Below are 115,343 nucleotides of genomic sequence, written 5' to 3'. Positions count from 1 at the left end.
CTTCACACTCACACATAAAACGAGTTTCTTGATTATGCCAATCGCTTCTTTGCTGAATACTGCTTTAGCTAAACGTGCTGACCTTATTGATCAACTTAGTGCGCCATCCTCTGACTCATTGAAAACGGATTCATTGAAAACGGATTCATCAAAAACAGATTCATCAAAAACTAATTGCTTTCGTGTTTTTCATGGCACGGTAGAAGGTGTAAATGGGCTGAATATTGATCGTTATGGTGATGCCTGGTTAATTCAAAGCTTTCATCAAACGCTTAACGAAGATGAAATTGATGTGATTCGCAAAGCGTTATTAGCGGTTTCTGATTTACCAATCGTTTATAACGACCGCTCTAATAAAAACTCGCGCATTCTTAATGAGCTCGATGCTGAAACTGAGGCTTATGCCCGATCAGAACAAGTAATTTGTGAGAATGGTGTTTTATACACCAGCAAATTACGTCATACAGGACAAGATCCATTATTGTTTTTGGACATGCGCATTGGCCGAGAGTTTTTTAAAGCAAACAGCCATAAGAAGAGTGTGCTGAATTTATTTGCTTATACCTGTGGTATTGGTACGGCAGCTGCTGTCGGTGGTGCCAAGCGTGTCGTAAATGTGGATTTCTCATCATTTGCTTTAGAAGCTGGCCGCAAAAATGCTGAACTCAATGGGTTTGAAACTGGAGCCGATTCAGTGTGTCAGTTTATACAGAGCGATGCCTTTCCAGCACTACGCCAATTAGCAGGGCTTAAAGTGACTGGCCGTAATCCTAAAAAACTGCCACATTATCCTAAAATGTCAGCATCGCAGTTTGATCTGGTATTTTTAGATCCCCCACGTTTTGCTAAAAGTGCGTTTGGAACCGTTGATTTAATCAATGACTATCAAAGCTTATTTAAACCTGCGGTATTAGCAACGAAGCCAGGCGGTAAGATCATTGCCTGTAACAATGTGGCGAAGGTCGATAGAGAAAGCTGGTTTAACAGCTTAGTACGTTGCGTTGAAAAACAGGGACGTTCAGTCAGTGAGTCAAGCTGGTTACATTGTCACCACGATTTTCCATCGTTTGATGGTAATCATCCCTTGAAAATAGTGTCATTAACCATCGCGTGATTTTTTATTCCGGAAAAATGATTCTGGAAACCCTAATTCTGGAAACCCTAATTCCGAAAAACATGAGTAAAATCTAGATTCAGCAGTTATTCATGGCTGTTATGACACTATGGACTCTGGATATTCAATAGATACAATAACCGTTATGAAAAACTCTCTTAAAGCTGCTTTGCTCTCGGCTCTGGTTTTACCAGGTGCGGGTCAAATTGTGTTAAAGCGTTATTTGTCTGGCGTTCTGTTTGCTCTGGTTTCAATTATTGCCTTGTCTGTGATTGTGGCGAAGATCATCAAGTTTTCTTCACTGATAGTAGCAAAGATCAATAATGGCGCTTTGGATCAAGGTGGTGGTTTAATTGGGATACTTTCAAACAGCATGGTTGAAGTGAATACAGGTGTGATGAATACCGCATTTCTGATTTATTTGGGTGTGTGGATTCTGAGCATTCTCGATGCTTATCGTGTCGGAGATCTTGTTGATAAAAAACAGGATAGACAAAAAGCATCTAGCTTTAATTTCTCCTGATTCATTCATTATTTACGAACAACTTTCTACAAGCCTTCTAATAGCTTTCGCAGATTACTTTAATTTTTATCTATTTGTTCTGGATAAAAAAAAGCCCCTTACTTTTTCAAGTAAAGGGCCTCAAGGGAGAGTCTGTGTTTGCTGTGCTTCGTTTTACTGACCTTCAAATGAAGGGAAAAGCTCTGCATCAAGTTCTGCACTGATTGTTGCGTTTGGTGCTGAGTAGTTAACTTTATCTGCGACGTTTGTCGCTGCTTCAGCTTCGAAATATCCACCGTCTACATCTTGTCCTGCAATGGCAGATTGTCCTGCGAATAGAGCTGTTAGAAGTGTGCTTGCTAAAAGTACTTTTGCTTTCGTGTTCATAATATTTATATCCCGTATTTGTCTCGTAAATGTAATGTAAGTCATGTGTTTTTGATGAAGACTTACATTGTCTGTGTCTTGTATGTAATAACGAATGAATTGTTTTTTTGGATCAAAATAAAATGAAATATATTCAAAAATCGAGAAAACAATCTTGGTGTTTGAGTGTTTGTATTAGTGTTTTAACTATTATGAAACAATGGCTTATACTTTAATTAGTGGGGTTTTTGTATTTCATGTAAATAGTTTAAAAAGTAATGTTTAAACTATTTTCTAGATTAATGTAGCAATTAATCCAGACAGGGTTATTTAGGCAACACAGCATTTAAGTACTGCCTAAATGTAGTGTTATAGAAGTGCAGAAAATAGCGTAGAAAAAAGTGCAGAAAAACCGGATAGTGAATCACTATATTTGCGAAAAAATGTTAAACATGCATAAAAAAAGCCCAGTATTTTTTCAAATACCGGGCTTTTAAAGGAGGGAGTTTTTTTCGTTTTACTAAGTCTTTATTTCGCGACTATTGACCTTCACCCTGTGGGAAAAGTTCTGCGTCTAATTCTGCACTGATCTTAGCGTTTGGTGCTGAGTAATTCACTTTATCAGTAGTCTGTGCTGATGCTTCAGTGTTGAAGAAGCCGTCTGCGTTTTGACCAGCGATTGCAGATTGACCTGCGATTAGAGCAGTAGTAAGTAATGTGCTTGCGATGATTGCTTTAGTGTTCATGTTTAGTTTCCTGTATTTTGTAGTTATTTAATTCGTTTGAATTAATGGATAATTTTTTATAAAAGTACTTGTTGTAAGTAGCGTTTATTTTCTGCCGCTTACTGTCACTTCGTTAGTGAATGCTGGTGCATCGTAGTTAACTTTTTCAGTTACGTTTGCTGCAGCTATTTCAGCTTGAGTTGCGAAAACACCCAGGTCACTAGCTTGACCGGCGATTGCAGATTGACCTGCAAAAAGTGCTGTTAGAAGAGTGCTTGCTATGATTGCTTTTGTTTTAATGTTCATAATATTTACCTTTAAAATTTAGTTAATGTTTACTGTTATTTCGTAAAAGACTTTTTAGTCTGTGTCTTGGTTGTAGAAACGCAGCTTTATTTTTTTTGGATTCATTTATTTTAAAAATAATTGTTTTGGCAACGTTAAAATACCTCCAGAATGTATCTTGTAAATTCAGAATTTATGGTGATTTTTGGTCTGTGTTTATTAAGCGTAAGATGCTGTAATTATTGTATAAAATATAATTTTTAAGTTGATTTATACAGCTTGCTAAATGAGATGGCAGAGAGCCTGAAATTATTTGAATAAATATTTTAAAATAAAGTGAAAATTAAATTCATTGCATCAAAAAGTTAATCACTAAACCCGGATTTTTTACCGATAGAAACAAAAAAAGGCCTCAAAGTAGGGGGGTGTAAATTAGAAAAACACCTGCAATAAAATAGTGATTGCCAGAATTAGTAACAGACCTTTTAACACTTTATTGTAGATTTCGGCTTGAATGCGTTTTTTGATTTTAACGCCAATAAAGAGTGCAATCGCTGTGGCTGCTAACATGACTAATGAGGTCTTTAAATCACTGCTGCTGAATTGGCCGTGGCTAGTGAAAAGAACAATTTGAATCAGCTTGCCAAACAGAAAACATAAATTATTTGCCTGAATAATCTGTTGTTTTGTATATCGGGATTCCAAAGTAAAGATGATGAGTACCGGTGCCATGACATTGGTTAAGCCACCCAGTGTGCCTGCTGATAGACCAAAAATGAGTTTTGAGAGTTGCGGTTTTTGTTGTATCCACGATAAATTGAATTTGATCTTATCGATAAATAAATAGATCAGAATGGCTATACCCAGTAGTGCTTTGAATATTTCAGAATCTACTGAAATCAGTAATAAGGTGCCCAACGAACTGCCAATCAATGCATATAAGGCCAGGGGTAGATGGTGTTTAATCGCGGTAAAAATATTGCCTTCACTGATAATACTGACCAGATTCACCAATACAGTCGGGATCAGGGTAAGAATTATTGCGGTATGCAGATCGGTAATCAGCGCGAGCAAAGGTGTGGCGATCATAGGAAAGCCCGTGCCAATGCTGCCATGAAACAAAGCCGCACAGAAAAAGATTGAGGCGGCTATGATGAGAAATTCAGGGCTGATTGGCATTCGATATGGTGTCTTAGTCTTGGGGTGATTACTGGTTAATTCTTTGTCTGTAAATTCTATGTTTATAAATGCTATGTTTGTAAATGCTATGTTGGATCATTGGGCTAGCTTGTTTGGTCCGTTGTCGAGCTGGTCTTGATTAAACAAGTCTTGATTCAAAGCCACCCCCCTACTTATAGGCGTTTTTTTACTGAATGTTTTATCAATGTGTATTTAATTTGTCTTTCGGTTATTTATAAACCCGCTGATAAGCCGTATTTTTTTTATTGCATCCTGTTTATCAATGCCATCGTTTATGAGTGTGACCGTCTATCTATAACAGTCGAATAAATTGAACGAAATTTAACGTCAGATTTACTTACTTGTAATAGCAGGGCTTGCTATGAAATATCAAAGAATGACACATATAAAATGTTTGCATAGCAATCTAACAGTTTGATTCTATGAGATAAATTATATCATTTGTAGTAAACTACATAACAATAAGAATAAAAAAATCATAAATGTATGGGGCACATTAACTTATGAAATTCACCAAGGCTTTACCTTATCTATTACTTTCGTGGGCGATATTAACGCCGCAGGCATTTGCGGTAGAAGAGAAAGACGTCGCCAAAGTACAAACCGTGATTGAAGCATTCAAAAGTCGAAACACTGGCAGCATTGCAAAAATGGTTTCATACCCACTGATTAGTAAATCAAACCGACCTGCGATTAACAATGAGTATGAATTTGTAAATCGTTTTGATGAAGTCTTCGACCAGAATCTGCTGCGATCTATCGTTTCATCAGACGCGCGTACAGACTGGAATACAGTCGGCTGGCGCGGCATTATGTTATTTGATGGACTAGTGTGGCTGGACCACGATGGCAATATCCTGTCAGTAAAGCAACCGTCTACGTTTGTGAATAAAGGTGCCTCTACGTATAACCGTGCTCCTGCTAATAACCGTCTTGGTCAAAGTAAGCCACAATTAGTGGCTCAGGCGACTTCATCGATGCAGCCATCTCGATCTTCAACGCCAAGAGGCCGAAGTTCATTGCATAGAAGTGTGAGTAATTACGCACAGCCAGTACTTGAGTGGAAAACCAGTCGCTACCACGTTCGTGTGGATGATATTGGTAATGGACGTTTACGCTACGCATCGTGGCCGGTACATGCTCCTACATCGGTAAAGCCAGATATCGTTTTATCTGACGGGCGTTTAGAAGTCGACAGAACGGGTAGAAACCACCGCTATGTCTTTAACAACGGTAACTTTAGTTATCATCTGAAAGTGAATGCACAGGGTCATCAAACTCCGGGTTTACTGGAAGTGTTTAAAGGTGAGCAGCGTTTTCTGACTGATAATGTAAGAGAAATCATCCGACGTTAGTCTTGTCTTTTTTATACGATTATCAATTGATATATAAACAGTAGGGCGGTTAGGCACCCCCCTACTTATATGAGGTTTTTTGTACATACAAGAAAATCACTCTTCAAGAGTTACACTTCATGAGTAACTCCTTATCATTCACATCTTAGATTTAGGTTTTTGCTTTCGTCAACAGGGGCAAATACGTGATGAAAAAAGTAACAAATGCGAGTATCCATAAACCCTGAGAAATACTGATCCACAATAGATAATGGCTGGCATCAATCAACGGGAAGAAGACGCGAACTATCGCACCCAAAATCAAAATGCCTAAAGCAATTCCAACAGCTTTCGGTGGATTACTCACATCTCTGCCTGAATGACCCAATCCTACCCGTGACATCATACCCAGTGTTATTGCGCCGATACCTGCGTAAGACAATGCATGTATGGCGATAAATTTGGATATGCCCAGAAAGTAACTTAAACCGAATAATAAAAAGCCGACACAGATAAACCAGATCGCAAGGTATAAGCTCCACAACAGAGGCTTTTTCCAAATCCCGGGTGTATGCCAGTTTACGAGGCGAATGGCATTGACGATGAATAACAGGATTGCGCTGTAAGCGGAAAACTGCGGGCTGAGATTGCCCAATTCCAATACCATAAAAATCAGGAATAAAGCAAGACTGGAGAGATCCAGAAATTTCACATTTTTCAAGGTAACGGTTTCATCTACACCGCGTTCTATAAAGAATGGAACCACTCTTCGAGCCATCATCAGGATCAAACCAATGACGAGATACAGTCCACCATATATTCCCCAGTTAACACCTTGAGCAAGTATTCCCATAGCGCCTAAATAGAACAGGGCGTTTGTCACGAATAACAGCAGAAGTTTTATCACAATGGCGAGTTGCGACCATTGTTTGGCTTTGATGATAGGTGCGACGATGGATTGTGATAGCCACAAGGTAAACAATAGATCTAATACCGCAGCTGCCACGATTTGCCCAAAGAATAGCGTAATACGTGCCGCAACCCAGACGCATGCCAGCGCTAATAAAGGTTTACCATTAAGGGTCTGGATACCGGTCCAGTTTTTGGTTGCGGTTAATAAAAAGCCTGCTATTACAGCAATGCTGTAACCATAAATCATTTCATGCGCATGCCACTGCATCGTCGTTATCGATGATTGTGGCATTTGATAACCCATCGAATAGACAAAAAACCAAATCAAAATGGATAACACTGCATAGGCAGCAGCGCCGAGAAAAAAGGCTCTAAAGCCTAAATCAAAAAAAGAGAATCTAGGTGGATTACTCGGAGTGCTTAAATTCAGGACTTGCATCTTATGCTCACAGCTATGTAATAAATAGGGATAAAAAAGTGCCCCAAAGTAGGGGGGTGACCTTTGCTTGTTTATGTTTGAAGCTATCTTACTCTACTCTTATCCATTTAAGATTGAGCTTAATCATCAATATATGATCTGCGTCAATATTTACATTTTTCTATACGTTCAGAATACAGCCATGATTAATTAGGAGATACAAAATGAAAAAAGTAAATGCTATTGCACTAGCTGTAAGTGCTGCAATCTTAGCTCTTCCAATGGCAGCTTCTGCGTACGAAAAGGGTGATATTTTATTGAAGTTTGGTGCAGCGACAGTTGTTCCAGATGATAAAAGTGATGATATTCAAGAAATCGCTGGCGAAGCAGTTTCGGCTGATAACGAAACTCAATTAGGACTATCTGGTACTTACATGCTTTCTGAAAAGTTAGGCATTGAAGTTCTGGCAGCAACTCCATTTACTCATCAGATTAAAGCAGATGGCGGTACTCTTGATGGTGCGTCGATCGGAGAGATCAAACATTTACCACCAACCATAAGTGCGCAGTACTATTTTCTAGGTGGTAAAGGCAAGTTTCAACCATACGTCGGTGCAGGTTTAAATTACACAATATTCTTCCATGAAAAAGTGGGGAATGATGCAGCAGGTTTGGGTTATACCAAGCTGAAACTAGATAACTCTATTGGTCTTGCAGCGCAAATCGGTGTTGATTATCAAATCAATGATAAATGGTTTTTGAATGCTTCTGCGATGTATGCTGATATTGATACAGATGCCACACTTACTGGGCCAGGAGCTACAACTTTACACGTAGATTATGATCTGGACCCAATGGTTTACCGTTTAAATGTAGGTTATAAATTCTAAGTAATTCATAAACTATTTTGAAAAAAAGCCCACTTATCCGCAGTGGGCTTTTTTATTGTTGCTTAACTTTTTACAGACTATAAAAACACACACTCTGTCTCAGTCAGGCAGCATCCACTTTATGAATTTGCACGACGTGGGCTGTGCCAGTTTTGTCGTCAAACGTGGTTCCGTTTTCGTAACTCTTTAACTGTTGAGCTAAGCGTAACTGGTATTGCTCATAGTTTGCTTCTTTAACGTGTCCATAACCTCTGACATCGTTTGCCAGCTCAATGATCTCAATCGCATGCAATAAGTTACCAGGGTTCAGGGTTTTCAGCACCGTGCTTATCGTATTGTTTACGTCTGTTATCATTTGACGTTCAACCTGTCTTTCTGCTGTTTTTCCTAGCAGGTCAAATTTAGTCCCGCGGAAACGTTTCAGTTTAGCCAGATTCTTTAACACAGGTAACATGTAAGCACCGTATTTGCGTTTAACCAGATGTCCGGTATCAGGATCGCGCTTTGATATTAATGGCATGGCAAAGTAAAAAGACATCTCCGTATCACCTTCAAAGGTTTCTTCAATTTGCTTTTTAAAACGTCCGTCGGTGTATAAACGTGCCACCTCATATTCGTCTTTATAAGCCATCACTTTGTACAGAACTTTGGCGACTGCTTTAGTCAGTAACAAGCTATTTTCATGTCCATCCAGTTCGGCGCTTTTATCCATCACGGCTGTTTCGACTTCTTTCGCCGCGTTGACACTATTGCGGTAACGTTGAGCGTATTCCTCATCCTGATAGCCGACTAAATCATTCGCGCGATACTCGATAATATCTTCTAAATCTTCTAACGGCGTAAATCGATTCTTTTCAACATTCGCGGCTTCTTCAACCTTTTTACGGTCTAGTAATGCCATACGGCCCCACATAAAGGCTTTCTTGTTGAAATCAATTCGCACCTTATTGAGTTCCAACGCTTTAAAGATGGCTTCTGAACTGACCGGGATTAACCCTTTCTGATAGGCATAACCGAGCATGAATAGGTTGGTAGCAATGGTATCGCCTAATAGCGCATTAGCGATTTCAGTGGCCGGTAGAAAATCGACGCGACCTTCTTTTAATTCATCGATGATGCTGTGTTTCATCGCTTCATCCTGAAAAACAGCATCTGGGTTGTGCACGAATTCAGCAGTCGGTGTGAGCGTGTCATTGATAACGGCATGGCTGCGTTCTACATTCAGCTTTGCTAACGCATCATCAGAGGCACTGACAATCAGGTCACAACCAATCATCACGTCTGCATCACCGGCAGGAATACGCACTGCATGAATGTCTTTTTGTTCGTTAGCAATTCGAAGATGACTAATTACAGGGCCAAACTTTTGTGCAAGACCCGTCTGGTTTAAGGTGGCGATTCCTTTGTTTTCCAAATGCGCCGCCATAGACAATACAGAGGTTACCGTCAATACGCCGGTACCACCAATACCTGTTACCAGAATATTCCAGGGTTGATCAATCAGTGGGCGCGTCGGTTCGGGTAAATTGTTATTCTCAACCGAGATATTCGACTCTTTGTTTTTCTTTAGCTCGCCACCAGCGACTGAAACAAAACTAGGGCAGAATCCATTGATGCAGGAGAAGTCTTTATTACAGGCAGCCTGATCGATTTGACGTTTACGTCCAACTTCGGTTTCTTTCGGAATAACGGACATGCAATTCGATTTAACGCTACAGTCGCCGCAACCTTCACAGACAGCTTCGTTGATTACCACACGCTGATCAATATCCGGCATGATTCCACGCTTACGTCGTCTGCGTTTTTCTGCAGCACAGGTTTGTTCGTAAATGAGGATAGTCGTTCCAGTGGTTTCGCGAAGTGACTTCTGAACGAGATTGAGTTGATCACGATGACTAATACTGACGGTAGAATCATTCAACGATTTATGTGCTTTCGGGTTATCAGAAACAATCTCAATGCGTTGAATACCTTCGCCTTTTAATTGCAGTACTAACTGAGCCACACTTAAGTTTCCATCAACGGGTTGGCCGCCGGTCATCGCTACTGCATCGTTGTATAAAATTTTATAAGTGATGTTGACGCCAGATGCAACGGATTGACGAATTGCCAATAATCCAGAATGGAAATAGGTGCCATCACCGAGGTTCTGGAACATGTGTTTTGTTTCAGTAAACGGCGCAATACCGGTCCAGGTTACACCTTCACCACCCATGTGCGTATAGTTATGCGCAGGACGGTTTTTACTCCAGGTGCTCATATAATGACAACCAATACCACCGCCAGCAATGGAGCCTTCAGGCACTGCAGTAGAGGTATTGTGCGGACAGCCAGAACAATACATGGCTTCGCGATTGGAGATTTTACGTGGTTTGGCGAGTTTGCGTTCTTTACGGTTAATGAAATCAACGCGCTTCTGCATGGTTTCGATAACGCTATCGTTAATAAGCTCTGCGTCGTTCATGTACGGTGTAATGCGTTGAAAAATCACTCGGGCGATCATTGCTGGGGTTAGCTCAGCCAGATTTGTCAGTAGGTCCTGACCGTGTTCATCGTACTCGCCGACTACTTTTGGTCGCTTGTCGACAGGCCAGTTATACAGTTGACCGGTTAACTGGTCTTCCATTACCGAGCGTTTTTCTTCGACCACTAGAATTTCATCCAGTCCTTCTGCAAATTCGTGCGTGGTGACTGGTTCCAGTGGCCAGGGCATACCCACTTTATAGACACGAATGCCAAGTTCAGAAGCCAGTTTTTTGTCGATACCTAAATCGTCAAAGGCTTGTAGAACATCAAGGTAACTTTTACCCGATGTAATGATACCTAGCTTCGGTGTTTTGGTGTCCATAACAATTTTATTAAGGTTGTTTTCTCTGGCGAAAACACGTGCTGCATAGATTTTGTATTTATTGAGCCTTTCTTCCTGTGCCAAGGGTGTGTCTGGCCAACGCACATTCACGCCATCGTCTGGCATGTGGAAAGTTTTAGGGATTTTAATTTCTATACGATTGGGGTCGATTTTAGCTGACACAGCCGAATCCATATTCTCGGTGATTGCTTTTAGCCCAACCCAGCAGCCGCAGTAACGGGACAATTCAATACCATAAACACCTAAATCCAGAACCTCTTGCACATTAGCTGGCGCAAGTACTGGCATTGAAAGACTCATGAATAAATGTTCAGATTGATAAGGGTAGGTGGATGATTTACAACCATGATCATCACCCACAACGGCAAGTACACCCCCCCACTTTGAGGTGCCTGCTGCATTCGCATGGCGAATGGCATCGATACTGCGATCGAGTCCGGGTCCTTTTCCATACCACATACCGAATACACCATCGAATTTACTGCCTGGCATTAACCCCACTTCCTGAGAACCACGTACTGCGGTTGCGGCAAGGTCTTCATTGATGCCGGGCACAAAGGTAATATTGTGTTCGTCTAAATACTTTTTGGCTTTCCACATGGCCTGGTCGACACCTCCCAAGGGAGAACCGCGGTACCCAGAGACAAAACCTGCTGTATTTAGACCGCGTTCCTGATCTCTCTGGTGCTGTAGCATGGGTAATCTTACCAACGCTTCAATACCTGTAATGTATGCTCTGGTTGTGTTTAATTTGTATTTATCGTCGAGCGATACTTCTGCTAATTTAATTTCTTGCTTAGTAACTTGTTTAGAGCTTTGTTTAGTGCTTCGTTTAATGTCTTTATTATTGCTTTTAGTGTCTGTAGTTGTAGTCATATTCATCCTCCATGAACTTATCTAAAAAGTATAGGAAGAAAGTGTGGGTTTATTTATTCTTAATAGACTACAGAAACTCAATAATGGTCTATATTTACCTATATATAATCTACAAAGGTATAAAATATCTAATATGATCGACTTAAGTGAACAGGACATTAAAATTTTAAAACTGCTGCAGTCTGATGCAGACCGTAGTTCTTCGGATATCGCCGAGATTTTGAATATGAGTCAATCTCCCTGTTGGAGACGAATCAATCAGCTTATTCAAAAAGATATTATCAATAAAAAAGTAGCTGTTTTAAATCGGGAAAAGTTAGGTATCGATCTGGTTGCTTTCAGTACAATCAATCTTAGAGAGACACGCCGAAGACATCTGGAAGCGTTTGAAGAAAGAGTCAAAGAGTTCGAAGAAGTGGTTGAGTGTTACACCATGACAGGATCATGGGATTATATGTTGAAAATAGTCGTGCGTGATATACGCCAATACGAGAAATTTGTTCGTAGTAAATTATTGGAGTTGCCGATGATTGGCGAAGTGCATTCGCATCTGGCAGTGACTGAAATTAAGAATACTACCGAGCTGCCTTTAAATACGCAGCTCTAGAGTAGTGTTAATGAATGACGAAGTTGTTACACAGCGTGTTATACCCGCTAAAGATTTTCTTCATCTTTGGTTTTATACGGAAACTGGGTATGACCGTAACGGATGACTAAAATCGCTAATGCGACTACCAGCATTGCTGCGGCTAGCCCTAACATTCTATAGGTATCCAGATTCTTCATGTCCAGAATCATGTATCTCGCCATCGCCACAATGGCAATATACAGTGGCATTCGAACAGGTAACTTACCTGATTTCAGGTAGATGCCAACCATGGCCAATACTTCAAGGTAGATGAATAATAGTAAAAGATCACCCAGTGTAACTGTTTGCGCCCTGACCATAACCGCGATTTCAAAGCCTATCGCAATAACGGTGGAAATCGCGATTATGAATAATCCTAATGTTTCTACATAGACTAATAGTTTATGCGCCGAATGTTGAATCTTATGCATCCTACGTTTTCCTTTTAAGGTCTTATATGTTTATCTAACTATTATCGGTTATTGTTGGTTTTGTTAGACGGTGTGTTGAGCAGTTACTTTCATGCTTGTTAAAAAACGTTATAAATAACTAACGTTATAAATAAATTTGTAAAAGCGTACCGCGAAACGTTAAAAGAAGCTTAGCAAGCTTCGATTAAAAATACAGGTAAAAAATACAGGTATAAAAGAGATAAAAAAATAGACACAAATGAGGCGTTAGAAAAAACGCCTCAAAGTAGGGGGGTGGCTAAAGTGAATAAGAGATTTAAATAAGCTCTAAGCCTTTTTTCTCGCTAGTTTGCTTAACCAGAAATCCAATCCCTGTGCATTCAATAGACTATCAAACTTGATTACACTGTTTTGGAAATCGACATCCTGTTCACAACCCATATCGGCTAACACTTTGAGCAAATACTCTCTGATTTTTTGATCAATATGTTCGATACGATTTTCAGTCATGTCTTTGGCAGCTTCTGAAATCTCGACAAAAGCATTCACACTGGCCTTGAGTTGCTCGATGACTTTCTCTGTCGGTTTGATTTCACCAAAGTGCGTGAGATAAATCTTTGACGTATTTTTAGCCAAAATCTTATCGATACTGGCGAGTAACGCTTCAGGATTAAACTGCACAGGTGTAGTCGTACAGAAAATGAATCGACCTTCTGCGGTGGTTAGTTGTGGATAGGATAAGCCAAAGGTATCCCCAGTGAAAATGCCATCGCTCTTTTTATCGTAAATACTAAAGTGATGATTGGCGTGGCCCGGTGTATCCAAAAATTCTAAAACACGACCATTCATGTCGATAGTAAATAGATCGGGTGCTTCAATGACACGATCTTCATCGACAGGTTGAATCGTACCGTAGAGCTTTTTAAAGGCTTCTTCACCGTATACCGTTGATGCACCCGCAATTAAACGGCTTGGGTCAATCATGTGGGCCGCGCCATAAGGATGAATCACCAATTTTGCATTAGGACATTTCAACATGAGTTCACCTGCACCACCTGCGTGGTCCAGATGAACATGCGTAGGAATGATGTATTTCACATCATCAAAACTGAGTTGCTTCGATTCAAGAACTTCAAGAATATAGGGGATACTGTCATTAGTACCGGTTTCGACAATCGCCACATCACCATCTTCTTCGATTAAATAAAGAGCAGCGATACCCGGTTGTGTGTATTCGGCGTCAACAACGGTGACACCATTCCCTAGATCTTGAAACGTAGCTTTCATTCTTGTTAATTATCCTTTTAGTTCTTGAATTTCGCTCAATGAATCAGGGTCATCGATGGTTGAAGGAATAATATATTCTTCACCATTAAAGATTTGACGCATGGTTTTTCTAAGAATTTTACCAGAGCGAGTTTTCGGTAAACGTGGCACAACATGTACTTCTTTGAATGATGCCACAGCACCTATCTCCTGGCGAACTAAAGTAATTAATTCTTTGGTGATTTCTTCGTCAGTCATGGTAATGCCATTTTTAAGCACCACGAAGCCAGTGGGCATTTGTCCTTTTAATGCGTCATCGCGACCAATAACTGCACATTCTGCAATAGCTGGATGCTTGCCGATAATCTCTTCCATTTCACCGGTTGAGAGACGATGACCAGCGACGTTGATTACATCATCAACTCGGCCCATGACGAATAAATAACCTTCATCATCAATATAGCCACCATCACCACTTACGTAGTAACCCGGGTAGGTTTCAAGATAGCTTGCTTTAAAGCGATCCAGATCACCCCAGACTGAAGTTAAACAGCTTGGCGGCATCGGAAGTTTAATCGCGATATTACCTTGCTCGTTTGGACCTAATTCTTTACCGTTTTCATCAAGAATTTGCACATTGAAACCCGTACAAGGAACAGTTGCAGATCCTGGTTTCACTTTCATCTTTTCGATGCCAGTCATATTAGACGCGATCGCCCAACCAGTTTCTGTCTGCCACCAGTTATCAACGATAGGTAAGCCGAATTTCTCATCCAGCCAGTCAAAGGTTGCAGGGTCAAGACGTTCGCCGGCAGAGTAAAGTGCTTCTAAACAAGACAGGTCGTACTGCTTGGCTAAATCTGCATTTGGATCTTCTTTCTTAATCGCTCTATAAGCCGTAGGCGCAGTGAAAAGACCTTTAACGCCATATTCACTGATTACACGCCAGAATGCACCTGCGTCTGGCGTCATGATTGGCTTGCCTTCGTAAAGGATGGTTGTGCAACCGTGTAGTAGTGGTGCGTAAACGATATATGAATGACCAACAACCCAGCCAACATCCGAAGCCGCCCAGAACACATCACCCGGGTCGATATCGTAAACCGCTTTCATGCTGTATTTCATTGCTACGGCATGACCACCGTTTTCACGAACTACGCCTTTTGGTTTTCCTGTTGTGCCTGAAGTGTAAAGTATGTAAAGCAAGTCTGTACCCTTTACCGGAGTACATTCAGCGGGTTGTGCTTTACTGATCGCTTCGGACCAATCGACATCGCGATCATGAGATAACTCAGCAGTCGCTTCTGGACGTTGGAATACAACGACGTTTTGTGGTGTGTGTTCAGCGATTTCGATAGCATTGTCGATCAGCGGTTTGTATTCGATAACGCGTTTGATTTCGATACCACATGAAGCACTTAAAATAACTTTTGGTTTAGCATCGTCGATACGTACGGCTAATTCTGGTGCAGCAAATCCACCAAAAACCACCGAATGAATGGCACCGATTCGAGCACATGCCAACATGGCAATAGCAGCTTCCGCGATCATCGGCATATAGACGATTACGCGGTCACCTTTTTCTACACCAAGGTCCTTCAACATACCGGCAGCGAGTGCTACTTCATCGCGTAGTTCGCGATAGGTGTATGTTTTCTTGGTGTTTGTAACGGGTGAGTCATATATCAATGCCGCCTGATCTGCACGACCATTATTGACATGATAATCAAGAGCCATATATGCCGTGTTCATTTCACCATCGGCAAACCAGTGATGAATACCATTTTCATCCTGGGTTAAAATATTTTGCGGTGGCTTAAACCATTCCAAAGCTTCTGATTTGTCTTTCCAGAAACCTTCCGGGTCATTTTTTGCAGCATTAAACTCTTGTTGGTAACTCACTTTAATCTCCTATGATTGAACTGGTATACCACCCTAAATAAAGCAAAAAAGTGCCTTAAAGTAGGGGGGTGACTTTATTTACTGAATAACGTATTTCACCTTTCTGTCTTACTTTCTTCAAATGTCTTACTCTGGATCAATCATTTGTTTCTAGCGGATTTGATCGTAGAAAGTGTTATTGAAAAAACATGTGTAAAAACGTTATTTAAAAAATTGTGTAAATTCTTCTACCTCTAATCGTGATGTACGATAGCTATTTACTAATGCGCCTTTTTCCTCGTAACCCAGTGCAATGCCACAAAGCAATACAGTGTTATCATCGTAACCAAGTTCTGGTTTGATGATGTGTGGGTAATCTGCCAGAGAGGCTTGAGGACAAGTGGCTAAACCTTGTTCTTCTGCAGCTAACATGATGGATTGCAGGAACATGCCATAATCCATAAAGGAACCGCGTTCCATGATCTTATCCATAAAGAACAACAGCATCACGGGTGCATCAAATGAACGATAGTTAGCCGCCCACTGATCCAGTTGGCGATCTGTATCTTCGCGGGTAATTCCTAGTGTTGAATACATCAGCAGACCGCATTCTTTACGTCGATCTTTAAACGGTGATACCCATTCATTGGGGTAATAGTCATAATCCGCTTTACCACGATCACCGCCTCTGAATGCAGTTTCGATTTTATCTTGAAGGGCTAATTTAGAATTGCCAGTAACCACTGCTACTTGCCATGGTTGGGTGTTAGTACCTGATGGTGCATGTCTAGCTACTTCTAGAACTGCCTGAATTTTTTCATCTTCGACGGGCTTATCCATATAAGCGCGAACAGATTTTCTTTGCTTTAATGCATCACTAACCTTCATTATTTGTTCTCCATATCATCAACTGGAATATTATCAAGCACATCACCGGGAATTCTTACAGCACCTTCCATTAATACGCGTGCACTGCGACTCATTACGACTTTATTCACTGTCCACTCACCTTCATTTTCGATAGCTTCTGCGCCTACTTTCAAGGTGCCTGATGGATGTCCGAAAGTAACGGAATCTCGATCTCCGCCACCCGCTGCCAAATTAACCAGAGTGCCAGGAATCGTTGCAGCCGTTCCGATGGCTACAGCAGCGGTGCCCATCATCGCGTGGTGTAATAAACCCATCGATAAGGCGCGCACATTCAAGTCGATATCATCAGCGTTAATTTCTTTACCGCTTGATGAGGTATAGCCTTGTGGTTTACCCACGAAAGCGACTTTAGGTGTATGTTGACGCGTTGCTGCTTCTTCAATGGATTCAATCAAACCCATTTTGATCGCACCATAAGCACGAATGGTTTCGAACATTGCCAGTGCGTTTTCGTCACTGTTGATATCGGATTGTAATTCAGTGCCGTTGTAACTCACGCCAGTGAAATTGATATCTTCCGCATTTAGGAAAATGGTCGGAATACCGGCATTGATCATGGTTGCCTTGAATGTTCCAATACCCGGGACTTCCAGATCATCCACAAGATTACCTGTGGGGAACATCGCTTCTGATGCATCCACAGGGTTCATGAATTCAACTTGAACTTCAGCGGCAGGAAAGGTCACCCCATCCAGTTCAAAATCACCGGTTTCCTGTACTTCACCGTTAGTGATAGGAACTTGTGCAATAATCGTTTTTTCGATATTTGCCTGCCAAACTCTTACGGTAGCGATACCATTTTCAGGAATACGATCAGCATCAACCATGCCATTACTGATGGCGAAAGAGCCAACAGCAGCAGTCAGGTTTCCACAGTTACCACTCCAATCGACAAATGGTTTGTCGATTGAAACTTGTCCGAAGAGGTAATCAACGTCGTGATCAGCTTTTGTACTTTTCGCCAGAATTACCGTTTTACTGGTACTAGACGTTGCACCACCCATGCCATCGGTTTGTTTGCCGTATGGATCTGGACTGCCGATAACACGAAGCAGCATCGCATCACGTGCGGCTCCCGCGACTTTGCACTTTTCTGGTAGGTCTTCCAGATTAAAGAAGGTGCCTTTACTGGTGCCGCCGCGCATATAGGTAGCGGGGATTTTTATCTGTGGTGCAAATGCCATTCTATTGCTCCTTAAGCCGCTGTTGATTCAAGGAAATCTTGTGCAAAACGTTGTAATACACCACCTGCTTCATAGACATGTACTTCTTCAGCAGTATCAAGACGACATTTCACTGGGATATTCACTTCTTCGCCATTCTTTCGCGTCATTTTTACGGTGAGTTGAGAACCAGGTGCAATTTCACCTTCTACATCGAACGTTTCCGTACCATCGATATTGTAAGTTTTGCGGGTTTCACCATTGATAAACTCAAGAGGTAATACACCCATGCCAACTAGATTGGTACGGTGAATACGTTCGAATCCTTCTGCAACAATTGTTTCAACACCAGCAAGACGAACTCCTTTTGCTGCCCAGTCACGAGATGAGCCCTGACCGTAATCAGCACCCGCTATAATGATTAATGGTTGTGCACGATCCATATAGGTTTCAATCGCTTCCCACATACGCATTTCTTCGCCTTCTGGCTCAACACGTGCGAGTGATCCTTGTTTGATTTCACCATTATCGTCTAAACACATTTCATTCAACAACTTAGGATTCGCAAAGGTCGCGCGTTGTGCGGTTAAGTGATCACCACGATGCGTTGCGTAAGAGTTAAAGTCTTCTTCAGGTAATCCCATTTTGTGCAGATAAGCACCTGCAGCACTTTCAAGCATAATCGCGTTTGACGGTGATAAGTGATCGGTAGTGATATTGTCACCAAGAACCGCAAGAGGGCGCATACCTTTCATCGTACGCTCGCCTGCTAATGCACCTTCCCAATAAGGAGGTCGACGGATGTAGGTGCTCTTTTCATCCCAGTCATATAATGGGCTTTGAGCTTCTTCTATCACACCTAAATTGAACATCGGGTTATAGATTTGCTGGAACATTTCAGGTTTTACGCTGGATTCTACAATCGCATCGATCTCTTCATCTGAAGGCCAGATATCTTTTAATGTAATTGGGTTACCGTTCTGGTCTTTTCCTAATACATCTTTTTCGATATCAAAACGGATGGTGCCGGCAATTGCATAAGCTACAACTAATGGCGGTGACGCAAGGAATGCCTGTTTTGCATAAGGATGAATACGACCATCGAAGTTACGATTGCCCGATAAAACAGCAGTGGCGTAAAGGTCACGATCAATAATTTCTTTCTGGATAACTGGATCAAGTGCACCAGACATACCATTACAGGTAGTACAGGCAAATCCAACAATACCAAAACCTAGTTTTTCAAGTTCTGTTAATAGACCAGCTTCTTTTAAATACAGTTCTGCAACTTTAGAACCCGGTGCAAATGAGGTTTTTACCCAAGGCTTGCGAATCAAACCAAGCTCGTTGGCTTTACGTGCAATAAGTCCAGCAGCAACCACATTTCGTGGATTAGAAGTATTGGTACATGAAGTGATTGCAGCTATGATTACCGCACCATCTGGCATTTTACCTTCGGCTTCTTCTTCCAGTACTTTGTCCATATCTTTAGCGATACCGCTAGATGCTAGATCAGCAGTGGCTAAACGACGATGTGGGTTTGATGGTCCCACCAAGTTACGTTCTACAGAAGATAAATCAAAGGTAAGTACACGTCCATATTTAACGTCTTTAAGATCATCAGCCCATAGACCTGTTTCTTTTGCGTATTGTTCAACTAAAGCAACTTGTTCAGGCTCACGACCTGTTAGTTTCAAGTAATCAATGGTTTGCTCGTCGATGTAGAATAAACCTGCTGATGCACCGTATTCTGGTGTCATATTTGAGATCGTTGCACGATCTCCAATGGTTAAACTCTTAGTGCCTTCACCGAAGAACTCAAGATAAGATGAAACCACTTTCTCATTACGCAGGAATTCAGTGATTGCTAGAACTATGTCAGTAGCAGTGATGCCTTCCTGACGTTTACCTGTTAGCTCTACACCAATAATATTCGGAAGACGCATCATTGAAGGAAGACCTAACATAACTGTTTCTGCTTCCAAGCCACCTACACCGATTGCCATTACACCTAGCGCATCAACGTGTGGTGTATGTGAATCAGTACCAACACAGGTATCAGGGAATGCAACGCCGCCGCGGGCCTGAATCACCGGAGACATTTTCTCCAGATTGATCTGATGCATGATGCCGTTACCCGCTGGTATCACATCGACATCTTGGAAAGAGGTTTTACACCATTCGATAAAATCAAAACGGTCTTTATTACGACGATCTTCAATCGCACGATTTTTCTCAAATGCTTCAGGGTCAAAACCCGGTGCTTCAACAGCTAGTGAATGGTCAACGATTAGCTGTGTTGGAACAACAGGGTTAACCTTTGATGGGTCGCCACCTTGGTCAGCAATTGCATCGCGCAAACCTGCAAGGTCAACCAGCGCCGTCTGACCTAAAATATCGTGACATACAACACGTGCCGGATACCACGGGAAATCCAGATCTTGTTTGTTTTCGATAAGTTGTTTTAGTGAGTCTGTGAGTGTTTCTGGATTACAACGACGCACTAACTGTTCTGCCAATACACGAGAAGTGTAGGGAAGTGTTGCGTATGATCCTGGTTTTATTGCTTCAACCGCTGCGCGCGTATCAAAGTAATCCAGATCTGTGCCTTCAAGGTGTTTACGGTATTCTGTGTTCATTAAATATGTCCCGTGATAATTTTCTATGTGTTACAACTAGATTGCTTGAGCTAAGCAACAAGCAATCTGTACATAATGTACTTGATATGCTTGGTTTAGCCGCGATCAGATAATGGTACAAACTGCATGTTTTCTGGTCCGACATAGTTAGCTGATGGACGAATGATCTTTCCATCCTGGCGTTGTTCGATAATATGTGCGCCCCAGCCTGTGGTTCGTGCGATTACAAACAAAGGAGTGAACATCGCTGTTGGTACACCCATCTGCTCATAAGAAACCGCCGAGAACCAATCCAGATTCGGGAACATTTTCTTTTCGTCCCACATAACCGTTTCAATGCGTTCTGCAACATCAAACATCGTAGAATTTCCGTTTGATTCAGACAGTTGTTTGGCAACGCGTTTGATAACCTCGTTACGCGGATCAGCAACGGTATAAACAGGGTGTCCGAAACCAATAATGATTTCTTTACGCGCCATACGTTCGCGGATATCAGCTTCAGCCTCATCTGCGCTGTTGTAACGTTTCTGAATATCAGAGGCTACTTCGTTTGCACCACCGTGCTTAGGGCCACGTAATGCACCGATTGCACCAGTTATACATGAATGTACATCAGATTCTGTTCCTGCAATGACGCGAGAAGTGAAGGTTGATGCATTGAATTCATGTTCTGCATAGAGCGTTAACGAAATGTGCATCGCCTTAACCCATTCTTCAGGTGGCTTTTCACCATGAAGCATGTGTAAAAAGTGCCCGCCGATTGAGTCATCATCCGTTTCAGTATCGATCTTTTTGCCGTTATGACTGTAGTGGTACCAGTACAGTAGCATCGAGCCAAAGCTCGCCATTAAACGATCTAAGGCTTCACGCGTTTCAGCTTCTGGATGACTCTCTTTCTCTGTCATGCAGGTTCCCATTGCAGAACATGCAGTACGCATTACATCCATTGGGTGCGCTGATGGTGGGATGTTTTCTAAAATCGTTTTAACTGCAGCCGGTAAACCACGCAAACCTTTAAGCTTAGCTTTGTAAGACTTAAGTTGAGATGCTGTCGGTAAAGTGCCGTGTATAATCAAATGAGCAATTTCTTCAAATTCAGCTTGTTCAGCGAACTCAAGAATATCGTATCCACGGTAGTGTAAATCATTACCTGTAACACCTACGGTACATACCGCTGTGTTCCCTGCAGCAGTACCCGAAAGCGCTACTGATTTTTTAGGTTTGAATCCGGTTTTAGCTGCTTGGCCAGTATTCGTTTCGCTCATTCTTACTTCTCCTCACTTGCGAATAATTGATCGAGTTTTTGTTCGTATTCGTGGTATCCAAGAAAATCGTAGAGCTCCATGCGAGTTTGCATTGAATCTATAACTTCTTTCTGATGACCATCTTCTTTGATGTGCTCGTAAACATTAAGTGCTGCTTTACTCATCGCGCGGAATGCACTTAAAGGATAAAGTTGTAATTTAACGCCAACAGAGGCTAATTCTTCTGATGTGAATAGTGGGGTCGCACCAAATTCTGTGATGTTTGCTAGAACGGGTACATCTACCGCTTTTACAAATTCTTCGTATTGTTCTAGTGTATTAATTGCTTCAGGGAAGATCATGTCTGCACCCGCTTCAACACAGGCGATTGCACGATCAATTGCAGATTGCATGCCTTCAACCGCTAATGCATCTGTACGCGCCATGATAACGAAGTCAGAATCTGTTTTAGCATCTACCGCAGACTTTACACGGTCAACCATTTCACCTTGAGAGATGATGGCTTTGTTAGGACGATGTCCACAGCGCTTCTGCATTACCTGGTCTTCAAGGTGTACAGCACCAGCGCCAGCACGGGTAAATTCACGAACACAACGTGCGATGTTGAAAGCACCACCCCAGCCTGTATCGATATCAACCAATAAAGGTAATTCAGAAGCATCAGTAATACGGTAAGTATCTTCAAGCACGTCTTTCATGGTAGTGATTCCTAGATCAGGAATACCCATTGAACATGCAGCTACTCCGCCACCAGATAAGTAGATTGCTTTGTGACCAACTTTTTCAGCCATTATCGCCATATAGGCATTAACTGCACCAACGACTTGAAGTGGATTGTTGTCATCGACAGCTTGACGGAATTTTTTACCCATACTCATAATAATTTACCTTTCTGTTAATTTGTTTATCGATATTTACTGTAGATATCGACCTTAATTTGTTTACTGATTTTCTTTGTTACCAAATGTTATTGCTTAGTAACGGTATCGTTTTGAAGTGCTCCTTCGGAGAGTTCTTCCTTTAATAAAATTTCTACGGTTTTCCACGCTCCGCTGATATGACGGCGCATCAGCATTTCTGCGAGTTCGGCATCTCTGGAGGCAATCGCCTCGACAATTTGTTTATGTTCTGTCAAGGCTTTGGTGGGTCTAGCGGGTGCCTGACTGGTACGGTGGCGACACATTCTTAATAGCTGGTAAAGTTCGCTACTTAATAAATCCATCAACCATTGGTTATTACTGGCTTGCGCGATACGGAAATGAAAATCTAGATCACCTTCGCGCTGGAAATACTGCTTGCCATCTGACTTATCAATATTGCTAGAGTGACGAACCAGTAGATTTCTTAAATCTTCTATTTCTTCGTCTGTCATGCGTTCTGCTGCAAGTCTGGCCGACATGCCTTCAAGCGCTTCACGTACGATGTAGATTTCTTCGATCATTTCAGGTGTGAGAGTCACGACTCGCATACCTGCGTGTGGAATTTTGATAAGCAGACGAATGCTTTCTAGGCGACGCAATGCTTCACGAAGTGGGCCACGGCTAATACCGTATTTTTTAGCTAATTCATCCTCGGTGATTTTTGCACCTTGAATCAGTTCGCCCGCAATAATCGCTTCCTTAATATCGTTATAGACTTGCTCAGAAAGCGTCTGACGTTCAGATAATGTTGCGATAGGTTGCGTTGGCATTGTTAACAATGTTTCTCTATATATTGTTTTTCGTGCCTGTAATTTAGTGTTTTGATAGAAATTGTCAACAAACTAATTTTAATTTTAACTATTAGGATATTTATAATGAAGTGTTTTGTTATCGATATTTAGCACAGAAAGGCTTAAAAAAGGCACTAAAAAAAGTGCCTTAAAGTAGGGGGGTGACTTTGTTTAAATGGCTGTGAAATGAGCCGTGGTATAACGTTTTTGTATAGAGGCTCGAGACTATTTTTTTGTTAAAGTTGTCTTTTTGTTACTGTTTTTTAACGCTCTTACCTTATTGATAATACTATCGTTATCCCATTCGCGTTCGCCGGTAGCTTTGTAGACAATTTTGCCTTCGGCGTTAACAATATAGGTTGTAGGTAAACCCCGGGTATTCCAGTTTTCTAACTCTTCAGCTTCTTCATCCAGCAAGATTGTAAAGTCGACATCATGTTCTAGTTGAAACGAAGTAATCGTATCCCTATCTTCACCAACATTAATACCTAGTATTGATATATTTTCATCTTTAAGTTTGGCCGAGGCACGATTAAAAGAGGGAAGTTCTTTAATGCAGGGTGGGCACCAGGTCGCCCAAAAAGTCACAATTACAGGCTGGCCGATGTAATCTGAAAGGCTATGCGCTTTATTTTGCATGTCGGGTAACACAAATTCTGGTGCTGGTGGTTTATGTTTCAATTCGATAAGATCAATATCAGGTTGCGCAAATCCTAAGGTGCTTAATAGAAGAAGTAATAAAGCGAAACTAATTTTGTAGTGTTTTAGCATGATGTTTTTTACTCTGCTTAACTGATAATGAAGGGTCTATCGAAATCGATTAATTGTTTTATCTGATAAAGTCTGAGTTAAACGCATTTTATTGATAAATACAAATACCCCCCCCCACTTATAGAGGCTTTTTTTAAAGTTAAATTCAATCCAGTGACAACTATCCCCAATAAACTATTAGAACTTAAAATTCACCAGCAAGAGCTTTCTAATTGTTCGCGCTGTGAAAACATGATTCAGCCTGTGATAACCGGAAATACAGTGGATGCCTCTATTATGACCGTGGGTCAGGCCCCGGGAATTCATGAAGGCAGAATCGGCAAGCCGTTTGGCTGGACGGCAGGAAAAACACTGTTTAAATGGTTTGCTTCGATTGGTGTTGAGGAAGATGAGTTTCGACAACAGGTGTATATGGCAGCAGTCTGTCGGTGCTTCCCCGGAAAGAATCCAAAAGGAAGTGGTGATCGTGTGCCAGACAAACAGGAGATTGCGACCTGCAAAAGCTGGATAGAAGAAGAGTATAAAATCTTACAACCTAAACTGATTATTCCCATTGGCAAACTGGCTATCTCACAATATTTGCCGCATAAAAAACTCAGCGATGTGGTTGGTCAGCAATTTGTGATTGATACGCCTTTATTGCAGGCAGACTGTATTCCTTTGCCACACCCATCGGGGCTTTCCACATGGTTCAATATGGAACCAGGCAAAACCTTATTGCAGGATGCGCTGGGTTTGATTGATTCGCATAAAGCGTGGAGCTTGATTAAGGATCAGCAACAAGACAAACAAGCACAATAGTTGTTTGTTACTTTAACAGACATGAAAAAAGTCCCCCAAAGTAGGGGGGTGACTTTATGTATAGAGTTAGTCTGGTCTCATATAGTGAAGAATCATCATCACCGCGAGTAATACCGCAACCCATAACACCATGCTGGCACTTGGCCAGGTACGCGCTAATATACCTTGAGGGCCATGCACTCTGACTAAGCGATCGAATTTTCGTTGGCCAAAGTTTTTGAAGCCAGTAATTACAGGCGCTATTAACTGAGGGATGTTCTCTTTGATCCAGATAATTAAACCAAACATGAGTTTACGGTAGAACCAGTCAAGGTCGAGACTGATCGTCAGGGTTCGTTTCATCAGCGCCAATAAAGCGAAGAATGCAAAGCCAGCAAACAACAATAACTGCATCTGTGTTACGACATGGTCCACGGTATAAGGTTTGTAATCCAATGTGTAAGGTAAAATGCCGTAGATGATGCCCGGTACAATGCCAATCAAAATACACAGGAATGACATAATCCACATGGCTAAACGCATATTCCACGGTGGATCGGGTGGTCGTAATCCGGAATCTTTCTGGAAGAATACAAACCAGGGGAATTTAATGCCCGCATGCAGGAATACTCCGGCAGAGGCTGCTACTAACATGAACCATACCCAGGGAAGTCCTGCTTCTGCAGCAGCGCTGGTTTCTAAGGATTTGGTGACAAAACCCGAGGTCAGTGGGACAGCAGAAATAGCTAATGCGCCGATAATTCCGTTGATTGCGGTGACAGGCATGGACTGGAACAAACCACCAAGATCGGTACATTTACGCTTGCCTGTCATGAGCAGTACGCTGCCAGCAGACATTAACAATAAGCCTTTATAAATAATGTGTGCGAAGGCATGTGCGGTTGCTCCGTTTAAAGCCAATTCGCTTCCGATGCCAATCGCGACCACCATGAAACCAACCTGATTGACGATACTGTAAGCTAGAATACGACGCATATCATTTTCTAACAGCGCGTAGATGATTCCGTAGAACACCATGTACATGCCGACATAGATAAGTATGCTTTCGCCGGGAAAACCCATTAATAAGGCAAACACAGCCGTTTTAGTGGTAAATGCAGAAAGGAAAACGGTTCCGCTAGGACTTGCTTCCGGATAGGCATCAGCAATCCAGGCCGAGAACGGTGGAGCGCCTGCATTGATGAGGAAGCCAATCATAATCATGATGGTTGCGAAGTTGTCCGCCTTCATTGCGGTAAATTCAACACTGCCAGTATTTGCGACATGGGCTGCGATCCCAATCATCAAAATGACACCGCCAAGCAAATGCACCAGCAAGTAACGCATACTCGCACCATAGGCGCGTTTGTTTTGATGACAGTTCGCCCAAATGACCAAGGTTGAGCCTATCGCCATGATTTCCCAGAACACGAAAAAGCTGATTAGGTCGCCACAGAAGGTTACACCAATCGCTGAACCGGCGTACACAAAGGCTGCGCTCAGTTCCAAAATGCGGGCATGTTTCAATGCATAAAGCGCACCGATGCCAGCCATCATGGCGAAAACGGTCGCAAATACACGACCTTCAGATGTGAGGTGAAGTATATCTAATTCATAATCCAGAAAAGCCAGCTTCATGCTGTGCTCAGGTGTGACCAGCCAGACCATCATTAACGTAAGTAATGGGAAGCCAATTGCTGCAAAACTTCGCAAACGTGGGGTTAACCAAGGCAGTAATAAACCACCGAGAATCAGTATCAGGCCAGGTGGTATGACTAAACTATTCATCGCAACTACTTACCATGTTAATTATCACATTAGTCATCATAGTAATCATCCTTACGTTTAAGTACGTAACCCAGTAGCTTGGCCCCTAATACCATTGCCGCACAGGTAGCAAAGCCATACCATGCATAAAAAGTAGACGAGGCATCCAGATGTATTCCTTGTGCTTCAAAACTGGCGTGATGGTGCATAAAGAACTCAGGCAAAATCGCTATGAATAGAATAGCGAATTGAATAATCCATAGGGTTCGACGGTTTTCTTCACGGTATAACCAGTGTTTTTGTTTTTCTGGGGATGTATTTTTACTCATCAAACAGGTACTCCAACGGCTTTGGCAAGCTCTAAAGCAAGGCCAGGGAATAAGAATAATAATAGAGTTGCTGCAGCAGTCATTGTTAATGCGACTACCATCGGTAGCGGTGCTTCTTTGTGGTCGCGTTCTTGAACAGGGTCTTCGGTTTTAAGGAAGGCTGCATATATGACAGGAACGAAATAGGCAGCATTCAAAAGTGTAGACATGACGATAACTGCCATCGCAATGTACTGCTGTTGCTGACTTGCGCCCAATAGTAAATACCACTTAGACAAGAAGCCTGCCGCAGGAGGCAATGCAATCATTGACAAAGCACCGATGCTGAATGCTGTCATAGTCCACGGCATTCTCCGACCAATGCCGTTTAGCTGACTTACATTGGTTTTTTTGCTGGCGGTATAGATAGAACCAGCGGCAAAGAACAGCGTGATTTTCCCAAAGGCATGAACGGCAATATGAAGCGCAGCACCGATGAGTGAAAGCGGTGCAAGTATCATTGCTCCCATCACCACATAGGATAATTGGCTAATCGTTGAGTAAGCGAGACGTTTTTTCAGGTTGTCTTGTTGCAAAGCAACGATTGATGCCGCAACTACGGTGAAGCAGGCGATATAAAGTAACCATTCAATGCCTGGTGCAGTTGCTAGCAGGTCTAAACCAAAAATATAGGCCACAACTTTTACAACACTAAATACACCGGCTTTCACAACCGCCACAGCATGCAGTAAGGCACTGACAGGCGTCGGTGCAACCATGGCAGCAGGTAACCAGCGATGCGTAGGCATGACAGCGGCTTTACCGATACCAAATATAAATAATGCGGCAAGAAGTGTCAGTAAAGGACCACTAATTTGACCGGTTAAAATACCACCCGCTTTAAAATCAGTCGTACCAGCGGCATACCATACCCAGATAATAGCAGGGAGTAATAGACCTATGGATGTACTGATTAATATGCCCAGGTATACGCGACCAGCATTTCGTGCTTTTTCCGTTCCTGCATGTGTCACCAGCGGGTAGGTTGAAAGCGTTAGTACTTCATAAAATATAAATAAGGTCAGCAAATTGCCCGCGAATGCGATTGCCATGACAGATGATAATGCTATGGCAAAAAAGATATAGAATCGCGTTTGTTTGCGTTCATTATTGGTGCGCATATAGCCAATTGAATACAAGGAATTAATCGGCCAAAGAGTAGCTGCGACCAGTGCAAATATCATCCCGAGTGGTTCAACCGTAAAACTGATTTCAAGACCGGGTAATATTTCGATCAACTTTAAGTTAGGTCGTTCGCCATCGAGTATATGCGGTGTTAAAGCGACTATCGTAATGAATAGTAATACAGAACCAACCAGTGTGATTCCTTCACGCACATTCGGATTTTTATCTGCAAGAAAAATCCCCGCAGCCGTAAAAAGTGGAATGCATAAAGCAAGTACAATTAAGTCATTTGGTGTCAATCCCATCATAAGAGACTTCCTCCAAATAGTAGTAATGCGGCATGTGATGCAAGGTCAGTACTTAATGAAGAATTAATACCAAAATATAAGTTTGCCAGAATAACTACCCACGTCGGAATTAAAAGACTGAGAGGGGCTTCTTTAACTGCAGGCGCTCCCGCAGGCCTTTCTTGAAAGTAAGCCGTTTCTATGACGCGCCATGTATATACAACTGCCAATAAGGAAGAAATAATAATCAGCACAGTGAGTGGCCAGTAACCTTTTTCTAATGTGGCGAGTATCAAATACCACTTGGAGATAAAACCAACTGTCAGCGGTACGCCAATAAGGCTTAACGATCCAATGACAAATGCGGCCATGGTATAGGGCATTGCTTGTCCTATGCCGGCGATACTCTGTACTCGGGTACTGCCTATTCGATAAGCGATCGCACCCAGCGCCAGGAACAATCCACCTTTCATTAGGGCGTGATTGAACATGTGTAACAAGGCCGCGGTTAAACCTGTGACATTTACTAAAGAAATGCCTAATAAGATATAACCGATCTGTGCCACTGATGAGTAAGCCAGCAGACGTTTGATACCATCCTGAAAAATGGCGACTATCGACGCAAACATGAATGAGGCAATTGCCAAAGGCATTAATAACCAGTGAACCTGCATATAATCGAAACTAAAGCTGGAACCAAATACGGTGTACAAGAAACGCAGCAAGGCATAAATGGCAACCTTAGTTGCTGTTGCACCGATAAATGCAGACACAGATGATGGCGCATAAGAGTAAGCATTAGGCAGCCACAAATGCAGTGGGAACATGGCGAGCTTTAAACCAAAGCCGAGAATCAGGAAAGCAAATGCCGCTTCCAAAGTACGAGAGCCTTCTAATGCAGGAATTCGCGATGCCAGATCTGCCATATTTAAAGTGCCGGTTAAGGCATACAATAAACCTACACCGATCAAAATGAAGGTGGCACCAATTGTTCCCATGATTAGGTATTGGAACGATGCCGTAAGTGCGCGGCGATCACGCCCCAGACTGATCAAGGTGTAACTGGATAGTGAAGAAATCTCTAACAGTACAAACAGGTTAAAGGCATCACCGGTTATGGTCATGCCTAACAAGCCTGCGAGACATAACAGCATTGCGGTAAAGTAAATCCGATGGTGCGTCTCAGGTATTTCTTTCTGAATACTTTTCCAGCTGTACGGAAAAACAGCGGCACCTATAGCCGTTACAATGAGTAACACATAGCTATTGAAAATATCGACTTTATATTCGATTCCCCAAGGTGGCGCCCAGCCACCAAATTCGTAGTGAAGGATGGTTCCGTCGTTGACCGCGATGACTAATAGAATAGCCATGGCAAAACTTAACCAACTAACGAGCGTCGCAAATAACCACGATAATCGTTTATTCGGTATAAGAAAACAAATTGGCGCAGCGAGTAGCGGAACGACGACCTGAAGGGCAGGCAAGTGTTCATTGATCATACTTACGATCCTTCCTCATCTGCAATACTATCGAGTTCGAGTATTTCATCTTCCTGAACAGTGTCATAGGATTCTTTTATCCGAATAACTAAGGCTAATGCCAGAGATGTTGTAGAAATACCAACAACAATGGCTGTCAGAATCAAAACGTGCGGAAGTGGATTGGAATAAGTATCAATACCTTCTGCCGCAATTGGTGCGGTGCCACCAGCAACTTTGCCGAGTGATATATAAAGCATGAAGACAGATGTCTGAAAGATATTTAAACCAATAATTTTTCTGATTAAATGATTGCTGGCGATTAACATATAAAAGCCAGCCATCATGAGGAAAATAACCACCCAGTAGTTATAAAGATCTAAACTCATCATGGGTTTCTGTCTCCTCGACTAATAAAGGCAAAAAATATTAGCATCATTACACAAGCCACTGTCAGTCCGACGCCAAATTCGATCACAAGAATACCGTAGTGCTGACCGTGTACAGGGTCGTGTGCAAGTACATTGTAATCAAGGAAATTGCCACCTTTTAGCATCGAGACCACACCGGTTCCGCCATATATGAGTACACCGAGTGAGGCTAAGCGTTTGAGTATGCGAGGAGGGGCCAGATCCATGGCGTCTTGTTGGCTAAACGTCAATGCATAAAGAATGATTGCAACGGCAAAGATGACGCCTGCCTGGAAGCCACCTCCAGGACCAAAATCTCCATGGAATTGCACATACAGGGCAAACAAGATAATAAAAGGAATCATAAATTTGGACATGACCTGTAAAACAGGACGTGCAGGCGGTTCGAGATGCTTCGGATCACCTTTATGCTCGCGAATACCGATCAGTGATAACACCCCAATCAAGGCAGCAAAGACAACAATCACCTCGCCCATGGTGTCATAGCCACGATAGCTTGCGAGTACTGAAGTAACCATATTAGGTATGCCAACTTCAGTGGGTGATTCGTTTATATAACGTGGTGCAACATGAGTATGTATCGGTGCTTCCGGGTCAGTAAAAGCAGGCATATCCAATGTGCCGTAAACCAGTACAGCACCGGTAATTGTCACCACTATCAGTGGTGCGACCCAGCTAATTTTCCGCCTTCGTTTTTGTTCGTATCCTGTGATACCGATAGTTGCCAGCATTAATACGGTTGAAATACCAGCACCTACAGCGGCTTCGGTAAAAGCCACATCAACAGCATCTAAAATGATAAAGATATTCGCTGCTAGTAAAGAGAACACGCCCGTGAGCATGACGATAGCAAATAAGCTTTCTATTCGAACGATGGCAATTGTGGTTAAGACCAGCATCGCCAGTAAAACGACATCAATCAGAAGATTAATATTGCTCATGACTGACCTCGTTTTGCTGCTTCCTTACGAGTGATTGATAGCTTGGGTTTTAAACCAGTGAGATAAGCCGAACGAACCAGCGCATGTGTTGCTAATGGCCCTGTTAACCAGAGTAAAAATACAGCTAAAATAAGTTTTACAGAAATAAGCGTAAAGCCTGCTTGTAAGATCAAGCCCAGCATAATAAAGAAAACGCATAAAGTGTCTGTAACACTGGCAGCCTGAACTCGACTGTAGAATTCTTTAAAGCTGAAAATACCGATAGCGCCACTAATTCCTAGAAAGCTACCCAAAATAAGACAAGCCCAACTCAGGGCATCAATGATAAAAGCCATAGTAGTTTACTCGTCGCTGTGGGCAGATGATGGTGGGTAACGTTCAACAAACTTGAGTACGACAATGACGCCGACAAAGTTGATCAACGCATAAATAAGAGCAATATCCAGGAATTCTGGTCGTTCGGTGAGGAAGCCATAAACCGCGATAAACAATACCGTTTTAGTACCAAACATATTAACGGCTAGAATGCGGTCGTAAATTGTAGGTCCGATGAAAGCACGTGCAAGTGCGATTCCCATGACTACTAAAATTGCAAGACAGGTTACTGCAAACATTAATTATCACCTTCTAATTTATGTACGCGTTTACCCATTTCACCGCCTTCTAAATCTTCCATCGCTTCTTCTAATAAGGCGTAGACCAGTACTTCCTGATCTCTTACCTCGACAGACACAGTGCCCGGGGTAAGTGTTATTGAATTCGCGTACAGCGTTCTGGCAATGCGTGATTGTGGTTGCATTTTAAGTTGACGAATAATGGGGGAAATTGGATAGGTTTTAGGCATCCAGATGCATTTCAAAACAGAGATGTTCGATTTGATGATTTCTGTGAATATCCACGGCCAGAATGTGTGCTGTCGCAGAAGCATGGCAACACCTTTATCTTTAAACGCGTACTTTTTTTCAATACGCATAGCCATCCAAGTAGCGAGTGCCACGGAGGCAGCGCCAAGTGCTAGAATCAGTGGGTTAGTCCAGTACCCGGATAGCAGTAACCAAAAAATAGTGAGTCCGATAATCAATAGATAACGGTATGGCATTGTCTTTAAATGTCTCCAGCAATTTCTAATATATTAATTTCTTTTTTTTCTTATTATTGTTTTGTTATGTTTTTCGCAGCTTTTATTAACTATCTAATTGGTCATCTTTTTCATAAGAATCCATCTAAATATAGCAATGGATTCTCATGTTTGCTTTACTGATTCTAAGTAATTATAAATTTTATAACCAGTTTTCAATAAAAAATGATGGGTTCTATAAAACTTCACCGATTTTTTATCAAATTTCTATAAGAATTCAGATAAAAGAGATGCTTAATCCTAGCAAATTTATTCATGGTGTTAAAACTGGCAGAGGGAAAAAAAGAATTTTTCACTCATGCAAAATTAGTATCACCACAAAATATCAAACGTGATTGATATTTGTTGTATAGCAACGAATATTTATCAAGTTAAGGTCTAGATTATATGGTTATACTCGTAATTGCACCCACTAATGAATAGATTCATAGTGGAACAGAAAAAAAATATTAATTGTTGTTTTAAATAGAATTAAATATCAAGAAAGTGTCGTATCTAATACGTATTTTCAGTTACATTGATTGCACGTGTTACATGATCAAATCGAATATGGGAGTTTTACAATGAAACAAAGTTTATTAGGTGTTTCGTTATTGTCTTTACTGCTTTTCTTGTTACTTTCTTCGACTACTGTTTCGGCTGTCGAATCATTAACGACTGAGGAACTTGCTGCTCACTGTTCGCATTATGAAAAAGACCCACAAGGTGTCGATGCGGTTTTTTGTATTCGTTATATACAGGGCTTTATTGATGGTGCGGTTGCCACCGACGAGCTAGTTGTTTCAAATATCGTTACCGGCAAAGAGAAAGAAACTTTTTCAGAAAGGGCGGCACGCACCAGACTGGGTAAATTGAGATTATACGGTTCCACTTATGTTGCAGATTTTTGTTTGAATGATCCCGTTAAACTGAATCAAGTGGTAACAAAAATCGTAACTGAACTTGCCACCAGGAAGCAGCTAAAAGAACCGCCATTAGCACGAGACCTTGTTTATCACACATTAGTGACAAATTACCCCTGTGAAAAAAAACGCCTATAAGTAGGGGGGTGGCTAAAGAATTATCAAATAGCGTTCTATCTATTATTTATAGTCATAAAAGCATTTAAGGTTTAGCATTATTCTTATGCCAGATCATCCTTTTATCAATTCTTTACGCGCTTACGATTCTTTAAGTGAGGCGTTAAATGAGTTTAAAACTCAACAACCAGAACAAATCACTATTGATACTGCAATCGCTCGTGGGTATTTTTTGCCTGAAGAGGATGATAGTTTATGGTCTTTAGTCTCGCGTTATCTCACCATTCGTAATGGCTTTTGGGAGCTTATCAACGAGATGTCATCGCACTTTTCGGATGATACCTACAATGTTAAAACGCAGGATGACTGGCGTTATTTCTTATTAGGATATGCCTCTTCCTGTCAGGTTGTAGGGATGGCACGGTTACTCGTCAATGTATTGGCTAAGCATAAATTGGTGCAGCGAAAAATCAATGAAGGCTCACCGCAAAATAGAATTAGCAGTAAAGTATTTACCAATATTTATCAGTCATTGAGCGATGCCGACAATGCCATAAAAATGCAATACATGATGAATTTTGTGGATTCGAATCGAGACTATATTGTGCGTCTTGGATCAGATCAGTTGATCGGTTCTGTGATCAAAAATCTTTCTGAATTAGAAACCAATCTACATCCAAGTCAACGTGCGTTTATTAAATTGAGGATGAAGTATTTACTCCATGCTATCACCAGACGCTTTGCTGTAAGCAAACAGCTCTCAACGTTTTTCATTTTAGAGAAAGCAGGGCGGGTAATCGCTGATATTGGCGACAGTGAAAACAAACGCGTCACCGCCGAAATTCTGCAACAAGCTCTGTCGGTATTAAAGCCCGGAGATGTGATTATTACACGGCATGATTTTGTCGCGAGTAATTTATTTTTACCAGGTTACTGGCCACATGCTGCATTGTATATAGGTACAGAAGCCGAGCGCCAACAGTTAGGAATAACACTGGATGATCATATTGCCGAACGCTGGGTTGGTGAAATTCGTACTCTGGAAGCGAAAAAAGATGGCGTGTTATTTCGACCTTTAACCGAAACCCTGCAGGTTGATGAGTTTGTTGTATTGAGACCAAGACTGGATAAAGCGGGAATGGCTAGAGCGTTACAACGAGTGAGTCGTCATGAAGGTAAAGGCTATAACTTTGACTTTGATTTTTTTCGTTCTGATCAGCTCGTCTGTACCGAAGTGGTTTATCGTGCTTTCGATGGATTAGATGTGGTTGATTGTGAGCGCTCAGAAAAAATTGAGTCTTCAGGAAATAAAGAACTTTCAGGAAATACAGAACCTTTAGATAAACCAGAGATTTCAAAAAAGATAGCATTCAAATTGATCGAAAGAGCAGGTCGCTTTAGTCTATCCGCAGAAGATATTCTGGATATGGCGATGCAACAACGCGGATTTGACGTGGTTGCTGCATTTGGTTTTACAGGATGTGTGAACCAATTAATCCTTAACGAACAAGCGCATCAACTGGTAAAAACGAGTTACTCTTCAAAAACAGTGTCGAGTACGGCTTAATTTTTTAATTCAGTACACTCATTTAACACGCTAATTAAGTACGCTCATTATACAAAAGGAATCAGCGGAGCTCCTTTCCATGGGTTGGGTTGATTCCACCAGCGCTGCGCTAAGGTGCCGTAGATGGCTCTGAAATCTGCGGTATGTCTGACATTTCCATTGGCATCTAACTGCGCCATATTAGGGTGGGTGCCATAAATTCCACCACGCACTTTTCCACCTAAAATCATTTGTGCAGAAGCAGTGCCATGATCCGTGCCACCGCCGCGGTTTTCTTTGGCGCGTCGGCCAAATTCCGAATAGGTGACGACCAGTACATTGTCCCAGATCCCGGCTTTAACCATTGCCTGTCTAAATGATGCAAGACCATTCGCTACTTGGTATAGAGCGTTGTCTTGTGCGCCGCGTTGACCTGAATGTGTATCAAATCCATCTTGTGTGACTTTGTAAACGGGAGAATCAACGCCGCTGATAATCATCTCTGCAACCGATTCCAGACTGTGGCCGAAGACACCTTTGGAAAAGCTCACGCCAGTGCGTTTTGGGTGATTCCCCATTTTAGTTGCCAACTGTTCACCCACGCCAAAGAGTTGGTGCTGTGTTTGGCTAACGTGTGCAATCGCCGGTGTTTGATTGCTTGGCCTAACATCCTGAATGCGTTTAATCTGGTTTAAAAATGTTTTAGGGTTTTGCATGGTGACACTGGTTAACTGGCTACCATGCAATGGGCCTAATTTTGCCTGTCCCTTATTCAGTGCGACACCGTGTAGTCCTTTTTTGTAATTGGGTAAGACGCGAGATAGCCAGCCAGCTTCAATCACTTGATTGGCATTCGACGCTGAATCCCAGATATCCATTGATCTAAAATGTGATAATACGGGATTTGGATAACCGACACCTTGTACCCATGCCATTTCACCCGCATTCCATGTCGGCATCAGTGCTTTCATCCGTGGGTGAAGTCCCATGGCTTTATCCAGCGTTAGCACTTGTCGTTGTTTGATCGCAATTCTTGGTCGATATTTGTAATACAGTTCATCCGTATAAGGCACCAGTGTATTGAAACCGTCGTTGCCGCCTTCAAGTTCAACCAGTACAACAATTCTGTTTTGTCCGATAGCGGTTGCACCAAACGCTAGTTCAGGCGTTATTAAAGGTACTGATGCAGATGCTGACACTAATCCTGCATATTTTAAAAAATCTCTGCGATCCATATTATTCTCTGTTTATTTATTATTTTACCTACTTTTATCAGTCTTAATTTCTTCGCAGAAAAAAGGCCTGTAAGTAGGGGGGTGGCTCATGTATTTCGTTTGTACATCATTTTTTAAATCTACTTAATCTATGTTGCCTAGGTAACCTGATAAGCAGGGTCGAGTACAAATGCACGTGCTAAACGTTGTTTGCCGGGTTGTGTCGGCATGGCTTGTAAAGGCTCGATAGCGAGCAACCATTCACGTAATACTTGCGGTGGAATATCTGGCATTTTTTGTGCAATCCCTCCGCGGTTTTTCTTTTCGTTTAAGTTGCCACGAGCGAGATTGGTCATCATTGAATTTCTACGCAAAATCGATTGTGTACTAATCCAGTCTGTACCGCCTTCCCAGCCTTTGACACTAGGGTGTTCGAAGACCGCTTGTCCCATAATACTCAAGTTGTGTGCGAGATCCATTCGGCCGCGACCTAGTGAATACGGGAGTGTGCGTAAGGTGCCGATAGTTAGTTCAATGGGAGACTTAATTAAGCCACCACGGTTTCTTCTATCCCAGAATGGCTCGCTTGTTAATACAGCGCGAAGCAGGGTGGCGATGTCGTAATTAGAGGCACGAAATGTCTGTGCCCACTGTCTAGTGAATCGTGCATCGGGACGCGAGATGTTGATAAACTCTTTCCACATTTTTTCTGCGATAGTTTCTGCGGTTCTTGGGTGTTGCAGTAGGATATTGACTATGTCATCGCCCTTAAAATTACCGCGCTTGCCCAGAAAGGTTTTTACCCCGGTATCATGATCTGCAGCATTATTGATAAAACGCCCATTTCTGTCATCGATACTCCAACCTGTAAAAGCTCGCGCAGCTTCGCGCATATCATTTTCTGAATAATGACCGATGCCGATGGTAAATAATTCTAGCAACTCTCGTGCAAAGTTCTCATTCGGCTCCTCTTTGATGTTTTCGTAACCATCAAGGTATAGCAACATCGCGGGATCTTTAGCGATATTGTGGAGCATTTGACCAAAGTTTCCAAAAGCATGTTTGCGTAGCATTAAATTTTGCTGGTAGAGCATACTTGGTTGAGTGGTTTTTTTGATGGAAGATGGAAAGTGGTTGTGCCAGAACAAAGTCATGCGCTCTAAAAAGGGCGACGGTGTCTCTGTTAAATGCTTAACCCACCAATCTTGCAGTGATTTGCCTTCTACACGCGAAATACGCTTGATCATTTTTCTGCGGCGCATATTGCCGCGTAAACTTACCATCTTGGGCCATGGGCTCATACCAGGCGGCGGCGGTGTTCGCATATTGCGATTATTTAAAAGAAATTCTATGGCTTGTTGTCGTGTCAGGTTTTGAAAACGCTGAATAGTTTCCCACTCTGCTCCTATCCCGGTGCGTGCAGCGAGATGACGTGCTTCGTCGAAATTTAGTTTGCCCATTTATTTTTATACTCTTTTCTAAATATTCTTTCTGAGGACTGATTTAAAGTCTTTGTCTGATTACTCTTTAAGGGCAATGTCATAAAAATATAGCTAATAACATGAAACAAATAGTTTAATAAACGCTGTAATAGCAACTATGCTGATAAATCTAACGATAAGGTTTTATCTATAGTTAGATTATTGATTGATATAACATGTTGTATTCGTTGTTTCTTTATCGTGATTTTATCTGTTTTTATAGTTCTAGATGCCCAATAGAAGGATAGCTCCCCAGCTATGTAATCAAGTCACAAGATACGACTTTCGTTTTAGTCGCCTCAGTTGATTATTAATATGATTCGAATGCTAATCATTAGTTCCATGTTTACTCAAAAATCATGGAATTTCTTCTGAACGGTATTCTTAAAGAACGATATTAAGTCCCCTAATTATTCAATTAAGAAATACAGAATTCAGCAGAATATTGTTAACTTAAGAATCAATACACCGAGTATACCTACCTTAGTACAAACACTAAAATACACCCCCCCACTTACAGGGCTTTTTTAAGAGTGCATTGCAGGGTGTTTTCTGATACAAAGGCGATCCTTAACGATTTGCTATAAAGTACTGCACCATGGAAGAATCAAGATTATTTAAAATATCCTACTATAACCAAGATAAGGTTTACGAGTTGTTTGCGAAACAAGTCTATGAATCAGATCTTTATGGGTTTCTTACGATTGAAGAAATTGTCTTTGGTAGTCAGAGTGAGTTGGTTATTGATCCTTCTGAAGAAAAGTTAAAAGCTGAGTTTAATTCAGTAAAGAGAAGTTTTATTCCAATGCATGCCGTTATTCGTATAGACGAAGTTAAAGAGCAGGGCATGTGTAAAATTAAAGATCCGGGTAATACGGGGAATGTTTCTTCGTTTCCGGGTGGTAACAAAGGCGGAAGAGATAGAGTTTAAGCAGAGACTCAATTACTACTACAGAAACGTTATCCATAAAAAATCCCTAGACAACACATGTTTGTCTGGGGATTTTTTTATTTTAGAGAAAGATTACTGAGAGTTAGCTGACATATAATCAACAGCTGCTTTTACATCTTCATCAGAAAGTCCCAGGTTTCCACCTTTGGGTGGCATTACACCTTTTCCGTTAATTGCCGATGCGTACATTGCCTCACTGCCAGACGCCAAGCGTGGTTCCCATGCAGCGACATCCCCAAGTTTAGGTGAACCCGCAACGCCAGATGCGTGACAGGCAAAACAGGAACTATTGTAGACTTTTTCACCTTTGGCTAAATCAGCTTTTGGCGCTTCTTCAGTTTGCGCAACTGCCATAGGCTCTGGGGCTTTAGGTGTTTCCTTTTTAGTGACTTCTTGCTCAGGTGCTGTGGGCGCTTCAGTTTCTGCCACTGTTGGCGCTTCAGGCGCTTCCGTGGTTACCACCGGTGCTGTTGTAGGTTCTGGTGCAGCCGGCGCTGTTGGTGCAGTCGGAGTTTCAGGTTCTTTAGCCATTGTAGTTGCGGCTGCCGCAACAGGTGCAGTTGTTGCCTCCGTATCTGTATCTTCTGCTGACGTTGCTGCGGTTTCTTCTTTTGCTTCGGTATCAGCTTCTATACCTGCAGATTTGAGCATGTAAATAATTGTTTCTTTTATTTCTTCATCAGTAATTGCAGGGTTGCCACCTTTAGCCGGCATAGCACCTTTACCTGCAATAGCTGTTTTAACCAAGCCATCGACGCCATTAGTCATGCGTGTTTCCCATGCCGCTTTATCGTCAATCTTGGGTGCATTGGCAATACCTGTATTGTGACAGGTGCCACAAGTTTCTTTGTAGATCGATTCTCCTGAACGAGCCACAGCGGAGCCAGCAACTTCATCAGCTTTAGCTTCTACATTACCAATGGGGGCAAGTGTTTGTTGAGCCTTTTTAACGACAGGCTTTACTTCTGAACTTGCTTCAGCAACATGTTTAGTTGCTTCTGGTGCAAGTAGATATAAGACACCTACTATGACTACCAGAACAATCTGCACCCAAAATAACTTAGGTAATTTTTCGTGTGAACCCGACATAGGTCTTCTCCTTTAAAAAATATGTCATTCAGTTTTTTTAGTATTTAATCTAATAAATAAAAACAATAGTATTGCTGCCATCGCAAACCATTGTAAGGCATAGGCATTATGCTTATCGATACTGCCGTAGTAGGGTTGCCATTCTCTAATAAAACCATCTTTTTCTTGTTTGTTTAACTCGATAATAATGGGCAGTAATGGGTAATCTAACTCCTTGTTTAGCTCAGAGATCTGAATCGACTGAATCAGTTTAGGGTTATTACTCTTCTGTACTGCATTTTTATCATCATCGTTTAATACTATTGCTTCTGATACTTGTTTAATCTGTCCTAGTATTTCGCGAGTGTTATTCTCTATCACAATACTTGGTATGTTGTCTCTTGTGCCGTTATACGTTATCCATCCGCGATTTATTAAAACTGCGTAAGCTGGACTTTTGTTGTTTGAATCTGATGTGTTCTCAAACAAAAAAGGCGTTAAAACGTGGTATCCAGGTTTACCCAGATGTGTTCTGTTATCTAATAAAAACTGATTGTTATTGTCGTATTTGCCTTTTACGGTTGCCGGTCTATACACTTCTTTAAGGAGTATTTGTTCAGACTCTTTGGTTGCTAATGTTGTCTCATTTAATTTAAGTGGTGTTTTAGCTATGGCTAATTGAATGCCGTTATCAATCTCTCTTTTTTCATCAGCTCTATCTAACTGCCAAAGACCCAGTGAAATTAGAACTGGAAAAAGAACGAGTGTGACAAGTGTTGGTACTAATTTTGGAGTAAAAACATAGTGTGATACTCGAACTTGCAAACCAGCCATCTTCTATGCAACACCTGTTGGTTTTATCCATCCCATCCAAAAAGCAAAAAGTAAAAATATGAAGAGGGCAATGGATATTCCAACACGCATGGTCAATGCTTTAACCATACGCTTTGAACCATCGCCATCTTTCATCATGTAATACAATGCAGAGCCGAGGCTGTAAAAAATGAAGATAAAGAAAACAAGAATTAGGTACTTCATTAGTTTGGTTCAGCTCTCACTATATTCTTAAAAAATCTTAAATTGATTATGTTGTTTTTTTTGCTTACAACTTATAACCAGTAAACAACAACGAACAAACCAAGCCATACAACGTCAACGAAATGCCAGTACCAGGCGACTGCTTCAAACCCGAAATGACGTTCATTATTGAAATGTCCACGGATGCATCGCATCAATATGACAATCAGCATCAGTACACCCAATGTTACATGGAACCCATGGAATCCTGTCAACATGAAGAAAGTACTTCCATAAATACCAGAAGTTAATTTTAAGTCTAAGTGCTGATAAGCTTCCATGTACTCAGAAACTTGTAATCCCAGGAAAATAACACCCAGTACGATGGTTGCTATTAAACCGCCAATTAACTGATTACGGTTTTTATTCATCAGTGCCCAATGCGCCCAGGTTAAGGTAGCGCCACTGGTTAATAAGGTTATGGTATTTAATGCAGGAAGATGCCATGCATCAATGATGCCTTTGGGCACAGAAAAGTTTGATGCATCTGGCATTTGAATTAAAGGCCATACAGATTTGAATTCAGGCCAGAGAAATTGATTGGTAAAGGCATTATTCCCTTCACCACCCAGCCATGGTACGGATAGTTGGCGAGCATAAAATAGGGCGCCAAAAAATGCGGCGAAGAACATGACTTCTGAGAAAATAAACCAGGCCATTCCCATTCTAAAAGACTTATCAACTTGTAAGTTGTAATCACCTGTTTCACTTTCATGAACCACTTGGCCCATCCAGCCAAATACCATGAAAATAATGATGCCAAAGCCCAGTATCATGCCTACTGTGCCTGCCATGCTGCCATGCAAAGAGCCAGCAAATCCTCCTAATAACGCGAACATACCTATTGACCCTACAATCGGCCAGTAGCTTCCACTCGGAACGTAATACTCTTCTCTAGATTGCATGCTATTAATCTCCTCCTGTTAGAGTCCAGCCACACCTTCGGTGGCCGCATCTTTAACTTTTATAAAATTATAAGATAAAGTGATGTTATAAATATCCTTTCCGATCTCACTATCAACAAAAAATCTGACGGGCATTTCAATAGGTTGTTTGGGTTCAAATTTTTGATTGTTGAAACAAAAACATTCTAGTTTTTTAAGATGGGATGCTGCTTCACCGGGTGCTACACTAGGAACTGCCTGCCCAATAATGACGTCATTAGATCTATTTTCTGCGTAATAATTAATGGTATAAAGTTTTCCGGGAACTACCTTCATGGTGGTCGTCATTGGGTAAAATTTAACCGGGAAACCTGGAGCTGTAGCGGCTAGAAAATCAACCGTAATTGTTCTGCTTTCATCCACTGATATAGGTTGCCCTTCATAGCTGGAACTACTAGTCCGACCATTCAAGCCCGTAATGTCGCAAAATGTGTCGTATAAAGGCACCAAGGCAAAAGCAAAACCAAACATGCCTAATGGGACAAAGAAAAGTTTGACCCAAAAAGCTTTACTGATTGTTTGTTTTTGTTGGCCCATATTATTTCTATAAAGTCCTATCTGCCTTGCATATAAAGAGTGAAGATAAATATGGCAAGAGCTATGACACCCACTATTGTCGCGGTGATTCTTGCCCCTGCGCGTTGTTTTGCGAGGAGTTGCTCTTCCGTTAGACCACTGTATTTATTTGAAGATGTCATGATTAGTGCTCACCAATGTGGCTTGATTCTTCAAGAATAACTTTCTTTGAAGGTGGGTTATCGAAGGTGTGGTAAGGAGCTGGTGTAGCAACCGTCCACTCAAGGCCTTTAGCGCTATCCCAGACTCTATCTTCTTTTACAGGCTTGCCGTTGCGAATACAGTCAACAATGATGTAAGTAAGAAGAATGAAAGAAGCTCCGAAGGCAAAACCACCAATACTTGAAATCATATTGAAATCAGCAAACTGTAGAGAATAATCAGGAATACGACGTGGCATACCTGCAAGACCTAGGAAGTGTTGTGGGAAGAACAAAACGTTAACTGAAATAACAGCCCACCAGAAGTGTATCTTGGCGAGTTTCTCGTTGTACATATTTCCACACCATTTTGGCAACCAGTAGAATACTGCTGCAATGATGGAGAATAGGGCGCCAGTAACCAGTACATAGTGGAAATGCGCTACAACGAAATAAGTGTCATGGTATTGAATGTCAGCTGGCGCGATGCCCAACATCAATCCTGAGAAGCCACCAATAGTGAATAGTATTACAAAAGCTACAGCCCATAACATCGGTGTTTCAAATGTCATTGAGCCACGCCACATGGTAGTAACCCAGTTAAAGACTTTTACACCTGTGGGAACAGAAATCATGATCGTTGCATACATAAAGTAAAGCTGACCTGCGATAGGCATGCCCGTTAAGAACATGTGATGCGCCCAAACTACAAACGAAAGTAAAGCGATTGAAGCGGTTGCATAAACCATCGAGCTATAACCAAACAACGGTTTTCGTGCAAAGGTCGGTATGATTTGGGAGACAACACCAAATGCTGGAAGGATCATGATATAAACTTCAGGATGACCAAAGAACCAGAATATGTGCTGGAACATCACCGGGTCACCACCACCTGCTGCATCAAAGAAGCTGGTACCGAAGTTGCGGTCTGTCAGCATCATGGTGACCGCGCCTGCAAGTACTGGCATCGCCGCGATCAGTAGGAATGCTGTAATCAACCATGTCCATACGAATAAAGGCATGTCCATGTATTTCATGTCTGGAGCACGCATATTCATGATGGTTGCGATTACATTGATTGCACCCATGATTGATGAGAAACCAAGCATGTGAACAGCAAAGATAAAGAAGTCAGTACTGTCTGGAGCAAATGTAGTAGAAAGAGGGGCGTAGAATGTCCAGCCAAATGCTGGTCCGCCACCTTCCATGAATAATGTACTAATAAGCATCATGCCTGCGAAAGGTAGAATCCAGAAACTCCAGTTATTCATTCTTGGGAGTGCCATATCCTTGGCGCCAATCATCAGTGGAATCTGCCAGTTTGCCAAGCCTACGAAAGCCGGCATAATCGCACCGAATACCATAATCAAACCGTGTAAGGTGGTCATTTGATTAAAGAATTGCGGGTCAACCAGTTGGATCCCGGGCATGAATAATTCAGCCCTGATCACCATTGCCATAGCGCCGCCGATTAGCAGCATAGAGAAGGCAAACCATATATAAAGTGTACCTATATCTTTATGGTTGGTCGTTTTAACCCAGCGCATTAAACCCTTTTCAGGTCCATGGTGATGGTCGTCATGAGATCCTTCTAATGTATCGATCTCGTCTTGTAAGTCGGTCGTTGTTGTAGACATTATAGAATCTCCTATCTTGCAGCTTTAATTGTTGAAGGTTGCACTAGGTCACCCACACTATTGCCTAAGGCATTTCTTTCATAGGTGATTACAGCTGCCAGGTCGCTATCACTCAATTGTTTTCCAAAGGCTTGCATTGCTGTGCCTGCTTTGCCGTTTAACACAATATCAATGTGAGCATTAATATCGCCCGTTGTTATTGGGCTTCCTGTCATTGCAGGGAATACTCCTGGAATACCGCCACCTGTTACACCGTGACAGCTAGCACAAGTCGAGCTGTACACTTTCTGGCCTTGCGTCATTAAGTCTTCTTTTGACCATACTTTGCCAGAAGCGGCAGCAAGAGCTTTTTGCTTTTCTTTCTGTTCACCTAACCATGTTTGATAATCTGCTTCTGATTTGGCTTCTACTACGATAGGCATGAAACCATGGTCTTTGCCACAAAGCTCAGCACACTGGCCTCTATAAATTCCTGGCACATCAATTTTTGCCCATGCATCATTGATGAAGCCTGGATTAGCATCCTGTTTTACACCAAGGTCTCTTACCCACCATGAGTGAATAACATCATTCGATGTCATAAGAAAACGAATACGTTTGCCAACGGGTAATACGAGATGATTATCAACTTCAAGCAAATAATTCTCCATGCCTTCTCTTGATGCTTTGTCACTTGTTGCTTTCTTTTGTTCTTCGGTCAAATTACTGAAAAAGCTAACACCCTGATCAATGTATTCGTATTGCCATTTCCATTGATAGCCGGTTATTTTTACGGTCATGTCTGCAGCATCGGTGTTTTCCAGATCGATCAATACCCGGGTGGCAGGAACTGCTACAGCAATAAGAATAGCGAGAGGTATTAAAGTCCAGGCTAATTCAACCGAGGTACTTTCATGGAAGTTGGCGGCAACCGCGCCTTTAGATTTACGATGAAAGATCATTGAGTAGATCATGACACCAAATACCAGGATTGCGATGCCAACACATACCCAGAATATCGTCATGTGAAGGCCGTAGATATTCCTACTAACCGAAGTCACTCCCTCCGGAAGATTCATACCGAATTCAGCGAAGGCAAGCTGAGGAGCAAAAAATAGGGGTAATAGATAAAAGTTAGATAGATTTTTTATTTTTCTTATATATGAAGTAACGATTGTCGAAAGTTGATTTAGGTACGAAAAATCGCTGACAGAACTCTTACTTGGCATACAGCCTCCTCTGATAAGTAAGTATTTTCATTGCAAGGTAATGAAAATGCTTAACTTCTTCTATTTAGATGTGGTGAAAATATAAGAAGTTACTAATATTCTTAAAAGTTCATTGATAAATATCAAAAAACACTAAATATTTTTCGCCAAGTCTACAGTTAAGTAAAAATTATTGCTAGTCAGGATCGTATATTTATATTTATAGGTACACACTACTCTGTAAGTGATTGTAATTTAGTGTTTTATAGGTATGCTAATATTCATTATTTGTATGATTAAATAGTTAGATGCTGAATATTTAATCTATCAAAGCGAGCCATAAATAAATTGATATGCGCATCAAATATATCGATGATGAATTTTTAGAATTTATTATCCAAATTTTTTTAGAGTGTTACTATCAGACATATTTCAAGATTGAGACAGTAGATATTTGATGATTAATCCAAAGAGTTATTCAAAAGTTTTAGGCTTTGCGGTTTTGCTAACACTCATTGTAATAGTTCTTGGCGCTTATACGCGTTTAACAGATTCCGGATTGGGTTGCCCAGATTGGCCCGGATGTTATGGGCAATTGAGCGTTCCAGAAAATATATCTACTCATGAATATCAAAGGCCGCTAGAAAAACATAAAGCCTGGAATGAAATGATTCATCGATACGTTGCGGGTACTTTGGGTTTTGTCGTGTTATTTATTCTTTTTATGACGATCAGAGGAAAAAATGTTTTAAAACAGTCCGTGGGGCTACCGTTATTGTTATTAGCAACGGTGATCTTTCAAGCATTGTTAGGCATGTGGACAGTTACTTTATTGCTAAGTCCTTTAATTGTTACAGCTCATCTGTTAGGTGGTTTTACAACCCTGTCACTTTTATGGTGGTTATGGTTGAATAACAGGTCAACTACTCTTCATTCGAATAACTCAGATTCGTCTCCAGTTATCCACAAATCATCATTACTTAAGATTGCAGCCTTGTTTGGGTTGTTGTTAGTGATTATCCAGATATTTTTAGGTGGCTGGACAAGTACCAACTATGCCGCTCTTGCTTGTGGTACCCAATTTCCTTCTTGCTTTAATTCGTGGTGGCCTGATATGGATTTTGTTAAGGGTTTTGAACTCACGCATGAGTCAGGTGTTGATTATGAGTTTGGGGTATTAGAAAGCCCGGCAAGAACAGCCATACATTACACGCATCGTATGGGTGCCTTGGTTGTTTTTAGTTATATGATGTTATTAGGAATTCGTCTTCTTAGTGTTGGCGGAACATTTTCAAAACTAGCGAAATTATTATTGGTTGTTTTGTTCTCTCAAGTCAGTTTAGGAATCATGAATGTGATGTTAGGTCTTCCTATAGCTGTAGCCACGTTACATACGCTTTTTGCCGCGTTACTTCTACTCGCCACGTTGGCAATAACTCACCGAATTATTAAATCTTAGAATATTTACTAAGATGTTGCTCAGGAAATAAAATGGATTCAGGAAAAAAATCATTCCTCTGGTTAGTCACTATATTTGTAGCGCCAATTCTACTTGGAACACTTTTGTTTTTTAATCTTGAGCGACTTGGCTTTGAGAAGGGCAGCGTTAATTACGGCAATTTAGTACAGCCTGCTCAACCAACTAAGGTTGAAGATTTGAAGCAAGCGGGTGCACCTGCCGTTTTAGAAGATGTAATAACCAAAAAATGGACTATGCTTTATATCGAAAATGGGAAGTGTGAAGAATTTTGCCAAGCTCGCTTGAGAACGATTAAAAGAGTACGCTTGTTGATGAATGAACAAATGCGTCGAGTGCGAACTGTATTAGTCAGTAGCGATGACGTTTTAAAATCTATTTCGTCAAAAGACAATCCAGATTTAGTGTTAACTGAAGCGATGCCTGATTCAGAATTCTTAAAACAGTTTCCAGAACAACAACAAGAACCTATTTATCTAATTGATCCATTTGGTAATTTAATGATGTATTACCCGCAAGAAAATCCTGATTTAAAGAAAATGATCAAAGATATACGTCGATTACTTAAATACTCACACCTGGGATAATTTATATGCCTAATGCTACATCGTTAACTTGTGATCCAACTATCTCTGATTTTTTAACCTTATGTAAAATCAAGGTAGTGGCTTTGATAATGCTGACCGCTGTAGTTGGGATGTTTTTAGCTGTTCCGGGGTTACCACCATTGCACCTCGTGATAATGGCGTCGATAGGTATTGCTTTTGCTTCTTCATCGGCGGCTGTGTTCAATCATATTATTGATCAGAAAATTGATAATGAAATGAGTCGAACAGAAAATAGACCGTTGCCTGAAGGGAAAATTTCACAACAAACAGCCTTGGCGTTTGGGATTATCTTAGGCGTTGTTGGTATAGGTATTTTATTGATTGGGGTGAATGTGCTAACGGCAGTTTTAACCTTGCTTGCCCTGATTGGTTATGCGGTTTTTTACACCATGTATCTCAAACGAGCCACACCACAAAATATCGTTATTGGTGGTGCTGCAGGTGCTGCACCTCCATTGCTAGGTTGGGCGGCAATCACAAATTCAATAGAGCTTGGTGCATTGCTGTTGTTTGCCATAATCTTTATTTGGACACCCCCCCACTTTTGGGCCCTGGCTATTCACCGTCAAAAAGAATATGCAAAAGTGAATATTCCGATGTTGCCGGTAACGCATGGTCATCATTTCACAAGAATTCAGATTTTGCTCTACACCATCTTGCTGGTAATAGTGACTGTTATGCCGTATCTGGTAGGTATGAGTGGTTTGATTTATCTAGTAGGAGCGTTGTTACTCGGTGGAGGATTTCTTTACTACGCAATTCAGTTATTACGGCAGCCTGAAAACAAGGCGCTGCCCATGAAGACGTTCGGCTACTCCATCAATTATTTGATGATTTTATTCGTGGTCTTATTGATCGATCATTATTACACCATAAGTCTCTTTCATATATTGTAAGGTTTAGCGATGGAATTTTTACGAGCAATTAAAAGCGTAATGTCAGCCATGATAGGCGTGCAAAAGAAAAAGAATCTGGAAGAAGATTTCTCCAAAACAACTGCAATGCCTTTTATTGTTGCAGGAATCCTGATGACAATCGTATTCATTCTCGCTGTTTGGGCTGTGGTTAATCTGGCTTTAAATGCATAAATAGCGTTACAAACATGTAACTAATAATATTGCTAGTGAGTATCCCCTTGTTATTTTAATAGTTTATATATATTTGTAGACCGAAATAAATGCTTTTGATATAACTAACAGTGTACCAAATTTGATATTTATCAAATTTTACGCATAAACGAATTCACATTCGGGCAATTGATACTAATATATTCTTTACGTATTTTTATATTAGCCAATATATCTAGCCGTTTTTTCAAGGCTACAAGTACAAGGAAAGCGACAACAAAAACAATAATTTCATAAAGCTCTAGGAGATCACTATATGACTGCAGTTCAGCAAGACATACTTCACGAAGAAGATGAGTTTGATTACACTCAAAAAATTGAAATTAGAAAACTGGATAACGGTGCGCCAATGCGTTGGTTAAGTAAAGGCATCAGCGATTTCAAAGTATCCCCAATGCTCAGTTTAATGTACGGTGTGTTATATGCCGCGATTGGTTTGATCTTAATGTACTTTACTTACCACAATCCGATTTATACCTTTGGTATGGTTACCATCTTTTATCTGGCAGGACCGGTTATAGCGGTTGGCCTGTATTGCATGAGTCGACATATTGAAGCAGGGGTAAAACCTACCTTCAATGAGGGCTGTCGCGCGATGTGTTACAACCCTGTCGGAGTCATCGGTTTCTCAATTGTTATCGGTATGCTTATCGTCTTTTGGTCGGTAATCACTGCCGCACTGTTTGCTGTGTACTTCGGTAGCATGACGATTTCCGGTAACGTCATCGAAACCATGATGGCTAATAAGCAAATCGTGCCATTTACCTTCTTGTTAACGATTATTGGTTTATTTTTTGCCGTAGTGTGTTTCTCATTGAGTGCAATATCGATTCCACTAATGACGCATAGAAAAGCTGACGTTGTGACTGCAATGGTTACCAGCGTAAGAGCTGTTAAAAAGAATCCAGTAGTTATGCTAACTTGGGCATTCGCAATCGTTGCCTTGATAGGCTTGGGATTTGCTTTTGCCTTTGTCGGTGTCGCATTAACATTACCCATTGTTGGTCATGCAAGTTGGCATGCGTACAGAGAGTTAGTAGTTGATGATAGAGTCATGACTGCTGAAGACTGTGATTTACCGATATTTCCTTTCATGAGAGGAAAGTTAAAATAAGTGCTTGGTTTGCTGATCTTTATGGAAAAGCAAAACACTAGTTAAGTTTTAATTAAAGCCCCTGATATTAGGGGCTTTTTTTTGATCATATTTTTTAAATATGTTGGAATAATAGTAACTAGATTTTAGTCAGTTCTAATTTGTTGTTGCCGTACACAAGAACGAGTTTGTTTATATGGGTAGATGCTTTAATTTTCTGGTTAGTGTTATGACCAGCACTGGGTGAATATAAACCGCTGTCTGATGTTGCAAGCAAAGGTAGGGATATTTTATATCATTGACATAAGCAACTAACACATCGTTTAGCGTTCTTGGCTGAATAGTGTTTATTTATGCTTTTTCTTTAATAAGTTTCGAATTGAAACGGTCAGGTTTTTACCAATTTTTCTTTTGTAATATTTGATACTGAAATGACTAATGTTATTGATATTACAAAAAGTAGATGAACAAATTTGTAAAAAATGGATCTACTCTTTTTCGCAAAAATGGATTCAGCATATTCCCGGAAAAATTTTTATTGGAAGTAATCCTTTGATGCACATTCCTATTAAAAGATTTGGCATTGAAGAATCAAATCATCTTAGCGCTTCAGATGAATTTTTATATAGATTAATAAGGGACAGTAAACTATATGTTTATAGCTTAATCTGACAGTGTGATTCAATAACGGGTTTACTAGAATCTGTCGTTCTACTTTAGGGAATGCCACAAGTTAAAAAAAAGGCCTCAAAGTAGGGGGGTGGCTTTCGACTTATCTGAGTGAGATCAACGACAAACAAATACACTTTTGACTCGTTTAAGGGCTTATTTTCTCCAGTTAATCACTGTATCATTGCCATTTTTTAGCATAAATGAATTTCTATGGAACTCAATCCTCTCTATACGCAGATAAAAGATTTACAGCAACGCATTGAAGCGTTGAGGGGGTACCTTTGACTACGAAACCAAGAAAGAACTATTAGAAGAAACGTCCCGCGAGCTAGAAGACCCTGAAGTCTGGAATGATCCGGAAAAAGCACGCAAGTTAGGTAAAGATAAATCAACCTACGAGAATGTTGTACTCGTCATTGATGAGTTAACAGTGCAACTGGAGGATGCCAATGATTTACTCGAAATGGCTGAAATGGAAGACGACGCAGAAACCGTAGAAGCAGTCACTCAAGACCTTGATGCTGCAACTAAGGGTGTAGAACGTTTGGAATTCCGCAGGATGTTCTCTGGTGAAATGGACCCGAACAACGCCTTCCTCGATATTCAATCAGGTTCTGGTGGTACAGAAGCCCAAGACTGGGCAGAAATGGTACTGCGCATGTATCTGCGTTGGGGTGAAGCAAAAGGTTTCAAAGTCGAATTGATGGAAGCATCTCCGGGTGATGTTGCGGGTATCAAGTCTGCCACTATTCGCTTTGAAGGCGAATATGCTTTTGGTTGGTTGCGTACTGAAATTGGTGTACATCGCCTGGTGCGTAAGTCGCCATTCGATTCCGGCGGACGTCGTCATACATCATTCTGTGCGGTATTTGTTTCTCCTGAAATTGACGACGATATCGAAATTGAAATCGATCCATCTGATGTTCGTGTTGATGTTTATCGTGCCTCAGGCGCGGGTGGACAACACGTAAATAAAACAGAATCTGCTGTACGTTTGACGCATTTACCGACAAATACCGTCGTGCAATGTCAAAATGGTCGTTCGCAGCATCAGAATAAAGCAACAGCAATGAAGCAATTAAAAGCGAAATTGTATGAGCAGGAAATGCAAGCACGTAATGCAGAAAATCAGGAATTAGAAGATAACAAATCAGATATTGGCTGGGGCAGCCAGATACGTTCTTATGTATTAGATGCTTCACGAATCAAAGATCTACGAACCGGTGTGGAAACGGGTAATACTCAAGCCGTACTTGATGGTTCACTCGATCAATTTATCACTGCCAGCTTAAAATCTGGTCTTTAAATTAACCATTATACGAAAATAACAGCAGTAAACTGCAGAAGTAAATAACAGAGAAGTCACATGAGCGAAGAGCAAAAAACAGCAGCCCCAGAACAAGATGAAAACCAGTTAGTCGCATTGCGTCGTGAAAAACTGGGCCAGATGCGTGAAGCTGGAGTAGCATTTCCGAATGCATTCCAACGTGATCATTACGCGCAGAATCTTCAGAAAGAATATGGGGATAAAGAGAAACCGTGGTTCGATGAGAACGAAGTGCGCGTATCTGTAGCTGGTCGTATCATGCTAAAGCGTGTGATGGGTAAGGCGAGCTTTATCACGATTTCAGATATGTCTGGTCGTATTCAGGTGTATGCGCAAATTAAATTATTGGGTGATGACTTATACGAATCTTTCAAAGGTTGGGATAGCGGAGATATCGTCGGCGTTGAAGGTCTATTATTTATGACCCAAAAAGGTGAGTTAACGGTTAAGGCGGATAAGCTACAATTACTGACTAAATCTTTACGTCCACTGCCAGAAAAATTCCATGGTTTAAGCGATCAGGAACAACGTTACCGTCAACGCTATCTTGATTTAATCATGAGCGAAGAAACGCGTGATACCTTTAAAATTCGTTCTAAAGTAATTAGCTATATCCGTAACTACTTCGAATCAAATGATTTCATGGAAGTAGAAACACCGATGTTACAAGTGATTCCGGGTGGTGCTACGGCAAGACCTTTTGAGACTCACCATAATGCCTTAGATATTGATATGTACATGCGTATTGCGCCAGAGCTGTATCTGAAGCGTTTGGTTGTAGGTGGTTTTGAACGTGTATTTGAGATTAACCGTAACTTCCGTAACGAAGGGTTATCAACGCGTCATAATCCTGAATTCACTATGATCGAATTCTATCAGGCTTATGCGACGTTCCATGATTTGATGGATATTACTGAAGAATTATTACGTGGTTTAGCCGAGCATATTCTGGGCAAAACTGAAGTAACCTATCAAGGTGAAACGTTCGACTTTGGCAAGACCTTTGATCGCATCTCGGTAAAAGATTCAATCCTCAAATACAACCCTGATTTAACCGAAGCTGATATTAGTACAGAATCTGGCGCGCAAAAAATCGCTAAAGACTTAGGCCTTCATGTTGAAGACTATTGGGGGCTGGGAAAGATTCAAATGGAAATCTTTGACGAGACCGTAGAGAAAAAGCTTCTCAATCCTACCTTCATTACTGAATACCCTGCTGAAGTGTCACCTTTGGCGCGTCGTAATGATGACAACGATTTTATTACGGATCGTTTTGAATTATTTATTGGTGGACGTGAAATTGGTAACGGCTTTTCAGAGCTTAATGATGCTGAAGATCAGGCAGAGAGATTCCAGAAGCAAGTCGCTGAGAAAGATGCGGGTGATAATGAAGCGATGCATTACGATGCTGACTATATTCGCGCTTTGGAATACGGCATGCCGCCAACAGCTGGTGAAGGAATTGGTATAGATCGTTTGGTAATGTTATTGACTGACTCGCCATCGATTCGTGATGTTATCTTGTTCCCGCACATGCGTCCGGAATAAGAACATAGAGCATTATGCTTTCAACTCTGCGTGCTCAGCGCGTTGAGTTGAAACGCTTTTAAATATTTTTAATTACTTTAAGTGGCTATTGCAGTTGCTACTTTTATAAATTACAAAAATATGCCTCAAAGTAGGGGGGTGGCTTTTTTATTTTAAAGAAAAGCCACTCCTCTAATCATTCCCCTACTTATAAGCATTTTTTCTAATTGACCGATTAATGCGACATCACTAATGGTGTAATCATCGTTTTCAGCATTGTTTCTGTCACACCACCAAACACCTTTTGTTTAAGCCCGGGTGTTCCGTAGCCACCCATCACTAACATATCGATACTGTGATCAGCGATTTCATTGAGCAAGACTGTCGCTACATCAAAGGTGCCTGCATTGATTCGGTTTACCGTTGCATTAACGTCATGTCTTTTCAGGTGAGCAACCAGATCATCAGCGAGCAATTCACCTTTGGCTGTTTTGCTATTGCCTTCTCTAACAACGGTGATGATGACTTTATCAATAACTTTTAATAACGGTAATGCATCGTGAACTGCACGAGTAGCTGCAGGTGTTCCGTCCCATGCGATCATCGCGTTTTTACAAGGGATACGATGCGCGCCAATATAAGGCATGAAAAAAACGGGTCGGCCGCAGAGCACGACTATTTTGCTGGCAATTTTTTCTACTAACTCAAAGTTCTTATTTTCAGGGTTGGCTTGTCTAAAGATAACAAGATCAAAGTTTCGTGCGAATTGAGAGAGCCTTAAGCGAGCTTCTTTTTTATCACCAGTAATGATTTTACTTGCGTATTCAAGACCTGTTTTCGCTGCTAATGCATTGAATTCTTCGATTCTTTTTTCAGCTTCTTGCATGCGGATTGTGCGTTGCATTTTTTTATCCGATGCGCGCATGTGGTATGGTTTTAAGGCAGATAACGTAACTGCAGTTAAACGGGCATTCTGTGATTCTGCGATTGAAAAAGCGGTAGTAATACGTTCTGCATTAGATTTACCATCATCAAGGTAAACAAGAATATCTTTATATTGCATATTATTTTTCCATTTATATTTTTCCAAAGATTCTATCATTTTCTTTTATAAAATAATGAAATATGTAAATTTCAGACCGTATCATCCACTTTAATTTGATATCAATCATTAAACGATAGGCTTGTAACCCGTTTCATTTAGGCTATTTTACTAACCTTCCATTTGTCGGATAGATTTCCCTCAGAATCAATAAATGCATAAAATAGCTGGTATAAAAATAAATATATTGGTTTGTCGATTTAATCTGTGATGTTCAGTTTATGCAGGCTAGGCAGACAAACTAAGTAATAAAGTACATAAATAAATCAACAAAAAAAAACGGGAAATATTATGTTTAAGACTTTCACTCTAACAAGAAAAGAAGAAGAGCAACTTTCTGAAACAGAAGGAAAAATGACATTTCATTTGACCGATGAAAGCGGTTTTCAAAGAAAAGTATCGGGTTTTACACAGTTAGATGAAAACTTGAATGCAGTAAGTATTTCAACACCGAGAAAGAGAGAGCATCCGTTAATTCAATGTTTGTTTATTACCAATGTCGATGAAACGATAAATATCGAATTCACTCAATACAACGATGTGTTTGAGCGAAATGATCAGGATACAGCTGAGAAAAGTATCGAAGAATTAGCACGTGAAATGCAGAATAAGCCAGTACGTTTGGGGCCTTTATTAAAATCTGTTGAAATAAAGAGCACTGAATCTATACATTAATTCAGCATCACAATTAAACATAAAAAAAGCGCTCAAAAGAGCGCTTTTTTTATGTTCGTAAAATACGTTTAATAGAAACATAAGTTAATTGAAGCCAGTTAACAAAGCACGTACTATCGCGACATGAATCCTATAGTATCGATACAGAATCTTTCAAAAGTTTATCAAGGCGGTCATCAGGCGCTTAAAGAAATTAACCTGGAGATCAAAGAGGGGGAAATACTTGCTTTACTGGGTCCTAATGGGGCGGGTAAAACAACGTTGATTTCAACAATTTGCGGAATTGTTTCTCCCAGCAGTGGAACGGTTACTGTCAATAATCACGACATCATTAAAAATTATCGTGAATCCAGAGAACTGATTGGTTTGGTTCCTCAAGAATTAACCTTGGGAGCATTTGAAACCGTCTGGAATACGATCAATTTTAGTCGTGGCTTGTTTGGTAAAAAGAAAGACGATGCTTATCTCGAAGAATTATTGAGAGAACTCACCCTTTGGGACAAGAAGGACAATGAGCTAAGAACGTTGTCTGGCGGTATGAAAAGGCGAGTTCTGATTGCCAAAGCGTTATCGCACCAGCCTAAAATTCTGTTCCTTGATGAACCAACAGCCGGGGTAGATGTAGAGCTGCGTAAAGATATGTGGAATATTGTTCGTCGTTTAAAAGAGTCTGGTGTAACGATTATTCTGACTACACATTACATCGAAGAGGCAGAGGAAATAGCCGATCGTATAGGTGTGATCAATAACGGTGAATTGTTATTGATCGAAGACAAAAAAGAATTGATGCAAAAGCTGGGGCAAAAACAGTTAATTGTTGAGATAAAAGAGCCTATAGAGACGTTATCAACGCAACTGTCAAAATACAGTGTTAGCTTGTCTGAGGACGGCTCTAAAATAACCTATACCTACGATACAAGAGGTGATGGCACTGGTATAACCTCATTACTTCAAGCCATTAATGAGTCGGGTCTGAGTTTGAAAGATATGCAGACCACGCAAAGTTCATTAGAAGATATTTTTGTGAATTTAGTCCACGATGATGGTGGTGATCAAAATCAGCATAAAAACTCAAAAGTGGAGAAGCCTCATGCGCATTAATTTCCAAGCGATTAAAGTTATCTATAAATATGAAATGCTGCGTGCCTGGAAAACCTTATTTCAAAGTTTGGCGTCTCCTGTGATTTCAACCGCGCTTTATTTCGTAGTGTTTGGTTCTGCGATAGGCTCTAGAATAGATACCATAGAAGGTGTTTCATACGGCCTGTTTATAGTACCTGGTTTAACCATGCTGTCTTTATTAACCCAGAGCATAGCAAATGCCTCATTCGGTATTTTCTTCCCTAAATTTACCGGTAGTATTTATGAAGTACTGTCGGCGCCTGTTTCCTTTTTTGAAATAATGGTGGGTTATGTCGGTGCAGCGGCGAGTAAATCATTTGTGCTAGGGGTAGTGATTTTAATCACAGCGAGTTTCTTTGTGGATTTAAAAATTGCTCATCCTGTCTGGATGGCTACATTTTTAATTTTGACGTGTATTTCGTTTAGTTTATTCGGCTTTATTATTGGTTTATGGGCGAATAACTTCGAAAAGCTGCAAATCATTCCGTTGCTAATTATTACGCCTTTAGTATTTCTCGGTGGGAGTTTTTATTCCGTCAGCATGTTGCCACCATTCTGGCAAACAGTGACTTTATTCAACCCTGTATTGTATTTGGTGAGCGGTTTCCGTTGGAGCTTTTTTGAAGTGTCAGATGTTAATGTCGGTCTCAGTCTGGGGATGATTGTATTCTTTCTGGTTGCCTGTCTAGCCGTAATTAGCTGGATGTTTAAAACGGGTTATCGTTTAAAAGAATAATCTTAAGCACGCATAATGACTTATCTAATAGCCATTATGCTGCTAGTTGTAAGTAAGATATTTTATTTCCGGGTAATGGTCGGTGATAATAAAACCCCTGGGCGATATCGCAGGAATACTTTTTCAAAAATGCGAATTGCTCATAGGTTTCTACGCCCTCTGCAACCACATCCAGATTCAGTGAGTGACCTAGTGTGATAATAGCTTTCACTAGGGCATGATCTGCCTTATCGTCAGGTAAACCCACAATGAATTCCTTATCTATTTTTAACGTCGTAATAGGGAGTTTCTTAAGATAACTCAATGATGAATAGCCCGTTCCAAAGTCATCGATGGAAATCTTTACGCCTTTCTCTCTCATTTGTTCAAGATCTTTGATTGTATCTTTCGACACCTCATGGATGGTTCTTTCCGTCAATTCGATACCAAACAAATTAGGGTTTAGATTGTAGTGATTAACATTCTCAATAAATCGTTTCAGCAACTTGGAAAATATAATCTTATTGCCCGATAAGTTAATATTGATGCGCATGTTTATATTCTTCGATTGTTGCCATATGCTTTGTTGCTTGCAGGCTTCATCAATTACAAACAGATTGAGTTTTTCGATTAGATTTGTTTTCTCGGCTAACGGAATAAACTCATCAGCCGGAATGCTCTCGCCTTTATGGTTTTTCCAGCGTAACAAGGCTTCACATTCTGTTGTATCACCGCTTTTGATGTTTAATAGCGGTTGGTACTGTAGGCATAACTGGTTGTCCTTATTGCCATTTTTAAGCACAGAATGTAAGGCATGGCACATCGCATGCTCTTTTTCCAAACGGTCGCTGGTTTGCTTGGAGAAAAACTGAAAACAATTTCTACCTAATTGTTTCGCCGAATACATCGCGATATCTGCATTGGTCAGTAATGTTTTTGCATCATTACCATCCTGAGGGTAAAGACTTGCGCCGATACTTGCAGACATGAAAATCTCATTTTCATTGATGGTAATAGCGGTGTCTAATTCATTGGAAAGTTTAGTCACCAGATCAATCGCTTCCTGTTCACTCCTGATGCTGCGCAATAGTAAGACGAACTCATCTCCACCAAATCGCGATAAAACATCCTGTGGCTTGATGAACCAGTTTATTTTATTGGCAAATTCCTTGAGTATTTCGTCGCCAACCTCATGTCCATAGTTGTCATTGATACTCTTGAAGTAATCAATATCAAAGAAGATGACAGCAAATGGTCTAACAGGATTATTAGTAATATGATGAGTAATATTACTGATCAGATTCGAACGGTTTGGTAATTCTGTAAGAATATCTGTAGAGGCAAGATACGCGAGTTTTTTATCTTGTTCTTTTTGTTTTCTCAGTATGAATCTGGTTAAAAAGATACTAATTATGATACTGGTAATATCAAAAATGATGACATTGGTAAGTACTTGATGATTGTTATTTTTAGATTCCAGATTCGCTTCGGTTTCAATATCGTATTGAAAATCTGCCATGTCTTTAAATAGATCAAGCACTGCTTTTTGTCGTGGTAAAATTTGTTGAATGATGAGATCAGATGCAGGGATTTTCTTCTTATCTAGCAATAGGCTGTAGATTTCATTCAACAATGGTTCGTATATCAGAGATAGTTTGCGCTGTTGTTCTAGCATCTCTTTTAATGTGCTGTTCATTTCCTGCATCATTAAAATTTCACGTGCTGCATTAAACTTTGTTGTTTGAGCATTCAAATCAAAAAATAATTCATCAAGCAGGAATGAATCATTAGTCTCTACCATGCTGACTAAAATAGTCGATCTTGATGTCTCGGCATGAGACATGTTTCTCAGTTGTTTATTGTTAATTGAATGTTGTTGAATAGAGCTAAGTATGGTGTCTGCTCTTTGTTTTATTTGCGACACAGCAACCAATGACGTCAAGATCATCAAGCTGATGATCATTGCAAAGCCTAAAGGTAAAATACCTTTGAATCTTTTGGATAAGAGTTTATGCATCAATGTTATGTTTATTGTTAGAATTTTGTCATATGAGGATGCATAAATAGTAACACACATTAATTGCATGCAATATAAATTAATGATGTACGGTATACCGTGCTCTACACAATAAAAGACGTGTATCTACTATAAAAATATTTAATAGAAATATGGTGTAATAAATATAGATTTTTGAGGTAAATCTGGGTGTAGGATTTTTTTAGTTATATTAAGAAAGCAAATTATAATAGCCAATAAAAAAAGCCCTCAAAGTAGGGGGGTGCCTAATATCTAATCTGAATGCAAAAGTTTACTGAAATGAATGAATTGTTTGTCATTCGTAGTACGTAAACGTAAAAAAGGTTGCCATTGTGGCAACCTTTTCTATTATCGATCTATATCAATACAGATCGATTTACTCCTTTTTATTTTTATTCGCTCAGCTTTTTTCGAATGTTAAGAGGCGGATTAATCTATCAATTTAATAAAAACGTATTGTTACAAAAAGGATTATGATGATACGCCGGCCATACAGATGTATTTCGTTTCTAGGTATTCATCAAGTCCAAATTTAGATCCTTCACGGCCCAAGCCAGACTCTTTAACACCACCGAATGGAGCCACTTCTGTTGAAATCAGACCAGAGTTCACTCCAACCATGCCATATTCTAAGGCTTCAGATACTCGCCAAGAACGTCCGATATCGCGTGAGAAAAAGTAAGCTGCCAATCCAAATTCAGTATCATTAGCCATTTGAATCGCTTCTGCTTCTGTTTTAAAGCTAAACAGTGGAGCAACAGGTCCGAATGTTTCTTCATAGGTGACTTTCATATCAGTGGTCACATTGGCAAGCAGAGTAGGCTCAAAGAAGGTCTTGCCTAGTTCGTGGCGTTTGCCACCCACAAGTACTTTAGCGCCTTTTTCTACAGCATCACTAATGTGGTCTTCGACTTTTTCTACCGCTGCCATATTGATTAATGGACCTTGATTAACGCCTTCTTCAAAGCCATCTCCAACTTTAAGTTCGCCAACTTTAGCCGCTAGTTTTGCAGCAAATTCATCGTAAACACTCTCATGAACGATGGTGCGATTCGTGCAGACACAGGTCTGTCCACTGTTACGATATTTAGAAACCATCAAACCTTCCACAGCGGCATCTAAGTCAGCATCTTCAAAAACAATAAATGGGGCATTTCCACCAAGCTCTAAAGACATTTTCTTCAGAGTACTTGAGCATTGTTTCATCAGTATTTTTCCAACTGCTGTAGAGCCGGTAAACGTTACTTTTCTTACGATGGGGTTAGTCGTCATTTCCTCGCCAACATCTTTACCTTGAGAGGCTGTCACGACACTAAAAATACCTGCTGGTATTCCTGCACGTTCAGCTAATTCTGCTAGTGCAAGCGCAGAAAAAGGTGTGGCTTCGGCGGGTTTTACTACCATCGGACAACCGGCACCAAATGCAGGCGCGGCTTTACGGGTGATCATTGCATTTGGGAAGTTCCAGGGCGTAATAGCCGCACAAACACCAATAGGTTCTTTCGTTACAACAATGCGCTGGTCGGTGTTTTTTGAAGGGATAGTATCGCCGTAAACACGTTTACATTCTTCTGCGAACCATTTGATGAATGATGCGCCATAAGCGACTTCACCGGTTGATTCTGCAATTGATTTGCCTTGTTCCAAGGTCATTAAAGCAGCCAAATCAGCCTGGTTTTCCATAATGAGATTAAACCAGGTTTCTAAAATAGCAGATCTTTCTGCGGCAGTTTTAGCTCGCCATGCTGGCCATGCTTCATTAGCGGCTTCAATCGCACGTTTAGTTTCTGCCGCACCTAAGTCAGGAACAGTGCCGATTACTTCATTGGTGGCAGGATTTGTTACTTCAAAAGTTTTACCGTCATCAGCATCAATCCAGTTTCCGTTTACATAGGCTTGTTGGCGAAATAAGCTGTTATCGTTTAATTTCATAGTGATCTCGTGGTTGGGTTTATGCTTAAGTGAATGGTTGTTTTTATGTATAAAGTTTAACTGTATTTATCCATAAAAAGGCGCAATAAATTACTAAACAATAAGCGTAGTATTGCTATTAATATTAGTCAAACGAATGTTTTTTAAACATATAATTAAAAATATTTACTATAATGGTATTTTAATTCATTGTTTACAGCAGGAATCCATGGAAATTCGTCAACTTAAAACATTAGTTAATATTCTAGATTTTGGTGGATTTGCAGCAGCTGGTGATGCCTTGGGACTTACTCAATCAGCAATCAGTCTTCAAATAAAAGCCTTGGAAGCGGAGTTTGGAGAAGTCTTATTTGATCGTAGTAAAAGACCTCCTTTACCTACGGCAAAAGCAATTGCCCTGGCGCAAAAATCCCGGGAAATATTACGTCTCTGTAATGATTTGGGGGAAATGAGTAAAGAGCAACTATCAGGGTCTCTTCAGTTAGGCGCTCATGCATCGGTTCAAAGAACACTGGTTCCTGTCGCTTTAAAGCAATTATTATCAGAACATCCTAATTTATTTGTGAGTGTCACAACGGGCTTATCCGATGAATTATCCCGGAGCGTTTATCGTGGCGTATTAGATGCAGCCATCGTCAGTGAACCGACAAAATTACCGACTGGTATGAGTTGGAATCCGTTTGCTTCAGAAGAGTTAGTGGTGATAGCGCAAAAGAAAGCGAAGGGAAAAACCGCTATAGAAGTATTAGAGAATAATCCCTACATACGTTTCAAACGAACCAGTTGGCTGGGTGAACTAATCAATACCGAGATCAAAGATTTAGGTATTAAAGTTAAAACGGCAGTAGAAACGGATCATATTGGTTCGATCTGGGAAATGGTTTCTTGTGGTTTAGGTGTAGCCATTGTTCCATCTAATATTGTGGAACATGAAATTAAAGGTGCTGTCGGTGGCAAGAAAAAAATCACCAATAGTCTTTCGATCCAGAGCCCGCACGAAAATCTTAGGCCACGTAATATTCGAACCTTTACATTAGGTACTAATCCAATGCGTTTAACGACAGGGTTAATAGAGCGAACAGCTGATCCCAAGGCGCATTTGATCGCAGCTTTATATGGTGCATTACAAGACTAAGTGAGAGATTACGTTGGCTAGAAACGAAAGTAGACATCGGCATTCGTATAACTAAAATAGTAACAATAAAGAAGATTGTTAAACCTAAAATCAAAAATCAAGGTTGAGTTTGATGGAAGTAAAGTATAAACAAAGCAGCGAGTTGACCGCTATTCCCCGAGTTAAACACGGCTTTTTCACTAAAAGTGGGGGGGTGTCATCGGGTATTTATGATTCACTTAATTGTGGCCCTGCATCTGCTGATCCTCTGGATAATGTCATAGAAAACCGTTGGCGAGCGATAGCAGCACTTGGTTTGCAAGAATCTCAACTATTTGGGCTTAATCAGATACACAGTACCAAAGTGTATACCATCGATAAGAAAAGCTCAGATGACTACCATCCGGGTGATGGGCTTGTAACTAGAGAAAAAGGCATGGCACTGAGTGTCTTGGGTGCTGATTGTGCTCCCGTATTGTTTGCCGATAAATCAGCGGGTGTTATCGGTGCAGCGCATTCAGGTTGGAAAGGCTCGGTTTCTGGAATCATCGAAAGCATGGTTGAAAGTATGTGTGCTATCGGCGCAAACAGAGAAAATATTCACGCCTGCATCGGACCTACTATCCATCAGAAGTCTTATGAAGTCCGTGACGACTTTCTTCTGCAACTTCAATCACTCAGTGGCTTTGCTACAGAGCAGTTTATCAAAGAAGAGCAGGACAAATTTTACTTTGATTTACCTTCATATTTGTTAGAACAATGCAAACGTAGCCAAATACAGGGTGAAAATTTAGGCTTAGATACTTACGAGTTAGAAGACGAGTTTTTTAGTTTTCGTCGAAATACGCATCAAGGTTTAAAAGAATATGGTCGACAAATTTCGCTCATTTGTTTGACTTGAGGCGTTATCGCTTACTTCCATTGCCCAAATAAATAGATGGTTTTTCAGTTTCTGGATAACCATTTAATACACAAGCGTATCGTTAACACGACAAGGATTTGTCAGTTTTCATCATAGCTATGATCTCATAAGAAATATGCCGATGAGATTAATGTTCACTAAAATATTCTGTTTTTCATCAGTCTGGCGAAATTATATTCTGATTAGGGCGTGTAATTGACTGTAAAACACAAGATGATTCTGCAAATATTTTACTAATATTTGGAGACATAAAACGATAACTTCAATCAAGCCTCTTCCCGGGCACCATGTGCCTCAAAATACCAATGTGTATTTAGTTGTCGAGATACGTAGTTAATACACTTAAACGATTATAATGAGATTCAAACTATGCATATACAAACCCCTTACTTATTATTTCTTGGTGATGCTGCAGACCCACTTGCTGCCAAAGTAGCTCAAGGCATTTGTGACTGGCGCCCTGAAAATGCCAAAGGGCAATTCAGAATGGAAGGCTGTAATGCTGACCTTGGTTTGACCGATATGAGTATTGATGATGCCATAGAAGCAGGTGTTAAAACTCTGGTCATTGGCGTTGCTAATCGTGGTGGTGTTATTTCTGACTTATGGATTGAAGTGTTACGCGAAGCCTTATCAAAAGGTTTAGATGTTGCAGCTGGCTTACACAATAAGCTTAATGACATTCCAGTGTTAGTGAGTGATGCAGAAAAGTATGGTCGTACATTATTCGATGTTCGTCATCCAACGGCAACCTATCCTGTAGCAGTTGGGGTTAAACGAACCGGTAAAAGACTATTGCCTGTTGGAACAGATTGTTCTTGCGGAAAAATGTATACCGCTTTGGCGATAGAAAAAGAATTACGAGCTCAAGGCGCTAAAGCAGATTTTAGAGCAACAGGTCAGACTGGTATTTTAATTACTGGTGAAGGTGTATCTATCGATGCGGTTATCGCTGATTTTATAGCGGGTGCTGTTGAAACCTTAGCGCCAGAAAATGATGCAGACCATTGGGATGTTATCGAAGGGCAGGGATCATTATTCCATGCATCTTATTCTGGTGTAACGATGGGACTGATTCATGGTTCTCAACCAGATGCGTTGGTCTTATGTCATGAGCCCACACGCACTCATATGCGCGGCCTTCCGACTTTCAGCTTACCAGAATTAGATGAATGCATGGATGCGTGTTTACGCGCGGCAAAACTGACCAATAAAGACGCCAAGTTTGTGGGTATCTCAGTGAACACATCTAAATTATCTGATGAAGAAGCCACAGAGTATCTGGCTAAAATTGAAAAAGAGCATGGTTTGGTTGCGGTTGACCCTGTACGTCACGGAGTTTCACGTATTGTTGAGCAGTTAGTGTAATGATTTCTCTATCTGCTAGATCTGAGTCCTTTCCTATCGAAGGCAGTTTTACTATCTCCCGAGGCAGTAAAACAAAAGTGGATGTGGTTGTCGTTGAGTTAAGCGATGGCAAGCATACGGGTCGTGGAGAGTGCGTACCTTATGCACGCTATGGCGAGTCGATTGATTCTGTTATCGAACTCATTATGTCATTAGAAGATGATATAAAGAATGGTTTAGACAGAGGTGCACTGCAAACCAAATTGGAATCAGGCGCAGCAAGAAATGCGCTGGATTGTGCTTTTTGGGATTTGGAAGCGAAGCAGAAAAATACGCGTGCCTGGAATATTGCAGGTATCGCGGATATGCAAAACCTGACAACGGCCTACACTTTATCACTAGAAACACCCGAGAAAATGCGGGAATCAGCAGCAAAGAATGCTGATCGACCCTTGTTGAAGCTCAAACTTGGTGGAGAAGGGGATATTCAGCGTGTACAGGCAGTTCGTCTTGGTGCGCCTAATTCTCGTTTAATCGTCGATGCAAATGAAGGTTGGACAGCAGAAACCTATCAGGAGCTTGTGCCAAAGCTGCATGAACTGGGTGTTGAAATGATCGAACAACCATTCCCTGCGGGTGATGATGAGATTCTGAAAACACTGGATAGACCGATTGCTCTGTGTGCTGATGAGTCCTGTCATGATAGAGAGTCGTTAAAAGATATTATCGGCAAATACGACATGATCAATATCAAGCTTGATAAAACCGGTGGTTTAACAGAAGCATTTGCCTTGAAAGAGGAAGCTGAAGCAAACGGTTTAACTATCATGGTCGGTTGTATGTTGGCGACTTCTCTTGCGATGGCGCCTGCGATTTTAGTAGCACAAAATACCGCTATTGTAGATCTCGATGGACCGTTGCTTTTAGCAAAAGATAGAGAAAATCCATTACGCTTTGATAAGAGCGAATTATATCCACCAGAGCCGGAGCTCTGGGGTTAGAGAATACATACTAGTCTCTCATGGCTAGTTAATTAGGAAGAATAAAATGAGTAGAATTGTTTATGTAAACGGTAAATTCCTGCCTGAAGAAGACGCTAAAATTTCAGTATTTGACAGAGGATTTCTATTTGCCGATGCCGTATACGAAGTATCTTCGGTATTAAATGGCAAGCTAATCGATAATGAAGGTCACATGTGGCGTTTAAAGCGCTCATTGGATGAATTGGAAATGCAGCATCCAGCATCTGCCGAAGAGATCGAAACCATTCAAAAAACATTGATTGAAAAAAATGGCATTGAAGAAGGTTTGGTTTATTTGCAAGTTACTCGCGGTGCAGCAGATCGCGACTTTACCTATCCAGCCAATACAAAACCTTCTTTAGTGATGTTTACCCAGAAGAAGAATTTACTGGAGAGCCCGCAGGCTAAAGTGGGAATAACTGTTATTACTTCGCCCGATATACGTTGGCAACGTCGCGATATTAAAACCGTTTCGTTACTGGCCGCGAGCATGGCAAAAATGCAGGCTAAAGCAGCAGGTGCTGATGATGCATGGCTAGTAGAAGATGGCTTTGTAACCGAAGGCAGTTCAAGCAATGCGTATATTGTGACACAAGACGGAACGGTTGTTACGCGTCATTTAGGCAATGAAATTCTTGCTGGTATTACACGTAAAGCAGCACTAAGACTGGCAGAAGAAGAAGGCATAAAAATCGAGGAAAGATCATTCACAGTAGATGAAGCCTTGGCTGCTGCTGAAGCATTCGTGACCTCAGCAACGACTTTTGTAACGCCTGTAGTTTCAATCGATGGGCAGAAAATCGGTGATGGTACACCAGGGCCGATTGCACAGAAGTTGCGTGGAATCTATATGGAAGAAGCACTCAAAGCTTCTTAATAGCCAGATTAGAAATTTATCTGATCAGAAAAAAGCCACTTTTAAACAAGTGGCTTTTTTATTGGGCGTTGCAGTTATTCAACTACCACCAAGGTATATCCCAGTTCCTGGTATTGTCTAATTTGTGTTGGGCCTTGTGGAGTAGGGGTAATGTACTCTGGAAAATCCTCTGGTGTAACGCCGCGCCAACTAGCGTGGGTTTCGCAAATATAAACAGGCACATCTGCCGCTACCAATCGTTGAACCAGTGTATGTGATTTCTTTGATTTACTGGCTTTGTTTTTGGTCAATTTAAATTGTTCTGCGCCATGTGAAACAACCGCAATATCAAGCTCAGGAAACTTGGCTTGAAGCTGTTTTTTGTAGTCCTCAATTTTTTCTAATGCATTCGGAAGATAGTCATTATTTTCACTTCCAATCAATTCAAAGACTATGCCGTCTGGTGATTTTGTATGGCTGAGTATTTCAGCAATTTGCAAGCTATCCTGAGTAACACTCGTTGTCTTATCATTGTTAGCAAAAACATTCGTAGATGCGATAAAAAGTGCGCTTAACAATGAGAACGTAAATAAGAAAATAACTTTAAGTTTATGAGTTTTTAGCATTATACCTTCCTGAGTTTTTCTGAAATTTATCAGAATATACTTGAATAAAGAAACCGTTAGATTATTACTTTATGAGTTTTTAGTAGATAACAATCAACAATAGCATTGAAGTCTGTACGCATGAATGAGTGTTTTAGATGTTTTTTCTCTAATTTGTTATAAGCCATTGTGATTTTTTAGTATCCAGTAAAATTAATACACCCCCCCACTTATAGGGGGTTTTTAGATATTTTTAGTTAATTGAGGTATTTCAATAAGTTAACTGAATTAAGAGTTACTATTTATTTAATAAAGAGATAGAGTAAAACGTACATGTAATCTATCAAATTTTATAAGTTGATTGTAAAGGTACTAAATGACCCACGAAGACAAAAAGTTAGATTTTATAGAAAATATTTCAACCGATACAAAATACTTTTTCACCAATCAAAAAGAGAGTTTATATAAGGTTCTTCTTGTTACTAAGCCACAGAAACATAGGTCACAGAAACAGGAATCACATAAACAAAACAAAGAAAGTTACACAGTAACGTTGATACCCAATGTATCTTTTCAGGTATCACCTCTGAACTTCGAAAAAATCACTCCCATTAATTTAATAAAATCAGCTGCTAAAGAGCAGCTTTACAATGAACTTGATAAGTTTGTTGAAACTGCCTTTTCAACCGGGTACTCGGAGATTTTCTTAGGGACTGATGAGTATTACGATGAGGAAAATCAATATATATCAGAGATAACCGCAGGTGTTCCTTATGTAGATTATTACCCCGATAGTGCAAAAGCAATTTATACGGTTGAAACAGGAAAAAACCAGTCCTTGCGTTATGAAGTTTATGAAACAGCGATTAAGGTCAGTAAAGACCAGATAAAAAATAATACTTTTATCTATGAAGACTTTTATACCTTGTGGTATCCCAATCAAGAAACCTCAGAACAAGCAATGAGTTCTGTGTTAGAGGTAAAAGAAACTAAACCATATACTTTTGAATCGTTTGCCAGCGAAGTCAAAAAAATTGATGAGCATGAAGAGATTAGACCCAATCCAGAAGGCATTATCTTTGAACATTTGGTCAAAACAGAATCATACCTCTCTGAAGATATTTCAGAGCTTAAGCTTCCGATACCTCAAAGTAATTTTAAACCATTTGATGAAACAGATATTGAAGAAGGGCGGCTATATTTCTGGATTAAAAAGAACGAGGAATCAGTATCAAAATCAAAAATTAATTACTTCGTATTACAGAATCGTAAAATAAACGGATACGTTATTGGTTCTTGCAAACTTGGTGGGTTTAGAAGTCATTATCGAGACAACAGTGTGATGACATATTCTATGTCTGATGAAATTCAACATTTAATAAATAGAGTGAGCAAAGGTTTTGTAGAAATCTCTCAAGTAGAAATCATTGAAATTTTTACGGCTAAAAAAACAAGCGAAATTTTTGCTCAAACTATCGATAATTCGGTTTATATCGATCAGCATGTTTATGATTTATATGAAAATATGGTGCAACATTGGGCAGAAGGTCCAGATAAAGAAGACTTTACTTATCACACACTTTTCTTTGAGTCGAAAGAAAAACGAGACAGCTGGTTTAAGGAAGAACTAACAAAGCAGAAAAGCTATGATCTTGACGTTAGCAGTAAAAAAGAGCGTTCTGCGCTTTTACAGCATTATAAATCTGTAGATGCATTAAATAAAAAATATAAAGAGCAGAAATTTGAAAAGGAAGCGCTGTTAAAACAGCACCCAGGATTGAAAGAAAAATTCAGCGATAAGAACTACAAATCCTTTATGAAGTATTCACCCTTAAAAGTGATAGAGGGGAATTTAGTTGTTGATGAATCTTTGCGCTTAAACGCCGATGAAACCTCGCTATTTATTACGGGTGATTTAATCGTCAATGGAACTTTGATGGCAGAAACTGAAACGTTTTTTCAAAGCAATACTTTTCTAATTGTTGCTGGAAATGTACGTGTAGATAATTATGTTCAAAATAAAGGTTTTGCACTCATACTGTTCGCACAGGATTTTCTGGTTAATAATTTTACCTATTTACCGGCTGCTTCGAGATCATGGTTTATAGAGGTAGCAGGTAATCTGCAGACTGATGTACTGATTCATGCAAAAGATCATAGTGTTAAGGGCCTGGATGAAAAAATGATATTTAATCATGAATACAGTACAACGAATAAAAATGTATTCGTTGATGGTGTTTTAAATGAAAAAAATAGGGTTGATGAAGATTCACTTTTTAATCTATTGAAGCAGGACAAAAGTCTTCTAAAAGATAACCTCAATCAAGATCAGATTGATGATGACTTACTCTTAACTGCCTTTAAAGGGTATTTACGAAACTGGCATTCACTTTACTATAACTTCGCTGGTTTTGAATTACAGGAACTTGAATTCGGAGAACACTATGGTCATTACATTGAGAGTGATCAGATAGTTGAAGACAAACGTCATGGCACTGGGATGTATCTTATGAGCCATGATGACTATTCATTGGAGTTAGTAAAAGCGGATAAACCCTTAAAGGAAGATCATATATCTTCTAAAGACCTTGCCTATCGTTTCTTCTGGATAATGTGGACTTTTTCAAACTGGAAGCACAGAAGTGATGGTCCCATAGATTATTGGAAAAACGTTGAAGCCGTTGATACCCGTTACAACGCTGGTAAACCTTATTTCAAAGGCGATCCGCATTTAGCCTTGTATTGGATTATGCATTTTGGGTTGCTCGAAGATGCGCGGTTTGAAGAGATACAATCATTGATGAAGGATAGTGATCATCCCTTAATCAAGGGTGCGCTGCTATTCTTTGCTGAACTCCAAAAAACAGAATCCTATCCAATTAAAATTGATAATAAGAACAACACGACACTGTTTAATCAAAGAATAATCCATCATAAAGAACAGATAAAAAAAGCGATGGTGCCAGAAGATGATCAGGTCGAGTATACGATGACACAATTTGAAAAGCAGCCGGACAGAGTGCTTGAGTTCATCAATGATCTTCACAAAAACAAGGAATGGGATAAGGTAAATGACTATCTAAATAATAACCCTTATCAGCCTGGATTCTCATTTCTTCGTATATTAACGACAAAAGAAAACGATAAAAGTAAGTGGCAGTCACTTTTTGTGAAAGAAGCTGAAATGAATAAAAATACTTGGAAGAAGAGTTATTTACTGGTGCCCATGTTCGATATGTTTTACGAAGATTTAGGGTATGAAGACTTAAATACAGCAATTTCAATTGTATTAGAAAGAGCGTCAAATATTAGTAATGAAAAAATATACGTAAAAATGGCACAACGTTTACAACAGATGCCGAAGCCTGAGAATTCTGAAACAACTTTCGAAGATCGTCTTGAAGGTTGTACAAAGGATAATTTTGATTTTCAGACATTTATAAATAAAAGCAGTGATATTGAAGCAGTCGATAAAATACTATTTATACGAGCGTGTATTGCAAAAGACTTATTTAGCGAAGAATTTAAACAAACTACCGTGACACCATATTTATTAGTTTGGTATATGGCGGATAAAGATTTTTACGACATTGATCAAGGGCAAAAACAGATACAGATTGAAGAAGTTATTATGCATTACAATCTGAGTGAAGCTGACTTTCATGAAAAATATAAAACGTTAGCTGAGAATGAAAGAATTTCATTCTTTTTAGCGATTAAACAATATTTTAAAGCATAAGTTATATTATAAAATTGAAGCCGTTTTATGTGTGACGAGTTAGAAAGAAGCGCTAAGAAAAACAAAATCACAATGCATGTTAGTTAGAAAATGACACCCCCCTACTTACAGGCTGTTTTTTGGTAATTGCCAATCAATTGGTGTTTCACCAAACTCTTCCAAATATGCATTGGTTCTAGAAAAAGGCTTGCTCTCAAAAAATCCACGATACGCGGATAACGGAGAAGGGTGAGCAGACTTAATCACAAGGTGTTTTGAGGTGTCGATAAATACGCCTTTTTTCTGCGCGTAAGCGCCCCAGAGTATAAAAACCACGTGTTCTTTTTCTTCATTAATGGTTTGTATGATGGAGTCGGTAAACCTTTCCCAGCCTTTGCCTTGATGTGCATTTGCATTGCCTTCTTCAACGGTTAGTACGGCATTGAGTAATAACACGCCTTGTTCTGCCCAGCTTTGTAAATAACCGGTATGGCTATTGTCTATACCAAGATCACTTTGTAACTCTTTGTTTATATTCAATAAAGATTTGGGGAGTGGCTTTACGTCAGGTAAAACAGAAAAGCAAAGTCCATGAGCATGACCGGCTGTAGGATAGGGGTCTTGACCCAGAACCACCACTTTGAGTTTTTCGAATGGCATGTTATTTAATGCGTTAAACCACAATGAAGCAGGTGGAAGAATGTTTTTACCCTGAGCTTTCTCATTGTGAAGAAATTGCTTTAATTCCTGCATATAGGGCTTATCAAATTCTTCACCGATTTTGTCTAACCAGCTTTGTTCTAGTTTACTATTTGTATTCATCGTCAGGATTTGTATTTAGCTTATTAAGGGTTTAGTAGTCTATGTAAGTTATCTTTATTACAAGCTTGATGATTCATTTAGCATTTGCAAAGATCGTTTTATATAAGGCCATGAAACAGTATCCGGCATTACCATTTCAAAATGACCAATATCGGGAATCACTTGAAGCGTGTATTGGTCTTGTTGCTGGTTTAGGGCAGTTTTTAGATAATCGAGTGGAACAATAGGATCAAGTTCACCCAGTAAATGAATTTGCGGGAAGTTGTCTCTCATTCCTTTTTTACTTAATGATAAATGATGCGGAGATCCTTGTTGATAACGTTCGGGGTATTCTTCCGGTAATCCGCCCATTAACTCCTGGCAGGCACCACGACAGATGTTTTCCGTTACTCCGCTCTCTAAGTCAGGTATTCCAGCTAATGAAATCACCGCAGAGACGTTTAAAGGATTCTGAGTGTATAACTCGCTATCAGTCGTTAATTGCGGTCTATTCGCTAACCATAAGGCCAGATGTCCACCTGCTGAATGACCCATGGTAATGACTTGTGTTAAATCCAGTGAGTATTCTGTGGCGATGCTTGTTAGGTAATCTGTGCCTTTGGCTACATCTGTGAAGGTTGTTGGCCAGCCGCCTCCATTGCCTAGACGTCGGTATTCTAAATTCCATACCGCGTAACCCAAATCAGTTAATGAGCGGCAGAGTTCGCCTAATTGCAACAGACTATGCGCAGCACGCCAACAACCACCGTGAAGTAATACAATCACAGAAACAGGTTTTTCCGAATCTTTAGGCAAATATAAATCGCCAAATTGTTCGGGATCATCACCATAAGTTAGGCGCTTGTCTGCAGCAACTGGTTTGAGGTTGATGTATTCATCGACTGTTTTAAGTGTAGGCATTGTTACTATGGTTTCTCTTCTTGTATTGACTAATGTATTGGTTGATTAATCTAGTGGGCAGACTAAAAAAACGCCCCTAAAGTAGGGGGGTGACTAAACAATTATTCAGTTTTTCTCAGCGATGGTTTCTGAAGCGTATTCGGATATCAGCTCGGCAGCATCTTCAGACTGGGCATTTTGCTGTAGTACGTGTTGCGCAAAACCAGTGCCAATCTCAGCATAGATATTAAAGGTGATATCCACACCGTTCTGATGAAGTTCTTGTTCTTCATCTTTATATTTCGTTACTGCTGCTATTTCGCCTTTGTAGCCCCATTCGCGTAAAGCAATGGCAGCATTTACATTACTTTTATAGTTTGGCATGCATAGCATTACCAGCGACAAATCCACGTTTTCGATTTTAACTCTACGCCAAAAGTCAGGGCTGGTGGCATCCCCGCGGATGGTATTGCGTAAACCCGCTTTATCATGTTCTTCGCACGCATCATCAAAATCAATACCAATAATATTTCCATCGTATTTCAAATGCATTTGATCATAAGCGCCGACACCGATACGACCCATGCCGCAAATGAGCACACGGGTGTTTTTAAGGACGATCAAATCTTCTCCGGGAAGGCGCTGTTTGTGTTCGAATTTCTGTAGAAATTCAGGCATCAGATCATAAATATTGGTGTTGAATACATTCAGCGGTGAGGCAATCACAAAGGATCCAACCACGGCAATAGCCATAATTGCCAACCATTGAGGGTCTAACCATTGATTATTAACCGCAATCGCAGTAACAATCAGACCAAATTCACTAAAGTTTCCGAGTGAAAAAGAAGCCAGAGAAGATGGTCTGGCGCGTACTTTAAAACGCATAAACAGGGTGTTAAATAGAATGACTTTTATCGGAATTATCAGTAATAAAAACAGTGTGATAAGCAACGTTTCTTGAGTAATAACTACTGATATGCCGATGCTGAGGAAGAAGCCTACCAAAAATAACTCTTTCAAACTTAGCAGTGATTTTGCCAACTCACCAGACTTTGGGTGTTGCGCCAATAACAAGCCAAAGAAGAGTGCACCAAGATCGCCTTTCAAACTGACTAACTCAAATAACGATGATCCACCTAGCGCTAACACCAGTCCATATAAAATCAGTAATTCACCATGACCCGCGCGCTTTAATAAGAAAATAAGTATCGGTTTTGACAGTATCAACACGCCGATCATGACTGCGGCCCACACAGAAGGAATTTTCGCTGTAGATACTGATAGAAAGATCACTGCAGCAATGTCCTGCATGATCAATACACCAATAGCGATACGTCCATATTGGGATGCCATGCCGCCTTTGTCTTCAAAAACTTTAACGGCAAACACGGTGCTGGAAAAAGAAAGAGCAAAGCTGACAATCAAGATTGATTGCGTGCTCATTTGCGAAAAAATAGGGATTTTAACGGCAGCCAGTAATACCAGTACGAAAGCGGTAATCAGGGTTATAAGTGCCATGTGGATGGTGGTTACTGCCCATATCTCAGGCCGTAACAGTTGTTTGATATTGAGTTTTAAACCGATGGTAAACAATAATAGCGTGACGCCTAGGTCTGCCATCTCATCGAGAAATTCTCCGCCTGTAGCACCGGATACACTCAGAATGAAACCTGCTAATAGGTAACCTACCATAGGCGGAAGTTTTATTTGCCAGATCAAAAAACCACACAAATATGCAACCGCAATCCATACTGGATCGCGGTAATTAATTGATGCAAATAATGTATTAAGAGTGTCCATACGATTTATTATTATTAGAAAAAGTGCCCCAAAGTAGGGGGGTGTACTTATTATTAATCATATAGTTTTAGAGTTTTTAAAACAGTAAGTTAAGAGTGTAATCTACATTAGATAATAGCTAAATTACCTTTTTCTTCGAGCCAGGCTTTTCTATCAGGGGCGCGTTTCTTGGCTAATAATAAATCCATCACTGCACGTGTTTCTTCAGGATTATGCATGGTCAGTTGAACCAGACGTCGTGTATCAGGATCCATACTGGTTTCACGAAGTTGCAGTGGATTCATCTCACCCAGACCTTTGAAGCGTGTGACACTGATTTTGCCCGTCATTTTTTCCGCTTCGATGCGATCCAGCGTGGCCTTTAACTCTTCTTCATCGAGTGCGTATTCTACTTTTTTACCGATATCAATTCGGTACAAAGGTGGCATTGCAATATACACATGTCCCGCAGCTACCAAGGTAGAAAAGTGTTGCACGAACAGGGCGCAGATTAAGGTGGCGATATGCGCACCATCCGAGTCTGCATCGGCGAGAATACAAATTTTGCCGTAGCGTAATTCGCTTAAGTCCTGACTATCAGGCTCGACGCCAATCGCCACTGAAATATCGTGTATTTCGTTAGAGGCTAGAACTTGTGAAGAATCGACTTCCCAGGTATTCAGAATTTTACCGCGCAATGGCATGATTGCCTGAAATTCACGACTTCGTGCCTGTTTGGCAGAACCACCTGCCGAGTCACCCTCTACCAGAAATATTTCAGTTTGATTGAGGTCCTGTGAGCTACAATCCGCTAACTTGCCAGGAAGTGCCGGGCCAGTAGCAATTTTCTTACGAACTACTTTTTTAGATGCTTTTGCTCGCTTTTGTGCGTTATTGATAACGTGTTCGGCGATCAAGTCGCCAACCGTTGGGTTTTGATTTAGGTATAAACTAAACGCGTCTTTGACCACGCCCGAAACAAAGCCTGCTGCCGCACGTGAAGATAAACGTTCTTTGGTTTGACCAGAAAACTGGGGATCGAGCATTTTGTAAGACAGGATAAAGCACAGCTTATCCCAAATATCATCAGGAGCCAGTTTTAGCCCACGTGGTAATAGATTTCTAAATTCAGCGAAGTCACGCAAGGCATCAGTCAAGCCTGTTCTTAGGCCATTGGTGTGTGTGCCACCTTGTGAAGTAGGAATCAGGTTTACATAGCTTTCCTGAACCAGTTCGCCACCTTCGGGTAACCAGCATAATGCCCAATCGACAGCTTCGCCTTTGCTTTTAAATTCGCCTAGAAAAGGCTCAAGCGGTAATCTTTCAAAACCGTCAATAGCTTCTAGTAGGTAATCCTGAATACCATCTTCGTAATACCATTCTACGGTTTCATTCTTGGCTTCTTCAGTGAATGCAATGTGTAAGCCAGGGCATAATACGGCTTTCGCACGGAGGTTGTGCTTTAGGCGTCTAACCGAAAACTTAACGGTGTCGAAGTATTGTCCATTGGGCCAGAAGTGCAGCGATGTTCCGGTATTCTTTTTGCCAACAGTATTGATGACTTCAAGTTCGGATGCTTTGTGACCGTTTTCGAATACCATTTCGTATTCTTTGCCATCGCGTTTGATTCTGACTTCAAGGATAAGTGATAGTGCATTTACCACGGAGATGCCGACACCGTGCAAACCGCCAGAGAACTCGTAATTTTTGTCTGAAAACTTACCACCTGCGTGTAAGGTACTCAAGATTACTTCAACGCCAGAAACACCTTTTTCCGGGTGAATATCAACCGGCATACCACGGCCATTATCGGTTACTGAGAGTGAGCCATCGGCGTGCAGAGTGACGTGTATTTTATTGGCAAAACCAGCGAGTGCCTCATCGACACTATTATCAATAACTTCCTGAGCAAGATGATTAGGACGGGTCGTTTCGGTGTACATGCCCGGTCTTTTTCGTACAGGGTCAAGCCCGCTTAAAACTTTTATCGATTCAGCGTTATAGTCATTACTCATTATTTATACAAACCCTTTTAAACATCTCTTGCAGAGATGGATTTTTATAGTGTTTAAGCCCTATGTTAAGAAAGATATTTCTGATGTGTCAGGCTTTCTTACGGTAACTGACAAAGTACCTTTAATCGACTGAAAGGTAAAGAACAAAAAGGAAACAGGGCTGTCTAAAATCACCCTTTTCAGCAATGCTGTTTAACAGGTTTTAACCCTTTTTTGCGGATAGTGAAATAGATTCCTCGCTTGTGGCTATGATATTCTCAAGAAATCCATTTTTACAGGCAAATGAAATAACTCCTGTGAAGGTCATAACAAGTCATGAGTATTGAGGAGAAACAATGAGAATAAGGATTATAAATACACTATTAATCAGCATGTTATTAGTGTTATCTAGTATGTCTTTTAATGTTTTTGCTAAAGCCATTGTCACTAAAGCCGATCTAGAACGCGAAAAGCGCATGGCAGTTGAAGTCGAAGATGCAGTTCTCGACGGAGAGGTAATCTTCCTTGAGGATACAGTCAATGAAGGCCATGCATTTATGGCGATAGATATGGAGGCTGAAGCTGAGGAATCTGATAAAGCTGAGAAAGGTGCAGTACTTATTCTTCACGGACGTGGATTTCATCCAAACTGGGAAGACGCCATATATCCATTACGAACCCAACTGCCAGTAAGTGGCTGGCGCACCCTATCTTTACAAATGCCAGTGTTAGAAAAATCAGCTAAGTACTATGATTATGTGCCTTTATTCCCGCAAGCGGCAGCGCGCATAGATATGGGCATCACCTATTTAAAACAACAGGGTGTAAAGAAAATAGTGATTCTTGCTCACAGTTGTGGCGCGCACATGGCGATGGATTGGGTTCGCAATCAAAAAGGGTTACTGGATGAGTCTGTGATTGGCTATATCGGTGCAGGTATGGGTGCCACTGATTATAAGCAAAAGATGGCAGAACCATTTCCATTGGCTGAAATGAAAGTTCCTGTACTCGATATATACGGTGATAAAGATTATCCGGCAGTGCTTAGAATGGCGGAAGGTCGTCTTACTGATATTAAAATGGCAGGAAATCCAAAGTCATCTCAAGTGATTGTTCCGGGTGGGGATCATTATTTTAAAGGTAAAGGAAATGAAGTCACCGCTGCTGTTGCAACGTGGTTGAATAGTCTTTGATTTTGGTGTCATCTAATCAAGATGGGTATACGTACAGTATTACTCTAGAAATAGACTAAGCTGTATTGTTACATTGCTACTTTATAAATATTTTTATAAATAACTATCATCTTTAAACAATAAACAGAACATAAGAAGGATTAATTATGCCCGCTAGCTCACAGAAAAGTATCGCTTTTGATGTATACGGAACACTCATAAATACGCACGGCGTTGTGAGTAAATTAGAAGAAATTGTTGGTGGTATTGAAGGCGTTAGTGCTCAGGGATTCTCAAACACCTGGAGAGAGAAACAACTGGAATACTCTTTTAGACGTGGTCTAATGCAGGAATACCAGAACTTCGCAGTTTGTACAGCGCAGGCACTTGAATACACTTGTATATTTTATGGATTGAATTTGCCTGAATCAGATAAACAGGCATTGCTAGAAAGCTATAAAACCTTACCAGCTTTTGATGATGTCACCGATGGTTTGACTGCAATGAAAGATTCAGGACACAAACTATATGCCTTCTCTAATGGCAGTGCTGAAGCAGTAGAGATGTTACTGGTGACAGCAGGTATAAGAGACTTTTTCGATGGTGTTGTGAGTGTCGATGATCTAAAAACATTTAAGCCGAATCCTTCTGTTTATCATCACTTTATGAAGCAATCTGAATCCACTACTGATAACGCCTGGTTAGTCTCTAGCAATCCTTTTGATGTGATTGGTGCAGTAAATATAGGGATGAGTGCTGCATGGGTGAAACGCACAGAACAGGCAATTTTTGACCCATGGGGAATCGATCCTACTATAGTTATTCAAAGCCTGACTGAACTGGATGGAAAGTTGGATGAATAGCCATGAGTTAAAACTCATTGTTTTCTGTTAAAAAATCTCGCTCAAAGTAGGGGGGTGCCTGATATAAGTAATAAGTAAATATAGGAAACAGATTAAACTCACTAACCACTTGTCTGATCGAAGTGAACATGGCTAAGTTGTATGTAATCATTAGATATACTTATGATTGATTTAGCTTATGTGTCTGGTTTGTGAGGTTGATCAATAATAAAAATAATGATGGAGTTTTCTATGGGCAAGCTACTTCCTATTCTATTTGCTTCGGTACTGGTACTCAGTGGGTGTGGCGGTGGAGGATCCGGTTCTGATACTAACGAACATTTAGACTCCGATTCATCTGAAACCCTGGATGATCCAAATACTCCTGATACTCCTGATACTCCTGATACTCCTGATACTCCAAATATTCCTGATACACCTGATGTAAGTCAGATAGCTCTGCTAAAGATAAGTCAGTACGCCCAAACTGCAGGGGCATCAGCAACACCACAAGTACAAGATTATATCGATGCGGGTTTGCAAGGTGTTAATAATTCAAATCTGGCAAAAATTAATGAAAAAGTCGCTGAATTAAACGAAGGTGACGTTGATTCAGTAGCAAAAATTCAGAGTTTATTAGATCAATTAGATGTGACTGCCACTGACCAGGATTATGATCAGGATGGTATTGCAGATAACTTAGATAATTGCCCAAGTATTGCGAACCCTGATCAACAAGATATAGATAATGATGGCAGTGGTGATGTTTGCGATTTGAGTAATGATCGTGATGATGATGCCGATGGTCACCCCAATGAAACAGATAATTGTCCGGCTAAATCAAACCCCAACCAAAGTGACATTGACAATGATGGTAAGGGCGATGCTTGTGATACAACAGACAATCGCGACAATGATAGTGACGGTATTTTGAACAGTAATGATAATTGCCCTGCAATATCAAATACAGATCAGAGTGACCTAGACAATAACGGTGTCGGTGATGCCTGTGATACTACGGATATCAGTGATGATGATTACGATGGAATAATAAATTCAGTTGATAATTGCCCTGCAGCACCCAATAAAAATCAACAAGATACTGATAATGATGGCAAGGGCGATGTATGTGATAGTACGGATGAATCTGATTCAGATGCTGATGGGGTCATCAATAGTAAAGACGAATACCCTGAAGACTCATCACGGGCAGCATCAGTTAATAGCGCTTATCGTTTATTAAGTCAGGCTACTTTTGGCGCTACAGAAGAAGATATCGACACGGTTGTTAAGATAGGAGTAGACGCATGGATTGAGAACCAGCTTGATATGTCATCAGCCTATGACAATCCATCTGATTCCCATAAAACACATCTACAAAGAACCGCAGAAGTCGCACAATTAGCTGAACCTTCCATAGGCTGGGTACAATCCGGGTATACCTTTAACTCAGGTGTAGATTTACCTAACTGGAATGTAAAATATTATCAAATGTCGACCTGGTTTGAGAATGCATTGGGTCATCCGGATAATGTCCGACATGGTAGTGATCAATTAAGACAACGTATCGCTTATGCCTTAAGCCAGTTAATTGTTGTCTCTGCAAAAGATCCGCGTTTAGATCAACGCGGTGATAGTCTTGCTTACTTTTATGACATATTGGCTAAAAATGCATTTGGCAATTATCGAACGCTTTTAGGCGAGGTTTCACGAAGTGCCACAATGGGCGTTTATCTGACTTATCAGGGTAACCAAAAAGCGAACCCTGAAACATCGACACGCCCTGATGAGAACTATGCACGTGAATTGATTCAATTATTCACAATTGGTTTGTCCGAACTTAATTTAGATGGTTCACCAAATCGCGATGGCAATGTGAATAGCTACCCAGATTCTGGTTCTGTTCAAGTACCAACCTATGGGCAAGAAGATATCGTCGAACTAGCCAAAGTAATGACCGGTTGGGATACCAAAGGAAATACTTACTATGGTGGGACTAATCTGGGAAGGGCAGATTATGCTGCTCCCATGGTATTTCATCCTGAACATCACGAAGATGAGGTTGCCGAAGGTGGCGATGGTGATGTAACGGTCTTAGGTAAAACATTTGCATTAAATTCTGGCACTGACGGCAGTGGATTAGATGCTGCTTTAGATGTGATATTCCAACATCCTAATATTGCTCCATTTGTCAGTAAAAATCTGATTATGAATCTGGTTACGTCAAACCCTTCATCTGCGTATGTCGCCAGAGTAGCTAGTGTTTTTAATGATAATGGCGCAGGCGTAAAAGGTGATTTAAAAGCAGTTGTTAACGCTATTCTTACTGATTCTGAAGCAAGAGATTCAAGCAACCAAAGCGCCTATTTTGGCAAACTCAAAGAACCGATATTAGTCTTTACTCAATTACTTAGAAGTTTTAATGCAACGCCATTAAATGGCTGGAAAGGCAGAGCGGATAGCGATAGAGGTGACGGTAGAAGTGCAACGGTAAATGGCGTTTATACCTATAGTTTCCCTAGTAATGATTTTGGGCAAGCCCCGTTGAGATCAAGTTCAGTATTTAACTTTTATCAACCTGATTACATCCCTAGTAACACGGAGTTTTCTGTTAACAAACTGGTTTCACCAGAATCTCAAATACAAACAGACGGCAATATATTGAGTGCGCATAATAAAATAGCCAGTCATATGCAACGATATGAAAAGAACTGGATAAATAATATAAATGAGGAAACACTGGCTGAATTTGCAGCAAATAAAACGACCTGGAGTACCAATATTATTGTTAATTACGATCGTGAGTTTGAGCTATTCGAACAAGCTTTAGATGGTGATACAAATGGTGACTTTAGTAATATGAGAAATATTGAAGACCGTGAAATAGCAGTAAATGCGTTATTAGACCATCTTGATAAAATCATGTTAGGTAACACCATGGACGCTACCTTTAGACAGGCCTTAACCAACTTTATGTTAACGTCGGGTACTTATAATAATTCTAATACAGTACGAGCGGCACATTATTTAGTCTCTGAAACTATACGCTACATCGCTACATCTAGTGCTTATATGGTGCAAAAGTAACGACAACTTTTAAAATTATTTAAAGTATTCGTTCTAAAAGTAAAAGTAAAAGTAAAAGAATAAAAAAATTAAAACAATCAGGAAATATTTCCATGACTAGTAAAATGAATCGTCGAAAATTTATGCAGCTACTTGCCGCGGGTGGTGCTTCTAGTACCTTAGGTACTGTAGGTCAACTAGCGCTGATGAATCAAGCAGTCGCGGCAACGCCGGATTTTTCAGATTACAAAGCACTGGTTTGTGTCTTTATGCTGGGCGGAAATGACGGTTTTAATATGCTGGTACCTAGCGATGCAACACATGCTGATTATGCCGCTATTCGTGCTGCGCTTGCCGTACAAAAAAATGATCTTGGTTTATCATCGATAAGCTCAGCCATGCATAACGGTACAATGGGTGGAGGTAGTTCGAATCTATACAATGTTAACCTATCTCAAGAATCAGCTTATACCAAAGGTTTTTATGATCTTGGCGCTAAAGGAATTCCATTAGGGGTAAACGCTGTAATGCCTGAGTTCGCGCAACTTGTTACCGATGATAAATTGTCTATTATTGCTAATTCGGGAAATATGGTAGCACCCGTAACGCGAGAACAGATTCAAAATAAAACCGCTAATTTACCGCTATTTTTATTTGCGCATAATCATCAACAACGAGCGCTTCAAACAGGGCAAGCTGACAATCTGGATGCAATTGGCTGGGCAGGTAAGATTGCAGATAGCTGGGCAGGCGTTAACAATAATTCATCACTGGGCTTAAATATTTCATATTCAGGAAATAGTCGCTTATTGATAGGAGATACAACAAGTCCGTTGATTTTAAATCCGGGCAATCCTTCTTCGTTTAACGACATGAAATTAAATGCAGGTTCATGGAGCGATGAGAGACGTGATTTATTTAGAGAGTTAATTGCAGTTGGTAAAAATAAAGATCCTTTTCAAAAACTCAGTGCAGGATTACTCGAACGTTCAATGAATAATTTTGACCTGTTAACCGCTACATGGGAACGCAAAGACATAACGTATAGTACTAAAGGACCTTATGGCGAGAGCTTGTTCGATGTGCCTTCAACCGATGATTTAGGGTTTCAACAAGGGATTGATACGGGTTTTATACCACGCATGGAAAATGTCGCTAAGATGATTGATTTAGGCGTTAACGATGATTTTAATACGGGGAATTATAAGCGACAAATATTTTTCGTGGGCTTAGGTGGTTACGATACCCACGCGAGACAGGCTGATGGACACGCAAAACTATTACGTGAACTAAGCCTGGGTTTGTGGAAATTCCAGAAAGCGATGGAAGAATTAGGCCATGCAGATAAAGTCACTACTTTCTCCATGTCTGACTTTGGTCGTACACTGAGTATCAATGCCGGTGGAGGTACTGATCATGCCTGGGGTTCACATCACTTTGTTATGGGTGGTTCAGGAAATCCAGCTTCAGGTACGCTTAATGGTGGCACTATGATAGGTACATTGCCTGATCTTAATCCAGATGGTCCTGATGATTACAGTGATAAAGGCCGTATTATTCCAACCACTTCACAAGATCAAGTGAATGCGAGTATCTGTCAGTGGTTTGGTTTAGAGGAATCATTGATACCAGAAATATTCCCCAATGTGTCTAATTTCGCTAGCAATCCCTCAGATATCACTAGTGCTTATTTAAATGATTTGTTTATCAGTTAATCCAGAGCTTAAATCAGTAATCTAACAATACCCGAATATGCTTTTAAAAAAACTGCCTCAAAGTAGGGGGGTGGCATACTGTTTATTGTTGTATTCTATGCGCATTAGATATTCTAAATCTATAAAATAGTCATGGGATGATTTAAGTTAGTGAGTAATAAGCCTGTTATAGCATCGTATCGAGTACCCAAAAGCAAAGTCATTGAAGAATACGAAATCAAAAAAAGCCGATTTATTTGCTGGATTGCGCCCGCTACCTCCAGAGAAGAAGCGATTCAATTAGTCGATCAAGCCAAAGCGGAATATCCCGATGCGAGGCATCATTGCTGGGCATACATTCTAGGTAATCCTGATAATGCGGCGAGCGCAGCCGCCAATGACGATGGTGAACCGAGTGGCACCGCCGGTAAGCCTATTCTTAATGTGTTACAACATAAGAATATCGGAGATGTGGTAGCTGTCGTGATACGCTATTTTGGTGGTATCAAGTTAGGTGCAGGCGGCTTGGTTCGGGCTTATGGCACTGCCACGCAACAGGCGTCTGAATTACTCACACTGATTGAGCAAGTACCGCATCAAGACGTTAAAATTGAATGTGATTATGCCGATGAACCGACGTTAAGGCGCTGGATTGAAAGTCAGAAAGGCATTCTTTTAGCCAGCGAATATTCTGATAAAGCTTCACTAAACGTCAGTTTGCCTGTTGATTGTGTCGATGATTTATACACGCTAACGGCTGGTTGGAAAGGTACTGAGATAGATTCAGAATAGCTTTTATATATCCTTAATATTAAACAATATCAATCTCTTAAGTGCCAAACTTACGGATTAATGTAACCCGTAAGCATCAGTATCTGACATCACATCCTGGATGATTTTGATATTTCTTCGTAACCAGGCTTTCACAGTACCTAAAGGAACATTCATCTCATCTGCAATTTGAGAATGTGATCGTCCATAAACAATAGAATGAGTGATACATTCGCGTTGGTTTGCGGGTAGCTCGTCCAGCATATCCTTGAATTTAGCTATTTGTTGTCTGTAAAGAAGCTTCTGTTCTGGTTGTAAATCGTTGGCCGTGTATTCGATGGTTTCGTATTCTGTTTCTTCTACCAATTCAGGGCGTGATTTATAGCTGCGTAAACGGTCAAATGTTTGATTACGAACAATGGTACTCATCCACGCCATTGCATTCCCTTTTTCTACGTCAAACTTATCGGCTTTATTCCATATTTTGATAAAAGCTTCTTGAAGAATTTCTTCCGCAGCTTCATTATCGTAATTGACTAAGCGTAAGCACAACGCAAATAATTTCGGTGACACTTCAGTATAGAGTTGTTGAAAGGCAGCTTGATTCTGTGTTGCTGCTTTTTGTAGTAATGTATTTAGTGGATTCATTTTGAGTTCCTTATAATCTGTCTATGATTGTATTTTAGGGATTTGCTCAATTTGCAACTACGTCTGGGAATCTCGCTAATATGTCTGATCGTCTTTTTGTTTATTTTTATTGTGAATAACGATTCAATATTCAAGAAAGGCACCCCCCCACTTTAAGGGACTTTTTCATTTTGCTGTTTAAAATGACCTAAGGAATTTATGCTTTAACGGGATGAGAGTTTTGTTTTAAAAAAACGATTCTATGAAAAGCTAGGGGCTTTTTTTCGAATAAGGAGTAATCATGATTAATGCAGATGTTCTCAGTAGTGTGTTGCGATTATTACGATTTAAAGCCAGCGTGTTTTTTCATGCCAGTTATTGTGGATCGTGGGTGATAGACACATCCGGTTCAGGGCGCAGTACCTTCCATTTAATTGCAGGGGGCAATTGTTTTCTGCATCTACCCGATGAAGAAAAGGCCATTCCACTGCATACGGGAGACTTGATTGTCTTCCCCCGAGACTCGAAACATAGCATCACGGATGTTGAGATTTATAACGAAGATGAACACGTTTCAAATCCTATTGAAGTAGATTCATGTGATGTCGATGGCGCTACCGCTTTAATCTGTGGTTACTTTGATTTTGATGATCCTAGACGCAATCCTGTAATCAATGCATTACCCGACACGGTGATAGTAAAAGGCAGTGGCAATGTTATTGAGCCGCGTTTACAAATATTAATTGATTTGATGAAGTCAGAAACAGACAACTCCGTCACGGGTTCAGATGTGGTGATTGATAAACTGTCTGAGATTCTATTTATCTATGCGGTGCGTTCGCATATCAATGACAGTGCGCCGCAATCAGGAATATTAGCGGCTTTAACCGATACTCAAGTTAGTCGTGCGCTGACTGCGATTCACGATAATCCTGCCGAAGCGTGGACGGTTGAAAAACTGGCGATGGAAGCGGGCATATCCCGAGCGCCATTTTCTGCACGATTCTCTGAGTTATTAGGTAAACCGCCGATGACCTATGTGGGTGAATGGCGTATGCAACTCGCCAATGCCGAATTAAAAGAAGGTAAAAAATCGATGTTGGAAATTGCAGAACTGGTTGGCTATAGCAGCGAAGTCGCATTCAGAAAGGCATTTAAACAGATTACGGGTATCACCCCGGGAGTTGCGCGTAATACGCTTCTTTAGCTTTTAAACTTACTGTGACGTCTTGTTGTTAATGCGGTTGCGTAATACACTCCGCCTGACAAAAATAACCTGAGAATTTGAATGAGTCGAATGCTCCGCTCGGGCGCTATCGTAAGCGCTATGACAATGATATCCCGTGTGCTTGGGCTAGCACGTGATGCGATTATCTTTCATTTTTTCCCTGCTGGTGGTGCGCTTGATGCCTTCTTTGTTGCATTTCGCATCCCCAATCTTTTACGCAGAATGGTTGCCGAAGGTGCATTTTCGCTGGCATTTATTCCGGTTTTAGCAGAATACAAAGAAAGTAAAAGTCAGGAAGATTTACAGAAGTTACTCAATCATGTGGCTGGCACATTAACGCTAGTGCTCTTTATTATTACCATCATTGGGATGATTGCAGCACCTTTGTTAGCGATCATTTTTGCACCCGGTTTTTTATTTGGTGATGAGGCTAATGTTAAAGACAGCTCACAAGCTGATTTAACCGCACACCTGTTATTGATCACCTTCCCGTACATCTTCTTTATCGCATTATCTGCGTTTGTCAGCGCAATATTAAACACGTTCCAGAAGTTTGCCGTACCTGCATTTACGCCTGTACTGTTAAATGTCGCGTTAATTTCATCGGTAATCTGGTGGGCGCCACATTTTGAACAACCTGTTGAAGCGTTGGCCTGGGGTGTGATCATTGGCGGTATTTTACAACTCGCTTTTCAACTACCTACCTTAATCAAATTAGGATTAATGCCAAAACCCAGTTTTAAAAGAGGGCACGAAGGCGTTAAACGCATCATGAAACTGATGGTGCCGGCATTATTGGGTTCGTCAGTCGCACAAATCAATATACTCATTAATACCGCAATCGCCTCAATGCTAGCGGTGGGCAGCATCAGTTGGCTATACGCCTCAGATCGTTTTGTAGAACTGCCTTTAGCGATCATCGGTGTGGCGATTGGCATTGTAATTCTGCCCAAGCTTTCGGGTGACCACATCAATGCAAAAGGCAAAGCATTTAGTCAAACACTGGATTGGGGTATCCGATTGGGTTTACTGATTGCATTACCCGCAATGCTTGGGTTAATGCTACTAGCAAAACCTATTTTGGCAACGGTACTAGCCAACGGTGTCAATGACTGGACGCTGGTTGAAATGGCGAGTATGAGTTTAATGACTTATTCGTTTGGTTTGCCGGCATTTATTTTAGTGAAGGTTTTAGCACCTGGTTTTTACTCACGCCAAGATACCAAGACGCCTGTAAAAATTGGTATTTTTTCGATGGCCAGTAATATTGTATTGAGCGCCTTAATCGTCTATCCGTGGTATCAATCGGGTATTCTCGGGCCACACGCCGGGTTAGCACTGGCAACAGCATTATCGGGTTATATCAACGCTGGCTTGCTGTTTTATCAATTACGTAAGCAACAAATCTATCAACCCCAACAAGCGTTTAAAAAAGTATGGGTCAAAGACTTTCTTCGTATTGCGGTTGGTCTAATCGCAATGGCGGTGATTGTTACTTACTTTAATCCTGCCGAAAGTTGGTGGCAGGCTGCTGGTTTAGGCAGCAAAGCACTGACTTTGTTAGGCTTGGTGTTTGCCGCTATGGCGAGTTATTTCGGTACACTTTTCATATTAGGTGTTAGAAAAAATACCATAATGATGTAATTTAATCAGGCGTAATTTTTATAAAAAATGCCTGAAAGTAGGGGGGTGACTAATAGCGGTTACTATCGATATACTTATTTTACTCTTACTCTAAACAGTAGTTGAAATGAAGGATCACCCGCTACAGTCGTTCCCAGAAATTGACCGGTTGTAGATACACGAATATGGGTGACATTGGCATCTACGCCATCTGCATCTGGTGTTGGTGTATAGGTATAACTGCTGCCCCCATTATTGGAAAAGCTAAGATTGTCCGATGCACTTGATAAACCTGCATAGTTGTAACTGAGTCCACTGGGTGGAGATCCATCAACAAAGCGGATTGGACCTGTACTAACCCCGGAAATGTCATCGACGTATAAAGCGGTATTGGCGGGTATAGCATCAGTTACCACAATTGAATTAAGATCAGCGACGCCGATACCAGCGTTTGTTGCTTCTATTGCGTATTGTTTTAAGGCACCCGGAATGGTTTTTGGGTTGCTGGTGCCATTTATGGGGTCAGATATTGTCAGGGCACTTTTTCGTAAGCTGATGCTAGGATCTGACAACACAGCACAATTCGCAGCATCTGACAGATTGCTGTAATTAAAACTACCAGACTGAATATTTGTTCTAAATATCTCATTAGCAGCGTTGTTTGTAGACCCAGGCGTATCGGCAATCGCAGATATCTTTGAAAAATTTGAGCCAATATACCAACTGCCACAAGAAAATAGAAATGTGCTTAACGAACCACTACCCGTTGACACATTAAAAGAGTTTGTTGGGTAGGGACTTGGTATGTCTCCATAGGTAAAACCATGAAACAAATTGCCACTCGCATCTCTGGATTGTGCGGAATCTCCACCATTTCGCATGGCAATTGTAGAATAATTCGGCGTAGCCGGAGTGCTGCAACTAGAATAGCCTGCATCGGACGAGCTTGGAGGCCCTGCACAGGTTTTTAAGCAGCTTCCTTCAGCAGGAAATATATAAACACCATCTCCATTTGAATCAGTGGCGTCGTCACTTGGCATATTTGCATTGGTATCATCACCATTATAGACAACGATAATAGACCCCGGGGTTATTGCGTTTAAGCCAGAACAATTGGCGGGATCAGTTTGCGAATCAAATCGAATGTATCCGGATGAGATACCAACGCCAGTAATGCTTCCTCCCCAATCACCATTGTTATCATCTACTATCCATTGATTAATATTGACCGGAGAAGTAGGGTTTGCAGAGTCACCAACAACCATAAATTCATAGAATTCTTTTGCGCCACTTATCCCGTTTGAAGCTTCATTCACAATCAGCCCAGCAGCCATTAACTCATTAGCGAGAATGCTAAACAGTAAGCCTAGTAATGTGGGGATAAAGCGTAAAAAAGTTTTTAACATCAGCGGTATGAATCTTTAAATGTAAATACTATGTAGCCATAGAGTTGTTATTATGTTGGCGATAATACTTTCGTGGTAATGTTGATTATTTCTCTTGTATGCAATTATTTTATATTAATTGCACACGCTTTGTTGGTTTTTCTGGATACTTGGTACAGACTTATTGACAGTTTTATCATTGTTTTACCCGTTATTATTAACTCTACGTCGTAAATAAAAAAAGGGCTTAAAGGTGGGGGGTGCCTAGATGTTTTTTCCAATGAATCAGGGTATGGATTACTCAGCTTCTAGCATGATTTCTTTGTTTGCTTTTTGATCTGCTTGTTTATCATCTTTTCTGTGAGAACGTGGTTTATTGAGATTGAGTGAATCTTGATTAAATTTGTATCTAAAGTCGACATAGGGGCCTTTTCGTTTGAAGTTACTTTCGTCAAAATCTTCATCATCAAAACCTTCGAAATTGTAACCTGCTTCAATCCAGGTATTTTTTGCAGGAGTGACACCGACTGATACACCGGCTACTGTTTCCATGGTATTGCTTTTCCAGTCATGCAAGTAACCTGCATGGGCTCCGATATCCCAGCGTTTGTTGATGTCTTTACGTAATTCAACTGTAGTTGTATCAACCGTTGTGCTGTATTTAACTCCGCTGTTTTCATCTTTTACATGTTTAATGCCATGATGAATGCTGAATTGCAGTTTTCTTTTCGCATCCTTATTAAGAATTTTATTGAAATGCATATTGTGCACGATCTTTCGTGTATCGGTATCCGATGATGAAAACTCACTGCTTTCATCAATAGAATTTTCCTTTTCACTAATTAAATCTAAGCGACTGAAGAATACAAAACTCTCATCTTTCGGATGCCATGCAGACCCTAAGCTGAGTTTGATATTTTGCTCCGCATCTCCTTCGGTACTGTCTTGATCGTAGTAGGAGAATTTAGCGCTGAGGTGTTTGCCATCATCAAGGTGACGAATAACACTGGCCAGGAAATTTACCTTGTCGTAAACCTTACCATTGCGGTATTCAGCACGAGTTGTCCAACTCCAGACTTCTTCGTTAGCACCTAAACCTACAGAGAACGCTGTATAGTCATCACTGTCTGTTCCTTGAATGGTCGTTTCATCGGTATTGAAGAATTTTTGATCACCTACTGTAACTGCACGATCAATACTAAAATCAGCGCTGATTTTATCCGTCACTTTAAGTTTTTGACTAAGCCCTAAGGTAGCGTAATTACGTTGGCCTTCTGCCGTACGTTCTTGTGTATAAGTTGTCTTACCTTTGGCATCTTTCCACAGGTCTTTATACACCCCTACGCGGTTGTTATGCGTTGTAACAATGCCATTGTCTGTGGTTTCATTTTCAGCAAAGACGGTGAATCCTTGTTGGAGTTTCACATCCACACCAACAACAAAACGGTCAGGGCTTAATTCGCTACCATCATCAGAAGAGAAGTTCTTTTCCAAGTCAGTACGAAGCGTAATTTTATCATTTTTGGTTGTGTATCTGCCGCCTAAGATAACGGTATTCGTGGTGATTTTTTCATGGGTACTGACGTCAGAAGTAGTCGTGATATCATCACTGGTATCATTACTGCCAAGATTTTCTTGCGTATGGCGTAAACCGGCATTTAATTCGATATTTTTATATCGATGCTCAATACCTACCTGCGCTAATTTGCGTTTGTTATCGTTCTCAATATTGTTTTCATACAATAGCTGAGAGGTTAATCTTGTCTTGTCATTCAAACGATAAGTGACTTCTGCACCTACTTTTTCAGTGCCACTTTCACTGGTTTGTGAGCTTATGCCAAAATCTTCATCATGCTTTTTTGCATAAAGACGGGCTTCCATTTGCTCCACTTCTTTTTCCAGTTCGATAATCATTGCTTGTCTTTTTTCGAAATCACTTTCAGTCGTTTTCGATTCAGCTACTTCGATATGTAATTTAGTATCTTTAGTGATGTTGTAGGTAGCATCAGCCGCAACTAACTGATCAGCTTTTCCATTGGTATTTTCTTCATAAATAATACTTGCGCCTGTTTCAAGCTTATCGTTGAAAGACTTCATGGATGCGCGTCCACCAGCCACTATGGTTTTGTTTGTGTCTTCTTCGGAATCATAATCAATGACGATAATGTTAGGATTGAAATTACTGTCTCTGCTTGCAATAGGAGATTTAAAGAATAGGGTGCCAGCATCGTAGTCAATACTATAGTCTTGATAACGAGTCAGTTGTTTTGTCTCTTCGATACGGTCTGAGTGAAAACGATCTCGCGTTTCGATTTTAATCGACTCACTGTTTGGGATGATGTTTTCACTTAAGCGGTAAAGACCAGAAGTTCCATCACCTTGAATTTCATCTTGTTGATGGTTGTTGCTGGTTTCACTGATAAAGCCTTTAACATTGAAGCGCTGCCCACGGTATTCTGTTTTGATACCATTTAATACGCGTTCATAGCTGGCTAATTCGGTCACTGTCATGGCTGTTTGATAGTCACCAAAAAGCGCATAGAAATTATCTTTTTCTATCTTAAGATATAGTTTACGCGAGCTTGGTGCATCGTATTGACTGCTGCTATTGTCAGCATAAATTGAATACCATTCATCAGGGTCGATATTGCCCGCTAATTGACTGCCAACTTCATTCTCTGCTTTATGCGTATCGTACGCTGCGGTTAATAAGTATTTTCCTTTAATCTGACCTTTGGCAAAGAAAGCAAAGCGTCCACGCTTATAAAACTCATCTGATTTACCCAGACTTTCGAGTGTTTGCATATTTCCGGTGATTGTTTTGTGTGCCAGTGTGCCTTCAGCGATACCGACTAAAATCCAGTCACGTAACTGTGGTTTCAACCAGGCACTGATGGTTTTAGATTGAGATTCTGTAAAGTTGACAGTAAATCTCACTTCACCTGATTGAGTCGTCGGGTTGAGCTCTACTCTTGCAATCCCATCTTCTTCAACAATGTATTTATAACTACCCGATAATGATTCATTGATATTGAGTCTATCTTGGTCAGCTTCGTTTAACGTCTTAATTTGGTAGTTACTGTTGTCTAGTGTTAAATAGCCATGCGTGTTCGCGCGCATAGGGTAGCCATCTTCATCTTTTATGCGTAAAGCGATGACAGGTGTGGTTTTACCATCAGCTACTAATACAGACTCTTCGGGTAAGTATTCGGCAGAAGCAGGTATGCCAGAAAAGTGAATATTTCTTGTTTCTTTGGCAACGACTTTTCCTGACTTGTCCTTGGCAATAACAAGTAATGCATTATTTTTTATGCGTGTATCAATATCGATACCTAACCAGCGACTAATTTTGACGGTGCGCGCTTTATTGCTGTCACTGCCATCATAGTTGAGTGCACTAATTTTCTTTCCATTTAGGAACACTTCAATTTTTTCCTGAGGTGAGCTTTTGATGAAAACTTTAATAGATGCAACATCTGGTACATGGTTGTTTCTAGGCCAAAGGATTTCAAAACCAGGTTCTGCTGATTTTAAGTAATTAGCACCAAAAAGCGTTATCGGATTTGCGCCTTTCTTTTTAGCTTTAGGCGATACAGGGCTGTCAGGTTCAGTAGATTCTTTTGCATCAAGACCTTCTTTAACATGAAAATTAACCTGCCATAAAGACCCAGCAGTTAAATCAACAAATTGTGATTTCGCATCTCCCGCATGACGCGTATTGTCTTCACACAGTAAAGGAGTGTAACCCTTTGGTAATGAATCTGTGTCTAGTTGCAATACATGACTACCAGGAAGAACCCCTTCCATGTGCCAAAAGCCGTCTTTATCGGTAAGGACACTGCGTCCTGTTTCTAAATAAATTCTGGCATCTTTCAAAACTTTTGGTACAGATTTGTTTTTCGATGAATGCGTATCACAACCGATATAGACTCGTCCGGTCAAAATGTTTTTAGTACGCATCAAGTCGTCATCAATTTCAATACTTGCGTATGCAGTATTTGATGTTAAGCCTCCACTGGAAAGGACTGCGGTATTGGTTGCTTTACCGGTTTGTACGCCTGCGGTGATTTTTGTTATGTATTCAATCGTTGCAGTGCTACCAGCTGTTAAATTATTAACGCTAAATAATAATTTACGACCGTTTGCGCTCACTCCCTCTGTTAATTTTTCTCCATTCAGGTATGCCGTGTTTGAAACATAGCGAAATCCAAGTGGCAGAAAGTCATTTACTTGGATATTAGATAAATTGAATCCAGTGGTATTTTGGAAATCCAGAGAATATTTGACTAATTCACCAATTGACGCAGAGCTTTTATCTACTGTCTTAGACAGTGAAAGCTTTGTATCAGGAACCACTAAAGCCGCAGTTGCACTTGTGTCTGTTTTATCATCCTGATCCAGATAAGAAACGCTGATCTTAATGCCATCTGCAATTGTTAAAACGCCATTTTGTTTTTGAGTAGATGCTGCCGTAGTTAAAACAGCCCCTCTGAAAATTCCAGAATCGGTACTTGTTTCCGTGAGTAATAGAATTTCAGTATCGTTGGTACCGGGAACAGTTACTGTGACTATAATGGTTTCGAGCTTATCCGGATCAACGTTTTGGTCTTTATCGATTACTTCAATGATAACCGGTTCTGAAACAGAATAATCTTCCGCATCAATTATAGGCTGTGGATTTGGTAGACTGATAACTGTTCCATTAGGCAACGTAATCTGACTAATCTCTTGCCAGTTTTTACCACCATTTTGATCAGCGTTATACGCACTCGAGGGGATATTTTCGATATTACCCGCTTCATTAATTTTTAAGAAATTTATGGTTGATGGGGTACGTACTTTGACACTTGCTGTCGCTATATCTGAAGTCCCAAAAGTACTGTTTGCCAGAACCTGATTGACTACATCACCACTCGCAGAAGCATCACTGATTAACACTTTATAACTCAGTGTCAAAGTGCTACCTATAGCAAGTGAATCAACATTGATGGATAAATTATTACCACTATAAGAAATCTCAGAATCTGAGAGTGCTTGACCATCTAATGTAAAACTATTTGATTGATAAATGAAACCATTAGGGAGGGTATCTTTTACAATCAAATTGCTTAAATCGTGCAGTGCTGGGTTTCTCACAACAACGTCGTAAGTGACAATATCTCCAACGTATACATTTTCTTCGCTGCTTGTTTTCGTGATTTGTATAGAATCATTAACAACAGTCACTAATGCTTTACTGGTATTAGAGTTAGCATCTGTATCAGATGAAGTCGCTGTCACTGAGTTTTCCAAATCTCTAGAAGTGACTTCATCAGTAACAGTGGTTTCATAGGTAACTGTCCATTCACTATTAGATGACATGCTCCCTAAATTAAAACGTAAACCTTCTGAAGTATCTGCTGTTATAGCGTTATTGTTTAATGTTGCAGACCCGACTTTATACGCCAAACCGACAGGCAAGATATCTGTGAGTGTGACACTGGGTATGTTTTTGGAATTTGGATTTTTTATGTTTATTGCGTAGACAATACTATCACCGACCTTAGCGGTGTTAATGTTCGCTTTCTTCTCTATCTCTAAAGGCACGGTGGGTATTACAGGTACTACGATAACTTGCTCATAAATAGTAACTGTGGCCTGTGCAGGCGAAGATTCAGTGGTGTCTGAGCTTGCAATTGCCTGATTGATCGCTGAACCCAAAGGAGCAGTCGTTGTGACCTTGGCTTTATAGGTGATAGTCCAGATTGCGTTTGCAGGCATATCCCCCAAACTAAAGGTAATATCATTATCGTTTAGTGATATGTCACTAGTATTTATGCTTGAGTTGTTAAGTTTAGCGCTAGCTTGCTGGTATTCTAAACCTGTTGGTAATAAATCCTCAATGGATAGATTGGCCTGAATTGCATCAGCATTATTAGTAACAATCAAACTGTAATCTATGATTTGACCAACAATGGCTCGACTGATATTGGATTTTTTCTGGAGTGTAATTCCGGTGGCAACAACAATATTATCGGTTGTAAATTGCACGCTACTCGATTTGTTTTTATCGATACCGTTTATAGAATAATTAGCCGTGGCTGTATTAGTGATTAACGTTTCAGCAGTCGCGGATGAATGAAATGTTATCAATATCAATAACAGGAAGATTGAGAATATAGTGCCCACAGAGCTACCCAAGGAAGACTTAGAAGTAATTCTGTTTCTCTGAAGCTTGCGCTTGAAGCTAGACGCTATATTGCTGATGTGCCGCATATTTTTTACTTATTTTTATTAGAATGACCACACTAATCTGTGATGAGATTAGTGTGGTTTCTATAAAATAGGCTGGCTTATTTTACAGTTGCAATAATGGTAAGTGTTTGAACAGACGCTGAGCCCGATCCACCCGGTAAAGTGAAGGCACTTGTAGTAACTGTTCCGCCTGATTCGCTACACGTTACTGCTGCAGTTGCATCACCCGTTGAAGAGCAACTTACGAATTCAAGCCCATTGGTAGAAGCGGTTGCACCACCTACAGCACCAGTACCAACAGGTAAAATATCAGAAATGATAAGTCCTGCGGCATCTGCAGCTCCATCAGCGTTTGTTACTTCGATTGTGTATTCAATTGTAGCACCAGGAATACGCTTTGGATTTGTTGATCCATTAATAGGGTCTGCGGTTACTGCAGATGTTTTCTTAACAGTAATATCTGCAGTGTTAACGACGTAAGTATTAATCGCAGAGTGCGCAGCGTTTCTGTTTCCTGCTGCTCCTGTTCCAGCTATAGCCTCGTCAGTTGCTGTACCAATGTCATCAGCAAATACTGTATCTACTGCATTAGCTGTATCTGTACCTGTTGTTTCTGTGACACCATCAACTACTGCAAGTAAGTCAATATCCGAGGTTGCACCATTAACGACTACACCACCACTTGCGGGAATATCACAGTTTACCGTCACACTTGCTGTACCGTCCGCAGCAATTGAAACTGGGAGTGATGCAGGAGCAGCAACGGAACAAGCTGAAGTATCAAAGATATCACCTGTTACTTGTGAAGGAGTTAAGTTGAAATTTTCTGTACTGTTTCCTTCATTAGTTACGGTGAAAGTAATAGATTGTGCAGATGTGCCTGGAACCACATTGACATTAGAGCCAGGTGTTACAGACAAGTCGATTTTTTTATCCACTTTGAACGTTGTCGCTGTTCCCGCACCAACACCCGCAATGCTATTACCAGTTTCTGAGCTTTCAATCGGTGTTTGAGCGGTTCCGCCAACATTATAACTAATAGAAGCTGTATTATTGATGTCTGTGTCTGCCGCAGTACCTGCTGCATAAATGGGGTGTGTAACAGCGGATAAAACTGCCACACTAATTAAACTTGAGATTATTTTCATTTTCATTGTATTTCTCTATTAAGGTTTGTGGTTTGTATTTAAAAGATCACATATTTTTTTTAATGTTTGTCTATGTAAGATCAGGGTTTATAGCAGGCGAACTCTGAATGCTACTGCCTGTTGAACATTAGGCGCTAAATTTCCATTGTATCGCCATTGGATGTGGGTGTAGTCCGAAGGTCTTGCTGGAACAATCTTTCCCGTTTTATCTCGAACTTTTAGCGTGCCTGCTTTCCCATAGTGTTTTCCACCATCAACAGAAAATACGATGTTTGTATTTTTGCCCTGGGCAGAATTTGGAAGGTAAACCGTGTGTTTCGGAATCGGGTTTACGATATTGATGTTATTAGCTGGTTGATTGCCAATATTTTGAAAATACGTATTGTATTGCACTAATTCTCCAGGAAGAATTTTAGTGGCAGGAACAAATTTATAGGCTTTTTGCCCATTATTATTCACAACAATCATTTTTTGCGCTTTAGACGTAACTTTGAGATGTCCTTGCTGTGCGGCAAAAGATTGAGTCGACAATAATAAAAGAGAAGCAATAACGCCTACTGCTAATTTTTTTATTTTTATATACCTATTCATTGTGTATTCCTTTAATTAATGGTGTAAGTAAGTTGAATTTCCTGGGTGCTACCCGCAGTTATATTTCCGAGTTTAATGGTCGCGGTATTCGCAATTGATATACCAAAATCTGTATTGTCAGCAACATCATTAGCGTCACTCTGATTTGTACTATTCAAAATTATGCTTGATGGCTTATACGTCATATTCGCCGGAGTAGGGTCTGTAATCTCTACATTATTGATAGAGCCCGTACCGCTTGAAGTAACAAGAATTTTGTACGTCACTTCTGTGCCAGATGTTTTCGTTGTGCCGCCATTGGTATCTAAAAAGCTAACGATACTTTTTTCGATAGACAGAGTAGGTGGTGTAGCAGAGACTGAAACGAGATACGTTCTACGGGCTGAATGACTTGCATCGCGATTTGCATCATCGGTTCCCTGGTCATCAGCAAAAACGGTTTCTATATTTTCAGCAGTATCTACACCGCTGGTTTCAGTAGTCATGGAATCATCAGAATTTTTAACAGCCTGAGCTGTAAGTGATATTAATGAGGTATCTCCAGAGCTTAATAAAGAGCCTCCAGAAACCACCGGAATATCACAAGTTACCGCAATGCTTGCCTGTTGGTCAGGACCTAAAAGGATGTTGCCTGTCGTTGGTATTACAACGCCCGGTAAGGGTGTTCCGCTTATTGCAGTCACTTCATAACTACAGTTTGCTGGATCAAAATCATCGCTGACAACTGCAGCTTCAGGCGTTAATGTGAACTCCTGAGTATCGTTACCTTCGTTGGTTAAGGTAAACGTAACTTCTGATTGAGTTTCACCAGGTACGACATTTGCGTCGTTATTTCCTGTAACAGTGAGATCTATTTTACGGTCTACTCTGAACATCGTGGGTGAGCCGTTGCCTACACCGGGATTACTGTTTCCAACAGGGGTACTCTCTATGGGAGACTGGTCTTCCCCAGCTATTTCATAGGTTACAGTGGCGATGTTTTGTATTTCTGTGCCAGCGTTAACACCTTGCGCTATTGCCATACTAGGAGAGCCTAGATAAAGCAGGCACACAGCAGTAGCTATGACAGTTTTAGTGTGTACAACTGTATGAGCTATTTTCTCTATGATGCTATTAGAGGCAAATGTATGTGGTGTTTGTGGCATAATTTTTATTTTTATTACTGTTGATCTTTTACATCGATCTTTAACTATGGTTTTATCCTGATTTTTTCTAAATTATTTTTATTATTTAAAGTAATACTCTAATGACCCAAAATAAAAGTATTGAATCTATCCAATACTAACAACTTGCGGATGAATCTAAACTTAATAGAGTCATGTAAAAATAGAGTTAAATCATTTTAATACAATAACTTAAGTGGTATAAAATGACGCATTTTTGTCAGTTTGTGACACTTTTGTATCGTAACTTAATTATTTCATAACAAAACATAAGAGTAGAAATATCTATCAATGAGAAAACTTTTATCCATTTTGGTGATGATCTGCTTATCAACTTTTTTACTATGGGCAGTGATGAGTTGGTACTTGGGAGTTCAGGCAGAAAAAGACTTTCGTCAGGTACTGGAAATTCAAACGGATAAGTTAGGCGAAAAGCCCTTTCGTTTAGAGTTGCTCGACTATAAAAAACACCTTCTCGGGTCATCAGCTTCAGTACGTGTAAGTTCCGATATACCGTTGCTAGACGATTGGTTAGGTGATTTTGTGTTAACGCTGAAATCCCTGAATGGGCCGTTATTCATAACCAAGAAGGGGGTCGATTACGGTGTGTCTCGTTGGTTTATTCGCATCGACCCAGAAAGTTTTTCTGCAGAGTCTAAGGAAAATATTCAGAATATTTTCCCCAATGATTTGCCCACTGGTGTTGTGATAATAGGGTTTGATAAGGAATCAAGTTTCGAATCCTCGTTTAACGCTGAGTGGTTAGATGCAAAGTTAACGGCTATTTATAATCTGAGTACCTTGTCTTATCGCGGCTCATTGGAACTTTCCCGCTTAGATTACGCTTCACCTATTATTCAGTTAAGTGCTGATAATGGTTTGATGAATTTTCAATATCCAAATAAGTTATCAGATTCAAACGGGAATGATACAAATAATCCGTCAATTAAAACGTCAACAGAATCAGTAGATGCGGGTGTATCGTATAAAAACGCATCGATACAGATACCCCAATTGCGCATTAATTCTCAACGTTTATCTGAATCCATCCTTACTGGTTTTAAAGGTCATAGCCAAATAACCTTTAAAGACGATGTGATCGATACTTTTCTCACATTGAATTTCACACGCTTAAATAAAACAAGCACAGAAAATAGTGATGATTTACCTATTGATCAGTTACAGATAACGGCTCAGAGTTCCGGAATTCAGCAAGCAACCTTTCTACAGGTGATGGAATCCAAAGCAGAATTAGATAACCTGCAAATGCAAACGCAATGGGAACTTCAGGAAAATGGCGAACTGCCTGAAGGTCAGGATAAAATCTGGCAATTACAAAATCAGATACATCGCCTACAACAACAATACCCTGTGAGTTTTTATAAGGCTCTTTTCTCATCCAGAGATGAGCTAAATATGAATAACCCTTCGATTGAAATTAAAGCCTCTAATCCTAGTGGAGTATCCACACTTATTGGGCATTTAAAACCTTCAGAAAATTCGGGTGAATCTACGCGTTTTTCATATTTACTGGAAGCAGAGTCGAAAGTCACGCTAGACGATCTGCTTTATGCGTATATTTCTAAACGCACCGCTATACGAAAAAAACAGTTTTCATTGCTGTACAAACAGAACAAGTTATTGATGCAGTAGAGCTTTCTACTCAATATTGCTATACTGCCGTTTGCAATTTAATACCGTCTTTTAAAGCCTAATAATAAAAAAGCCTCTGTAAGTGGGGGGTGTAAAAAAGAATTCTTTTAACGGTAAAAAAGAGAATTAAATTGCTTTGTTTTAAAGCTGGGCTGTTTATTTATTAGGGGATAAAAATGCGCTTTTTTCAGTTTACTTTTTTAAAGTACACGCTTGTTTTGTTAATGCTATTAATGGCTAAATCGGCTTTTGCAGAAGTATGGAAGTCCGGAAACAATTACTGGAATGATAGTTGGGAATTGAAGTATCAGGAATGGGTGAGCACTCAATGGAAACCTGATTTCTTTATGAGCAAGATCAGACCACAATACGATCGTATTCCTCATGATTGTGCTGATGCCATCTATTTAATGCGTGCGGTATTTGCCTACGAAAATAAACTGCCATTCAAAATCCATTATCTGGGTAAGAAGAATAAGTACATCAGCAATACCATGACAAACTGGGATAAATTACCAGAAGATCAACGCTTCAGAGCGTTTGCCCAATTCATGAATGATCGTGTAGGTACGCGTAGTCTGCCACATGATTCTTTCCCGATTGAATTAGCACAGATCAAAGCAGGGGATTTATACGTAGAACCCGGCACCCATTCTTATGCCATGACGGGTATTACCGATACGGGCGTAACAGCAATCATGAGCTCAACCACACCTGCCTCTCCGAAGAATATGATTCAGTTGTATTCATTTCCCTTCTTCATTCCACATGATGCAGTTGGCATGAGCGATGGGTACCGTCGATTTAAATGGCCTAGAAATATCGCTAAACCTATTCAGCAACAACCCGGTTATAGTAATGAGCAGTATCAAATTGCTCAGAAAGTTGGGCTTGAGTACATCCCTTTTACGGATGTGATTTCTAAGAAGTTACAACGTAGAGAAGAACCTCTTGAAGAAAAAACTATGCGTTTAATGCATAGTCTGTGTTCTTTTGCGAAAGAGCGCGTGAATTATGTCAATGATGGTATTGCATATATTCAGCGACTGAAAGATCAAGGGAAGCGCAGTTGTATGACTGCGTCTGAATATGATTATTATTCGACGCCTTCTAGAGACAAACGTTTGTATCGTTTCTTTACCGAGATTCATAAAATTGCCTATTCAGGTGGAGAACTTGAAGAAGATAAGGTTAATGCACAGGTATTAGCCCGATCTATTTTTCATCCCGAACTGCCTGATGGACTGTTAGAGGAATTAGACGAGTTTTGTGGTCTGGCGATTTATCCCAATGATTCGGTAAAACATATTAATCTGCGTCAACTTTGGGAAGCGATGGAAGCAGGCAAGGTTTCGTCAGATCCTCATGCACCTTTTGATAACCGTTGGGGTTTATCTGATAGCAACTTTGTGGGATCATGCCCGACTTTTTAATCCGAACTATAATTCCGAACCTAAATTCCGAGCTATAATTAAGCTATACAGTAATTAACGGTTCCTAAATCAATAAAATGCCACCCCCCCACTTATGGGCACTTTTTTTGTTGCTATCTGTTTATTTGAAATAGTTAGTAATCAAAAAAAGCCTCTAAAGTGGGGGGGTGTCGTTTGGACAATCACAAATGGCACGCAGACGCACTAGAAAACAACGCTTACCTCAAGACCCTGTAGAAGCAGAAATCGAATCACTCAGTCACGAAGGACGTGGCGTCGCACATATCGACGGAAAAGCCGTATTTGTTAGTGGTGCGTTGCCGGGTGAAAAGGTCACGTTTATTTATACCTCGAAAAATCGTAGTCATGATGAAGGTAAAATAGAAGAAGTCTTAACGGCTTCACCCGATCGTGTCGAGCCTAAATGTGAACACTATGACATTTGTGGGGGGTGTTCGTTACAGCACCTTAGTTCAGAAGCTCAAATAAAATACAAACAGCAATCCATGCTTGATGGTCTTAAGCACCTCGGTAAAGTAGAGCCTGCAGAAGTCTTTGAACCGATGACGGGAGACTCATGGGGGTATCGACGTAAAGCACGTTTGGGCGTCAAGTTCGTCTACAAAAAAGACAAAGTACTGGTTGGCTTTCGCGAAAGACATGGTGGCTTCTTAGCAGATATAAACAGCTGTGTGGTATTGCATGAATCGGTTGGCTTGAAGCTAGAAGATTTCCAGAAGTTGATCTATCAGATGGATTCGCGTGATTCAACGCCACAGATTGAAGTAGCTGTGGGTGATGAAAATACGGCATTGATCATCCGTCATCTAAAACCTTTATCGGATCAAGACACAGAACTCTGGATCGGCTTTGCTCAAGAGCATAGTTTCCAACTGTACCTTCAGCCTAAAGGCCCGGATACTGTGCATTTAATCTGGCCTGAAGCAGACCAGAATCCAGGTTTATATTATGAGCATAAGGCATTTGATACCAAAGTAGCCTTTGGTCCTCAGGACTTCTTTCAGGTCAATAGCAGCATCAACACTCAAATGGTGCCGCGTGCGGTTGAGCTATTGAAACTCACAGGCTCAGAACGTGTTCTGGATCTTTTCTGTGGTTTAGGTAACTTTACTCTGCCTATTGCAAGAAATGCTACGCAGGTGACGGGTGTAGAAGGTGATTTGGTCATGGTTAAGCGTGCGCGTGAAACAGCTAAGGCTAATGGCATCGATAATACCGAGTATTTTGTCTGTAATTTAATGGGTACAGAATTAGAGTTAAAAAGTGAGCCATGGCTGAAAAAACAATACGATTGCATTCTGCTCGATCCACCGCGTTCTGGCGCTAAAGAAATTATTGAGTACTTTGGTAAGTTAAAAGCGAAACGTATTGTCTATGTATCTTGTCATCCTGCAACTTTGGCACGCGATGCCGGCGAATTGGTGCATACGCATGGCTACAAGCTCGTGGGAGCAGGTGTGATGGATATGTTCCCGCAGACTGCCCATGTAGAATCTATAGCGGTGTTTGAGCGATAAACACCGTTTTTATATACATTTAACGCTGAAAAAAAGCCCCTTATCTGAAATTATTAGGCACTAAATAGTATTCTGCTAATCTCAAGTTTATGACTTACACACAACGAATTCGCTATCGCTTGAAACAACAGAAGTTTAAAGAAGTTTCTTCAGGCAAAGGTGTAGTTGAGTATTTCCTGATTGATGAGTACGGCAATGAACGTTCGGTTTCTGCCATGGCTAAACTCAATTGGCGTAAGCAATTACATTCTGTGAAACCCATTCATCACCGTGAGTTACCCTTAGTGCAGGCGTTAGCAAAAGCATCCATTAATGAGACTATCGAAGTAGACTTTACTGAATTCAATAAAAAGTTTAAGCGTGGTTCTATTCGTAGCAAAAAAATGTCGGTGCCAACTGTAAAAGTCGCGAGTAAGAATCAAATTACCAATATGGGATCTGTCATAGATCACAAAGGTCGATTGATGCAGCTAGTGGCATATTCGGTCGCCGCTTTTGTGGTGATACTGATGTTGTCTCAAATGCTTTAATGTTTTTTAATTAATCATTAGTTAAGCACAAGCTAAGCAAAAGCAAAACACTAAATAATCCATCTGTTTGCCAGACTCATAACATTTAATAAATCCATAAAGATAGCAAAAAAAGCCTCCAAAGTAGGGGGGTGGGTTTTAGTTTAGGCATTTATCATACATGTCTAATTTATCATCCTTGTCTAATTCATACATAAGCTAAAAACGATGTGATCCCCTTATAATGTACCGCTACTTTTTATCGATAAATACGCATTAATTAAATCCACTGTGAGCTTATCAGGACTGACGTCCATGGCTCGAATGCCGTTGTTGACTAATTCTTCAAAGGTACTTTTGCGTTGCTGCAAATAATGATGCGCCGCTGAGTTGTCCAGCGCGTCGTTTAAATCTTCAATCGGTTTATCTAACATATCGGCAATACTCGATTCACGAAGGCTAGCGAGTAATACCAGATGGCGCTTTTTCAAGATGCTTATCGCAGGCAGCAGATCATCGCCATCTTCATCTCGGGTGTTGGTTAAAATAATCACCAAGGCACGTTTTTTATGACGAATTAATAAGTCAGTTGCTGCTTTGCTGTAATCAGGGGATGAGGTACTGGGTTGAAGGTCATACACCGTGTTAAGGATTTGCTGCACATTGTGTTGTCCTTTGCGTGGACTAAACCAGCGTTGATCTTCTCCCGAAAATGTCATTAAGCCGACAGCATCACCTTGTCGCAGAGCCACATAGGAAAGCAGTAATAAAGCGTTTAAGGTGTGATCGAAATGTGAAAGGTCATCATCTTTAGCCATCATCCGGTGACCACAATCCAGCATGAAAATAATCTCCTGATCTTTCTCGTCCTGGTACTCACGCGAGATAAGTTTTTGCACTCTAGAGGTAGCTTTCCAGTCTATTTGACGCATCGCGTCGCCTTCACGATATTCTCTTAGCTGATGAAAATTCTGACCTTCGCCACGCCTTCTTTTTTTGATGATGCCCATTTGACTTAAATTATTGTCAGTGGCTAATAGCGCATAATGAGCAATAGCCGCAAAGTTTGGATACACATTGGTTTCACTGTTGACTGGTAAATACTGATTTATACGCCAAAACTTAAACACCGATTGCAGTTTGATTTGCACCTTGGGAAAAATTAATTTTCCTCTTTGATTGGCAATTATTTTGTACTGTATTTCTGCATGCTGTTCTCCCGGAATACTGACATTGACGGGTAAGCCTTCTGCATGGACTTCATTCGGAAAATGATCAAATATATCGAGGTTTTGCGGCTTGCTACTTTTATTATGGATGATTAATTCAATATGACGGCTGACTCCCAATGGTATTGAACCGGGTAAGTGGCGTTCTACCGTGATGATATCTTTGGGGTTTGAAATGAAGGTGCTAATAATCAAATCAGCAACAAGAATAACAGCAATTATGGCTGCTGAAATCTTCCACAGCAGGGTTAGCGCAGGGATGAATATTGTAATCAAACCGATAGCAGCAAGCGCCGCTATCAAATAGAAGGTTTGTCGATCCGGGATTGGGAGTTTAGAAAGCATGTTTTTATTATCTATGGATTTAAAAAGTGCTTTATTGTCTAGGTGCTTCGATTTTATCGAGGATACCCTGCAATATCTGATCCGTTGAATAACCTTCTAATTCCATCTCGGGAGCAAGAGCTACACGGTGACGTAAGGCCGGCAATGCAATTGCTTTAATGTCATCAGGTGTAATGTAATCGCGAGCATGTAACATCGCCTGAGCGCGTGCAGCGCTGATTAAAGCAATGCTTCCTCTGGGTCCAGAGCCAATACTCAGACCTTGCCAATCTCGCGTTGCCTGAACGATTCTTACCGCGTATTCAATGACACTTTTATCGACTTCAATATCCGCTGCTAAAGCTTGCATGGCTTGTATTGTCGCCGGAGTGGCTACTGCTGATACATTTGAAATATTCAGTTGATTACCAGTTTGCTTATTCGTCACAGCGGCAACCATTAAACTTTCTTCGTTATCTCGTGGGTAATTGATGTAGATTTTTAGTAGAAAACGATCAAGTTGTGCTTCGGGTAAAGGGTAGGTGCCTTCCTGTTCTAGCGGGTTTTGTGTCGCTAATGTCATGAATGGTAGTGGCACAGGATGCGCTTCACCTTCAATGGTCACCTGACGTTCCTGCATTACTTCTAATAGAGCAGATTGGGTTTTGGCTGGCGCACGATTGATTTCATCTGCAAGTAGTAAATTGGTAAATACAGGACCTTTACGAACGCTGAAAGATTTATTGTCCAGATCATAGAGTGTATGTCCTGTTACATCAGCAGGCATCAGATCCGGGGTGAACTGAATACGGTTAAATTGACCTGAAAACGTTGCTGCCAGAGCCCGCACTAATAAGGTTTTGCCAAGACCAGGAACGCCTTCAATTAATACATTGCCACCCGCAATCAATGCAATTAGCGTTTCATGTATTACCTGTTTTTGGCCAATAACAGCTTTGCCAATTTCTGTTTTTAATTGTTGAGCTAATTCACTAGCTTGTTCAAGCGTCATATTTGTCATTTCGGTCATACTGTGGCCTTTCATTAATTCGTTTGTATCGTATTGATAAGTATTTATATTTTCAGTTTTAGTTGTCTGTTTCTGTTTCTATTTCGTACTTCTAATGATTTCAAGGGTGCGAATGGTCTGCGTAAATTCATCAGGCTTTTCAATGGATGTTGAAAAAAGTGCGCGATAAATATCTTTAGGGTCTACCTTAATTGCTTTACTCAATTCCAGGTCTTTAACCACAAGAGTTACTTGCTGCTCTTCGTTTAAATGATTCCAGTTAGGGTGTGATAGCACTAACTTTTGATTGATAGCATCCCGGGTGCTTTCAAGAAGTTCTTGTTTATGGTTGTGTTTCCAATAGAAAGAACCACTGCTACTGATGTGTTCAGTCAAGCTACGACGATCTTCTGCGTGCTTAGGGATTGCAGGACCAAAGCGGCGAGTTGCCAGTAATAACCATGCAATAAATAGTACCAGTAAAGAGATAATAAACATCCTGGCATTTCGCCAGATCAAATCCCATAACGGTGGCATTTTGTCACTATGGATCAACCAGACTTTTGAAGGTTGGTCGATAGGTTGATTGATGCCATGTATCAGGTGCCAGAAGATTTCTGCATGATCAGCTTTCTCAATTTGTTTATTCTCTATGAAGTCTAATGAAGAAACTAAAGTAACTAATCCGTTTTCTATTTTTTGTCTCACGATGAAATTAGAAGAACGTAGTTTTACGATTTCTGTTTTATCCTGATAATAAGGGTCTACAAGAATAGGGTGAAACCAACTGTTTTGAATGGCTAGTGCTTTTGGAGCATCCTGTAATTTGATTTTGAATAGATGTTCAGTCGAGTCATCTGCACTATCGTTTTCTTCTTGGTGTTCTTCAATTTGATCAAGCTGCTTTTTATCAGCAGCTGATAAGTCTTCATACTGAATTTTGTTACCAGTACTGATTCCCATGTAATTTTGCAGAGGATCGGGACTGTACATATTATCTGTCAATCGACTGTCGATAGAGGTACTTTGGTAGCCCTCTATAGAGTCAATTGATTCAGCATCATCCGATTCCAGACTTTTATCTGATCGGTGAAAGCGCCACTTATTCGTAGCGAGTGCAATCACATGACCGCCTCTTTTAACCCAGTTGATGAGTTGCTGAGTTTGATAAGCGGATAGTGTTGTGCGTTTAGAATTGATGACGATAACGGTGTCGGTACTTGGATAGCCAGTAAAACCCTGAACGCTGGTTTTGGTTTCTGTTGGGATACCCATACGTTTAAGGAAAACGCGTCCGGCATATAATGGGTTGCTTCTAGCTTCGCCAAATAAACCCGTGTGGATGGTTTTTTCTTTTTTCTCATGCGTTTCTAAAAACACATAGATAGCGCCACCGAGTAATAACGCGAATAAAGCAGTGATAGTGATTCCGAGTGGTTTACTCATCTTTACTACCATCTTTTTTTGGAGTGTTTGATTCTAAATCTGATAACACGTTTTCAATGGCAAAATCACTAACCCATGTATTGAATAACTGTTCCATCGCTTCATTTGTAGGGTGTCTGTGCGCATAGGCGATCATCTTCCAGTTATTGGTTAGATTATCCAGAAATAGGTGTTTTGCTTCACTTATTTTCTTTTGTGAATGTTTGAGTACATCGCCTTCTGTAAAGCTGTCTTTAAGTTGCACGTGCTCAATATTAATGAGTCTAATTAATGCGCCACGGTACAATAAACTCAGCGACTCTCTGTGTTGTTTATTGTCCCAGAGTTTCCTGGATTCACTGATGATGTCATCAGGTAATGAATCGGGTCTAACATCCATACCGAACATAACTTCAGGTGCTTGATAGCTCTCTTTCTTGGCTTTTCGTTCGATATTGAAGAGGTGTAACCAACTATCACGAAAATAGAATAACAGGAATAAAACAATAGCGACCAATATCCATAAGGCAAACTCAATGATGAAACCCATTATTTTTGCAAAGGGTTCGAAGAAGTCTGCAAATGAAAATTTGTCAGGATCATTTTTCGGTTTTTTGGCGGTATCTTTTCTAACCCAGTAAGTGACGGTTTGCTTGTCATTTAACTCTTTGGTTAACATTGTTTCTTTGATGACTTGCTTTGACGATTCTGCGGGAAGTCTCTCATCAGAAAGAAACTCAGTGACTTGAGTTTCTGAGGTTGTATCTAGATTAGTTGCTTCATCTGCCGCTACAGGTGATGACGTAGATAATAGAGATAAGGTAAATACACAAAGAAGGGCGGGTATTAGATTTCTAGCGAGCGTTTCAAAACGCAATGCTAGCTTTTTAAAGTCCAGTTCAATATCCCATGCTTCGAGTTGCGTTCTTCTATTGATATACAGGGCAAAACTTGCACCGATATAAAACGGATGAATCAGTGTGACCGCAAAGACATAAAATAAATAATTTAGTAGATCGATCCATCTTTCGTATTCTACTTTGTTTGAAAACATCCCCACAAAAAAATCATTGGCTGTTTTCTCGGGAAGGAAAAGCATAAATAAGCCAAATAATGAAATGACAATAACAATTTCGATATTGACCATCACAATGGTTAACCAGGCAGCATAAGTGTGCGCGATTTGATGCAATACCGATTGTCGTTCGGACCTCCGAGATCCCCTTAACTGTTCCAATTGCCAGATAGGTAAATTAAAACCTCTGGATAATGAGAATCGTCTAAATGTCAGGCTCTGAAATAGACCAGTATTCCAGATTAATGAAGGGAGTGCTTTAAGCACTTGCCAGGTACTCAGTTCATCATTAAACAGTTTATGACTTAAAATATGTAATATGACTCGGTCATAGAGTGGTTTTAACCACCAGAAAATCAGGCTGGCAATCCAGACATTACCTTTTGGGAAAATAAGGTATAAAACGGAAGCAATGCCAAAGGTTAGAAGTGCAAGAGGCAGGTATATGGATAGCCACCACTTTTGTACCATCGAAAACCCAAGATCAATGGCTTCCCAAGGGTTTCTCAAACGGATATTGGCTGTTATTTCATTGAGATTCATGAGTGTATTGAAGCCCGACTCGTGCGACCAAGAAAATAGAAATACATACCAACCACAGACCAGAGTATCGCGCCGGCAACATATTTAATCATCACAGGCATGACTGTTGATGACCAGAAGGCTTCCAGAAATGCAGCGATTACACTCATCACGACCACGCCGTACATTATCAATACAGCGATTTTTCCATTGTCTATCAGTGCTCGCCCTCGGGTTTTTCTACCTGGGCGAATCAGAGCCTCAGCAAGTTTTAAACCCGCAGCACCTGATAAAACCATGGCATTTAACTCAAATGCGCCATGCCCAACAACAAAGCCCCAGAAGCTATCGATATAACCGATATGGGTCATATGACCAAATGCCGCACCAAGAAAGATACCGTTAAAAACCAGGAAGAAGATGGCGCCAACACCAAATAACAGGCCACCTGCAAACATCTTAAAATCAATGCCAATATTGTGTTTTATATAATAACCAAACATGTATAAATCGGTATCAGATTCTCGTTCACGGCCAAATCGTTGATTACGCTCAGGTTCGTACATGTCTTCCAGATTATTAACCATGCTGCCATCCATCACGCTATAAATAAGATCAGGAAAAAACTGGATGGCAATAATAATAGCGATAAAAGGAACATAAAAAAGGGCTGCAGCAATGCTGACTATTTTCCATTCTTGTCTGACTAAGCGAGGGAAATCGACGGCAAAATATTTCATTATATTGCCGATGAAATTAGTTCTGCTGCTGTATAGCTTATGATGGCCACGAACCACTAGCTTGTTCAATTTGTCGACAAGTACTGGGTTATACATTCGAGAATTTGCCAAGGCAAAGTGATGGCAAATCTGGCGATAGACTTTTGGTAAATCTATTTCTTCTGGTGCTTCAATTTTGTTCTTTTTGCTTCTTTTTTTCCAGAATGACAGGTCTTGATAGTCTAACCAGTTTTCAAAAGAGTCCCAAAGAGCGGTGTTTTTTTCGATGAATTGCGATTGTCTGACTGAACTCATTAGTGCTTAGCTCCCATGATCCAGTTTGCAATACCTAATAATCGGGAGCTGGCTTGCTTGTTTTCAATGCTATTTTCATTTGAATTCTTTAATAATAATGGCGTGGCAATTTGAGCGAGTTCTTCTGCACGTTCAGCGGTTAAGTAAGGGATACGTTGTTGAAACCGAATAAGTGCCTGTTGCTCGTTTAGATTTAATGCAACAGGAGGAGAAATTGCTTTTGTTTTATCTTCTTCAATGGTTGGATAGTTGAGCGATTTATGCAGAACAACGGTACCCGCTACAAGGTCTCCAAGACGTTGAAAACGTTTGGTAAGTAACATGCTGATAAAACCAAAGCCGTATAAGAAGGGAAGAAAATCGACAAATCTTAAAAGGTTTCTGATAATTGATGCGCCTGGGCTGATAGGGCTAGCATCTTCCATCGACACATATAAATTAAACATTTTTTTACCCGGTGTTTGACCTTTTTTATAAAGCTCAAAATAAACGGGGTAAAACCATTCGAGTAGAAATGATAAAATAAGTGCGATACCTAAACCTGTTTTGCCAAAAAAAGCCAACGCCGTAAAAAAGACGGCATTAATCCCCAGACGGATTAGAATATCAATGGTCCAGGCAAGCATTCTGACAACAGGCCCAGCTGGTGAAAGTCTTAAGCTTATGCCTTCAGGTGTATTAACTTGATAAAGGGTGTCGAGCGTCATTGATCATTTCTATTTATAGATAATTGATGATTTTATTGTATCTCGAACATATCCAGATTGATAAAGATAAATCCCAGTGTATGAAAAGTAATTTACTAGAAATAACAGGCAAAAAAAAGCAGTTCAAGATGAACTGCTTTTTCTATGATTGCAAATGACTGCAAACAGATACAAATTAATGATTAAAAAGAAATTATTTCTTTTCGATTCCACCATCTAATTCGTCTTGTAATGTTTTCAGCTCATCCCACTTTCCATCGGCTGCAAGCTTTGCTTGTTTTGGCCAAGTATCAGGCTTCATTGCGCCGAATTTTCCGTCAGCTTCATCAAGAATAGTCTGAATTGCAGGTACTTTAGCTTTAGCAACATCAGCGAAAGTCACAAGACCAGCTGCTACTAATGCTTCTGCAGCTTTAGGTCCTACACCTTCGATTTTAGTTAGGTCATCTTTAGCTGTAGACTTCTTTGGTGCTGCTTTTTTAGCGGCTGGCTTCTTTTCTGCAGTTTCTTTCTTTGCAGCAGGTTTAGCAGCGGCTTTCTTAGCTGATTTTTCTGTAGTTTCAGCATCAGTATCTTTAGTTGCCGCTTTTGCTTTCTTTGCAGGAGCGCCTTTACCATTGATGTTCTGAATTTGGATTTGTGTAAAGTTCTGGCGGTGACCAGTACGTTTTTGGTGATGCTTACGACGTCTAAATTTAACGATCTCAACTTTCTTTGCACGACCATGTGCAATTACTTCAGCAACTACTTTTGCACTTGCAATTGTAGGTGTTCCAACAGTGACATCATCACCATCAGCGATCATTAATACTTCTTCGAAATTAACTGTAGCGCCAACTTCTGCGTCTAAAGATTCTACTTTAAGAACGTTTCCAGGCTCAACACGGTATTGTTTACCACCTGTTTTGATTACTGCGTACATTTTATTCTTCCTTCGATACGAGTGTTAAAAAAGCAGCGACAGCACCATATAGATTGTACTTTCGCCGTGGCGCGCGATTACACGTGAAAGTGCCCGTGTTGTCAAGGTATCTAGGGAAATAAATCAATTTTTATTGAATATGTTTTTCGGGTGCTAATACGGTTATTTAGTTAACTCAGCACTTTGCTTTTTAAGCTAAGATTATCGAGTTAATTATAAGGGCTAATTTAGGGTGATTGTGTGAGTAAATTTTTTCAATTTAATACTATTAAATTTGTAGAGAAATATTTTGGCTTTCTCTCTGAAGAAAAACAATTGGAGTGGTGGCCTGCGTGGTGGATGATGCGGATTAAAGTTACATCGTTGTCTGATAATTGGCGTAAAGTCAGGATTACTTTGCCACTGACATGGATTTCCAAAAATCATGGTGGCGGCATGTTTGGCGGCTTTCAAGCATCTCTGGCAGACCCAATTGCACCATTAGCCTGTGCTAAAGTCTTTAGTGATTATCAGGTATGGACGCGTAAACTGACGGTAGATTTTCAACGTCCAGGCACTACTGATTTGGAGCTACGTTTTGATTTCCCCAGAGAACAAGAAGAACAGATTTTTAAAGAACTAGAAGAACGTGGTCGTAGTAATCCTGTATTTGAATATGGTCTGTATCTTAGTACTGGTGAGTTATGCACCTTGGTTGAATGTGTGGTTGCGATAAGAAAAGCAGGATATGTAAAAAGAAATCTAACTAATTAAAATAATTAAGATTTAAAAAAAGTGCCTGAAAGTAGGGGGGTGGCTTAAAGTAATCGCCAATAAACAGAAGTCTGGGACGTTCTTTTTTTAATCATATTGAAAACAATTTCTTCAATATTTCCATATTACATTTAATACATGGTTTGAATAGTAACTCTCCATAAACGTTTTATTCATTTAAATTGATACTGTAAATAAATTGGTTATTTCAAGATAAATAGAGTAATGTAATTTGCATACAAACAATATGTGTTTGTGTAAATGGTTTTTTACCAAACATCTTGGAGAAAAATATGTATAGATTTATATCCTTAATGGCAACCCTCACATTTTATTTTGTTTCGACTTCAGTGAATGCATTTGAAGTAGATTATAACGTTGGAATAAATAATGTAGATTTGAATGGTTCTTCAACTCCAAGGCTAGTAATGAGTGCTAATTTTGAAAATTCAGGTCTTGCAGGATTAGGTAGTTTTACCATTTTTTATAACGTTGTTGAGACTTACTCTGGCATCACCGTTTTTTCTGACAGTCTTACTATAAGCTCCGAAGAAACTGAAATAACAGTCGGAAGCGCTAAAGTAGGTAAAATTACAATGACTTACGATCAAGTTACTGATGGATTAAAGACACGCTTTGTCATGAAATTGCCACCAGTATCACAGTATTCTGTTTCTGCAAGTGATGGATTTTGGTTCGGTAGTTCGGAAATTTCTAATAATTTCCTTTTTAATTAATTTGTGAATACTTAAATATAATAAAAATAAGAGATTCATCTAAAGACTTAGCACATTAAAAATGTGCCCATAAGGTGGGGGGTGGCTTCAAAATTGAATCACCTCTTTAAGTCACCGTTTTTGACTAACTATTAATTTTCTGTCCATCAATACTATTACGAACATGTTTATAAAAAATGTAAATGATTAATTTCCTTAGATTTTACGATAAGTGTTCATTCCTGATTAAGGTATAGCTTGTTAGTATCAGAGTATACGTGAATAAATATATTTTGCATAAAAAGTATATTTATAACAAGCACTTAAGGGGATTTTCGTGATATTTACCTGAGGCAAGCTCGCTGTATTACGGAACTAGGCAAATTTAACCTAGATAAAAAATAAAAATAATAGGCATAAACAATGAATTTTCAGTTTTTAAATAACTATAAGTTATTTACTACCATATTTGATAATGCGACTAATTATCAAAAATCTACTTCAAGGTATTCTAAAAAATCTATTCAATGGTTTCTTGGTTTTCTGAAAATATCAGTGTTATTCATTGCTTTTTTTCTAGGGTCGACATCAGTCAACGCACTCAGTATTGCGCTTGATGGCACTAGAACAGTGTTATCTGGTACAGACTGTGGTTCTGCTCCAACTACTTATCGTTTTGGTACTACTGCATCATGGCAAGGTACACCTTTAGATATTATCGTAACGGTTAATTCTGAAGATAATGACTATGTTTTAGGTGCAACCACAGGTGGTGGAAGCTGTGTGTATGCCAGTGGTGGAATTCTTAGTGTTAACCTGCGTGATAAAGACGCTGGTGATGATGTCGCATTTGTCGATACAACGATAACTATTGTTGCTCAGGGTACAACGACACCTGTGTTTATAGACAGAGTGACAGCAACAGGGTTTGATTTGGACCATAACGGTGTTGCTTCTCCTAATACAAGTTCCACTGACACAGATGACATTTATCTTACAGGTCCTGGTGCTGCATATGTATCGAGCAATACTAATGTTACCTATAGCACAGGTTCATTTGCTGGTGGTCATAATGTTAAATTTAAAGGTCAGGGTTTAACTAACGGTAACTGTGCAGATACTCCAACTACACCTGTTATCTCTTGTCGTTCAGCAGCTAGTTGGACCGGAGGAACAGGAATAAACAGTATAAGTACAATAAACGCTCGTTTTCAAAATGATAATGCTTATGGGTATTATGATACCGCAAATAATGGAGCCTATCGTTTATTACAATTATCATTAGTTGATGCGCATGCTGAAGAAATTTTAGGCCCCAACACTGATTATGGTGATGCGCCTAATATTTACGGAGCAGCTAGTCATAATTCTATTTCATTAGATACTATCCTGGGTAATGGTCTGGGAGCAGACCATGATTCTGCAAATCAACCTACTGCCGACGCATTAGGTGATGATAACGATGGCAGTTCAGGCGATCCTTATTATGATGATGAAGATGCCGTTAGAAGAAATGGTGTTTTACTGGATGGTCAACATGTAGCAGCTTCAGAAAATGTATCCATTGATGTGACAACATTCGGTACAGGCTATTTAAGTGCCTGGATGGATTTGAATATTAATGATAATTTTGCCGATCCAGGGGAAAAATTACTGAGTGATGTTTTCATCAACAGTACAACTGTTGAAAATACAAGCTTGATTTTACCTGTACCGTATACAGCAACCGGTGGAGATACCTATCTAAGATTCAGATTTAGTAGTTCTACTGGTGTTAGTTACAGTGGATCTATAACCGGCGGTGAAGTTGAAGATTACCTTGTAGTCGTAGATCCGATGTCACCATCCTATAATATGGTAAAAACATCTAATGGCCCTATTACAGCAGCAGGACCACTGACCTATACCTTTACATTTAATAATACAGGTAATGTTGCTTTAAATGATTTAACAGTCACAGATCCAGATATTGATACTGGAACGCTTTCTGGTTGTCCAATAGCTACACTTGCCGTAGGTGCCAGTGTAAGTTGTACTGGCATAAGAACTATTACACAGGCTCAAGTAGATGCTGGTACAGATATTAGTAACACGGCTACTCCTTCCGCTGAAGACCCAGCCAACGATCCTGTAACAGAAGATGACACAACAGATAATACTGTTGTTACTACGATCACGCAGAGTTCAAGTCTAGCGATAGTAAAATCAGCAGCGACGCTAAAAACAGATGCGGATAGTTCAACGGATGTGACCCTGGGTGATACTCTGGAATATACAGTGACAGCGACTAATGATGGCAACGTCACATTAAACAATATTGTGGTCTCTGATGACCAGTTAACCCCGAATACTGCCACTTGTCCTACCCTTGCACCAGCAGCCACTTGTGTTCTTACTGGTGATCATGTGGTTACAGTTGCTGAAGCCGATGCAACTGTGGTGGTTAATACTGCAGATGTGGTATCTGATGAGATTACTACTCCAGTACCTTCAAATACTGTGAACACAGCAGTTGTTCCACCAGTTCGCATCGTAAATATTGGTGATGTAACGGTAACAGAAGGCAATACAGGCACTGTCAGTGCAGACTTCCCAGTTACCTTAACGCAGCCAGCGAGTACGGATATAACAGTTACTTTCACAGTCACTGATAGCTCAGGCACAGTTGGTGATAACGATTATGTGGCACCGGCAACGACAACTGTCGTTATTCCAGCTGGGGATACAACGGCAACCATCAGTGTTCCTGTCAACGGTGATGCCACGGTTGAACCTGATGAAACATTTACTGTTACATTAACCAATACAGACAACGGCACGATTGGAACAGCTGCGGGCACAGGTACGATCACCAATGATGACGATGTTGTGGTCAGCATCGGAAATGTTACGGTTGTCGAAGGTGATACAGGTACTATCAATGCAGACTTCCCGGTAACGCTGGATCAGGCCGCGTTAACGGACACCACAATTACATTCACAGTGAACGAAGGTACAGGCACACTCGGTGATGCCGATTACGTGGCACCGACAACAACGAGCATCGTTATTCTGGCAGGCGATACGTCGGGTACTATCAGTGTTCCTGTCAACGGTGATACCACAGTTGAGCCTGATGAAACATTTACTGTTACATTAACCAATACAGACAACGGCACGATTG

At 40.4% G+C, this 115,343-nt stretch carries 95 protein-coding genes; 39 read left to right on the top strand and 56 right to left on the bottom strand.

Going from position 1 to position 115,343, the window contains the following annotated elements; genetic code table 11:
* Window positions 1-34 precede the first annotated feature (34 nt).
* Together EV695_RS12295 and EV695_RS12290 are read left to right on the top strand one after the other, a co-directional pair.
* Entirely contained in the window at window positions 35-1,114 is a 1,080-nt protein-coding gene (locus EV695_RS12295) for a class I SAM-dependent rRNA methyltransferase (RefSeq protein ID WP_131906281.1), read from the top strand.
* 145 nt (window positions 1,115-1,259) lie between these two features.
* The gene (locus tag EV695_RS12290; RefSeq protein WP_131906280.1) at window positions 1,260-1,637 is read left to right on the top strand and encodes a hypothetical protein; all 378 of its coding nucleotides are present in this window, start codon (window positions 1,260-1,262) and stop codon (window positions 1,635-1,637) included.
* Window positions 1,638-1,790: 153 nt separating this feature from the next.
* Here the strand turns inward: EV695_RS12290 and EV695_RS12285 are convergent, their stop codons facing one another.
* The 4 genes from EV695_RS12285 to EV695_RS12270 form a co-directional block, all read right to left on the bottom strand.
* A complete protein-coding gene (locus EV695_RS12285) occupies window positions 1,791-2,003 on the bottom strand; it encodes a hypothetical protein (RefSeq protein ID WP_131906279.1) in 213 nt (70 codons plus the stop codon).
* Between the two features lie 518 nt (window positions 2,004-2,521).
* Entirely contained in the window at window positions 2,522-2,728 is a 207-nt protein-coding gene (locus EV695_RS12280; protein WP_131906278.1) for a hypothetical protein, read from the bottom strand.
* An 84-nt stretch (window positions 2,729-2,812) separates the two neighbouring features.
* Window positions 2,813-3,013, bottom strand: a complete 201-nt coding sequence (locus tag EV695_RS12275; protein WP_131906277.1) for a hypothetical protein — start codon at window positions 3,011-3,013, stop codon at window positions 2,813-2,815.
* Between the two features lie 411 nt (window positions 3,014-3,424).
* Complete coding sequence (locus EV695_RS12270) at window positions 3,425-4,171, bottom strand: sulfite exporter TauE/SafE family protein (protein WP_131906276.1); 747 nt, start codon at window positions 4,169-4,171, stop codon at window positions 3,425-3,427.
* Window positions 4,172-4,695: 524 nt separating this feature from the next.
* Between EV695_RS12270 and EV695_RS12265 the strand changes: the two genes are divergently transcribed.
* Window positions 4,696-5,547: a hypothetical protein gene (locus EV695_RS12265; RefSeq protein WP_131906275.1), complete on the top strand. Its 852-nt coding sequence runs from the start codon at window positions 4,696-4,698 to the stop codon at window positions 5,545-5,547.
* A 151-nt stretch (window positions 5,548-5,698) separates the two neighbouring features.
* On the opposite strand, the gene EV695_RS12260 is transcribed toward EV695_RS12265, so the two are convergent.
* Window positions 5,699-6,877, bottom strand: coding sequence for an NnrS family protein (locus tag EV695_RS12260; RefSeq protein ID WP_131906274.1), 1,179 nt, complete (start codon window positions 6,875-6,877; stop codon window positions 5,699-5,701).
* A 203-nt stretch (window positions 6,878-7,080) separates the two neighbouring features.
* Here EV695_RS12260 and EV695_RS12255 point away from each other — a divergent pair, with 203 nt between their 5' ends.
* The gene (locus EV695_RS12255) at window positions 7,081-7,746 is read left to right on the top strand and encodes an OmpW/AlkL family protein (RefSeq protein ID WP_131906273.1); all 666 of its coding nucleotides are present in this window, start codon (window positions 7,081-7,083) and stop codon (window positions 7,744-7,746) included.
* 103 nt (window positions 7,747-7,849) lie between these two features.
* Here the strand turns inward: EV695_RS12255 and EV695_RS12250 are convergent, their stop codons facing one another.
* Window positions 7,850-11,491: an indolepyruvate ferredoxin oxidoreductase family protein gene (locus EV695_RS12250; RefSeq protein WP_131906272.1), complete on the bottom strand. Its 3,642-nt coding sequence runs from the start codon at window positions 11,489-11,491 to the stop codon at window positions 7,850-7,852.
* Between the two features lie 133 nt (window positions 11,492-11,624).
* On the opposite strand from EV695_RS12250, the gene EV695_RS12245 reads away from it, so the two are divergent.
* Complete coding sequence (locus EV695_RS12245; RefSeq protein ID WP_131906271.1) at window positions 11,625-12,098, top strand: Lrp/AsnC family transcriptional regulator; 474 nt, start codon at window positions 11,625-11,627, stop codon at window positions 12,096-12,098.
* 47 nt (window positions 12,099-12,145) lie between these two features.
* Here EV695_RS12245 and EV695_RS12240 read toward each other — a convergent pair whose 3' ends face one another.
* The 10 genes from EV695_RS12240 to EV695_RS12195 form a co-directional block, all read right to left on the bottom strand.
* Window positions 12,146-12,550 carry a phosphate-starvation-inducible protein PsiE gene (locus EV695_RS12240; protein ID WP_131906270.1) on the bottom strand — a complete coding sequence of 135 codons (405 nt, stop codon included), beginning with the start codon at window positions 12,548-12,550 and terminating at the stop codon, window positions 12,146-12,148.
* 306 nt (window positions 12,551-12,856) lie between these two features.
* Window positions 12,857-13,816, bottom strand: coding sequence for an MBL fold metallo-hydrolase (locus EV695_RS12235; protein WP_131906269.1), 960 nt, complete (start codon window positions 13,814-13,816; stop codon window positions 12,857-12,859).
* Between the two features lie 9 nt (window positions 13,817-13,825).
* Window positions 13,826-15,697 carry a propionyl-CoA synthetase gene (locus tag EV695_RS12230; protein WP_131906268.1) on the bottom strand — a complete coding sequence of 624 codons (1,872 nt, stop codon included), beginning with the start codon at window positions 15,695-15,697 and terminating at the stop codon, window positions 13,826-13,828.
* A 201-nt stretch (window positions 15,698-15,898) separates the two neighbouring features.
* Window positions 15,899-16,564, bottom strand: a complete 666-nt coding sequence (locus EV695_RS12225) for a nitroreductase (protein WP_131906267.1) — start codon at window positions 16,562-16,564, stop codon at window positions 15,899-15,901.
* On the bottom strand, window positions 16,564-17,790 hold the full coding sequence (prpF, locus tag EV695_RS12220; protein ID WP_131906266.1) for a 2-methylaconitate cis-trans isomerase PrpF: 1,227 nt from the start codon (window positions 17,788-17,790) through the stop codon (window positions 16,564-16,566). The genes EV695_RS12225 and prpF overlap by 1 nt, the downstream gene beginning before the upstream one ends.
* An 11-nt stretch (window positions 17,791-17,801) precedes the next feature.
* Window positions 17,802-20,408: a Fe/S-dependent 2-methylisocitrate dehydratase AcnD gene (gene acnD, locus EV695_RS12215; protein ID WP_131906265.1), complete on the bottom strand. Its 2,607-nt coding sequence runs from the start codon at window positions 20,406-20,408 to the stop codon at window positions 17,802-17,804.
* A 95-nt stretch (window positions 20,409-20,503) separates the two neighbouring features.
* Window positions 20,504-21,673 carry a bifunctional 2-methylcitrate synthase/citrate synthase gene (gene prpC, locus EV695_RS12210; protein ID WP_131906264.1) on the bottom strand — a complete coding sequence of 390 codons (1,170 nt, stop codon included), beginning with the start codon at window positions 21,671-21,673 and terminating at the stop codon, window positions 20,504-20,506.
* Between the two features lie 2 nt (window positions 21,674-21,675).
* Window positions 21,676-22,551: a methylisocitrate lyase gene (gene prpB / locus EV695_RS12205; RefSeq protein ID WP_131906263.1), complete on the bottom strand. Its 876-nt coding sequence runs from the start codon at window positions 22,549-22,551 to the stop codon at window positions 21,676-21,678.
* A gap of 89 nt (window positions 22,552-22,640) precedes the next feature.
* Window positions 22,641-23,363 carry a GntR family transcriptional regulator gene (locus tag EV695_RS12200; RefSeq protein WP_131906262.1) on the bottom strand — a complete coding sequence of 241 codons (723 nt, stop codon included), beginning with the start codon at window positions 23,361-23,363 and terminating at the stop codon, window positions 22,641-22,643.
* 246 nt (window positions 23,364-23,609) lie between these two features.
* Window positions 23,610-24,155, bottom strand: coding sequence for a TlpA family protein disulfide reductase (locus EV695_RS12195; RefSeq protein ID WP_131906261.1), 546 nt, complete (start codon window positions 24,153-24,155; stop codon window positions 23,610-23,612).
* Window positions 24,156-24,308: 153 nt separating this feature from the next.
* On the opposite strand from EV695_RS12195, the gene EV695_RS12190 reads away from it, so the two are divergent.
* Entirely contained in the window at window positions 24,309-24,956 is a 648-nt protein-coding gene (locus tag EV695_RS12190; RefSeq protein WP_243651596.1) for a uracil-DNA glycosylase family protein, read from the top strand.
* 66 nt (window positions 24,957-25,022) lie between these two features.
* Here the strand turns inward: EV695_RS12190 and EV695_RS12185 are convergent, their stop codons facing one another.
* From EV695_RS12185 to EV695_RS12145, 9 genes are read right to left on the bottom strand one after another with little or no spacing between them, the layout of a single operon-like run.
* A complete protein-coding gene (locus EV695_RS12185; RefSeq protein WP_131906260.1) occupies window positions 25,023-26,723 on the bottom strand; it encodes a Na(+)/H(+) antiporter subunit D in 1,701 nt (566 codons plus the stop codon).
* A gap of 29 nt (window positions 26,724-26,752) precedes the next feature.
* Window positions 26,753-27,031, bottom strand: coding sequence for a hypothetical protein (locus EV695_RS12180; RefSeq protein ID WP_131906259.1), 279 nt, complete (start codon window positions 27,029-27,031; stop codon window positions 26,753-26,755).
* The gene (locus EV695_RS12175) at window positions 27,031-28,503 is read right to left on the bottom strand and encodes a monovalent cation/H+ antiporter subunit D family protein (protein WP_165874703.1); all 1,473 of its coding nucleotides are present in this window, start codon (window positions 28,501-28,503) and stop codon (window positions 27,031-27,033) included. Before EV695_RS12175 ends, EV695_RS12180 begins: the two co-directional genes overlap by 1 nt.
* Window positions 28,500-29,984, bottom strand: a complete 1,485-nt coding sequence (locus EV695_RS12170) for a monovalent cation/H+ antiporter subunit D family protein (RefSeq protein ID WP_207907078.1) — start codon at window positions 29,982-29,984, stop codon at window positions 28,500-28,502. The genes EV695_RS12175 and EV695_RS12170 overlap by 4 nt, the downstream gene beginning before the upstream one ends.
* 2 nt (window positions 29,985-29,986) lie before the next feature.
* Entirely contained in the window at window positions 29,987-30,355 is a 369-nt protein-coding gene (locus EV695_RS12165; protein ID WP_207907077.1) for a cation:proton antiporter subunit C, read from the bottom strand.
* Complete coding sequence (locus EV695_RS12160) at window positions 30,352-31,335, bottom strand: DUF4040 domain-containing protein (RefSeq protein ID WP_131906258.1); 984 nt, start codon at window positions 31,333-31,335, stop codon at window positions 30,352-30,354. Before EV695_RS12160 ends, EV695_RS12165 begins: the two co-directional genes overlap by 4 nt.
* A complete protein-coding gene (mnhG, locus tag EV695_RS12155) occupies window positions 31,332-31,670 on the bottom strand; it encodes a monovalent cation/H(+) antiporter subunit G (protein WP_165874702.1) in 339 nt (112 codons plus the stop codon). Before mnhG ends, EV695_RS12160 begins: the two co-directional genes overlap by 4 nt.
* 6 nt (window positions 31,671-31,676) lie before the next feature.
* Complete coding sequence (locus EV695_RS12150) at window positions 31,677-31,949, bottom strand: MrpF/PhaF family protein (protein WP_131906257.1); 273 nt, start codon at window positions 31,947-31,949, stop codon at window positions 31,677-31,679.
* A complete protein-coding gene (locus EV695_RS12145; protein WP_131906256.1) occupies window positions 31,949-32,434 on the bottom strand; it encodes a Na+/H+ antiporter subunit E in 486 nt (161 codons plus the stop codon). Before EV695_RS12145 ends, EV695_RS12150 begins: the two co-directional genes overlap by 1 nt.
* A 602-nt stretch (window positions 32,435-33,036) precedes the next feature.
* Here EV695_RS12145 and EV695_RS12140 point away from each other — a divergent pair.
* Both EV695_RS12140 and EV695_RS12135 read left to right on the top strand, forming a co-directional pair.
* The gene (locus EV695_RS12140; RefSeq protein ID WP_131906255.1) at window positions 33,037-33,513 is read left to right on the top strand and encodes a Rap1a/Tai family immunity protein; all 477 of its coding nucleotides are present in this window, start codon (window positions 33,037-33,039) and stop codon (window positions 33,511-33,513) included.
* An 85-nt stretch (window positions 33,514-33,598) separates the two neighbouring features.
* A complete protein-coding gene (locus EV695_RS12135) occupies window positions 33,599-35,059 on the top strand; it encodes a YiiX/YebB-like N1pC/P60 family cysteine hydrolase (RefSeq protein ID WP_131906254.1) in 1,461 nt (486 codons plus the stop codon).
* A gap of 47 nt (window positions 35,060-35,106) precedes the next feature.
* Here the strand turns inward: EV695_RS12135 and EV695_RS12130 are convergent, their stop codons facing one another.
* Both EV695_RS12130 and EV695_RS12125 read right to left on the bottom strand, forming a co-directional pair.
* Window positions 35,107-36,273 carry a DUF1501 domain-containing protein gene (locus EV695_RS12130; RefSeq protein WP_131906253.1) on the bottom strand — a complete coding sequence of 389 codons (1,167 nt, stop codon included), beginning with the start codon at window positions 36,271-36,273 and terminating at the stop codon, window positions 35,107-35,109.
* 137 nt (window positions 36,274-36,410) lie between these two features.
* On the bottom strand, window positions 36,411-37,712 hold the full coding sequence (locus EV695_RS12125) for a DUF1800 domain-containing protein (protein ID WP_131906252.1): 1,302 nt from the start codon (window positions 37,710-37,712) through the stop codon (window positions 36,411-36,413).
* A 619-nt stretch (window positions 37,713-38,331) separates the two neighbouring features.
* Between EV695_RS12125 and EV695_RS12120 the strand changes: the two genes are divergently transcribed.
* Window positions 38,332-38,664, top strand: a complete 333-nt coding sequence (locus EV695_RS12120) for a DUF1820 family protein (protein WP_131906251.1) — start codon at window positions 38,332-38,334, stop codon at window positions 38,662-38,664.
* 93 nt (window positions 38,665-38,757) lie between these two features.
* On the opposite strand, the gene EV695_RS12115 is transcribed toward EV695_RS12120, so the two are convergent.
* The 8 genes from EV695_RS12115 to coxB form a co-directional block, all read right to left on the bottom strand.
* A complete protein-coding gene (locus EV695_RS12115) occupies window positions 38,758-39,774 on the bottom strand; it encodes a c-type cytochrome (protein WP_131906250.1) in 1,017 nt (338 codons plus the stop codon).
* Window positions 39,775-39,798: 24 nt separating this feature from the next.
* On the bottom strand, window positions 39,799-40,587 hold the full coding sequence (locus EV695_RS12110; protein WP_131906249.1) for an SURF1 family protein: 789 nt from the start codon (window positions 40,585-40,587) through the stop codon (window positions 39,799-39,801).
* A 3-nt stretch (window positions 40,588-40,590) separates the two neighbouring features.
* Window positions 40,591-40,791, bottom strand: coding sequence for a twin transmembrane helix small protein (locus tag EV695_RS12105; protein ID WP_131906248.1), 201 nt, complete (start codon window positions 40,789-40,791; stop codon window positions 40,591-40,593).
* 71 nt (window positions 40,792-40,862) lie between these two features.
* On the bottom strand, window positions 40,863-41,735 hold the full coding sequence (locus EV695_RS12100) for a cytochrome c oxidase subunit 3 (protein WP_131906247.1): 873 nt from the start codon (window positions 41,733-41,735) through the stop codon (window positions 40,863-40,865).
* 18 nt (window positions 41,736-41,753) lie between these two features.
* Window positions 41,754-42,311 (bottom strand): cytochrome c oxidase assembly protein, encoded by a 558-nt coding sequence (locus EV695_RS12095; protein WP_131906246.1) that lies wholly within the window; start codon window positions 42,309-42,311, stop codon window positions 41,754-41,756.
* A gap of 17 nt (window positions 42,312-42,328) precedes the next feature.
* Window positions 42,329-42,472 carry a hypothetical protein gene (locus tag EV695_RS20175; RefSeq protein WP_165874701.1) on the bottom strand — a complete coding sequence of 48 codons (144 nt, stop codon included), beginning with the start codon at window positions 42,470-42,472 and terminating at the stop codon, window positions 42,329-42,331.
* A 2-nt stretch (window positions 42,473-42,474) separates the two neighbouring features.
* Window positions 42,475-44,127, bottom strand: a complete 1,653-nt coding sequence (gene ctaD, locus EV695_RS12090) for a cytochrome c oxidase subunit I (protein ID WP_131906245.1) — start codon at window positions 44,125-44,127, stop codon at window positions 42,475-42,477.
* Window positions 44,128-44,138: 11 nt separating this feature from the next.
* Window positions 44,139-45,335 carry a cytochrome c oxidase subunit II gene (gene coxB, locus EV695_RS12085; protein WP_131906244.1) on the bottom strand — a complete coding sequence of 399 codons (1,197 nt, stop codon included), beginning with the start codon at window positions 45,333-45,335 and terminating at the stop codon, window positions 44,139-44,141.
* Window positions 45,336-45,771: 436 nt separating this feature from the next.
* Between coxB and EV695_RS12080 the strand changes: the two genes are divergently transcribed.
* From EV695_RS12080 to lysS, 7 genes are all read left to right on the top strand, one after another.
* The gene (locus EV695_RS12080) at window positions 45,772-46,773 is read left to right on the top strand and encodes a COX15/CtaA family protein (RefSeq protein WP_131906243.1); all 1,002 of its coding nucleotides are present in this window, start codon (window positions 45,772-45,774) and stop codon (window positions 46,771-46,773) included.
* A 32-nt stretch (window positions 46,774-46,805) separates the two neighbouring features.
* Window positions 46,806-47,378 carry a hypothetical protein gene (locus EV695_RS12075; RefSeq protein WP_131906242.1) on the top strand — a complete coding sequence of 191 codons (573 nt, stop codon included), beginning with the start codon at window positions 46,806-46,808 and terminating at the stop codon, window positions 47,376-47,378.
* Window positions 47,379-47,383: 5 nt separating this feature from the next.
* A complete protein-coding gene (gene cyoE / locus EV695_RS12070; protein WP_131906241.1) occupies window positions 47,384-48,295 on the top strand; it encodes a heme o synthase in 912 nt (303 codons plus the stop codon).
* 9 nt (window positions 48,296-48,304) lie between these two features.
* Entirely contained in the window at window positions 48,305-48,487 is a 183-nt protein-coding gene (locus tag EV695_RS12065; protein ID WP_131906240.1) for a DUF2970 domain-containing protein, read from the top strand.
* Between the two features lie 295 nt (window positions 48,488-48,782).
* Complete coding sequence (locus tag EV695_RS12060) at window positions 48,783-49,640, top strand: DUF2189 domain-containing protein (RefSeq protein ID WP_131906239.1); 858 nt, start codon at window positions 48,783-48,785, stop codon at window positions 49,638-49,640.
* Window positions 49,641-50,501: 861 nt separating this feature from the next.
* Window positions 50,502-51,597 (top strand): peptide chain release factor 2 gene (prfB, locus tag EV695_RS12055; RefSeq protein ID WP_131906238.1). Its coding sequence is split into 2 segments (ribosomal slippage): window positions 50,502-50,573 and window positions 50,575-51,597, totalling 1,095 coding nucleotides; the frame shifts between segments, so codons are not numbered across the junction.
* Window positions 51,598-51,657: 60 nt separating this feature from the next.
* A complete protein-coding gene (gene lysS / locus EV695_RS12050) occupies window positions 51,658-53,166 on the top strand; it encodes a lysine--tRNA ligase (protein WP_131906237.1) in 1,509 nt (502 codons plus the stop codon).
* Between the two features lie 214 nt (window positions 53,167-53,380).
* Here the strand turns inward: lysS and EV695_RS12045 are convergent, their stop codons facing one another.
* Window positions 53,381-54,208 carry a universal stress protein gene (locus EV695_RS12045; protein ID WP_165874700.1) on the bottom strand — a complete coding sequence of 276 codons (828 nt, stop codon included), beginning with the start codon at window positions 54,206-54,208 and terminating at the stop codon, window positions 53,381-53,383.
* A gap of 330 nt (window positions 54,209-54,538) precedes the next feature.
* Here EV695_RS12045 and EV695_RS12040 point away from each other — a divergent pair, with 330 nt between their 5' ends.
* From EV695_RS12040 to EV695_RS12030, 3 genes are all read left to right on the top strand, one after another.
* Window positions 54,539-54,922 carry a hypothetical protein gene (locus tag EV695_RS12040; protein ID WP_131906235.1) on the top strand — a complete coding sequence of 128 codons (384 nt, stop codon included), beginning with the start codon at window positions 54,539-54,541 and terminating at the stop codon, window positions 54,920-54,922.
* 123 nt (window positions 54,923-55,045) lie between these two features.
* Window positions 55,046-56,023 carry an ABC transporter ATP-binding protein gene (locus EV695_RS12035; protein ID WP_131906234.1) on the top strand — a complete coding sequence of 326 codons (978 nt, stop codon included), beginning with the start codon at window positions 55,046-55,048 and terminating at the stop codon, window positions 56,021-56,023.
* Window positions 56,013-56,780 (top strand): ABC transporter permease, encoded by a 768-nt coding sequence (locus EV695_RS12030; RefSeq protein ID WP_243651595.1) that lies wholly within the window; start codon window positions 56,013-56,015, stop codon window positions 56,778-56,780. Before EV695_RS12035 ends, EV695_RS12030 begins: the two co-directional genes overlap by 11 nt.
* Window positions 56,781-56,814: 34 nt before the next feature.
* Here the strand turns inward: EV695_RS12030 and EV695_RS12025 are convergent, their stop codons facing one another.
* Both EV695_RS12025 and EV695_RS12020 read right to left on the bottom strand, forming a co-directional pair.
* Complete coding sequence (locus EV695_RS12025) at window positions 56,815-58,776, bottom strand: putative bifunctional diguanylate cyclase/phosphodiesterase (protein ID WP_165874699.1); 1,962 nt, start codon at window positions 58,774-58,776, stop codon at window positions 56,815-56,817.
* Window positions 58,777-59,268: 492 nt separating this feature from the next.
* Window positions 59,269-60,729, bottom strand: coding sequence for an NAD-dependent succinate-semialdehyde dehydrogenase (locus EV695_RS12020; RefSeq protein ID WP_131906232.1), 1,461 nt, complete (start codon window positions 60,727-60,729; stop codon window positions 59,269-59,271).
* 208 nt (window positions 60,730-60,937) lie between these two features.
* Here EV695_RS12020 and EV695_RS12015 point away from each other — a divergent pair, with 208 nt between their 5' ends.
* The 5 genes from EV695_RS12015 to EV695_RS11995 all read left to right on the top strand — a co-directional run bounded on the left by EV695_RS12015 (window position 60,938) and on the right by EV695_RS11995 (window position 66,011).
* Window positions 60,938-61,864, top strand: a complete 927-nt coding sequence (locus tag EV695_RS12015) for a LysR family transcriptional regulator (RefSeq protein ID WP_165874698.1) — start codon at window positions 60,938-60,940, stop codon at window positions 61,862-61,864.
* Window positions 61,865-61,976: 112 nt separating this feature from the next.
* Window positions 61,977-62,744, top strand: coding sequence for a peptidoglycan editing factor PgeF (gene pgeF / locus EV695_RS12010; RefSeq protein ID WP_131906230.1), 768 nt, complete (start codon window positions 61,977-61,979; stop codon window positions 62,742-62,744).
* Between the two features lie 390 nt (window positions 62,745-63,134).
* Window positions 63,135-64,133, top strand: coding sequence for an N-acetyltransferase DgcN (dgcN, locus tag EV695_RS12005; protein ID WP_131906229.1), 999 nt, complete (start codon window positions 63,135-63,137; stop codon window positions 64,131-64,133).
* Window positions 64,133-65,113, top strand: coding sequence for an N-acetyl-D-Glu racemase DgcA (gene dgcA, locus EV695_RS12000; RefSeq protein ID WP_131906228.1), 981 nt, complete (start codon window positions 64,133-64,135; stop codon window positions 65,111-65,113). The genes dgcN and dgcA overlap by 1 nt, the downstream gene beginning before the upstream one ends.
* Window positions 65,114-65,159: 46 nt before the next feature.
* On the top strand, window positions 65,160-66,011 hold the full coding sequence (locus EV695_RS11995; protein ID WP_131906227.1) for a D-amino-acid transaminase: 852 nt from the start codon (window positions 65,160-65,162) through the stop codon (window positions 66,009-66,011).
* A gap of 74 nt (window positions 66,012-66,085) precedes the next feature.
* Here EV695_RS11995 and EV695_RS11990 read toward each other — a convergent pair whose 3' ends face one another.
* Complete coding sequence (locus tag EV695_RS11990) at window positions 66,086-66,616, bottom strand: DsrE family protein (RefSeq protein ID WP_131906226.1); 531 nt, start codon at window positions 66,614-66,616, stop codon at window positions 66,086-66,088.
* A gap of 355 nt (window positions 66,617-66,971) precedes the next feature.
* On the opposite strand from EV695_RS11990, the gene EV695_RS11985 reads away from it, so the two are divergent.
* Complete coding sequence (locus EV695_RS11985; protein ID WP_131906225.1) at window positions 66,972-70,334, top strand: hypothetical protein; 3,363 nt, start codon at window positions 66,972-66,974, stop codon at window positions 70,332-70,334.
* A gap of 105 nt (window positions 70,335-70,439) precedes the next feature.
* Here the strand turns inward: EV695_RS11985 and ung are convergent, their stop codons facing one another.
* From ung to parE, 4 genes are all read right to left on the bottom strand, one after another.
* Window positions 70,440-71,135 (bottom strand): uracil-DNA glycosylase, encoded by a 696-nt coding sequence (gene ung, locus EV695_RS11980; RefSeq protein ID WP_131906224.1) that lies wholly within the window; start codon window positions 71,133-71,135, stop codon window positions 70,440-70,442.
* 57 nt (window positions 71,136-71,192) lie between these two features.
* Window positions 71,193-72,035, bottom strand: coding sequence for an alpha/beta hydrolase (locus tag EV695_RS11975; protein WP_131906223.1), 843 nt, complete (start codon window positions 72,033-72,035; stop codon window positions 71,193-71,195).
* A 105-nt stretch (window positions 72,036-72,140) separates the two neighbouring features.
* Window positions 72,141-73,814 (bottom strand): cation:proton antiporter family protein, encoded by a 1,674-nt coding sequence (locus EV695_RS11970; protein ID WP_131906222.1) that lies wholly within the window; start codon window positions 73,812-73,814, stop codon window positions 72,141-72,143.
* Between the two features lie 107 nt (window positions 73,815-73,921).
* Window positions 73,922-75,808, bottom strand: coding sequence for a DNA topoisomerase IV subunit B (gene parE, locus EV695_RS11965; protein WP_131906221.1), 1,887 nt, complete (start codon window positions 75,806-75,808; stop codon window positions 73,922-73,924).
* Window positions 75,809-76,143: 335 nt separating this feature from the next.
* Between parE and EV695_RS11960 the strand changes: the two genes are divergently transcribed.
* The 5 genes from EV695_RS11960 (at window position 76,144) to EV695_RS11940 (ending at window position 83,353) form a co-directional block, all read left to right on the top strand.
* Complete coding sequence (locus tag EV695_RS11960; protein ID WP_131906220.1) at window positions 76,144-76,980, top strand: DUF3530 family protein; 837 nt, start codon at window positions 76,144-76,146, stop codon at window positions 76,978-76,980.
* A gap of 146 nt (window positions 76,981-77,126) precedes the next feature.
* Window positions 77,127-77,822, top strand: a complete 696-nt coding sequence (locus EV695_RS11955) for a haloacid dehalogenase type II (RefSeq protein ID WP_131906219.1) — start codon at window positions 77,127-77,129, stop codon at window positions 77,820-77,822.
* Between the two features lie 231 nt (window positions 77,823-78,053).
* Entirely contained in the window at window positions 78,054-80,888 is a 2,835-nt protein-coding gene (locus tag EV695_RS11950; protein WP_131906218.1) for a DUF1800 family protein, read from the top strand.
* Window positions 80,889-80,980: 92 nt separating this feature from the next.
* Window positions 80,981-82,582: a DUF1501 domain-containing protein gene (locus EV695_RS11945; protein WP_131906217.1), complete on the top strand. Its 1,602-nt coding sequence runs from the start codon at window positions 80,981-80,983 to the stop codon at window positions 82,580-82,582.
* Window positions 82,583-82,732: 150 nt separating this feature from the next.
* Entirely contained in the window at window positions 82,733-83,353 is a 621-nt protein-coding gene (locus tag EV695_RS11940; RefSeq protein WP_207907076.1) for a YigZ family protein, read from the top strand.
* A gap of 57 nt (window positions 83,354-83,410) precedes the next feature.
* Here EV695_RS11940 and EV695_RS11935 read toward each other — a convergent pair whose 3' ends face one another.
* Window positions 83,411-83,980 carry an RNA polymerase sigma factor gene (locus tag EV695_RS11935; RefSeq protein ID WP_131906216.1) on the bottom strand — a complete coding sequence of 190 codons (570 nt, stop codon included), beginning with the start codon at window positions 83,978-83,980 and terminating at the stop codon, window positions 83,411-83,413.
* 280 nt (window positions 83,981-84,260) lie between these two features.
* Here EV695_RS11935 and EV695_RS11930 point away from each other — a divergent pair, with 280 nt between their 5' ends.
* Both EV695_RS11930 and murJ read left to right on the top strand, forming a co-directional pair.
* Window positions 84,261-85,166: an AraC family transcriptional regulator gene (locus EV695_RS11930; RefSeq protein WP_131906215.1), complete on the top strand. Its 906-nt coding sequence runs from the start codon at window positions 84,261-84,263 to the stop codon at window positions 85,164-85,166.
* A gap of 81 nt (window positions 85,167-85,247) precedes the next feature.
* Complete coding sequence (murJ, locus tag EV695_RS11925; RefSeq protein WP_131906214.1) at window positions 85,248-86,831, top strand: murein biosynthesis integral membrane protein MurJ; 1,584 nt, start codon at window positions 85,248-85,250, stop codon at window positions 86,829-86,831.
* A gap of 74 nt (window positions 86,832-86,905) precedes the next feature.
* On the opposite strand, the gene EV695_RS11920 is transcribed toward murJ, so the two are convergent.
* From EV695_RS11920 to EV695_RS11900, 5 genes are all read right to left on the bottom strand, one after another.
* The gene (locus EV695_RS11920; protein ID WP_131906213.1) at window positions 86,906-88,216 is read right to left on the bottom strand and encodes a hypothetical protein; all 1,311 of its coding nucleotides are present in this window, start codon (window positions 88,214-88,216) and stop codon (window positions 86,906-86,908) included.
* 276 nt (window positions 88,217-88,492) lie between these two features.
* A complete protein-coding gene (locus tag EV695_RS11915) occupies window positions 88,493-94,450 on the bottom strand; it encodes a DUF11 domain-containing protein (protein ID WP_131906212.1) in 5,958 nt (1,985 codons plus the stop codon).
* Window positions 94,451-94,527: 77 nt separating this feature from the next.
* Window positions 94,528-95,583, bottom strand: a complete 1,056-nt coding sequence (locus tag EV695_RS11910) for a hypothetical protein (protein WP_131906211.1) — start codon at window positions 95,581-95,583, stop codon at window positions 94,528-94,530.
* 81 nt (window positions 95,584-95,664) lie between these two features.
* Window positions 95,665-96,168: a hypothetical protein gene (locus EV695_RS11905; protein ID WP_131906210.1), complete on the bottom strand. Its 504-nt coding sequence runs from the start codon at window positions 96,166-96,168 to the stop codon at window positions 95,665-95,667.
* 11 nt (window positions 96,169-96,179) lie between these two features.
* Window positions 96,180-97,313 (bottom strand): hypothetical protein, encoded by a 1,134-nt coding sequence (locus EV695_RS11900; protein ID WP_131906209.1) that lies wholly within the window; start codon window positions 97,311-97,313, stop codon window positions 96,180-96,182.
* 309 nt (window positions 97,314-97,622) lie between these two features.
* Between EV695_RS11900 and EV695_RS11895 the strand changes: the two genes are divergently transcribed.
* The 4 genes from EV695_RS11895 (at window position 97,623) to EV695_RS11880 (ending at window position 102,485) form a co-directional block, all read left to right on the top strand.
* Window positions 97,623-98,984 (top strand): DUF945 family protein, encoded by a 1,362-nt coding sequence (locus tag EV695_RS11895; RefSeq protein ID WP_131906208.1) that lies wholly within the window; start codon window positions 97,623-97,625, stop codon window positions 98,982-98,984.
* Window positions 98,985-99,160: 176 nt separating this feature from the next.
* Window positions 99,161-100,417 carry a hypothetical protein gene (locus EV695_RS11890; RefSeq protein ID WP_131906207.1) on the top strand — a complete coding sequence of 419 codons (1,257 nt, stop codon included), beginning with the start codon at window positions 99,161-99,163 and terminating at the stop codon, window positions 100,415-100,417.
* A gap of 188 nt (window positions 100,418-100,605) precedes the next feature.
* The gene (gene rlmD / locus EV695_RS11885) at window positions 100,606-101,955 is read left to right on the top strand and encodes a 23S rRNA (uracil(1939)-C(5))-methyltransferase RlmD (RefSeq protein WP_131906206.1); all 1,350 of its coding nucleotides are present in this window, start codon (window positions 100,606-100,608) and stop codon (window positions 101,953-101,955) included.
* Window positions 101,956-102,044: 89 nt separating this feature from the next.
* Window positions 102,045-102,485 carry a hypothetical protein gene (locus EV695_RS11880; RefSeq protein ID WP_131906205.1) on the top strand — a complete coding sequence of 147 codons (441 nt, stop codon included), beginning with the start codon at window positions 102,045-102,047 and terminating at the stop codon, window positions 102,483-102,485.
* Window positions 102,486-102,703: 218 nt separating this feature from the next.
* Here EV695_RS11880 and EV695_RS11875 read toward each other — a convergent pair whose 3' ends face one another.
* From EV695_RS11875 to rplU, 7 genes are all read right to left on the bottom strand, one after another.
* Window positions 102,704-104,038: a DUF58 domain-containing protein gene (locus EV695_RS11875; RefSeq protein ID WP_131906204.1), complete on the bottom strand. Its 1,335-nt coding sequence runs from the start codon at window positions 104,036-104,038 to the stop codon at window positions 102,704-102,706.
* Between the two features lie 31 nt (window positions 104,039-104,069).
* Window positions 104,070-105,047: an AAA family ATPase gene (locus EV695_RS11870; RefSeq protein ID WP_243651593.1), complete on the bottom strand. Its 978-nt coding sequence runs from the start codon at window positions 105,045-105,047 to the stop codon at window positions 104,070-104,072.
* Window positions 105,048-105,125: 78 nt separating this feature from the next.
* Window positions 105,126-106,472, bottom strand: a complete 1,347-nt coding sequence (locus tag EV695_RS11865) for a DUF4350 domain-containing protein (RefSeq protein WP_131906203.1) — start codon at window positions 106,470-106,472, stop codon at window positions 105,126-105,128.
* Window positions 106,465-108,069: a hypothetical protein gene (locus EV695_RS11860; protein ID WP_131906202.1), complete on the bottom strand. Its 1,605-nt coding sequence runs from the start codon at window positions 108,067-108,069 to the stop codon at window positions 106,465-106,467. The genes EV695_RS11865 and EV695_RS11860 overlap by 8 nt, the downstream gene beginning before the upstream one ends.
* On the bottom strand, window positions 108,066-109,082 hold the full coding sequence (locus EV695_RS11855) for a stage II sporulation protein M (RefSeq protein ID WP_131906201.1): 1,017 nt from the start codon (window positions 109,080-109,082) through the stop codon (window positions 108,066-108,068). The genes EV695_RS11860 and EV695_RS11855 overlap by 4 nt, the downstream gene beginning before the upstream one ends.
* Window positions 109,082-109,789, bottom strand: a complete 708-nt coding sequence (locus EV695_RS11850) for an RDD family protein (RefSeq protein WP_131906200.1) — start codon at window positions 109,787-109,789, stop codon at window positions 109,082-109,084. The genes EV695_RS11855 and EV695_RS11850 overlap by 1 nt, the downstream gene beginning before the upstream one ends.
* 193 nt (window positions 109,790-109,982) lie before the next feature.
* The gene (rplU, locus tag EV695_RS20570; protein ID WP_131906199.1) at window positions 109,983-110,711 is read right to left on the bottom strand and encodes a 50S ribosomal protein L21; all 729 of its coding nucleotides are present in this window, start codon (window positions 110,709-110,711) and stop codon (window positions 109,983-109,985) included.
* Between the two features lie 240 nt (window positions 110,712-110,951).
* Here rplU and EV695_RS11840 point away from each other — a divergent pair, with 240 nt between their 5' ends.
* The 3 genes from EV695_RS11840 to EV695_RS11830 form a co-directional block, all read left to right on the top strand.
* Window positions 110,952-111,464, top strand: coding sequence for a PaaI family thioesterase (locus EV695_RS11840; RefSeq protein WP_243651591.1), 513 nt, complete (start codon window positions 110,952-110,954; stop codon window positions 111,462-111,464).
* A gap of 293 nt (window positions 111,465-111,757) precedes the next feature.
* Window positions 111,758-112,201: a hypothetical protein gene (locus EV695_RS11835; RefSeq protein ID WP_131906198.1), complete on the top strand. Its 444-nt coding sequence runs from the start codon at window positions 111,758-111,760 to the stop codon at window positions 112,199-112,201.
* 402 nt (window positions 112,202-112,603) lie between these two features.
* Window positions 112,604-115,343: beta strand repeat-containing protein (locus tag EV695_RS11830; protein WP_207907075.1), on the top strand; the 2,740-nt coding region annotated here is incomplete at its 3' end.

Source organism: Cocleimonas flava, from assembly GCF_004339015.1.
Classification (GTDB): Bacteria; Pseudomonadota; Gammaproteobacteria; order Thiotrichales; family Thiotrichaceae; genus Cocleimonas; species Cocleimonas flava.
The sequence above is the reverse complement of the archived record's forward strand: the minus strand, read 5'-3'. Positions and strand labels throughout refer to the sequence as shown.

Coding starts and splice junctions, on each gene's coding strand:
- EV695_RS12295 (WP_131906281.1), top strand. CDS start 35: ATGCCAATCGCTTCTTTGCTGAATACTGCTTTAGCTAAACGTGCTGAC.
- EV695_RS12290 (WP_131906280.1), top strand. CDS start 1,260: ATGAAAAACTCTCTTAAAGCTGCTTTGCTCTCGGCTCTGGTTTTACCA.
- EV695_RS12285 (WP_131906279.1), bottom strand. CDS start 2,003: ATGAACACGAAAGCAAAAGTACTTTTAGCAAGCACACTTCTAACAGCT.
- EV695_RS12280 (WP_131906278.1), bottom strand. CDS start 2,728: ATGAACACTAAAGCAATCATCGCAAGCACATTACTTACTACTGCTCTA.
- EV695_RS12275 (WP_131906277.1), bottom strand. CDS start 3,013: ATGAACATTAAAACAAAAGCAATCATAGCAAGCACTCTTCTAACAGCA.
- EV695_RS12270 (WP_131906276.1), bottom strand. CDS start 4,171: ATGCCAATCAGCCCTGAATTTCTCATCATAGCCGCCTCAATCTTTTTC.
- EV695_RS12265 (WP_131906275.1), top strand. CDS start 4,696: ATGAAATTCACCAAGGCTTTACCTTATCTATTACTTTCGTGGGCGATA.
- EV695_RS12260 (WP_131906274.1), bottom strand. CDS start 6,877: ATGCAAGTCCTGAATTTAAGCACTCCGAGTAATCCACCTAGATTCTCT.
- EV695_RS12255 (WP_131906273.1), top strand. CDS start 7,081: ATGAAAAAAGTAAATGCTATTGCACTAGCTGTAAGTGCTGCAATCTTA.
- EV695_RS12250 (WP_131906272.1), bottom strand. CDS start 11,491: ATGACTACAACTACAGACACTAAAAGCAATAATAAAGACATTAAACGA.
- EV695_RS12245 (WP_131906271.1), top strand. CDS start 11,625: ATGATCGACTTAAGTGAACAGGACATTAAAATTTTAAAACTGCTGCAG.
- EV695_RS12240 (WP_131906270.1), bottom strand. CDS start 12,550: ATGCATAAGATTCAACATTCGGCGCATAAACTATTAGTCTATGTAGAA.
- EV695_RS12235 (WP_131906269.1), bottom strand. CDS start 13,816: ATGAAAGCTACGTTTCAAGATCTAGGGAATGGTGTCACCGTTGTTGAC.
- EV695_RS12225 (WP_131906267.1), bottom strand. CDS start 16,564: ATGAAGGTTAGTGATGCATTAAAGCAAAGAAAATCTGTTCGCGCTTAT.
- prpF (WP_131906266.1), bottom strand. CDS start 17,790: ATGGCATTTGCACCACAGATAAAAATCCCCGCTACCTATATGCGCGGC.
- acnD (WP_131906265.1), bottom strand. CDS start 20,408: ATGAACACAGAATACCGTAAACACCTTGAAGGCACAGATCTGGATTAC.
- prpC (WP_131906264.1), bottom strand. CDS start 21,673: ATGAGCGAAACGAATACTGGCCAAGCAGCTAAAACCGGATTCAAACCT.
- prpB (WP_131906263.1), bottom strand. CDS start 22,551: ATGAGTATGGGTAAAAAATTCCGTCAAGCTGTCGATGACAACAATCCA.
- EV695_RS12200 (WP_131906262.1), bottom strand. CDS start 23,363: ATGCCAACGCAACCTATCGCAACATTATCTGAACGTCAGACGCTTTCT.
- EV695_RS12195 (WP_131906261.1), bottom strand. CDS start 24,155: ATGCTAAAACACTACAAAATTAGTTTCGCTTTATTACTTCTTCTATTA.
- EV695_RS12185 (WP_131906260.1), bottom strand. CDS start 26,723: ATGAATAGTTTAGTCATACCACCTGGCCTGATACTGATTCTCGGTGGT.
- EV695_RS12180 (WP_131906259.1), bottom strand. CDS start 27,031: ATGAGTAAAAATACATCCCCAGAAAAACAAAAACACTGGTTATACCGT.
- EV695_RS12175 (WP_165874703.1), bottom strand. CDS start 28,503: ATGATGGGATTGACACCAAATGACTTAATTGTACTTGCTTTATGCATT.
- EV695_RS12170 (WP_207907078.1), bottom strand. CDS start 29,984: ATGATCAATGAACACTTGCCTGCCCTTCAGGTCGTCGTTCCGCTACTC.
- EV695_RS12165 (WP_207907077.1), bottom strand. CDS start 30,355: ATGATGAGTTTAGATCTTTATAACTACTGGGTGGTTATTTTCCTCATG.
- EV695_RS12160 (WP_131906258.1), bottom strand. CDS start 31,335: ATGAGCAATATTAATCTTCTGATTGATGTCGTTTTACTGGCGATGCTG.
- mnhG (WP_165874702.1), bottom strand. CDS start 31,670: ATGGCTTTTATCATTGATGCCCTGAGTTGGGCTTGTCTTATTTTGGGT.
- EV695_RS12150 (WP_131906257.1), bottom strand. CDS start 31,949: ATGTTTGCAGTAACCTGTCTTGCAATTTTAGTAGTCATGGGAATCGCA.
- EV695_RS12145 (WP_131906256.1), bottom strand. CDS start 32,434: ATGCCATACCGTTATCTATTGATTATCGGACTCACTATTTTTTGGTTA.
- EV695_RS12140 (WP_131906255.1), top strand. CDS start 33,037: ATGAAACAAAGTTTATTAGGTGTTTCGTTATTGTCTTTACTGCTTTTC.
- EV695_RS12135 (WP_131906254.1), top strand. CDS start 33,599: ATGCCAGATCATCCTTTTATCAATTCTTTACGCGCTTACGATTCTTTA.
- EV695_RS12130 (WP_131906253.1), bottom strand. CDS start 36,273: ATGGATCGCAGAGATTTTTTAAAATATGCAGGATTAGTGTCAGCATCT.
- EV695_RS12125 (WP_131906252.1), bottom strand. CDS start 37,712: ATGGGCAAACTAAATTTCGACGAAGCACGTCATCTCGCTGCACGCACC.
- EV695_RS12120 (WP_131906251.1), top strand. CDS start 38,332: ATGGAAGAATCAAGATTATTTAAAATATCCTACTATAACCAAGATAAG.
- EV695_RS12115 (WP_131906250.1), bottom strand. CDS start 39,774: ATGTCGGGTTCACACGAAAAATTACCTAAGTTATTTTGGGTGCAGATT.
- EV695_RS12110 (WP_131906249.1), bottom strand. CDS start 40,587: ATGGCTGGTTTGCAAGTTCGAGTATCACACTATGTTTTTACTCCAAAA.
- EV695_RS12105 (WP_131906248.1), bottom strand. CDS start 40,791: ATGAAGTACCTAATTCTTGTTTTCTTTATCTTCATTTTTTACAGCCTC.
- EV695_RS12100 (WP_131906247.1), bottom strand. CDS start 41,735: ATGCAATCTAGAGAAGAGTATTACGTTCCGAGTGGAAGCTACTGGCCG.
- EV695_RS12095 (WP_131906246.1), bottom strand. CDS start 42,311: ATGGGCCAACAAAAACAAACAATCAGTAAAGCTTTTTGGGTCAAACTT.
- EV695_RS20175 (WP_165874701.1), bottom strand. CDS start 42,472: ATGACATCTTCAAATAAATACAGTGGTCTAACGGAAGAGCAACTCCTC.
- ctaD (WP_131906245.1), bottom strand. CDS start 44,127: ATGTCTACAACAACGACCGACTTACAAGACGAGATCGATACATTAGAA.
- coxB (WP_131906244.1), bottom strand. CDS start 45,335: ATGCCAAGTAAGAGTTCTGTCAGCGATTTTTCGTACCTAAATCAACTT.
- EV695_RS12080 (WP_131906243.1), top strand. CDS start 45,772: ATGATTAATCCAAAGAGTTATTCAAAAGTTTTAGGCTTTGCGGTTTTG.
- EV695_RS12075 (WP_131906242.1), top strand. CDS start 46,806: ATGGATTCAGGAAAAAAATCATTCCTCTGGTTAGTCACTATATTTGTA.
- cyoE (WP_131906241.1), top strand. CDS start 47,384: ATGCCTAATGCTACATCGTTAACTTGTGATCCAACTATCTCTGATTTT.
- EV695_RS12065 (WP_131906240.1), top strand. CDS start 48,305: ATGGAATTTTTACGAGCAATTAAAAGCGTAATGTCAGCCATGATAGGC.
- EV695_RS12060 (WP_131906239.1), top strand. CDS start 48,783: ATGACTGCAGTTCAGCAAGACATACTTCACGAAGAAGATGAGTTTGAT.
- lysS (WP_131906237.1), top strand. CDS start 51,658: ATGAGCGAAGAGCAAAAAACAGCAGCCCCAGAACAAGATGAAAACCAG.
- EV695_RS12045 (WP_165874700.1), bottom strand. CDS start 54,208: ATGCAATATAAAGATATTCTTGTTTACCTTGATGATGGTAAATCTAAT.
- EV695_RS12040 (WP_131906235.1), top strand. CDS start 54,539: ATGTTTAAGACTTTCACTCTAACAAGAAAAGAAGAAGAGCAACTTTCT.
- EV695_RS12035 (WP_131906234.1), top strand. CDS start 55,046: ATGAATCCTATAGTATCGATACAGAATCTTTCAAAAGTTTATCAAGGC.
- EV695_RS12030 (WP_243651595.1), top strand. CDS start 56,013: ATGCGCATTAATTTCCAAGCGATTAAAGTTATCTATAAATATGAAATG.
- EV695_RS12025 (WP_165874699.1), bottom strand. CDS start 58,776: ATGCATAAACTCTTATCCAAAAGATTCAAAGGTATTTTACCTTTAGGC.
- EV695_RS12020 (WP_131906232.1), bottom strand. CDS start 60,729: ATGAAATTAAACGATAACAGCTTATTTCGCCAACAAGCCTATGTAAAC.
- EV695_RS12015 (WP_165874698.1), top strand. CDS start 60,938: ATGGAAATTCGTCAACTTAAAACATTAGTTAATATTCTAGATTTTGGT.
- pgeF (WP_131906230.1), top strand. CDS start 61,977: ATGGAAGTAAAGTATAAACAAAGCAGCGAGTTGACCGCTATTCCCCGA.
- dgcN (WP_131906229.1), top strand. CDS start 63,135: ATGCATATACAAACCCCTTACTTATTATTTCTTGGTGATGCTGCAGAC.
- dgcA (WP_131906228.1), top strand. CDS start 64,133: ATGATTTCTCTATCTGCTAGATCTGAGTCCTTTCCTATCGAAGGCAGT.
- EV695_RS11995 (WP_131906227.1), top strand. CDS start 65,160: ATGAGTAGAATTGTTTATGTAAACGGTAAATTCCTGCCTGAAGAAGAC.
- EV695_RS11990 (WP_131906226.1), bottom strand. CDS start 66,616: ATGCTAAAAACTCATAAACTTAAAGTTATTTTCTTATTTACGTTCTCA.
- EV695_RS11985 (WP_131906225.1), top strand. CDS start 66,972: ATGACCCACGAAGACAAAAAGTTAGATTTTATAGAAAATATTTCAACC.
- ung (WP_131906224.1), bottom strand. CDS start 71,135: ATGAATACAAATAGTAAACTAGAACAAAGCTGGTTAGACAAAATCGGT.
- EV695_RS11975 (WP_131906223.1), bottom strand. CDS start 72,035: ATGCCTACACTTAAAACAGTCGATGAATACATCAACCTCAAACCAGTT.
- EV695_RS11970 (WP_131906222.1), bottom strand. CDS start 73,814: ATGGACACTCTTAATACATTATTTGCATCAATTAATTACCGCGATCCA.
- parE (WP_131906221.1), bottom strand. CDS start 75,808: ATGAGTAATGACTATAACGCTGAATCGATAAAAGTTTTAAGCGGGCTT.
- EV695_RS11960 (WP_131906220.1), top strand. CDS start 76,144: ATGAGAATAAGGATTATAAATACACTATTAATCAGCATGTTATTAGTG.
- EV695_RS11955 (WP_131906219.1), top strand. CDS start 77,127: ATGCCCGCTAGCTCACAGAAAAGTATCGCTTTTGATGTATACGGAACA.
- EV695_RS11950 (WP_131906218.1), top strand. CDS start 78,054: ATGGGCAAGCTACTTCCTATTCTATTTGCTTCGGTACTGGTACTCAGT.
- EV695_RS11945 (WP_131906217.1), top strand. CDS start 80,981: ATGACTAGTAAAATGAATCGTCGAAAATTTATGCAGCTACTTGCCGCG.
- EV695_RS11935 (WP_131906216.1), bottom strand. CDS start 83,980: ATGAATCCACTAAATACATTACTACAAAAAGCAGCAACACAGAATCAA.
- EV695_RS11930 (WP_131906215.1), top strand. CDS start 84,261: ATGATTAATGCAGATGTTCTCAGTAGTGTGTTGCGATTATTACGATTT.
- murJ (WP_131906214.1), top strand. CDS start 85,248: ATGAGTCGAATGCTCCGCTCGGGCGCTATCGTAAGCGCTATGACAATG.
- EV695_RS11920 (WP_131906213.1), bottom strand. CDS start 88,216: ATGTTAAAAACTTTTTTACGCTTTATCCCCACATTACTAGGCTTACTG.
- EV695_RS11915 (WP_131906212.1), bottom strand. CDS start 94,450: ATGCGGCACATCAGCAATATAGCGTCTAGCTTCAAGCGCAAGCTTCAG.
- EV695_RS11910 (WP_131906211.1), bottom strand. CDS start 95,583: ATGAAAATGAAAATAATCTCAAGTTTAATTAGTGTGGCAGTTTTATCC.
- EV695_RS11905 (WP_131906210.1), bottom strand. CDS start 96,168: ATGAATAGGTATATAAAAATAAAAAAATTAGCAGTAGGCGTTATTGCT.
- EV695_RS11900 (WP_131906209.1), bottom strand. CDS start 97,313: ATGCCACAAACACCACATACATTTGCCTCTAATAGCATCATAGAGAAA.
- EV695_RS11895 (WP_131906208.1), top strand. CDS start 97,623: ATGAGAAAACTTTTATCCATTTTGGTGATGATCTGCTTATCAACTTTT.
- EV695_RS11890 (WP_131906207.1), top strand. CDS start 99,161: ATGCGCTTTTTTCAGTTTACTTTTTTAAAGTACACGCTTGTTTTGTTA.
- rlmD (WP_131906206.1), top strand. CDS start 100,606: ATGGCACGCAGACGCACTAGAAAACAACGCTTACCTCAAGACCCTGTA.
- EV695_RS11880 (WP_131906205.1), top strand. CDS start 102,045: ATGACTTACACACAACGAATTCGCTATCGCTTGAAACAACAGAAGTTT.
- EV695_RS11875 (WP_131906204.1), bottom strand. CDS start 104,038: ATGCTTTCTAAACTCCCAATCCCGGATCGACAAACCTTCTATTTGATA.
- EV695_RS11870 (WP_243651593.1), bottom strand. CDS start 105,047: ATGACCGAAATGACAAATATGACGCTTGAACAAGCTAGTGAATTAGCT.
- EV695_RS11865 (WP_131906203.1), bottom strand. CDS start 106,472: ATGAGTAAACCACTCGGAATCACTATCACTGCTTTATTCGCGTTATTA.
- EV695_RS11860 (WP_131906202.1), bottom strand. CDS start 108,069: ATGAATCTCAATGAAATAACAGCCAATATCCGTTTGAGAAACCCTTGG.
- EV695_RS11855 (WP_131906201.1), bottom strand. CDS start 109,082: ATGAGTTCAGTCAGACAATCGCAATTCATCGAAAAAAACACCGCTCTT.
- EV695_RS11850 (WP_131906200.1), bottom strand. CDS start 109,789: ATGACGCTCGACACCCTTTATCAAGTTAATACACCTGAAGGCATAAGC.
- rplU (WP_131906199.1), bottom strand. CDS start 110,711: ATGTACGCAGTAATCAAAACAGGTGGTAAACAATACCGTGTTGAGCCT.
- EV695_RS11835 (WP_131906198.1), top strand. CDS start 111,758: ATGTATAGATTTATATCCTTAATGGCAACCCTCACATTTTATTTTGTT.